Origin of the sequence: Nostoc mirabile CHAB5784, from assembly GCF_020829645.1 — a bacterium.
Taxonomy (GTDB): Bacteria; Cyanobacteriota; Cyanobacteriia; order Cyanobacteriales; family Nostocaceae; genus Nostoc; species Nostoc mirabile.
Map to the genome: position 1 here is coordinate 1 of NZ_JAIVFS010000029.1, position 94,198 is coordinate 94,198.

The 94,198-nt window shown below is 41.9% G+C and carries 94 protein-coding genes and 2 pseudogenes; 55 read left to right on the plus strand and 41 right to left on the minus strand.

The window, feature by feature from the left end:
• Nucleotides 1-183: 183 nt before the first annotated feature.
• Together LC653_RS19380 and LC653_RS19385 are read left to right on the plus strand one after the other, a co-directional pair.
• Nucleotides 184-549, plus strand: coding sequence for a hypothetical protein (locus LC653_RS19380; protein WP_229496246.1), 366 nt, complete (start codon nt 184-186; stop codon nt 547-549).
• 108 nt (nt 550-657) lie between these two features.
• Nucleotides 658-879: a hypothetical protein gene (locus LC653_RS19385; protein WP_229496248.1), complete on the plus strand. Its 222-nt coding sequence runs from the start codon at nt 658-660 to the stop codon at nt 877-879.
• Here LC653_RS19385 and LC653_RS19390 read toward each other — a convergent pair.
• Nucleotides 866-2,461, minus strand: a complete 1,596-nt coding sequence (locus LC653_RS19390; RefSeq protein WP_229496250.1) for a calcium-binding protein — start codon at nt 2,459-2,461, stop codon at nt 866-868. The genes LC653_RS19385 and LC653_RS19390 overlap by 14 nt on opposite strands.
• A 221-nt stretch (nt 2,462-2,682) precedes the next feature.
• Here LC653_RS19390 and LC653_RS19395 point away from each other — a divergent pair, with 221 nt between their 5' ends.
• The 5 genes and pseudogenes from LC653_RS19395 (at nt 2,683) to LC653_RS47375 (ending at nt 7,037) form a co-directional block, all read left to right on the plus strand.
• Complete coding sequence (locus LC653_RS19395) at nt 2,683-2,871, plus strand: hypothetical protein (RefSeq protein ID WP_229496252.1); 189 nt, start codon at nt 2,683-2,685, stop codon at nt 2,869-2,871.
• A 414-nt stretch (nt 2,872-3,285) separates the two neighbouring features.
• Nucleotides 3,286-3,975 (plus strand): helix-turn-helix domain-containing protein, encoded by a 690-nt coding sequence (locus tag LC653_RS19400; protein ID WP_229496254.1) that lies wholly within the window; start codon nt 3,286-3,288, stop codon nt 3,973-3,975.
• Complete coding sequence (locus tag LC653_RS19405; RefSeq protein ID WP_229496256.1) at nt 3,975-4,880, plus strand: DUF1822 family protein; 906 nt, start codon at nt 3,975-3,977, stop codon at nt 4,878-4,880. Before LC653_RS19400 ends, LC653_RS19405 begins: the two co-directional genes overlap by 1 nt.
• Nucleotides 4,881-4,901: 21 nt before the next feature.
• Nucleotides 4,902-5,921 (plus strand): annotated as a pseudogene (locus LC653_RS47370) (CHAT domain-containing protein); the annotation flags it as partial.
• A gap of 114 nt (nt 5,922-6,035) precedes the next feature.
• Nucleotides 6,036-7,037 (plus strand): PstS family phosphate ABC transporter substrate-binding protein, encoded by a 1,002-nt coding sequence (locus LC653_RS47375; protein ID WP_372478193.1) that lies wholly within the window; start codon nt 6,036-6,038, stop codon nt 7,035-7,037.
• A gap of 871 nt (nt 7,038-7,908) precedes the next feature.
• Here LC653_RS47375 and gnd read toward each other — a convergent pair.
• Nucleotides 7,909-9,339, minus strand: a complete 1,431-nt coding sequence (gene gnd, locus LC653_RS19420) for an NADP-dependent phosphogluconate dehydrogenase (RefSeq protein WP_229496258.1) — start codon at nt 9,337-9,339, stop codon at nt 7,909-7,911.
• Between the two features lie 315 nt (nt 9,340-9,654).
• On the opposite strand from gnd, the gene LC653_RS19425 reads away from it, so the two are divergent.
• From LC653_RS19425 to avd, 7 genes are all read left to right on the plus strand, one after another.
• A complete protein-coding gene (locus LC653_RS19425) occupies nt 9,655-10,392 on the plus strand; it encodes a Ycf66 family protein (RefSeq protein ID WP_229496260.1) in 738 nt (245 codons plus the stop codon).
• A 221-nt stretch (nt 10,393-10,613) separates the two neighbouring features.
• Entirely contained in the window at nt 10,614-10,880 is a 267-nt protein-coding gene (locus tag LC653_RS19430; protein ID WP_229496262.1) for a ribbon-helix-helix domain-containing protein, read from the plus strand.
• A complete protein-coding gene (locus tag LC653_RS19435) occupies nt 10,880-11,182 on the plus strand; it encodes a type II toxin-antitoxin system RelE/ParE family toxin (RefSeq protein ID WP_229483757.1) in 303 nt (100 codons plus the stop codon). The genes LC653_RS19430 and LC653_RS19435 overlap by 1 nt, the downstream gene beginning before the upstream one ends.
• 210 nt (nt 11,183-11,392) lie before the next feature.
• Nucleotides 11,393-11,656, plus strand: a complete 264-nt coding sequence (locus tag LC653_RS19440; RefSeq protein WP_229496264.1) for a hypothetical protein — start codon at nt 11,393-11,395, stop codon at nt 11,654-11,656.
• On the plus strand, nt 11,637-12,044 hold the full coding sequence (locus LC653_RS19445; protein WP_229483755.1) for a type II toxin-antitoxin system VapC family toxin: 408 nt from the start codon (nt 11,637-11,639) through the stop codon (nt 12,042-12,044). The genes LC653_RS19440 and LC653_RS19445 overlap by 20 nt, the downstream gene beginning before the upstream one ends.
• 350 nt (nt 12,045-12,394) lie before the next feature.
• Nucleotides 12,395-14,230, plus strand: a complete 1,836-nt coding sequence (locus tag LC653_RS19450) for an SUMF1/EgtB/PvdO family nonheme iron enzyme (RefSeq protein ID WP_229496274.1) — start codon at nt 12,395-12,397, stop codon at nt 14,228-14,230.
• Nucleotides 14,231-14,303: 73 nt separating this feature from the next.
• A complete protein-coding gene (gene avd, locus LC653_RS19455; RefSeq protein ID WP_229496276.1) occupies nt 14,304-14,660 on the plus strand; it encodes a diversity-generating retroelement protein Avd in 357 nt (118 codons plus the stop codon).
• 712 nt (nt 14,661-15,372) lie between these two features.
• On the opposite strand, the gene LC653_RS19460 is transcribed toward avd, so the two are convergent.
• Nucleotides 15,373-16,569, minus strand: coding sequence for a glycoside hydrolase family 10-like protein (locus LC653_RS19460; protein WP_372478192.1), 1,197 nt, complete (start codon nt 16,567-16,569; stop codon nt 15,373-15,375).
• A 418-nt stretch (nt 16,570-16,987) separates the two neighbouring features.
• Between LC653_RS19460 and bchI the strand changes: the two genes are divergently transcribed.
• A complete protein-coding gene (bchI, locus tag LC653_RS19465) occupies nt 16,988-18,112 on the plus strand; it encodes a magnesium chelatase ATPase subunit I (protein ID WP_229496278.1) in 1,125 nt (374 codons plus the stop codon).
• A 216-nt stretch (nt 18,113-18,328) separates the two neighbouring features.
• Nucleotides 18,329-18,625, plus strand: coding sequence for a hypothetical protein (locus tag LC653_RS19470; protein WP_229496279.1), 297 nt, complete (start codon nt 18,329-18,331; stop codon nt 18,623-18,625).
• A gap of 83 nt (nt 18,626-18,708) precedes the next feature.
• On the opposite strand, the gene LC653_RS19475 is transcribed toward LC653_RS19470, so the two are convergent.
• The gene (locus LC653_RS19475) at nt 18,709-19,797 is read right to left on the minus strand and encodes a nucleotidyltransferase domain-containing protein (protein ID WP_229496280.1); all 1,089 of its coding nucleotides are present in this window, start codon (nt 19,795-19,797) and stop codon (nt 18,709-18,711) included.
• Between the two features lie 101 nt (nt 19,798-19,898).
• Here LC653_RS19475 and LC653_RS19480 point away from each other — a divergent pair, with 101 nt between their 5' ends.
• The 3 genes from LC653_RS19480 to LC653_RS19490 are packed head-to-tail and all read left to right on the plus strand — an operon-like array spanning nt 19,899 to nt 22,806.
• Nucleotides 19,899-20,090, plus strand: a complete 192-nt coding sequence (locus LC653_RS19480) for a hypothetical protein (RefSeq protein ID WP_229496281.1) — start codon at nt 19,899-19,901, stop codon at nt 20,088-20,090.
• Between the two features lie 48 nt (nt 20,091-20,138).
• Nucleotides 20,139-20,600 (plus strand): hypothetical protein, encoded by a 462-nt coding sequence (locus LC653_RS19485; protein ID WP_229496283.1) that lies wholly within the window; start codon nt 20,139-20,141, stop codon nt 20,598-20,600.
• Nucleotides 20,601-20,604: 4 nt separating this feature from the next.
• On the plus strand, nt 20,605-22,806 hold the full coding sequence (locus tag LC653_RS19490; protein ID WP_229496285.1) for a tetratricopeptide repeat protein: 2,202 nt from the start codon (nt 20,605-20,607) through the stop codon (nt 22,804-22,806).
• A 283-nt stretch (nt 22,807-23,089) separates the two neighbouring features.
• Here the strand turns inward: LC653_RS19490 and LC653_RS19495 are convergent, their stop codons facing one another.
• The gene (locus LC653_RS19495) at nt 23,090-23,323 is read right to left on the minus strand and encodes a Nif11-like leader peptide family natural product precursor (RefSeq protein ID WP_229496287.1); all 234 of its coding nucleotides are present in this window, start codon (nt 23,321-23,323) and stop codon (nt 23,090-23,092) included.
• A 453-nt stretch (nt 23,324-23,776) separates the two neighbouring features.
• Here LC653_RS19495 and rplU point away from each other — a divergent pair, with 453 nt between their 5' ends.
• The 4 genes from rplU to LC653_RS19515 all read left to right on the plus strand — a co-directional run bounded on the left by rplU (nt 23,777) and on the right by LC653_RS19515 (nt 25,824).
• Nucleotides 23,777-24,184, plus strand: a complete 408-nt coding sequence (gene rplU, locus LC653_RS19500) for a 50S ribosomal protein L21 (RefSeq protein WP_229496401.1) — start codon at nt 23,777-23,779, stop codon at nt 24,182-24,184.
• A 30-nt stretch (nt 24,185-24,214) separates the two neighbouring features.
• Nucleotides 24,215-24,511 (plus strand): 50S ribosomal protein L27, encoded by a 297-nt coding sequence (rpmA, locus tag LC653_RS19505; protein ID WP_099099325.1) that lies wholly within the window; start codon nt 24,215-24,217, stop codon nt 24,509-24,511.
• Nucleotides 24,512-24,887: 376 nt separating this feature from the next.
• Nucleotides 24,888-25,604 (plus strand): molybdopterin-dependent oxidoreductase, encoded by a 717-nt coding sequence (locus LC653_RS19510; RefSeq protein WP_229496289.1) that lies wholly within the window; start codon nt 24,888-24,890, stop codon nt 25,602-25,604.
• Nucleotides 25,582-25,824 carry a hypothetical protein gene (locus LC653_RS19515; RefSeq protein WP_229496291.1) on the plus strand — a complete coding sequence of 81 codons (243 nt, stop codon included), beginning with the start codon at nt 25,582-25,584 and terminating at the stop codon, nt 25,822-25,824. The genes LC653_RS19510 and LC653_RS19515 overlap by 23 nt, the downstream gene beginning before the upstream one ends.
• Before the next feature lie 202 nt (nt 25,825-26,026).
• Here the strand turns inward: LC653_RS19515 and LC653_RS19520 are convergent, their stop codons facing one another.
• On the minus strand, nt 26,027-26,308 hold the full coding sequence (locus LC653_RS19520; protein WP_229496292.1) for a hypothetical protein: 282 nt from the start codon (nt 26,306-26,308) through the stop codon (nt 26,027-26,029).
• Nucleotides 26,309-26,401: 93 nt separating this feature from the next.
• Here LC653_RS19520 and LC653_RS19525 point away from each other — a divergent pair, with 93 nt between their 5' ends.
• On the plus strand, nt 26,402-26,731 hold the full coding sequence (locus LC653_RS19525) for a hypothetical protein (protein WP_229496294.1): 330 nt from the start codon (nt 26,402-26,404) through the stop codon (nt 26,729-26,731).
• Nucleotides 26,732-26,939: 208 nt separating this feature from the next.
• On the opposite strand, the gene LC653_RS46285 is transcribed toward LC653_RS19525, so the two are convergent.
• Entirely contained in the window at nt 26,940-27,470 is a 531-nt protein-coding gene (locus LC653_RS46285; protein WP_267923116.1) for a tetratricopeptide repeat protein, read from the minus strand.
• Nucleotides 27,471-27,894: 424 nt separating this feature from the next.
• Complete coding sequence (locus tag LC653_RS19535) at nt 27,895-28,308, minus strand: hypothetical protein (RefSeq protein WP_208766542.1); 414 nt, start codon at nt 28,306-28,308, stop codon at nt 27,895-27,897.
• Between the two features lie 399 nt (nt 28,309-28,707).
• Between LC653_RS19535 and LC653_RS19540 the strand changes: the two genes are divergently transcribed.
• On the plus strand, nt 28,708-29,283 hold the full coding sequence (locus LC653_RS19540; protein WP_229496296.1) for a PadR family transcriptional regulator: 576 nt from the start codon (nt 28,708-28,710) through the stop codon (nt 29,281-29,283).
• Between the two features lie 167 nt (nt 29,284-29,450).
• The gene (locus LC653_RS19545; RefSeq protein ID WP_229496298.1) at nt 29,451-30,833 is read left to right on the plus strand and encodes a carotenoid oxygenase family protein; all 1,383 of its coding nucleotides are present in this window, start codon (nt 29,451-29,453) and stop codon (nt 30,831-30,833) included.
• Between the two features lie 66 nt (nt 30,834-30,899).
• Here LC653_RS19545 and LC653_RS19550 read toward each other — a convergent pair whose 3' ends face one another.
• From LC653_RS19550 to LC653_RS48290, 4 genes are all read right to left on the minus strand, one after another.
• Nucleotides 30,900-31,604, minus strand: a complete 705-nt coding sequence (locus LC653_RS19550; RefSeq protein ID WP_229496300.1) for a CAP domain-containing protein — start codon at nt 31,602-31,604, stop codon at nt 30,900-30,902.
• Between the two features lie 349 nt (nt 31,605-31,953).
• The gene (locus tag LC653_RS19555) at nt 31,954-32,655 is read right to left on the minus strand and encodes a CAP domain-containing protein (protein WP_229496302.1); all 702 of its coding nucleotides are present in this window, start codon (nt 32,653-32,655) and stop codon (nt 31,954-31,956) included.
• Nucleotides 32,656-32,725: 70 nt separating this feature from the next.
• Nucleotides 32,726-33,850 carry an acyltransferase family protein gene (locus LC653_RS19560; protein ID WP_229496304.1) on the minus strand — a complete coding sequence of 375 codons (1,125 nt, stop codon included), beginning with the start codon at nt 33,848-33,850 and terminating at the stop codon, nt 32,726-32,728.
• Between the two features lie 27 nt (nt 33,851-33,877).
• Entirely contained in the window at nt 33,878-34,132 is a 255-nt protein-coding gene (locus tag LC653_RS48290; protein ID WP_229496306.1) for a hypothetical protein, read from the minus strand.
• 122 nt (nt 34,133-34,254) lie between these two features.
• On the opposite strand from LC653_RS48290, the gene LC653_RS19570 reads away from it, so the two are divergent.
• Nucleotides 34,255-34,713 carry a peroxiredoxin gene (locus tag LC653_RS19570; protein WP_229496308.1) on the plus strand — a complete coding sequence of 153 codons (459 nt, stop codon included), beginning with the start codon at nt 34,255-34,257 and terminating at the stop codon, nt 34,711-34,713.
• Nucleotides 34,714-34,818: 105 nt separating this feature from the next.
• Here the strand turns inward: LC653_RS19570 and hpf are convergent, their stop codons facing one another.
• Entirely contained in the window at nt 34,819-35,463 is a 645-nt protein-coding gene (gene hpf / locus LC653_RS19575; RefSeq protein WP_229496310.1) for a ribosome hibernation-promoting factor, HPF/YfiA family, read from the minus strand.
• Between the two features lie 629 nt (nt 35,464-36,092).
• Here hpf and lipB point away from each other — a divergent pair.
• On the plus strand, nt 36,093-36,773 hold the full coding sequence (gene lipB, locus LC653_RS19580; RefSeq protein WP_233718361.1) for a lipoyl(octanoyl) transferase LipB: 681 nt from the start codon (nt 36,093-36,095) through the stop codon (nt 36,771-36,773).
• Nucleotides 36,774-37,134: 361 nt separating this feature from the next.
• Nucleotides 37,135-37,335 (plus strand): hypothetical protein, encoded by a 201-nt coding sequence (locus LC653_RS19585; RefSeq protein WP_229496312.1) that lies wholly within the window; start codon nt 37,135-37,137, stop codon nt 37,333-37,335.
• A 107-nt stretch (nt 37,336-37,442) separates the two neighbouring features.
• Here LC653_RS19585 and LC653_RS19590 read toward each other — a convergent pair whose 3' ends face one another.
• Nucleotides 37,443-38,207, minus strand: coding sequence for an amino acid ABC transporter ATP-binding protein (locus tag LC653_RS19590; protein WP_229496314.1), 765 nt, complete (start codon nt 38,205-38,207; stop codon nt 37,443-37,445).
• Between the two features lie 306 nt (nt 38,208-38,513).
• Between LC653_RS19590 and LC653_RS19595 the strand changes: the two genes are divergently transcribed.
• The gene (locus LC653_RS19595) at nt 38,514-40,031 is read left to right on the plus strand and encodes an ABC transporter permease subunit (RefSeq protein WP_229496316.1); all 1,518 of its coding nucleotides are present in this window, start codon (nt 38,514-38,516) and stop codon (nt 40,029-40,031) included.
• A 164-nt stretch (nt 40,032-40,195) separates the two neighbouring features.
• On the opposite strand, the gene LC653_RS19600 is transcribed toward LC653_RS19595, so the two are convergent.
• From LC653_RS19600 to LC653_RS19635, 8 genes are all read right to left on the minus strand, one after another.
• Nucleotides 40,196-40,993: an ABC transporter ATP-binding protein gene (locus LC653_RS19600; RefSeq protein WP_229496318.1), complete on the minus strand. Its 798-nt coding sequence runs from the start codon at nt 40,991-40,993 to the stop codon at nt 40,196-40,198.
• Between the two features lie 8 nt (nt 40,994-41,001).
• Nucleotides 41,002-41,847, minus strand: a complete 846-nt coding sequence (locus tag LC653_RS19605) for an ABC transporter permease (protein ID WP_229496320.1) — start codon at nt 41,845-41,847, stop codon at nt 41,002-41,004.
• Nucleotides 41,844-42,881 carry an ABC transporter substrate-binding protein gene (locus LC653_RS19610; protein ID WP_229496322.1) on the minus strand — a complete coding sequence of 346 codons (1,038 nt, stop codon included), beginning with the start codon at nt 42,879-42,881 and terminating at the stop codon, nt 41,844-41,846. The genes LC653_RS19605 and LC653_RS19610 overlap by 4 nt, the downstream gene beginning before the upstream one ends.
• A 298-nt stretch (nt 42,882-43,179) precedes the next feature.
• Nucleotides 43,180-43,893, minus strand: a complete 714-nt coding sequence (gene hypB, locus LC653_RS19615) for a hydrogenase nickel incorporation protein HypB (protein ID WP_229496324.1) — start codon at nt 43,891-43,893, stop codon at nt 43,180-43,182.
• A complete protein-coding gene (gene hypA / locus LC653_RS19620) occupies nt 43,877-44,239 on the minus strand; it encodes a hydrogenase maturation nickel metallochaperone HypA (protein ID WP_267923119.1) in 363 nt (120 codons plus the stop codon). Before hypA ends, hypB begins: the two co-directional genes overlap by 17 nt.
• 3 nt (nt 44,240-44,242) lie before the next feature.
• Nucleotides 44,243-45,436 (minus strand): agmatinase family protein, encoded by a 1,194-nt coding sequence (locus tag LC653_RS19625; RefSeq protein WP_229496328.1) that lies wholly within the window; start codon nt 45,434-45,436, stop codon nt 44,243-44,245.
• 299 nt (nt 45,437-45,735) lie between these two features.
• Nucleotides 45,736-46,818: a 2-oxoglutarate and iron-dependent oxygenase domain-containing protein gene (locus LC653_RS19630; protein WP_229496330.1), complete on the minus strand. Its 1,083-nt coding sequence runs from the start codon at nt 46,816-46,818 to the stop codon at nt 45,736-45,738.
• 1,435 nt (nt 46,819-48,253) lie between these two features.
• Entirely contained in the window at nt 48,254-49,147 is an 894-nt protein-coding gene (locus LC653_RS19635; RefSeq protein WP_229496332.1) for a LysR family transcriptional regulator, read from the minus strand.
• Nucleotides 49,148-49,324: 177 nt separating this feature from the next.
• On the opposite strand from LC653_RS19635, the gene LC653_RS19640 reads away from it, so the two are divergent.
• From LC653_RS19640 to LC653_RS19670, 7 genes are all read left to right on the plus strand, one after another.
• Complete coding sequence (locus LC653_RS19640; protein ID WP_229496334.1) at nt 49,325-49,609, plus strand: hypothetical protein; 285 nt, start codon at nt 49,325-49,327, stop codon at nt 49,607-49,609.
• A 4-nt stretch (nt 49,610-49,613) separates the two neighbouring features.
• Nucleotides 49,614-50,270: a glutathione S-transferase family protein gene (locus LC653_RS19645; RefSeq protein ID WP_229496336.1), complete on the plus strand. Its 657-nt coding sequence runs from the start codon at nt 49,614-49,616 to the stop codon at nt 50,268-50,270.
• 76 nt (nt 50,271-50,346) lie between these two features.
• Nucleotides 50,347-50,766: a GNAT family N-acetyltransferase gene (locus LC653_RS19650; RefSeq protein WP_229496337.1), complete on the plus strand. Its 420-nt coding sequence runs from the start codon at nt 50,347-50,349 to the stop codon at nt 50,764-50,766.
• 1,073 nt (nt 50,767-51,839) lie between these two features.
• The gene (locus LC653_RS19655; RefSeq protein ID WP_229496405.1) at nt 51,840-52,724 is read left to right on the plus strand and encodes a lipid kinase; all 885 of its coding nucleotides are present in this window, start codon (nt 51,840-51,842) and stop codon (nt 52,722-52,724) included.
• Nucleotides 52,725-52,778: 54 nt separating this feature from the next.
• Complete coding sequence (locus tag LC653_RS19660; protein WP_229496338.1) at nt 52,779-53,384, plus strand: exopolysaccharide biosynthesis protein; 606 nt, start codon at nt 52,779-52,781, stop codon at nt 53,382-53,384.
• A 636-nt stretch (nt 53,385-54,020) separates the two neighbouring features.
• Complete coding sequence (locus LC653_RS19665; RefSeq protein ID WP_229496339.1) at nt 54,021-54,578, plus strand: hypothetical protein; 558 nt, start codon at nt 54,021-54,023, stop codon at nt 54,576-54,578.
• A gap of 179 nt (nt 54,579-54,757) precedes the next feature.
• Nucleotides 54,758-55,534, plus strand: a complete 777-nt coding sequence (locus LC653_RS19670; protein ID WP_229496340.1) for an SDR family NAD(P)-dependent oxidoreductase — start codon at nt 54,758-54,760, stop codon at nt 55,532-55,534.
• A 175-nt stretch (nt 55,535-55,709) separates the two neighbouring features.
• Here LC653_RS19670 and LC653_RS19675 read toward each other — a convergent pair whose 3' ends face one another.
• Nucleotides 55,710-56,489 (minus strand): photosystem II electron transport protein, Sll1252 family, encoded by a 780-nt coding sequence (locus LC653_RS19675; protein WP_229496342.1) that lies wholly within the window; start codon nt 56,487-56,489, stop codon nt 55,710-55,712.
• 249 nt (nt 56,490-56,738) lie between these two features.
• Between LC653_RS19675 and LC653_RS19680 the strand changes: the two genes are divergently transcribed.
• The gene (locus LC653_RS19680) at nt 56,739-57,233 is read left to right on the plus strand and encodes a hypothetical protein (protein WP_229496344.1); all 495 of its coding nucleotides are present in this window, start codon (nt 56,739-56,741) and stop codon (nt 57,231-57,233) included.
• Between the two features lie 7 nt (nt 57,234-57,240).
• Nucleotides 57,241-57,615: a hypothetical protein gene (locus LC653_RS19685; RefSeq protein ID WP_229496346.1), complete on the plus strand. Its 375-nt coding sequence runs from the start codon at nt 57,241-57,243 to the stop codon at nt 57,613-57,615.
• A gap of 99 nt (nt 57,616-57,714) precedes the next feature.
• Here LC653_RS19685 and LC653_RS19690 read toward each other — a convergent pair whose 3' ends face one another.
• The 4 genes from LC653_RS19690 to LC653_RS19705 form a co-directional block, all read right to left on the minus strand.
• The gene (locus tag LC653_RS19690) at nt 57,715-58,239 is read right to left on the minus strand and encodes a GNAT family N-acetyltransferase (RefSeq protein WP_229496348.1); all 525 of its coding nucleotides are present in this window, start codon (nt 58,237-58,239) and stop codon (nt 57,715-57,717) included.
• 3 nt (nt 58,240-58,242) lie between these two features.
• Nucleotides 58,243-58,749 (minus strand): hypothetical protein, encoded by a 507-nt coding sequence (locus tag LC653_RS19695; protein ID WP_229496349.1) that lies wholly within the window; start codon nt 58,747-58,749, stop codon nt 58,243-58,245.
• A gap of 264 nt (nt 58,750-59,013) precedes the next feature.
• A complete protein-coding gene (locus LC653_RS19700) occupies nt 59,014-59,391 on the minus strand; it encodes a hypothetical protein (RefSeq protein ID WP_229488912.1) in 378 nt (125 codons plus the stop codon).
• Between the two features lie 448 nt (nt 59,392-59,839).
• Nucleotides 59,840-60,385: a shikimate kinase gene (locus tag LC653_RS19705; RefSeq protein WP_229496351.1), complete on the minus strand. Its 546-nt coding sequence runs from the start codon at nt 60,383-60,385 to the stop codon at nt 59,840-59,842.
• Between the two features lie 190 nt (nt 60,386-60,575).
• Here LC653_RS19705 and LC653_RS19710 point away from each other — a divergent pair, with 190 nt between their 5' ends.
• The 3 genes from LC653_RS19710 to LC653_RS19720 all read left to right on the plus strand — a co-directional run bounded on the left by LC653_RS19710 (nt 60,576) and on the right by LC653_RS19720 (nt 61,941).
• Complete coding sequence (locus tag LC653_RS19710; RefSeq protein ID WP_229496353.1) at nt 60,576-60,911, plus strand: DUF433 domain-containing protein; 336 nt, start codon at nt 60,576-60,578, stop codon at nt 60,909-60,911.
• Complete coding sequence (locus LC653_RS19715; RefSeq protein ID WP_229496355.1) at nt 60,880-61,080, plus strand: DUF5615 family PIN-like protein; 201 nt, start codon at nt 60,880-60,882, stop codon at nt 61,078-61,080. Before LC653_RS19710 ends, LC653_RS19715 begins: the two co-directional genes overlap by 32 nt.
• Nucleotides 61,081-61,746: 666 nt before the next feature.
• Nucleotides 61,747-61,941 (plus strand): hypothetical protein, encoded by a 195-nt coding sequence (locus tag LC653_RS19720; RefSeq protein ID WP_229496357.1) that lies wholly within the window; start codon nt 61,747-61,749, stop codon nt 61,939-61,941.
• Nucleotides 61,942-61,960: 19 nt separating this feature from the next.
• Here the strand turns inward: LC653_RS19720 and LC653_RS19725 are convergent, their stop codons facing one another.
• The 3 genes from LC653_RS19725 to LC653_RS19735 all read right to left on the minus strand — a co-directional run bounded on the left by LC653_RS19725 (nt 61,961) and on the right by LC653_RS19735 (nt 65,969).
• Nucleotides 61,961-62,665: a LapA family protein gene (locus tag LC653_RS19725; protein ID WP_229496359.1), complete on the minus strand. Its 705-nt coding sequence runs from the start codon at nt 62,663-62,665 to the stop codon at nt 61,961-61,963.
• A 311-nt stretch (nt 62,666-62,976) separates the two neighbouring features.
• On the minus strand, nt 62,977-63,597 hold the full coding sequence (locus LC653_RS19730; RefSeq protein WP_229496361.1) for a flavin prenyltransferase UbiX: 621 nt from the start codon (nt 63,595-63,597) through the stop codon (nt 62,977-62,979).
• 17 nt (nt 63,598-63,614) lie between these two features.
• Entirely contained in the window at nt 63,615-65,969 is a 2,355-nt protein-coding gene (locus LC653_RS19735) for a ribonuclease R family protein (protein ID WP_229496363.1), read from the minus strand.
• Nucleotides 65,970-67,506: 1,537 nt separating this feature from the next.
• Between LC653_RS19735 and LC653_RS19740 the strand changes: the two genes are divergently transcribed.
• On the plus strand, nt 67,507-68,397 hold the full coding sequence (locus tag LC653_RS19740) for a slr1353 family protein (protein ID WP_229496364.1): 891 nt from the start codon (nt 67,507-67,509) through the stop codon (nt 68,395-68,397).
• A gap of 74 nt (nt 68,398-68,471) precedes the next feature.
• Here the strand turns inward: LC653_RS19740 and LC653_RS19745 are convergent, their stop codons facing one another.
• Entirely contained in the window at nt 68,472-68,729 is a 258-nt protein-coding gene (locus LC653_RS19745) for a hypothetical protein (protein ID WP_229496366.1), read from the minus strand.
• A gap of 18 nt (nt 68,730-68,747) precedes the next feature.
• Here LC653_RS19745 and LC653_RS47385 point away from each other — a divergent pair.
• A pseudogene (locus tag LC653_RS47385) lies at nt 68,748-69,046 on the plus strand (hypothetical protein); the annotation flags it as partial.
• Nucleotides 69,047-69,294: 248 nt separating this feature from the next.
• Here LC653_RS47385 and clpP read toward each other — a convergent pair.
• Entirely contained in the window at nt 69,295-69,906 is a 612-nt protein-coding gene (gene clpP / locus LC653_RS19750; RefSeq protein WP_196517036.1) for an ATP-dependent Clp endopeptidase proteolytic subunit ClpP, read from the minus strand.
• Between the two features lie 630 nt (nt 69,907-70,536).
• Between clpP and LC653_RS19755 the strand changes: the two genes are divergently transcribed.
• The 3 genes from LC653_RS19755 to LC653_RS19765 all read left to right on the plus strand — a co-directional run bounded on the left by LC653_RS19755 (nt 70,537) and on the right by LC653_RS19765 (nt 74,017).
• Nucleotides 70,537-70,692, plus strand: a complete 156-nt coding sequence (locus LC653_RS19755; RefSeq protein ID WP_229472093.1) for a QAALIT motif small membrane protein — start codon at nt 70,537-70,539, stop codon at nt 70,690-70,692.
• A 140-nt stretch (nt 70,693-70,832) separates the two neighbouring features.
• A complete protein-coding gene (locus LC653_RS19760; protein ID WP_229496368.1) occupies nt 70,833-72,890 on the plus strand; it encodes a thioredoxin domain-containing protein in 2,058 nt (685 codons plus the stop codon).
• A gap of 524 nt (nt 72,891-73,414) precedes the next feature.
• A complete protein-coding gene (locus tag LC653_RS19765) occupies nt 73,415-74,017 on the plus strand; it encodes a molybdenum cofactor guanylyltransferase (protein WP_229496370.1) in 603 nt (200 codons plus the stop codon).
• A 122-nt stretch (nt 74,018-74,139) separates the two neighbouring features.
• Here the strand turns inward: LC653_RS19765 and LC653_RS19770 are convergent, their stop codons facing one another.
• Both LC653_RS19770 and LC653_RS19775 read right to left on the minus strand, forming a co-directional pair.
• Complete coding sequence (locus LC653_RS19770) at nt 74,140-76,563, minus strand: nSTAND1 domain-containing NTPase (RefSeq protein WP_372478195.1); 2,424 nt, start codon at nt 76,561-76,563, stop codon at nt 74,140-74,142.
• 124 nt (nt 76,564-76,687) lie between these two features.
• Entirely contained in the window at nt 76,688-78,187 is a 1,500-nt protein-coding gene (locus tag LC653_RS19775) for a family 10 glycosylhydrolase (RefSeq protein WP_229496374.1), read from the minus strand.
• Nucleotides 78,188-78,672: 485 nt separating this feature from the next.
• Between LC653_RS19775 and LC653_RS19780 the strand changes: the two genes are divergently transcribed.
• Nucleotides 78,673-79,608: an ABC transporter substrate-binding protein gene (locus tag LC653_RS19780; RefSeq protein WP_229496382.1), complete on the plus strand. Its 936-nt coding sequence runs from the start codon at nt 78,673-78,675 to the stop codon at nt 79,606-79,608.
• 273 nt (nt 79,609-79,881) lie between these two features.
• On the opposite strand, the gene LC653_RS19785 is transcribed toward LC653_RS19780, so the two are convergent.
• From LC653_RS19785 to LC653_RS19810, 6 genes are all read right to left on the minus strand, one after another.
• A complete protein-coding gene (locus tag LC653_RS19785; protein WP_229451827.1) occupies nt 79,882-80,319 on the minus strand; it encodes a hypothetical protein in 438 nt (145 codons plus the stop codon).
• A complete protein-coding gene (locus tag LC653_RS19790; protein ID WP_229496384.1) occupies nt 80,316-81,140 on the minus strand; it encodes a hypothetical protein in 825 nt (274 codons plus the stop codon). The genes LC653_RS19785 and LC653_RS19790 overlap by 4 nt, the downstream gene beginning before the upstream one ends.
• A gap of 58 nt (nt 81,141-81,198) precedes the next feature.
• A complete protein-coding gene (locus tag LC653_RS19795; protein WP_229496386.1) occupies nt 81,199-82,167 on the minus strand; it encodes an FTR1 family iron permease in 969 nt (322 codons plus the stop codon).
• 256 nt (nt 82,168-82,423) lie between these two features.
• Nucleotides 82,424-82,858, minus strand: a complete 435-nt coding sequence (locus LC653_RS19800; RefSeq protein ID WP_229496387.1) for a ferritin-like domain-containing protein — start codon at nt 82,856-82,858, stop codon at nt 82,424-82,426.
• Between the two features lie 217 nt (nt 82,859-83,075).
• On the minus strand, nt 83,076-84,113 hold the full coding sequence (locus LC653_RS19805) for a 4-helix bundle domain-containing protein (RefSeq protein ID WP_229496388.1): 1,038 nt from the start codon (nt 84,111-84,113) through the stop codon (nt 83,076-83,078).
• Nucleotides 84,114-84,284: 171 nt separating this feature from the next.
• The gene (locus LC653_RS19810; RefSeq protein WP_229496389.1) at nt 84,285-85,310 is read right to left on the minus strand and encodes a multicopper oxidase domain-containing protein; all 1,026 of its coding nucleotides are present in this window, start codon (nt 85,308-85,310) and stop codon (nt 84,285-84,287) included.
• 472 nt (nt 85,311-85,782) lie between these two features.
• On the opposite strand from LC653_RS19810, the gene LC653_RS19815 reads away from it, so the two are divergent.
• From LC653_RS19815 to psb27, 7 genes are all read left to right on the plus strand, one after another.
• Nucleotides 85,783-86,469 carry an energy-coupling factor ABC transporter permease gene (locus tag LC653_RS19815; RefSeq protein WP_229496407.1) on the plus strand — a complete coding sequence of 229 codons (687 nt, stop codon included), beginning with the start codon at nt 85,783-85,785 and terminating at the stop codon, nt 86,467-86,469.
• Entirely contained in the window at nt 86,456-86,758 is a 303-nt protein-coding gene (locus LC653_RS19820) for an energy-coupling factor ABC transporter substrate-binding protein (protein ID WP_229496390.1), read from the plus strand. The genes LC653_RS19815 and LC653_RS19820 overlap by 14 nt, the downstream gene beginning before the upstream one ends.
• On the plus strand, nt 86,755-87,567 hold the full coding sequence (cbiQ, locus tag LC653_RS19825; RefSeq protein ID WP_229496391.1) for a cobalt ECF transporter T component CbiQ: 813 nt from the start codon (nt 86,755-86,757) through the stop codon (nt 87,565-87,567). The genes LC653_RS19820 and cbiQ overlap by 4 nt, the downstream gene beginning before the upstream one ends.
• Nucleotides 87,542-88,372: an energy-coupling factor ABC transporter ATP-binding protein gene (locus LC653_RS19830; RefSeq protein WP_229496392.1), complete on the plus strand. Its 831-nt coding sequence runs from the start codon at nt 87,542-87,544 to the stop codon at nt 88,370-88,372. Before cbiQ ends, LC653_RS19830 begins: the two co-directional genes overlap by 26 nt.
• A gap of 59 nt (nt 88,373-88,431) precedes the next feature.
• Nucleotides 88,432-88,560 (plus strand): hypothetical protein, encoded by a 129-nt coding sequence (locus LC653_RS46295; RefSeq protein WP_267923121.1) that lies wholly within the window; start codon nt 88,432-88,434, stop codon nt 88,558-88,560.
• A gap of 267 nt (nt 88,561-88,827) precedes the next feature.
• Nucleotides 88,828-89,973, plus strand: coding sequence for a 7,8-didemethyl-8-hydroxy-5-deazariboflavin synthase subunit CofH (gene cofH / locus LC653_RS19835; RefSeq protein WP_229496394.1), 1,146 nt, complete (start codon nt 88,828-88,830; stop codon nt 89,971-89,973).
• Between the two features lie 178 nt (nt 89,974-90,151).
• Entirely contained in the window at nt 90,152-90,556 is a 405-nt protein-coding gene (gene psb27, locus LC653_RS19840; RefSeq protein WP_229496396.1) for a photosystem II protein Psb27, read from the plus strand.
• Between the two features lie 246 nt (nt 90,557-90,802).
• Here the strand turns inward: psb27 and polA are convergent, their stop codons facing one another.
• Nucleotides 90,803-93,742: a DNA polymerase I gene (gene polA / locus LC653_RS19845; protein WP_229496398.1), complete on the minus strand. Its 2,940-nt coding sequence runs from the start codon at nt 93,740-93,742 to the stop codon at nt 90,803-90,805.
• Nucleotides 93,743-94,198 lie beyond the last annotated feature (456 nt).

Below are 94,198 nucleotides of genomic sequence, written 5' to 3' on the forward strand. Positions count from 1 at the left end.
TCTGGAGCAGATATACTACAGAATTGTTAAAGGTCGCGGATGCTTTGAGGCTGACAAGATAATATTTTTAATCTCTAATTCCATTTGATTTGCGTTCTCTCATATCGCTTTTAGTCTAAACTCCAGTAGGGACTTTTGCAAGAGGTCTAACGTAAATCTTTAGACCTCTTGCAAAAGTCCTAGATGTTTGGGACAAGTAGGTTAGAGTTGGGTAGCATTGATGACGTTGGAAAAAAGAGAGAGAGTACCGTACCTACTTCCAAACAAGTAAATGCGTACGCTCAACAAGCAAATGCGTACGCTCAACAAGCAAATGCTGTCGCTCAACAAGCAAATGCTGTCGCTCAACAAGCAAATGCTGTCGCTCAACAAGCAAATGCTGTCGCTCAACAAGCAAATGCTGTCGCTCAACAAGTAAATGCTGTCGCTCAACAAGTAAATGCTGTCGCTCAACAAGCAAATGTGATCGCTCAACAAGCAAATGCTGTCGCTCAACAAGCAAATGCTGTCGCTCAACAAGCAAATGCGTATGCTCAACCTGACTTTTGACGGGATGTGGAAAAGGGGATAGACTTTTGCAAGAGGTCTCTTGAACTAAGAGGCTTTGGGATTTTAGCTTAAGGGACTTCCAAATAAAAAAATGTCCCAAAACTACTGATGCAAAAACCCTCTCTATTTCTTCTCTCTGTGTTCTCTGCGTCTGGAGTGGTTCGTTTAATTTGGATAATTTATTTCTTGGAAGTCCCTAACTTCATGCCATTAGAATTTATAGAGTACGATCGCACCAGAGAACTAAAACCTGTTATAAAAGTTCTTTGGTGCGATCGCGTGTTGTTTTTAGCTTGTTTACCCTGGAGAATTTTATCTAAACAAAGGTAAACGCACTACTAGACAGATTCAGATCGAGCGATACATTTTGCAAAACGCCAATCACTTCATCTGTGGCTATTACTCCAGGATCGTAAATCAGTGCAGCATCAGTCGTGCCAGTAGCAGAAGTAAAGAAGTCTAAGCTATAGAAATCCCTTGAGCCTTTGAGTTCAATAAAATCCTGATTGAAGTCAAAGTCAGTAATTAGGGCATAGTCAGACTCCCCTGTAGTCCAAGACTTACCATCATCGTAGTAGAGAAAACTACTATCCCCAAGGACGAAGGTATCGCTACCGGATGAACCAGTTAAAATATCAACTTCACCAGTGCCAAATCCCACTCCATTGACTGTAACATTGGTGTCTACTCCAATCAGGCGATCGTTACCTTCACCGCCATCAAGATAATCGTTCCCCAATCCAGCGATGAGAATGTCTGCTCCCGCTTCACCACTAATGGTGTCATTACCATTGCGGCCAAAGATGCGATCGCTACCTTCACCACCAGAGATGGAGTCGTTGTCTGCACCACCATCAATAATGTCGTCGCCATTCCCAGCACTGATAATGTCATTACCATTGCCGCCAAAAATGCGATCGCTACCTTCACCACCAGAGATGGAGTCGATGCCTTCACCACCATCAATGTTGTCATTGTCATCTCCACCATCAATGTTGTCATTGCCAGCATCACCAAAAATCAAATCTTCACCAGTTCCTCCTTCCACTGTATCCTGACCATTGCCGCCAGTAATTAGGTCATCGCCACTGTCACCGAAGATTTGGTCACTACCACCAAGTCCTTCCAGGACATCATTACCATCTAAACCGAAAATGATTTCACGGCGGTCAGAACCTGTCAATAGATCGTCATTTTCACTGCCTGTCAAACTGAGTGGAGGAGGAGGAGCAAAATTAACTATCTGCTCTCGTTCTTCTGAACTTATCCCTGCCAATGCATCTAACCCCAGCGATTCTAGGTCTGCTGCCTTAGCCAGTGCTGTCGCTTGGTCAGAATTCTGAGCAGCAAAATGCATAACAATCTGGGTTTCACCAGGAGCTAAAGTGAGATTGTATGCAAAGTTAACGCCATCAACGTTCAAGGATGCAGCATCAGGTTTAAGACTTCCATTTTCCCCTGCTATTACATGTACTACCGTAGGGTCGCCGGTACCATCAAAATCATCTGTAACTAGCCAGTTATCGTCTGTGTTAAAGACATTATCACCGCTAGAAGTGCTAACTAAAACAGTTGAACTGTCAGAACCGAGATTGGTATTGAGGCTAACTGTGTAATTGACCGTTGCAGAACTAGTATTTGTGACAATTTCGAGAAATCTAGCCCAAGACTGGTCTTCTGGCACATATATTTTCCGCTGCACTTGCACTTGATCAATGAAAACTGGCCCGATAACTACTTCTCGTCCGTTATCCTCGGTTTGAGCAGTATTCAAGAAAAAGGAGAAGTTATTTAAACTGAGTCCACTATCATAGGCATCATTAGTGCCCTCTAAAATACTTCCATTTTCTTGGATATCCCAACTAAATCCAGAAGAATCGAATAAAACAGTAGGTAAAACAATCTCTGACATATTTTGCTCCTTGTTTTTGTTCAGTAAATTTTCTGTATTGTGGACAAGTGGTACGCTCGATTAGCGTAAATCTTTGAGAGCGCAGACTTTTCGGTACTAGTATGAAGAGTAAGCGCTCAGGGCGGTAATGAGAGAATAAGGCTTTCAGGCGATCAAATCAGTTGATTTAGCCTCCTGCGTTCAAACTTAGTACAGCTTTGCGTAAAATCGTAGCGTTGTTAATGCAAGGGGACGCATTAGCATTGTCAGCCGATGCATTAGCATTGTCAGCCGATGCATTAGCATTGTCAGCCGATGCATTGGCATTGTCAGCCGATGCATTGGCATTGTCAGCCGATGCATTGGCATTGCAGGGTATTGCCAAATTTAATTTGCTACGAATTAATGAAATGCTGTACTTAGGGACTTAACAGTTTGTTCGCTATACCGCGAACTGTTATCTGAACCTAATTAAACTAGATTTAATCTGATCAATCAAGGCCAATTTCAGATCATTATCTAACTGAACTAAATTTGAGATTGACAAAAATCTGGCAATGTGAATTAGCAAAATAACTCTCATCGCTTCGTCAGGGGTCATTTCCCCAAGCTTTTAGCCCCCAACCAAGAGCTTCTTCGTTGAGATAAAAGCGTTTTGGGCTTTAGTTTAACTCCGTGCCATGCGATGATGAATTTTATCTAGCAAGAGTAATAAAAACTTGTTGATATTTATAACATCCACACGTAATAAGTGAATTAAAAATCAGGTAAACTCAAGCAGCAAAAGCTTTGTTGTCTTTCGGGGAAGTAATTAACAGGCACAGCACCTTGGGAGCAAAACCGTTGTGGATGAACAACTTAAAAAACTGATTGATGAGGTATGCTGCTACCCAGACCCCAGTCTAGAAAGGCAGAAAGCATTAAATAGATTGCTGATGGTCATTCAACAACTCCCTGGCATTTATAAGTCTGGACACCAAGACTATTTAGAAGCCTTAAATCAAACTTGGGAATGGGTAAGCCGGAAGATTTGCGAGTTTGAAGCGCGATCGCCTTCTTTCCAACAAAGCCTAGTAATCTGGATTAATGGCTATCTCAAGTGGCGCATTAAAGATTTATATATACCAGATAGTAATTATACCATCAGTTTGGACAGGCTTATCCGTAACGATGAGGGTGACGAAACAAGCCTGCTAAATATTTTGCCAGACCGTCAGTCACAAACTATTTCTTTAGATTTGCTGGATATCAAAATTGCCCAAATCCAAGAAACTGAGCGCCAATGCCTTGGTAAACGCATCTGGCAATATATTGAGCAAGACGAAGAGGGTAAATTAACAGCTAGTCATCCCCGCAAAAATCCAGAATGCCATTGTCATTTATTGGCAATGCGCTTACTTCTGGAACAACCACCTCATAAAATCGCTGATATTGCTAGAGAGTTAAATATAAGCAATCAAACTCTCTACTCCCACTGGAAGAAAAATTGTCTTCCCCTGTTAAAAGAAATCGGTATGAATTTCGGATCTGACTAATGGCTAACACACAACCACATATTTTAAGCGTCCCTCTCCCCCAAAATGCCCACCGTTGGGCTGAGGAATTTGCCAGGCAGCAAGATAACCCCCTAAAGGGAAAACAAGTTTATCTGAATACTTTGGCTGTTTATGCCGTTCACAGTTATCTCAAATGGCTGAACGTTGAGACAGCACTAAATCAAGGCGACAGTTGGCATCGTGGTTTAAGAGCAATTTTTGATGTTGCTGATTTAGTCTTGCCTGGTGTTGGTAAGGTTGAATGTCGTCCAGTGTTACCGGGTGAGGTTGCTATAGTCTTGCCTCCAACTATGACACAAGAGCGCATTGGTTATGTAGGAGTTCAGTTTAGTCAACAATTAGATTATGTAGAATTACTGGGATTTGTTCCAGCAAGGGAGATGGCTGAATCACCAGCAATACTGCAAATAACACAACTGCAATCCTTTGATCCTCTTTTCGAGATTATACAGATGCGAACGCTATTAATAAATCTGCGTCAATGGCTTACGGGAATATTCCAGCCAGATTGGCAACCCCCAGAGTTAGTGTTTGCTAACAATTTCAGAAGCAGTAGCACAATGACTCGCCCTTCAACTAACTCCATCAGTCGGGCAAAGGTGATTAATTTGGAAAGCCAAGTACTGTTATTAATGCAGTTAACTCCCACAGATAGCGAAGTTTTTAATATTCGCCTACGAATTTATCCGGGTAATGATTCTATTCATCTACCACCAGATTTACAACTGATTGTCCTTGATGAAGCCGGAAACACTGGCATGGAAGCGCAAGCAAGAAGTGCAGATGATTGGATGCAACTAGAGTTTAGCTGCCAGCACGAGGAAAAATTCAGTGTCAAGATAGGGTTAGGGGAAACAAGTCTGATGGAAGAGTTTGTTGTTTAAGACAAACAAAAGGAGACAGGAATGGCAATCATCAAGTTGAAGCTCAGACGCAATTCAACAGATGGATTTTTGGTAATTCTAACAGCGAAGAACTTGGATGAAGAAACAGAAGGATTTTTGCCTCCATTACCACCAAATTTAGAATCATCCTTTAATGAATGGCAATCAGCTTATCGTCAAATCGAAGCTGTACGCTCTTGTGTTGCTCCCGCACCAGGGTTACGTCTTACACCCAAAAGTGTGACGATTCATTCTCACGGGGAACACACCGGAGCAGTCAAAGATTATCTGAATCAATGGCTCAACTCTGGAGATAGCAGGTGGCAACCAATCCGGGATAGATTAATTGCGATCGCTCAACAATTACATGAGTCAAATGATGAGATTCGTGTGATCATTGATGCTAAAGATATTGATTTACGCCGCCTTCCTTGGCAAGCATGGAATTTATTAGAAGAACACTATCCCAACGCCGAAGTTGCCCTCAGTGCGCCCAAAAGCTCCAATACTAAGATAAATAAACTAGTTCCTAAAAGTACAAAAGTCAGAATTTTAGTTGCTGTGGGCAGAAGTGACGGCATTAATACAAAAGATGACTTAAAAGTAATTCAAGACTTAGAGACAGATGGGGTAGAAGTACGCTGTTTAATTAAGCCTAGCCGCCGGGATTTGTGTGATGCTCTTTGGGATGAACAAGGCTACCATATTTTCGTTTTTACGGGACATAGTGGAAGTCAAGAAGATGGGCAGATAGGTTGGATTGAACTTAATGATGAAGAGAGTTTGACTATTGAGGAATTTAAGGAGGCTTTGAAGCAAGCTATTGATAAAGGATTACAGTTAGCAATTTTTAATTCTTGTGATGGTTTAGGATTAGCTAACCAACTTGCCCAAATACATTTACCTCAAGTTATTATCATGCGGGAACCTGTACCAGACCCCGTAGCAGTAGATTTTTTAAGGTACTTTTTCCAAGAATTTACTCATAATAATAAGTCATTATTTACTTCTGTAAAAAAAGCCCGCAAACGCCTAGAACATTTTAAGTCTGATTATCCAGGTGCAATTTGGTTGCCAACAATTTGTATTGAAGCTAATGTTGAACCATTGACTTGGCAAGGATTGCGCGGAGGTTCTCCGGCAAAGCCGACTCCAATCAAGCCAGAGGATTCAACTCATGAACGAAAGAAAAATATCAAGCCGTGGTTATTAATTGGTTTGCTTGGTGTAGTTGTTAGTGGCGGTGTAGCCTATTTAGTTGGGAAAAAAGTCAACTCCGATTTTAGTTCGGTAACTGCTCCCGAAGGAACATGGTTTTATGGTGGTAGCACATCTTGGGCACCAATTCGGCAACGTGTAGATCCTGAAATCAAAAAAGCACATCCGCAGTTTGAATTACGTTATACCGATGCGATTAATGCTACACCAGGTTCTGGTACGGGAATTCGGATGTTGTTGTCAGGACAACTTACCTTTTCGCAATCCTCCCGCCCGATCGCAGACAGAGAGTATCAACAAGCTCAACAACGGGGCTTGAGTCTGAAACAAATTCCAGTGGTTTTGGAAGGATTAGCGATCGCTGTTCACCCCACTCTGCAAATTCCAGGGCTAACCTTGGGGCAAATCAAAGATATTTACACTGGTAAAATAACTAACTGGAATCAGGTTGGCGGCCCTAACCTAAAAATTACTGCTTACTCCCGTCGCGTTGAAGACGGCGGCACTGTAGAGTTCTTAGTTGACAATGTTCTCGGTAAAGAAAAACTAGGAGGTAACGTAGTATACGTCTACGATACAACAGATGGACTGAGAAAATTAGCAAGTGATCGCGGTGGCATTTACTACGCTTCGGCTCCAGAAGTTGTCCCCCAATGTCAGATTAAACCATTGCCAATCGCCAAACAAGGGAACAATTTTGTAGCCCCTTATGCAGAACCTTTGATTAAAGCCGATCAATGTCCGAATCAACGCAACAAGTTAAACATCGATGCTTTCAAAAAAGGTCAGTATCCAATTACACGCCAGATGTTTGTCATAGTTAAGCAGAATAATAATAACAGTTTAGAACAACAAGCGGGCGAGGCATACGCCAAAATGCTACTAACAAATCAGGGACAAAAACTGATGAATGAAGCTGGATTTGTGCGTATCCGTTGAACAAGAAGCAAGGGAGCAGGGGGCAGGGGGCAGGGAGCAGGGGGAGCAGGGGGAGCAGGGGAGGCAAGTATAAAAGACTCGCTCACGAGTATAAAAGACTCGCTCACGAGTATCAAAGACTCGCTCACGAGTATCAAAGACTCGCTCACGAGTATCAAAGACTCGCTCACGAGTATCAAAGACTCGCTCACGAGTATAAAAGACTCGCTCACGAGTATAAAAGACTCATTCACGAGTATAAAAGACTCATTCACGAGTATAAAAGACTCGCTCACGAGTATAAAAGACTCGCTCACGAGTATAAAAGACTCATTCACGAGTATAAAAGACTCGTCCACAAATCTTACAGCTATTTTCAGGTAAATAGACTACGCGGTAGGGGCACAGCATTGCTCATAGGTGTCAACTTAAGCTAAAAATAGCTTAACTGCTGGGCTGACTCAACCGCCTTGAACTAAAGTTCAAGACTAATAGCTAAAGTCATCTAAAGATGACTAAAGATTGTTGGGGAATTTAGTCATCTTTTAGATGACTTTTACTATTAGCAAGGAACTTCAGTTCCTTGCGGGACACAGCTTTTACGTTAAGTTGACACCAATGAGCATTGCTGTGCCCCTACGACAGATGTGGTTCAAATACATGAAAACTGCTGTAATTTAACTGCGCCTTCCTTGGAGACTCACGTTAAATTACAATTACAAATTATTCTCCCCTGCTCCCCCTGCCCCCTTCCCCCTGCCTCTTCGTTGAGTAGCGATTTTGTCTACGGTTCCCTAAAAAGAAAGTGACTCTGAAACTCAGAGCCACCCTTAAAACTGTATTCTGAAACTTTTTAATTTTTCACAATATCCTGATGTAGATGTGTGAAAATTTACTTCTTAGCTTCAGCAATGGGTACCCATTCAGTGTGGAAACTTCCGGGCTTATCAAGACGCAGGTAAGTATGTGCGCCGAAGTAGTCGCGTTGTGCTTGAGTTAGATTTTGGGGCAAGCGATCGCGGCGATAGCTGTCAAAATAATCCAAGGATGCGCTAAATGCGGGTACTGGAATTCCCAGTGTTGCAGCTGTCGCAATCACTTCCCGCCAAGCAGTCTGTCTGTCGAGAATTGTCTGCTTAAATTCGGGAGCTAACAGCAAGTTAGGCAAAGCTGGATTTTCGCTAAAAGCCTTCTTAATCTTATTCAAAAAGCGAGCGCGAATAATACAACCACCTTTCCAAATCCGCGCCATTTCGCCCAAATCCAAATTCCAGTTATATGTTTTTGAAGCTGTGGATAGCAACGCCATCCCTTGAGAATAAGAACAGATTTTTGAGCAATAGAGAGCATCGCGTACTTTATTGATAAAGTCCTTAGTTTGCCCATCATACTTGCCACTGGGGCCTGTAAGGACTTTAGATGCTGCAACCCGCTCCTCTTTAATAGAAGAGATAATCCGGGCATTAACTGCTGCTGTAATTGTAGGAATAGAGACTCCCAATTCCAATGCAGTTTGCACAGTCCAGCGTCCAGTTCCCTTTTGACCTGCTGCGTCAACAATCAAATCCACCAGGGGTAGATTTGTTTCTGGGTCAAGATATGGGAAGATATTCTTCGTAATCTCAATCAAAAATGAATCGAGTTCATCGGTGGTGTTCCATTCAGCAAACACCTCATGTAGCTGATTATGGTCTAATCCCGCGACATTTTTCAGCAAGTCGTAGGCTTCAGCAATTAGCTGCATATCGCCATACTCAATGCCGTTGTGTACCATTTTGACATAATGGCCAGAACCACCAGGGCCAATGTAGGTTACACAAGGGCCATCATCGACTTGGGCAGCAATTTTGTTGAAAATTGGCGATAGAAACTCGTAAGAGCTTGTTGTACCTCCAGGCATCAGTGAAGGCCCATTTAGCGCTCCTTCTTCACCGCCACTGACACCCATACCAAGATACCGAAGCCCTGCGGGTTCTAATTCCTGAGTGCGTCGTTCCGTATCTTCAAACCAAGAGTTGCCACCGTCGATAATGATATCGCCTTCTTCTAACAAGGGTTTGAGTTGAGCAATCACCGCATCCACTGGCTTACCAGCTTGCACCATTACTAGAATTTTGCGGGGACGTTCCAATAAGGCAACGAATTCTTCCAGGTTAAAGGCGGCTTTGACGTTCCGTCCTGGTGCACGCTGCGCCATAAACGCATCCGTTTTTTCTCGGGAGCGGTTGTAAACTGCAATTGGGAAGCCATTGCGCTCCACGTTTAGAGCGATGTTCTCACCCATAACGGCTAATCCAATCACACCAAAGCTTTGTAGTGTCATAAAAAATTTCTGGCTAACTCTTGCAGATCCTTTTACTTTAAGGGTAGTCCGATATTTTCTGTTCTCCCCTAAAGAAGACCTTAAGAGTTGAATAAACGACAAAAATCCACAACTAACACGGATAATTAATTTTAATTTGTATCTAAATCAACAATTGACTGGCAAAATTTGCAAAATTGTTAGTTGAGGGACTGGGGACTGGGGACTAGGGACTAGGAAGGAATTTAATTCAATAAATTACTTTTTCTTCCTAATACCTAATACCCAGTACCCGATCCCTAGTCCCCAATCCCTAGTCAAAGGAGTAACCAAATAATGCTGGCATTTGTCCTAGCTTTGGTGGTCGGTCTTGGTAGTTTAGCCATTTACATAGCAGCTTTCTTTTTTCCAGAAATCCACCGCAAGAATGACTTTATCTGGAGTGGTGTAGGATTGTTCTACGCCTTAGTTTTATGGGTGTTTGCACCACGCATTACTGGGGGTTTGTTGCTGGGTCATGTGGCTAGTGTGGCTCTTTTGGTCTGGTTTGGCTGGCAAACTCTATCATTACGTCGCCAACTGACCCCGCAGCCACAACAAACCCAAGTACCCAGTCCTGAGACGGTGAAAACTGGCATTCAGGAACAGGTAAATAAGTTCTCTCTTCAGGAACGGCTGGGCCAGTTGCAAAAAGGTCTTGGTAGCACCTTCAGTGGTGTGAAAGACAAGGTACAACAAACTGGGAGTAAAAAAACACCCACAACCCCCAAACCTGAAAATATTACCTCTGTATTGGCAGAGAAACCTACTGTTGAGATTATCGACAAAACTACTGCCATACCAGAAAAACCAGCAGAGGAGACAGTTACTGCTGACACCGAAGCCAAAATCGCGAGTGTACCGGAAGCGATTCCACCACATCCCCCATCTCCTGAATTGGTGGAAGCAGCGCAACCAGATTTTGAAATTGAGGAGAAGCAACCGATTCCCGTAGAAGAAATTGTGCCGGATGCGGTACTCGCTCCCCCGGCGGAAATGCTACCTGAAGAAATACCGCCTAATCAAGCTAGTTGAATACAGTGAAACCCAGCGTTAACCTAATATAATGTTGGGTTTCACTCAACTTGTTTTAATGTTCTGCCACAAATCGGCTGAAAGAAACCTTGATAAATGACCAACATTAGTTGTTGCGATGCCTACGGCGGCAAGCTACGCAATATCTGCACCGATAATAGTTACAGCTTGGGTTAGAGCATAGTTTTGGGAAGGCTCTTAACTAACTAGGGATAAAAATTATGAACATCCAAATTAAAGCGGAATACGAGCAATTTATACAAACCCGAATTGCTACAGGTAGATATGAAAATGCTGAAGATGTCATTGCTAAAGCATTGAAACTGCTGGAAGAATGGGAGATGGGTTATCAGGAATGGGAAGAAGAAACCCAGAAAAAAATAGCTGTTGGGCTTGCTTCTATTGAACGTGGAGACGTACTAGATGGTGAAGTTGTGATGGCGCGACTGTCAGAAAAATTACGCAAAGCGCGTGAGACTCAAGAATAATGGAATATTTTATTGCCAAAGAAGCAAGCCAAGATTTAGACGAAATTTTGGATTATTTTCTAGTTCGCAATATTAACGCAGGGGAAAAATTTATTCAAGGATTTAATAAGAAGTGCCAAAACATAGCTCAATTCCCGAATATAGGACGAAGTTACGCCAAGTTTGATCCAAGCCTTAGAGGAATACCTTTAGATGGCTACATTATTTTTTATCGAGTTTTTGAAAATAGTGTTGTAATTGTGCGGGTAATTAGCGGTTATCGGGATTTAAAATCTATATTTGCAGATGTGGACGATGAATAGATTTTTGAGTTGTCCAACTTAGACTGTTTCTGTTTCGGCAAAATTTATTCTTGCAAAATCTGTAAAGTATATGTTTCCACAGAAAGCCCTTACTGTTTAGCTTATTGTGCAAGATACTGTTCTAATTCTGGTGGCAAGTTCAGGGTTAGGGTCATAAGTCTCTTTCTTGTATTAAGATTAAAAATTGGAAAATCAGGAGATGATTAGCTAATGAACCATTCTGAATGGAGAGTTAAAGTCTTAGAAGAAGTGCAGCAAGTCCCAGATGCTAAGTTAGCACAGCTCTATGAGATGATTCACGGATTTCGACTTAGCTCAGAAACTAACAGCCACAACGCTGCTGCTATCATGCAGTTCGCAGGTTGCTGGAGCGATATGTCAGATGAAGCATACGGCGAATTTTCAGACGAGATTGCTATCCGTCGTCAGCAAGCATTTTCTCAAAGACGAAACCGTGAAACCAGCATTGATTGATAGTGATATTTTGTCCTTGTTCTTCCGAGGCAATACCAATGTAGTAGCTCAGTTTCAGACTTACTTGATAACCTATCGTCAAATCAACATTAGTATCATCACTTATTACGAAATTCTCAGCGGCTTAAAGCACCGTGATGCCCAAAAGCAACTCGCTTTGTTTTTGGAGTTTGTCGCCCAAAATACTGTCTTACCCCTTACTGAACAATCAGTCACCCTATCCGCAGATATCTACGCAAACTTGCGGCTCCAAGGGATTCCCATCGACGATATTGACTTGCTCATTGCTGGGGTTGCCATTGCCAATAATCTAGTTATGATTACTCATAATCAGCGTCATTTCGGTAGAATTGAAGCACTAGAGTTGCAAGATTGGAGTCAAGCTTGACGTGCTTTGATTGCGATAAAAGTTACCCTATCGATTTTATGCAGCGATCGCAGTACCATCAGAATATATAAAAGCATATAGTGATCGCAATACCATATCCCCCACTTTAGATATTTTAGTTCTGTAGAGTGCGTTACGACGCAAAATTAGCACAGGGTGAAATCTTTGCTAATCGATATTTATGCAGCGATCGCAGTACCATCAGAATGGAATAGCGATCGCAGTACTATATCTCTAGGTTAAGACGATGAGGAGTTGCACTGGCGATCGGGGTTAGTTTATCAAGGAAATCAGGCAAAAATACTATAATTTGTGAGAAGCGTAATTTATCCTACTCCTAAAGACGCAAAATGGCAGATGTATCCTTGGAACCACTCAAGGTGTTTTGTTCCTACTCTCACAACGACGAACCCCTAAAGGATGAACTGGCTAAACACCTGACTATGTTGGAACGGCAAGGTGTTACTTCAACTTGGCATGATCGTAAAATACCACCTGGAAAAGAATGGGATCAGCAGATTAATGAAAATTTGAACACAGCCGATATCATTTTATTACTAGTTAGTTCAGACTTTATATATTCTAAATACTGCTGGGATGTTGAAGTTACCAAAGCAATAGAACGCCACGAAGCTGGAGAGGCTTGTGTCATTCCAATTATTCTGCGAAACGTTTCTTGGCAATCTGCACCATTTGCTAAACTACAAGCTCTGCCCAAAAATGCCCTACCTATTAAGTCTTGGACTAATCAAGATGATGCATTCATGAATGTAGCTGAGGGAATTAAGTTTGCTGCTGAACAACTAATTAAGGAGCGTCAACAACAACGGTTACGCAGGGAAGCCGCCATAACTGAATATCGTCTTCAGGCTGAAGAATTTGCGTCTGATGGCGAAATTTCTTTTGTCGAATCTGATATTTTAAAAGATTTACAAGAAAAGTTAAAATTAACAGACCAAGAAGCCAGTGCAGTCCGAGAAAAAGCATTAGAGCCTTACGGTATATATAAGAAAAATCTAGACAAATACAAGCAACACTTGACAAGTTTTGTAGATGAACAAGGATATCCATTGGATGAAAAAGCTGAAACTGAATTAGGGAAATCCCAGAAATATTATCAGCTTAAAGATGAAGATGTAGTTCGCCTAAAGAAAGAACAAGAAATAGAGTATCAAAAACGACAAGGAGAAAGATTACCCCAAGAACAAGAAAGAGCTGAAAATAAGAGACGGGAAGCAGAATTACAAGAACGACTAAAAAGGGAATCATCTCCCCCAGGTATTCAAACTCAGGCTTTTGAGTTTGACACCGCCACCCTAACCCCCAAATCAGCAGGGTTTTTGGGTATGGGGAAAACCTATGAAATTAACCGTAGTCGGGGACGCGCCGAGTTTTTTGCAGAAAACTTGGGTAATGGCATAGTTCTGGAAATGGTTGCAATTCCCGGTGGTAAATTTCTCATGGGTTCGCCAGAGAGTGAGCCAGAAAGAACTGGCGATGAAAGTCCACAGCACACTGTCACCATTCAACCCTTTTTCATGGGGAAATTTCCAGTAACTCAGAGTCAATGGAAAGCCGTTGCTGCTTTACCCAAGGTTAATATTGATTTAGATCCCGAACCGTCTAATTTTAAAGGTGTTAATCGACCTGTTGAACAGGTTTCTTGGGATGATGTAATTGAGTTTTGCGCTCGGCTATCTAAAAAGACTGAGAAAACCTATCGCCTGCCCAGTGAAGCAGAATGGGAATATGCTTGTCGTGCAGGAACGACTACCCCGTTTTATTTTGGCGAAACAATTACAACGGATTTAGCGAATTATCGGGGGACAGACTGGGATTATAACGGAACAGTATACCGAGGTAATTATGCTCAGGGCCCAAAGGGCGAATATCGTAAGCAAACAACGGATGTGGGAAAATTTCCTGCTAACCCCTTTGGTTTATTTGATATGCATGGTAATATATGGGAATGGTGTCAGGATGAGTGGCACAAAAATTATAACGGAGCGCCAAAAGACGGAAGCGCTTGGTTAGTTGATAATGATAATCAAAATCGGCTGCTGCGTGGTGGTTCGTGGCTCAGCCTTCCCAGGAATTGCCGCTCGGCGTTTCGCAACTCTTTCGCGCGTGGCTACAGGCGCAGCAGCGTGGGTTTTCGGGTTGTGGTGGTTCGGGGCAGGACTTAGTAGCCCTTTATTTCTTTACCCTTCTTAATGTCTCGCGCTTTGCGCGATCAATTTTTTTTTTAATTTTGTATGGATGAGTGATTTACCAATAATACAAAAAACTTACGATTTAATCAAGTGGTATGTGCCAATTTTAAATCGGCTTCCTAGAGATCATAAATTTTTGCTAGGAAATCGGATTATTACAGAACTATACAATTTATTAGATATTCTGATCATAGCACGGTATGCTAAACAGAAATTAGCTCATTTAGAATTATTGAATAGTAAGCTAGATATTTTACGTTATCAAACTCGCCTACTTTTAGAATTTAATTTAATTAAGACAGAGCGTTATGAATATGCTCAAAAACTTTTAAATGATATTGGCATCGATTTGGGTGGATGGATAAAACAGCAAAAAATCAAGACAAATATACCTGGCGATTAGAAATTGCAGCTACACTGCCAAGGGCGAAACTGGATTAAATTGATGAAAAGATACGGAAATCTTTGGAATGAAGTTATAGCGTTTGGTAATTTACTATCAGCCGCCCAGCAAGCACAACGGGGTAGCGTACCAAAAAAGAGTCCAGGCCTAATCCAGTGAGGTTGATGACGACCTCCGAATATAAAACCGAGTCGGATAGCTTGGTAGGCTGCAAGGTCGAACAGTTGTCCGATTCATCTAATTTTAGAGCTAATTTTAAAAGCTAATTCAGAACAGTAGAAACACACATCTGAAGTGGTTATAACAAGATTCCCGACTTTTAAAATAAGCCGGGAATCTGAGCTTTTGCAACAGGCAAGGCACTACCATTAGGCGTAAAAACCTTAATTTCTAGTCCAGTAATACCAATTCACGAAAACCTTGATACATATAGATTATCGTAGGGGCATGGCATTGCCCATTGGTGTCAACTTAACGCAAAACTCATGTCCCACAAGGAACTTCAGTTCCTTGCTAATAGCGAAAGTCATCTAAAGATGACTAAATAATCCGAAAAATCTTTAGTCTACTTCAGTAGACTTTAGCTAAAAGCCAAAGAAATTCATTTCTGGGCGGGCGTGGAAGCCAACAGATAAGCGATTTTTCGCTTAAGTTGACACCAATGGGCAAAGACAAGCCCTTACTAGCTATAACATAATCTTCAATAGAAAAGTTATTCAACTTTGGCGCGGAGTGCGGGAGATCGAAAGAGAGTCGCAAATCCAGCTTGGCGCTCGTTTAAAGGTTCTAGAGCATCGTTCCAAAGACTTTCATAATAAAAGAAGGTTACGCCTAAACCGCGTTCTTGGGCAGCCCGCACCTGAGACTTAATTTGCTGCATGGGAACTGGATTATTTCGTAACCCTGTCATAATGCCAATTCCAGTTGGAATTATTTGTTGCGCTTCTTGAATTTCTGCGCGGGAAATATTTGCCACAAAACTTTGCAGATCCGGACGATAAATTTGCACGATTAACTCGTCCACAATATTTTGCCGAATCCAACTTAGCCAATCTTGCAGGTGAAACTTGTAAGCAAAATCATAGTAATTAGGAGAAACAGAGAAAATCGCCTGGGGTTTTCTCTGTTTTACAGCTTGGTTAAGTTGTACCATGAACGCCGTAATTTTATCTGCCCGCCACTTTACCCATGCCGCATCTTGGGAATTAGTTGGCGGAGGATTATTCGTTTCTTTAGTGTACAAAGCAACTGTATATTGGTCGTAACCAAATTCGTGGGGCAAACTCATGTGATCGTCAAACTGAATGCCATCGGCATCATATTGAGTGACAGTTTCCAGCACTAGATTGGTGATGAACTGTTGCACTTTTGGATGGAACGGATTGAGCCACATCACCTCACCAGCCGCACTGATTGAAGTTTGGCTACCATCCCGCTTTTGTGTGAACCAATCAGGATAATTCAGTGCCAATTCCGACGTTGGGGGAGCCATGAAACCAAACTCAAACCAGGGAATTACTAGCAATCCTTTGCGATGGGCTTGGTTAATTAGGTCTGCAAGAATATCATGTCCATCTGAACCTTTGGAGACAAAAGGTTGAATACCTGCACGTTGTGCGATCGCACTAGGATACATTACATAGGCAGAATTCCACACCACAGGATAGATGGTGTTGAAGTTCATCCGCCGTAATTGACTTACCGCATCCTGCACTTTATCCCGATTTTTAAGGGTGTGAAAATCATTAGTGGTCATCCAAACCCCGCGAATTTCCTGACGGGGTATCTGTGCGATCGCAGGGGTGAAACTGTCTACCAACAATACAGTAACAAAGGATATTAAAATGAGAATCGGAAAAAAAGACTTGAGTAATCGCTGCCAACTTTGAACAATAAAAGGTGATTTCATAAATTTGAATGATGCATTAGCTACCCACACACGCCATTGCTCGTTTTTATGATTGAATCTACTAACCATATAGTCTATAAGTATTTATGCTTAGTATTGAATTAATGAGTTGGTAGTTGTTCGTTCCCTGCTTATAGAACTTTTGCACCAGAAAAACTAAAGCAGACAAATTAAGATAGTTGACGCAGCTAGTAGGCATTTGTGCCCAATAGATATTGGTATGGGCATTGGGCATTGGGCAGAGGGGAAAAACTTACTGCAACATCTCCCTCATCTCCCTCATCTCCCTCATCTCCCTCATCCCCCTCACTCCCTCATCTCCCCCTACCTCCCCTGCCCCCGATCTTCTCACTCCCCCACACCCCACCTGTGTCACAATAGAGAACTGTAATAAGAAAAATATTGTTAAGGTAATTTAGTGAGTCCAACTGCTCAATCCACGGCAAGTGCGCGTCGCGTGGTATTTCCTTTTACGGCAATTGTGGGCCAGGAAGAAATGAAACTGGCGTTGCTATTGAACGTGATTGACCCCAAAATAGGTGGTGTAATGATCATGGGCGATCGCGGCACCGGTAAATCCACAACTATCCGGGCGCTGGCGGATCTGCTGCCAGAAATTTCTGTGGTTGCCAATGACCCCTTCAGTAGCGATCCTAACGACCCCGATTTGATGAGCGATGAAGTCCGCCAACTGTTAGAACAAGGGGCGGAAATTCCTGTAGCTCATAAAAAAGTCCAAATGGTAGACCTGCCGCTAGGAGCTACAGAAGACCGAGTTTGTGGCACAATCGATATTGAGAAAGCTTTATCTGAAGGTGTCAAAGCTTTTGAACCGGGACTACTGGCAAAGGCTAACCGGGGCATTCTTTATGTGGATGAAGTCAACTTACTAGATGACCACCTCGTAGACGTGCTACTAGATTCCGCCGCGAGTGGATGGAACACTGTAGAACGAGAAGGTATTTCTATCCGTCACCCAGCGCGTTTTGTTCTTGTGGGTTCTGGAAACCCTGAAGAAGGCGAACTACGCCCCCAATTGCTCGATCGCTTTGGGATGCACGCAGAAATTCACACCGTAAAAGAACCAGCCTTGCGGGTGCAAATAGTGGAACAACGGGCGGATTTTGACCAAAATCCTCCAGCATTTCTCGAAAATTACAAACCCCAGCAAGAAGCACTGCAAGAGCAAATTGTCAATGCTCAACAGCTTTTGCCAGAAGTGAAAATGGACTATGAACTACGGGTGAAAATTTCTGAAGTCTGCTCAGAACTGGATGTAGATGGTTTGCGGGGTGACATTGTTAGTAACCGCGCCGCCAAAGCTTTAACAGCTTATGAAGGACGTACTGAAGTTACAGTTGATGATATCCATCGTGTAATTACGCTATGCTTGCGTCACAGACTGCGGAAAGACCCCTTAGAATCGATTGATTCTGGCTACAAAGTCGCCAAAGTTTTTAGCCGCGTCTTTGGGGTTGAACTACCAGAAAGTGATGTTGCACAGAAAAACGGCACAGGTCAAAAATTAGGGGCAAGGGGTTAAAAGTACAGACGCGATTAATCGCGTCTGTACAGGAGTTAGAAGTTTTGAATGGAAAGCTGCTTCATAACTCACAACTTTAATTTCTCAGTCAAGACTTGAGTATATAACTCACAACTCCTAACTCAGCATTCAGCACTGACTATATAACTCCTAACTCATAACTCCTAACTCATAACTCCTAACTCCTAACTCCTAACTCCTAACTCAACACTGACTATGAGAATTTGGTCTTTTTGGTTCAACAGCTTTATTCTATCTAGCCAATACAACCCGCCCAGGTTTGTAGAATTATTGATGCTCTTATTAGCGATCGCACTGCTTGCAATAGCCAGTATTTTACCAGATAAGCCCTATTTAATCTTAGGCTTGAGCTTAGTAGTTGGGGCATCTATTTCTATCTTAGTGCGGGAAGCGATCGCGCCCTCACCCCAGACGCGAATTACCCAACTAACAGCATCGTTATTGCTCATCATCAGCCTCTATGGTTTTGCTGATTTAATGTACGCTCTTTAATGGGGAGTGGGGAGTGGGGAATAGGGAATAGGGAAGAAACTTAATCAACAATGTCCAATGCCCCATGCCCAATGCCCAATAATTTACCAATTCTGCATTTCCACCAATTCCATACACAACTCATTAATTTGCTCTAAATCGGGTTTGTGAGGTAAAGCAGATTGTTCGTAAACAATTTCCATTTCAGCGACTAAATCTTCTGCCATTTTCATCACCTGCTCATAAGAATACTCACCCTTTAAAATAGCTTTTAAATCCTCAAAATCACCAGCTATTTTCCTATCTACAATCACTTCACCTCGCCGCAATATTTCTACTCCACTGCGTAGCAATCTAATGCAGTGCATCCCATGTTTGAGGTCAAAACCCGATTTTCTTTCCATTTCTGCCCTAGCCGGATTCCTATTTTCCTGCCAAGATAAGTAAGCCTTCCATTCTCTTAAAGCTATTTGATAACTTTGGCTTTTCTGAAGTAGGCGGATAAAATCTTTACGGCTATTGGTTAAATATTGGGTATATTCCAAAGTTTCATCTGGCAAAGTGTATTGTTTCAATACGCCTTTAAAATCAATATCTGCCGTCAGCAATTGATATAATTGTTCCGCTTCTTCCAAAAACTCAATCCGTCCTCTGATTAAATTATAAAGATACTCCAAAAAAGCATTTAGCTCATCTTTGCTGAGGGGTGCTTCGTCTTCTATGGCGAAGTCAGATGGTATTGGTTTTTTTTGCGGTGGCTTTAACAACCATTTACGATGAGTTTCCATCTTTTTGATTTGGGCAAAGGCATAACCAGTGTAAGTATGTTTTACCTTCTTACTCAAAAATAACTGTTTATGATTGATTAAATGCTGTCCGACTGCGCTTAAAAAAGGATAGTTATTTAACCAGAGCAATTCTAAAACATTGGGATTCGCGCCCGCTAATAACTGGAGAATTTTTCTTAATTCATATATAACTGTGTCTTTGTTGCCATCTATAAATGGAAATATTCCTGGTTCCTCCCAACCAGCATCTTTTTGTTCTATCCGGTCAAATCCCAAGTAGTACCTTTTGGGTGCGATAAATACTCCCCGATAATCAAAGTCTGAATCTGGACGATTTAAACCATAGCCGTGGCTACCTGCCAAACCAATTAAAATAGTTCTTTGCTCAACTTCTATTCTTTTCATATCACCTGATTAAAATATAGTCATCCTAACTCATGAGTTAAGCAGGTGGGGAGATCGAGAGCAGAGGGGTAAGGGGATAAATGACAAATGAAAAATGAAAAATGACAAATACCAAATTGTCTTTGTTTGTATTATTTGCTCGAAAGAAGCAAAAAGGAAAATGCACTTCTGGTGATGACGACAAGGCAGAAGGCAGAGGCGTTTATGATTGCAAGCCGCAACACTTAACTGTGAGGAAGAAAACTGTTTATTCGCTTGATACACTGGAAAAATTACTGAAATTTCAAGGATGATCGCGCAATTCAAGGTAAAATACAGTGATTTTCAAAGGGGTTATAAACGTGGAGCCAATCACATTGACTGCTACTACAATGATCGCCACCGTGTTCTTCTCAGAAGCCGTAAAAGAAGGAGGAAAATCACTGGGGACAGCCGTTTCCAAGATGGTGAGTCAATTGATTACGGCAGTTCGGAATAAATTCAAAGCAGCCGGAACTGAAGGACTGCTGACACGGGCAGAAAAGCAACCCACAGAGGCAAACATTAACCTAGTGAAGGCAGAGTTAGCGGTACAAATGGAGGAGGATGCTGGATTTGCTGCTGAGTTAAACGATTTGCTGGCTCAATTGCAAGCAACTGAGGTGGTGCGTCAGGTGATTTTAAAGGGCATTGAGGTATCTGGCAACCTGGAAGCTGAAGATGTAACCCAGAAAGCAAGTCGCGGTAGTTCGGTTGAGCAGGAAATGCTGAGGGATGTGAAGGCGCAAAACATCAGGTTGGGCAATTTGTCTCAGGAGAGCTAGTACCATGCGTTCTGACAAAGATCCTTCCGAAGCAAATCATTCTCACGAGCGAATCAATCAAAATGCCGTTAACAACGTCACGGCACGAGACATCCAGATTGGTCAGATTGTTCAAAAGATTGTGTATCTGGGGCAGCCGTTCAACAGTCATCACTTACGCTTTGTTCAGTTTCTGGCAAACTCGGCGTATCTTACCTGCCTGATAGGGGGATTCATTCGCTTATGGCAAAACGGTGCTGATTTTACGACGCTGCTGATGATAATTATTGCCAGTGCTTTGCTATCGCTGACTTGCTTGTACTATGCCTGGTTCTGGAAACCGGAAGTTCAGGATAAAAACGCTCCAAGCTCTGAGCAGTCTGACTCGGAGTTGATGAAAGCACAACAAATTAAGCAACGATCGCGTCAACGGACACGTCGTTTAGCAATTGTCGGAATCTTCGCCATTCCGCTGCTGACCTTTGGCGGATTTTTCGTGTGGCGATCGCTGCCTCCGCCTCATGTGCTGTTGTTGGTTGCCAATTTTGATGGAGTTGATCCTCAAAAATATCAAGTGACAGAAACCATTGTGCGGAACCTGCGGAATGCAACAGAACCTTATGCTGATGTTAAGGTGCCAGCGCTAAACAAAACTATTACCGAACAGCAAGGCAGCGAGGTCGCCCGTGCGGAAGGTGAGCAGAAAAAAGCATCGATCGTGATTTGGGGGGATTATGGTGTCACCCCAACAAATGTACAAGTCAGCACTCACTTTGAAGTGCTAATATCCCCGGACTATTTTCCTAAACTGGGAACAACAGCCAGAGGTGAAGCCCAAATCCTGCCGCTTGCCGAACTCGAAAGCTTTAAACTACAAACTCGTCTTTCTAAAGAGATGAGTTATCTGACTATATTTACACTAGGCATGGTGCGATATACTGCAAATAAGTGGGATGAAGCCATTGCCCTTTTCAGCGATGCCTTAGCTCAGGTAAAATCAGAAACCAATGTATCTACGCTAAATCAAGGGGTCGTTCATTTTTACAGTGGAATCTGTTTTTACAACAATAGCAATTTTACCCAAGCGATCGCAGACTACAAAAAAGCCATAGAACTTAAGCCGGACTTTGTTGAGGCTTACAATAATCTAGGTAATGCTTACACAAAGCAAGGCGACTATAACCAAGCTTTTACAGACTACAACAAAGCCATCAACCTCAATCCAAATCTTGCTGAGGCTTATAACGGTCGGGGAATTGTTTACAGAAACCAGGGCAAATATACTCAAGCCCTCGTAGACTTTAACAAAGCTATCGACCTCAAGCCAGACAATGCTGAGGCTTACACCGGTCGGGGGAATGTTTACGTCGCTCAGGGCGACTTTGCCCAAGCTATCATAAACTACAACAAAGCGATCAAACTCAATTCCAACCTTATTGAGCCTTACTATAATCGTGGGGTTGCTTATGTTGGTCAGGGCAACTACACTAAAGCCTTTGCAGACTACAACAAAGCCATCGAACTCGATCCGAGCGCTGCTGAGGCTTACATCAATCGAGGGAATGCCTATGTTGATCAGGGCAACCTTACCCAAGCCTTCATAGACTTTAACAAAGCCATCAAACTCAATAAGAACCTTTCTGAGGCTTACATCGGTCTAGGGAATGTTTATGCAAAGCAGGGCAACTTCACCAAAGCTTTTGCAGACTACAACAAAGCTATCAAACTTGATCCGAGCGCTGCTGAGGCTTACAACGGTCGGGGGGCTGTTTATGCAAAGCAGGGTAACTTCACCCAAGCGATCGCAGATTACACCCAAGCCATCAAACTTAAGCGGGACTTTTCTGGGGCTTACAACAATCGAGGAAATGCTTACTACAATCAGGGTAACTATAGTCAAGCCATTTTGAATTACAACAAAGCCATCAAACTCAAGCAAGGCAACGCTAATGCTTACAACGGTCGCGGGATAGTTTACATCAAGCAGGGCAACTACACCCAAGCTATTGCAGACTTCAACGAAGTCATCAAACTCAAGCCGAACACTGCTGAGGCTTACTACAATAAAGCTGGTGTTTACAGCTTAAAAAGAGAGTTCAAGGAAGCGATCAAGAATTTGCAACGAGCAATCCAATTAGATGCAAAGCTTCGGGAGAATGCAAAAACAGATTCCGACTTTGATAACATCCGCAAAGATGAGCAGTTCCGGGCTTTAGTAGGGGAGTAGATGTTACGGCTTGCAATTAAAAACGCCTCTACCTTCTGCTTTGTCGCCATCACCAAAAATTACTAAAAACCTATTAATGCGTCGGCTTGCATTGTTAATCCATCCAATGCATTATCTTAGAATGTTAATGCGTTTCCCTGCATTAAAAAGGCTACGCTTTTACGCGAAACTACACTTAGTTTAACAAAAATGCCCCTAAAGGAGATGATGCAACGATATCCCTTTAAGGAGCAAAACTTGTCAATTCAGTTTTTCCTATAATTTCGGTTTCCTACAACAGAAATTATCTAGGATTAATATGCCGTCTATTCCCCCATCCTGGATTAACAATGGCGGCTAAATCTTCTTCAGACAATTTGTTAATTTCATTGTCCAGTTCTTCGACGCTGAAATCATAGCCACGCTCTTGAGCAATCTTGACGAAGGCTTCTGGATTAGCTGTTGCTTTGAGTCTTTGCTGTAGTGCTTGATCTTGTTTTACGGCTTCAAAAAGTCGGGTAGCATTTTGCTGTGTCATGACAGTTTATCTCCTGTTTTAAATATCAGGTTTGAATCTAGTAATTTGACTCCTGTGAAATCACTAAATTTTAGTGAAGAACCTTTAGATTAAGAGTGTAAGTTTAATTTTAAAACAAAGAAGATAATTGTGTAGATTCTGATAAGAAAATATAAGTTTTAGTCTAAATATTTCTGCTAATTTATAAAAGTCAGCCCTAAGATGGAAGCAGTATTTAACTAAATAACATTGATTTTGAATTATCAATGCATTTTACATTCTTTGCGTGGGTGATTCAGTCATAACGACTTTTGGCAAATAAAAGCTTGACTTGACACCTGTTCATAAAATAGTATGTTAGATTGTCTGTCTAATTCCTGCTCGGATCAGGTAGACATATTACAAAAGCTGGCTGCATCGTCTCTACAGGAGATAAAAACCAGCTACCTGTACGGCAACCTCAAGGACAATTCCATGACCTACGCGATTATTGAAACTGGCGGCAAACAAATACGAGTAGAGCCAGGGCGGTTTTACGATATTGAACTGCTTGCGATCGAACCAGATGAAAAAGTTACAATAGACTCTGTATTACTCGTGCAGCACGATGGTGAAGTTACCATTGGACAGCCACTAGTGACAGGTGCGACTGTAGAAGGGACTGTAATGCGACATTACAGAGGTCGTAAAGTTCTGGTATACAAGATGAAGCCCAAAAAGAAAACCCGCAAAAAGCGGGGGCATCGTCAGGAAATTACCAGACTTATGATTGACTCCATTACCCTTAATGGTGAAGTATTTGCTTTCCAAGGAGAAACGGAGAAGGAAACCCCCGTTTTAGATGAGACTCCTGCCGAAGAAGTTGAAACCGCTGCTGAATAATAATAAAGAGAAGATACATAAGAGGAAATCATGGCTCATAAGAAAGGAACAGGTAGTACACGCAACGGTCGTGATTCTAATGCCCAACGTCTGGGTGTCAAGCGTTATGGTGGTCAAGTTGTACGTGCAGGAAACATTCTCGTGCGTCAGCGTGGTACCAAATTCCACCCTGGTAACAATGTCGGTATTGGTAGCGATGACACTCTTTTTGCCTTAATCGACGGTGTTGTAATGTTTGAGAGAAAGGGCAAAACCCGTAAAAAAGTTAGTGTTTATTTACCCATAACTGCTGCTGAGGCAGCCCCTGCTGAGGCAGTAGCAAGTTAGAGTAGTTAGGGTGGGCACTGTTGCCCACCCTAATTGCTAGTTAGCGATCGCATGTCCCAGTAGTTGCTTAAAAGTCGCTTTGTTCCTTTGTTGCCGATAGATTAGTATCAGGAGCATCAAAGCGCAGATATTCTTCAATAACAAAATAAGCTGTTACGCATTTAAGTTGTATATTTACTCGTGTTCGCGCAGCGTCTCCGTCAGGAGAGGGTTGTCATTAGTCAATTGTAGTCTTAACGATTGCAATGTACAATCTAGACGCCCATCAGCTGATCACTGTCCCCACTGTCATACTATTTACAATTCCTCAATCTTTACTTGCCCTAAAGCTAGGAAGCATCCGTCTAATTAAGTCTATGTTCCTGTAGAGGTACTTATGAGTCTGATTCTTCCCAAACGCACCCTATCCCGTCGCCGATTACTGCAAGTATCTGGACTTTCAGGGGTAGGCTTTCTTTTAGGTGGCTGTGGGACAAATTTGTTCTCAGATAATCTGCGGCAAATATCTGAGCCATTAAACCAAAGTCTTGAAGCACTCCTGCTAAGTCAAAAACCAGTACCAGAATTTCCTGTCAGTGCCATAGAACCAGACAAATTGCTGGTTAATACCTTTGACTTCACCCCGCAAATTGATCCGGCGCAGTTTCGCCTGACGATTGATGGCGAGGTTAGTAACGCGATGCAATTGAGTATGGCAGATATTCAAAAACTCCCCTTGACTTCAATGGTAATTCGCCATGTGTGTGTTGAAGGCTGGGCTGCGATCGCTCAATGGGGAGGTGTGCGATTACGAGACTTGGTAGCGCTGGTACAGCCTAAGTCAAATGTCCGCTATGTCTACTTTAAATCTGCTGATGGCTACTATGAAAGCTGGGATATTGCCTCTGCTGTACATCCCCAAACTCTCATGGCTTATCAAAAGAATGGACAAACTTTATCAGTTGATAATGGTGCGCCTATGCGTCTAGCATCCCCAATTAAACTGGGCTACAAGCAAAGCAAGTGGGTGACTCAAATTACATTCGTCAGCAATTTGTTACCTCGTAAAGGCTATTGGGAGGATCAGGGCTATGAGTGGTTTGCTGGGTTATGAGGGGGCAAGGGAGGCAGGGGGAGAAAATTTTACCCTAGACCTCTTGCAAAAGTCCCTAACACCCCACCCCCAACCCCTCCCCGATGCTTTGGGGCTACGGTGTACACACAAGTCGCGCGATCCATATTGGTCAATTCGTGCCCGTTGCCACTTGGATGAGGAACCGAACTGGGCTTTGCCCTACGGCTATGCAGTTAAACAACGGAGACAGGGGAAATAACAATTCAAAATTCAAAATGACGCTCGCGGACTCGCTCATAGCGTTGCCATGCCGAAGGCTTTACGCTGCGCTAACAAAATTCAAACATTTTAGACATTTTGCCTACGGTATGCTGCGCGAACAGACGGGGATTTAAACCGCGACTGAAGCTGATCGGAGGCGGAGTGGCTCCGACTCCGCGCTACGTGTAATGGTTGGGGTCTTAAACCCGTTTATTTACGATAAATCTAAACAGCAGGTGTTGCGATCGCAATTCTAAGGGTTTGAGATTGCCAAGCTGCGATCGCAATTTACTTGTGTTTAAACGCAGATAATAATACCAATTTGAAAAATGATTGCGACAGATGTAGGACTTACGCAAAAGTACACGCTGTAGGGGCAATTCATGAATTGCCCCTACGTGAAATAAGGTTTCGGCTATTGTTTGCGTAAGTCCTGAGATGGACAGAGAAAACCCAGATACAGTAAGCGGTTTCCAATCCAAAATCGTTCGACTGAGCGACTTGTACTGAGCGTAGTCGAAGTAAGCCGAGGTAAGCCGAAGTCTAAAATCTAAAATTCAAAATGGTATAAGTAGATGGAGCTAAAAGACTCATTCACGAGTATCAAAGACTCATTAATGGAGTTCAAAGGCTCTTTAATGGAGCTAAAAGACTCATTAATGGAGTTCAAAGACTCATTAATGGAGCTAAAAGGCTCATTAATGGAGTTCAAAGACTCATTAATGGAGCTAAAAGGCTCACTAATGGAGTTCAAAGACTCATTAATGGAGCTAAAAGGCTCATTAATGGAGTTCAAAGACTCATTAATGGAGCTAAAAGGCTCACTAATGGAGTTCAAAGACTCATTAATGGAGCTAAAAGACTCATTAATGGAGTTCAGAGCCTCATTAATGTATCTTAATTAGCTCTCTATCCCGCCCAGCATTCAAAGTGCCGGGTTAATAGCCTAAGTCCACTCAAGTGGACTGCAATTAATCTCAAAAAATCGCTTAGTCCTCTTTAGAGGAGTTAAGCTATTAGACTGGGATTTTAATCCCAGGCGGGTAATGCAGCCGGTGCAGATTACCTAAATTACTGAAACCAACGCCAGACAAAAGCAACCATTCTCCTGAATCAAGGCTGACGATTCCGCCGCAAGCCTTCCAGATTTTTACGAAAGGTTATTGTATTGGGATGATTTGCCCCCAACCGTTGTTGTGCGATCGCCAAAGCTTCGATATACTTTGGTTCGGCATCGCTGTACCTTCCCTGTGAACGGTAGAGTAATGCCGCTTCCAATTCCAATGTCGGAGTAAAACTCGCTACACGATATTGTAAAATATCTCCTGGATCTTCCCCAAAAGCATTTCCTGACTCAATAGGTTTCAAAGACAACAGCCGCAATTCATACAGAGGGTCGCGGTATAATTGCCCCCACAATACAATATCTGCGTCTTCTTCTGGTTGAGATAAAGCCAGTGTCGCATCTTCCAATGGTACTGATGCCCGATTATCATTAAACCTTGCACCTAATGCACCCCAAAGGCAAAGAGCAACTTTGATGTCAGGACGTTGGGCGTGAATCTTTTGCTCAATTATCTCAAAAGTTTCGTTGTATTCTCGTTCTCTAATGCCAGTGCCATGTACAAATATTACAGTGGTCATTGTTTATTAGACATCTCCAGAAATTAAATATGCGTTATCTAGAACCCTTGTAGAGACGTAGCAATGCTACGTCAAAACAATTCTTTTTCGGAGATGTCTATTATAAAGGTGGCTAGCGATGCCTGCGACGGGCTACGCCTACGCAAAGCTTCTCCCCTGTATTATTCATGACCACGTTCTCTGATACAAGAGGACTTACCATTAAAAGTCAGGTTTTAGAGGATATTTGAAAAGTCCCCTTGTCGGTATCAAAAGTTTTAGATCCCTCTAAATCCATGCCACTTGCTTCACTTGGGATCTCCCCAAGTGAAGCAGGTGGCTCCCCGATGAATTGGGGGACTTTGACTCCGGTTCCCCCCAATTTATCGGGGGGTTGGGGGGATCTTCCAAGGCAAAATATCACTACCACCAAGTGTATTGACCCTTAAACCTTAGTCGTGAGAAATCTTGATATTTCTGCATGTGCCAACACAGCAGCAGGTTCGCGCTGGAGAGCGTTGTAATACTTTCTCTCAAAGGTATTGCCCGTCTCTAACGGTATAATCAACGTGCGGACATCAGCAATCAACTTTTCAAAATCCTCTATTGCTATCGGTTCATCTGCTTCGAGCATTTCATCAACTTGCACAACCATCTCGGAAATGCGATGTAGCCAAGCAAATTGTTCATGAGCGATAACTAGCTGAAGAAGTTCTCCGCTTGATACTCGTCCACTAACCTGTTCGTAGGCAATGCGTTCTGTATCCAACAACATCTTATGAAGGTGGAGTAATTTATTTCGTAAATCACGCAGATATTGATGTTGACGTATTCTTTGTGAAAGTGTGTTAGAAGTCAATGTTACCCATCCTTTCGTTACGATAGTCTTCAATGGCTTAAATAATTGCTGCGTCAGTATTCATCACGAATAGACTATAGCGAACAACTGGTTTGTTGAGTCATACGCTAGCGATGAGGAGCATATCCAATGATGGCGTAGCAAGATCCCGCAGGTTTACGGGAGCGGCACTCAACATACATCGCCACTTCCTCACTGTCTTGTGCAAACAGCATCATTAGCTATCTGCCCAACCTCAGTTCATGTATTCGGTTTCCTTGTTAAGACGCATGACAATCAACATATTTTTTTATAACTGTTGTATCTTATATTTGATTACTCATATATTAGCATAAACTTATAAGAAGTACATAGTGTAGAACCTATCGAGAAAATATCAATTATGGGAAAACTGTCTTAATGTCGCTAGCATACGTAATTCTAGGTCTTCTTCAGCAGCAAGAAATGACGGGCTATGACCTCAAAACGAACTGCTTTGATCAATGCATTGCCCATTTGTGGCCAGCAGACCAGGCACAAATTTACAGAACTCTCGATAAGCTAGTTGAGCAAGGCTGGATTACCTGTACAATTGAGATTCAGCGCGATCGCCCCAACCGCAAAGTCTACAGCGTAACGGAGCCAGGGAAAGCCGAATTCACCCGATGGCTTGGAACTCATCAGCCTTTACCGACTGTACGAGAACCTTTGCTTGCCCAGTTGCATTTTGCAGAACAGTTGCCGAATGAAACCATCATTTACCTACTGGAAGAACAATTAGCGGCTCGAAGCAAAAAGCTTGCTGAATCTGAAATCATCGATTTACCATCACTTGGTGATGAGTCTGCCAACCGTGAGCAAGTAATGCAAAGGCTTGTGCTGGAGTTGGTGATCCGAAGAGAACAGACTTATATTGATTGGTTGAAGATAGCGCTCAATGTTATCAGTCACCAAAAGCCTTATCATCAAATTATCAGATTCTTTGATACTCCCTAGCACTAAAGCGACGGGGATTCCTGTTTCAACCGTCTTCTTTAGATACCGTCCACAGGCTTATACTGTATACTATAGGGCGTTTTCACCAGAACCTTTGCGCCAGGATCTCAAACAGAGGAAGCCGTTGGCTGTAGCTCGTTTTTCTGTAACTCTCATAAATCAAGGCAATGGTAACAATAGCAGTCAATCCTTATCTTGATCACAATTTTGCTCCAATCCATGAAGAAATCACCACCGACAAGTTGCCAGTAATCGGTGAATTACCTTTTGACTTATCGGGGATGTTTGTCCGAAATGGCCCTAACCCTCAATGGACACCCATCGGTCAATATCACTGGTTTGATGGTGATGGGATGTTGCATGGTGTGCAAATTAGGAACGGCGTAGCCACTTATCGCAACCGTTATGTCCAGACAGCCGGATGGAAAAAAGAACGAGTTGCGGGTAAGGCTCTCTGGAGTGGGTTATTAGAACCACCGCGAATGGATAATCCCCACGGCCCCCGCAAAAACACTGCCAATACTGCCTTAGTGTGGCACGCTGGTCAGATGTTGGCGCTGAACGAGGGAGGTAAACCTCACGCCATCAAGCTTCCTGAATTAGATACTATTGGCGAGTATAGCTATAATGGCAAGCTAGTTTCTGCCTTCACAGCCCATCCCAAGGTAGACCCGGTGACAGGTGAAATGATCTTCTTTGGCTACTCTGTGTTTGCGCCACCGTACCTGCAATATAGTGTGGTCTCAGCGCAAGGCGAACTGTTGTGGACAGTGCCAATTGACCTGCCAATGGGGGTGATGATGCACGATTTCGCCATCACTGAAAACTACACGATATTTATGGATTTGCCGTTGACTTTTAGCGCCGAGCGATCGCAACGGGGAGAACCTGTAATGATGTTTGAGCGCGATCGCCCAAGTCGTTTTGGCATTCTACCACGTCACGGTGACAACAGTAATATCCGATGGTTTGAGAGTCCCTCTTGCTACGTCTTCCATACCCTCAACGCCTACGAAGACGGAGATGAAGTGGTGCTTATTGCCTGTCGCATGAGTTCTACTACTGTTTTGAGTTCAGATGATTCGCAACCTGACCCAGAAGGAAATATCCCGCGCTTGCATCGCTGGCGGTTTAATCTCAACACGGGGACAGTGCGTGAAGAGATGTTGGACGATGTAGCTTCAGAATTCCCCCGTGTCAATGAAAATCTATTGGGGCGACAAACCCGATATGGCTACACTAACAAAATAGCGAATAGTCCCTTACGTTTATTTGAAGGTATAATTAAGTACGACTTCAGCAGTGGACAGTCCCAAATCCATAAATTTGGACAAGGGCGCTCTAGCAATGAAGCTGTGTTTGCGCCGCGTCCTGGTGCAACTGCTGAGGATGATGGTTGGCTTATGACTTTTGTCCATGATGAGAATTCAAACACTTCAGAATTAGTAGTGGTGAATGCCCAAGATGTAACTGCTGAACCTGTAGCGCGGGTGATAATTCCTCAACGAGTGCCTTATGGATTTCATGGTGCTTGGGTTGCACAGGAATAGCTAAATAGGCGGTCAAAGAAGAGGAAAGGGGGCAGGGGGGAAAGTTTCCCCTTTCCCCACTTCAAATTATTTCTCCCTATACCCCCCAGCGTAGTCAATTACACAAATTGTTCTATATAATTTGTGAGTTCCATAAGCAACACCAGACACTTTAAAAGCGCCGTTAAAAATGTTTGTTCTATGACCGCGATCGCGCACACCATCATCAATAATTAATTGCATGACAATATCTTGGGCGGTGTTTGGGCCATAACTGATATTTTCGCCTGCGGTTGTTTGCCATTTACCATAGCGGTTGATGCGAGTAAAGGGGTTGCTACCATCGCTACCATTATGACCTGTAGCACCTTTTGGGCCTTGGTCTTTAACATGGTCTTTTGCTCCTAAAGACATACCTTTAGATGCACTCAACGCCCCTACAGGACGTACTGATTTCAAAAATGCGATCGCCTCATCAACTGCTTTGACTCCTTCTTGAGTTCGCAAATAGGTATTATTAGAAATTTTGACTCGGTTCCCCTGGAAGCGCTTTTTATAGTTTTCCAAAATCGGGAGATATGACTTGGGATTTGTTCGTACCTTATTTGTTTCAACAATTACCTGTTGTTCAAGTGGTGAAAGATAACTTGCCTTTGCTAATAAAGTTGGACTCGTTGGTTGAACTACTGCTGGGTTAGAGTTTGCCACAGACGGGGTAGATTGAAACAGTTGATTTGAGCAGCCGAAAATCAGGGCAACTGGCAAAAGTACCCAAAATTTAATGTGATGCATTCATTACCTCACAATTTTTTCTATGGATTAATTTAGTGAATTAGAAAAAATAATAATTTTCAACACACAGAGTTTGTAGACGCTTCTTTATTCGGAATTTTAGAAGCGGCTGTTACACATCAGAACTTCGATCAGTTCCTTGAGAAGAACGGAAATGAGTTGATCAAGAGTATAGATAACGCTGCGCTCGTCTTTGTTCCTTGAGTGTTCAAAAAGGATTACTTAATACCTGTTGTAACCTAGTTAACACTGGAACGTAAAGGACAAAAAATATTTTTACTTTATTACGCCTGCTTTTAAGTACAATAATTCAGAACCTTCGGTATTTGTCCCCACTTCCTAACTCAAATTATTTATCCCTATACCCACCAGCGTAGTTAATTACACAAATTGTTCTATATGATTTGTGAATTCCATAAGCAACACCAGACACTTTAAAAGCGCCGTTAAAAATGTTTTTTCTATGACTGCGATCGCGCACACTATCATCAATAATTAATTGCATGACAATATCTTGGGCAGTGTTGAAGCCATAAGTGATATTTTCGCCTGCGGTTGTTTGCCATTTACCATAGCGGTTGATGCGAGTAAAAGGGTTGCTACCATCGCTACCATTATGACCTGTAGCACCTTTTGGGCCTTGGTCTTTAACATGGTCTTTTGCTCCTAAAGACATACCCTTAGATGGACTCAATGCTCCCACAGGAGGTGCTGATTTCAAAAATGCGATCGCCTCATCAACTGCTTTGACTCCTTCTTGAGTTTGCCAATAGGTATTATTAGAAACGTTTACTAGGTTTCCCTCAAAGCGCTTTCTATAGTTTTCTAGAATCGGGAGGTATGATTTGGGATTTGTTCGTACCTTATTTGTTTCAACAATTACCTCTTGTTCCAACGATGAAAGGTAACTCACTTTTGATAAAGTCGGACTAGTTTGTGGAACTACTGCTGGGTTAGAGTAGGCTACAGATGGGTTAAATTGAAACAGTTGATCTGAGCAGCCAAATATCAACGCAATTGGCAAAAACACCCAAAATTTCATGCGACGCATCGATTACCTCACAATTTTTCTATGGATTAATAGTTTGAGTGAATTAGACAAAATTAGGACTTACGCAAATTTACACTTTGAGAAACCAGCGTTGGCGATACATCAGAACACCAACAGCCCACCACAACAACACGGTGACTATGGCGAAAAACAGGGAACCATTCAAAACTCCCGCCCAAGATACGAAAAAATTCTGGTAAATCCAATTGTAAGTACTGGGAGCATCTTTGCCTGTGCCGATAGTGGTTCTGACTAAGATTTTAATCAACAAAACGGATGGAACGAAAAGTGCGATCGCATTTAAGCCCATAATTTCAAAAGGTTTACTCCAGCGACGATTCAGCCGGACTTCGATTAATTCATAACAAGCTGCTAGCAAAAGTAACGCCCAACCGCTAGTAAAGATTACATAAGAACTTGTCCACAGCTTTTTGTTGATGGGGAATGTCCACCCCCACGCCCAACCGATAATTAAACAACCAACTCCAAATAATGCTAACCCGATACTTGTGCGTGACTTGACAGGTTGACTGCGTATCCATTGACCAGTGAAGTAGCCAGCGAGGACACTTACTATCGCAGGAATAGTACTGAACAGTCCCTCTGGATCTCCCATAAAGTTGAAACCATCACCTTTATATAGATGTGCTTTGGGAATAATCAAACGGTCAACATAAGCGCCGAAATTACCTTCCCGCGTCAGAACTCCCGCGCCAAAATCGGGTACTGCTACATACATCATTGTTAGCCAGTAGCCGATGAGTAGCACTGCTGTCAGTATCCATTGACCTTTACGCGGAAGGTTGAGAACTATTAAGGAAGCCAGCAGATAGGTAATGCTGATGCGCTGCAACACTCCCATAATGCGGATACTACGCAAGTCAAAAGTCCAAATACCTTGATTCCAAAAGCCATTTAGTAGCAATCCCAAGGCAAAGAGAATGGCGGCGCGGCGTAAGATGCGCCAGTAAACAGCTGAGGTTGTATTACCTTCAGTGTACTTTGACAGCGAGAAAGTCATCGCTACACCGACAATGAAGAGAAAAAAGGGGAATACCAAGTCAGTTGGTGTGCAACCGTGCCAATCGGCGTGGGCTAAAGGAGGATATACATCATCTGCGACTCCCGCCATATTGACGAGAATCATCGCAGCGATGGTAATGCCGCGAAAAACATCCAGTGAAGTCAGGCGCATAAGCGGAATTTTCTATTAGATGAGTATCTAAGTACAGCATTTCATTAATTCGTAGCGAATTAAATTTGGCAATGCCAATGCATCGGCTAACAATGCCAACGCATCGGCTAACAATGCCAACGCATTGGCTAACAATGCCAACGCATCGGCTGACAATGCCAACGCATCGGCTGACAATGCCAACGCATCGGCTAACAATGCCAACGCATCGACTAACAATGCCAACGCATCGGCTGACAATGCCAACGCATCGGCTGACAATGCCAATGCATCCCCTTGCATTAAAAACGCTACGATTTTACGCAAAGCTGTACTAAGCTACCCCGCTTGATGCAAGTAATCAAGCAAAATTTATAAACTTAGATACAAGGTAAAATTTTGTTAAATAATTACCACAACTCGCTATGCCAATCAAAGTTGGAGATACCGCCCCTAATTTCACTCTACCTGCTCAAAACGGCTCAACAATTAGCCTCCAAGATTTTCGCGGCAAAAAAGCTGTTGTCCTATATTTTTACCCCAAGGATGACACACCCGGATGTACGGCTGAATCCTGCGCCTTTCGCGATCAGTATGAAGTGTTTAAAAACGCTGGCGCTGAAGTTGTCGGCGTGAGTGCTGACTCCAGCGAATCTCACCAAAAATTTGCTGCGAAATACAATCTACCTTTTACCCTGTTAACTGACAAAGGCGACCAAGTACGGAAGCTATATGGCGCAACAGCAGCCTTTGGCTTATTCCCTGGCCGCGTTACTTACGTTATTGACCAACAAGGAGTTGTGCAATACGTGTTTGATTCAATGTTTAACTTTAAAGGTCACGTTGAGGAAGCATTGAAAACTTTGCAACAGATTGCGAAATAGGGGAATGGGGAATGGGGAGTGGGAATGAGGAGTTAGGAGTTATTTCTCCCCTATCTCCCTCATCTCCCTCATCTCCCCTACTCCCCACTCCCTACTCCCTACTCCCTATTTAGAATGCGACTTTTCCGGGATGACAATATTAGCGTGGGTTGCCTTAGCATTCTTGCCGTTAGTATGCCCGTTACCATTGCGGGGATGGATCACACCATAACCGCCGTGGTTGCGTTCGTAAATTACATTAATCTCTCCAGTTTCAGAATTGCGGAACATATAAAAGTCGTGCCCTACGAGTTGCAGTTGTTCCAGGGCTTCTGCAAGGGTCATCGGCGGCATGGAAAAATATTTGGTGCGAACGACTTCGTTGGGTAATTCGGGGGTGCGATCGCCAATTAAATCTGTGACTACCGATTCTACAACAACTACTTCTTCTGGTTGGGACTGAGTTTTCTGGTCTTGACGCCGTTCTTTGTATTTCCGCAGTTGACGAGCAATTTTATCTGCAACTAAGTCAATGCTGGCATAGAGGCTTTCGCTGCTTTCCTCGGCACGGATAACGCTACCATTAGCATAAATTGTTACTTCAGCCGCTTGTCTTGGATTAATTCGAGGATTACGGGCTACGCTAAGATGCACATCTACTTCATTTGTAAGGCTCTGAAAGTGACTAACTGCTTTTTCAATCTTTTGATGTACATATTCCCGAATCGCATCGGTGATTTCAATATTTTTGCCGTGGATGACAAGCTTCATGTAAACTCTCCCACTGAATATTTAATGTGTGAATTTGCTTTGTATGAAAAGAAATTGCGGTAAGGTTTATTACTCCCGCCAAAACAAATTGTGAACTCTTTCTATGTACTGCTGGTAAGCTTTTCTAAACTTACTGCATCTAGATTTTTGCTCATTATACCCTTGATTTTCATCCTCATCTCTGCGCTGATATCCAATTGGATATTCACCTAGAACTCTTTGGTGAGGAAATTTTAGCAGTAGCTCCTGTAACTGTCTTCTGTGTTAAAACAACGCTTACAGAACTGTTGATAATTGCTCCTTCTGTGTTCGGTTGAAGTTTGCTTGCTGTTGTTCAATAATACAAGTCTTTGTGGAAATTTGATTCTGTTTGAAATGCAAACTAATGTTATGAGAGTCATCAGCCAGTACATTCGTCTTTATCGTCTTGGCATGATGCTTATTGCAGAGAATTCCTCCTAAAACCTATTGAGGTTATATATTCAAGCTAGCACTTTGTATTTTCTAATGCATGTTCCCTTGACTTTCCTTTAAAATCCTTTGCAAATCTTGACATTTTTTGATTCCAATCCTGTAATTTGAAATATATTCCGCCCTTAATGCAGTTGATTTTTGGCATAATCCATAGTATGAAAACACACAAAAACCGTTGTTTGTTGTACAATCAAGGATTAATGCCTTACTTAGAAGCTCATGGATGGCAGCGATCGCTCTTGACTGAGCGTATCCATGACCCCAGTCTAGACGACGTATTAATTTTGCTAGAACATCCACCCGTCTACACTCTGGGACAAGGAAGCAACTCTGATTTTCTCAAATTTCATATTGACAAAGGTCTATATGATGTGCATCGAGTTGAACGGGGTGGCGAGGTTACTTACCATTGTCCCGGTCAATTGGTGGGGTATCCAATTTTAAATCTGCAACGTTATCGTAAAGACCTCCATTGGTACTTACGCGAACTCGAAGAAGTCATAATTCGCGTATTAGCAGTTTATGGGTTGCAGGGAGAAAGAATTCCGGCTTTTACTGGCGTTTGGTTACAAGGGCGAAAAGTTGCGGCTATTGGTATTAAAGTCAGTCGTTGGATTACCATGCACGGCTTTGCATTAAATGTTTGTCCAGACATGACAGGCTTTGAGCGCATTGTACCCTGCGGTATTTCTGATAAACCTGTAGGCAGTTTAGCCGAATGGATTCCAGGTATCACTTGCGAAGAAGTGCGTTTTTATGTAGCACAGTCCTTTGCTGAAGTCTTTGGTGTGGAATTAGTCGAGTCGCAGCCTCAAAGATTTTTCCGGTCTGAGTAAATTCAGCTTGTAATTATGTAATAAATACTATAGCAGTCCCATTTAAATTGTGAGACACTGATGAGAGTTAGGGCTATTTCATTCTATACATAAACCGCCCAGAACTAAAGTTCTTTGGCTTTTAGCTAAAGTCCGTTAAAACGGACTAGAACCTTTCCTCAGTCATCTAAAGATGACTTTCGCTATTAGACTCAGAATTCATTCTGAGGCGGGCTAGATGAGAATGAAATAGCCCTGGATGAGAGTAGCCTATATTTAATAGTATGAAAATAACTATTTAACTAAGGTTGTCAAAGCTAAAATTTGATTATTTACAAATTTCTATACTAAATTTTTACGACCGTCAAGCACAACTTTGCGCGTGAATTACTCAAATAATCTCCAGATATATCCCCCATCGTCAACGTCTCTGAGAGAACGTGATTGGACAGCTTTAATAGAACTATTTGATAGAGACGACGGTGATGAAATTGAAGCCGACATCAACAGGAGTTTGTTTTGGCTGATACCTGAACCTTGTTGGGAAGATGATCCCTTTGAGTTCTTACGCGAGTATCTTTGAATAGTGGGGAGTGGGGAGAAATGAATTCAAAATTCAAAATTCAAAATTCAAAATTAAAGAATTCCTGCCTCCTGCCTTCTGCCCAATGCCCAATTACGAATTACGAATTACGAATTACGAATTATTTGAAGGCGACTAAGGAAAATACGTAGGCGATCGCTTTGCGGATTGGTCAGCAGTTCATAGGCTGGGCCTTGTTCTGTCACAATACCGTTGTCTAAAAATATCACCTGATGGGCTACTTCTTTTGCAAATTGCATTTCATGGGTGACAACCACCATTGTCATCCCTTCTGATGCCAATTGTTGCATCACTTGCAAAACTTCGCCGACGAGTTCAGGATCTAAGGCGCTGGTGGGTTCGTCAAATAGCATGATTTGGGGATTCATACATAAACTACGAGCGATCGCTACTCGTTGCTTTTGTCCCCCAGAAAGTTGTTCGGGATAAGCAGAGGCTTTTTCAGATAAGCCAACTTTTTCGAGATATAACCTCGCTAGTTGAGCGCTTTCCTTCGGTGTTTTTCCCAAGACTTTCTGAGGGGCAAGTGTCATATTTTCTAAGACGCACAGATGGGGAAACAGGTTGAACTGTTGAAAAACCATACCTACTTGTGTTCGTAGTTGCCGCACTTGGCTATAGTTGACAGTGGGTCGGGATAAGTTAATTCCGTTGATTATTAAACGCCCTTTGTCAATGGTTTCTAAGCGGTTGAAGCAGCGTAGTAAGGTACTTTTACCACAGCCGGAGGAACCGATAATTGCAACGACTTCTCCCCGGTTGATTTCGCCAGTGATTCCTTTGAGGACTTTTAAGGAACCAAAGTTTTTTTCGATATTGTCAAAAATAATGGCGGGGATGGTATTATTCATTACTTATGTCAAACTGCTCTACAGTTGATTGTAAGGTTTTAAGGTAGACGTGCAGCAGTCCTAAAAAACGCCTCAGAATTAATTCTGAAGCTAATAGCTAAAGTCTTCTTTAGAAGACTAAGTAAGGGTTTTAGTCTACTTCCAGTAGACTTAAGCTATTAGCCAACAAATTTATTTCTTGGCGGGAGATTGAACAGTTGCAAGATATAACTTGAACGAACCGCCAAGACGAGGCAGTGCGTTGGGCGGCTCCGCCGACTTGAAGCAACTGCCGTGCCAAGGGCGCAGAGAGGGAAAGAAAACAATATGGCTAAATTTGATTTTGGACATTGGCTGCGCTGGTGTGTGGTTATAGGTTTTAGCTGTTTGTTACTGGCTGGCTGTGCTGTGAACTCTAGCGCGGGTAAAACTCTGCAAATTGCTACTGAACCGGCGTTTCCACCTTTTGAGTTTCAGGGAAAAGGTGGGGAGTTGCAGGGTTTTTCCATTGATTTGATGAATGCGATTGCAGTTGCTGCTAACTTTAAAGTGGATTTTCAAAGTCTGCCTTTTGATGGCATTATCCCAGCTTTGCAAGGTAAAACGGTAGATGCGGCGATTAGTTCGATCACGATTACAGAGGAGAGGGCAAAGACGATTTCTTTTTCCCGTCCTTATTTTAAGGCTGGGTTAGCGATCGCCATCCGCGCAGACAATCAAAATATTACTGGTTTTGACAGTCTCAAAAATAAAAAAATTGCGGTACAAATTGGCACAACTGGGGCAGCAAAGGCTAAGAGTATTCCTGGAGTGCAAATTCGCAGTTTTGATTCAGCACCTTTAGCCCTCCAAGAATTGCTCAATGGTAATGTGGATGCGGTAATCAATGATGCACCAGTGACTTCGTATGCTATTAATACGGGTAATCTTCAGGGAATTAAAATAGTACAGCAATTGCTGACGGAGGAGTTTTACGGGATTGCTACAGCTAAAAATTCGCCGAATTTGGCATTAATAAACAACGGTTTGAATAGGGTGCTGAGAAATGGCACTTATTCCCAAATTTACCAAAAATGGTTTAAAGCCGAGCCGCCATCATTACCAGTTAAATCACCATTTGAGAACCAGACTACCACTGGCGCACCTAAAATATCTACCTCAATTGGCGTGATTTTGCAAGCTTTTCCAACTTTATTACAAGGTGCGTTAGTAACGTTGCAATTGACGATACTTTCTGTAGTGTTTGGTTTAATTGGGGGTTCCCTGATTGGTATTGTCCGCCTTTCTCATATTGCACCTGTGCGTTGGGTGGCGAGGGCGTATGTAGATTTTTTTCGGGGAACGCCTTTGTTGGTGCAAATTTTTATGATTTACTTTGGATTACCTGCAATTTTGCAAGAACTTGGTTTTACATTTAGTTTTGATCGTTTAGTAGCTGGGGTAATTGCCTTAAGTTTGAATAGCGCCGCATACATTGCCGAAGTTGTTCGTGCTGGGATTCAATCAATTGAACCAGGACAAGCAGAAGCAGCACAGTCATTAGGTTTGAGTTCTGTACAAACAATGAGTTATGTAATTTTTCCTCAAGCTTTCCGGCGGATGATTCCACCTTTAGGTAATGAGTTTATCAGTTTGTTGAAAGATACTAGCTTAGTTTCTGTCATTGGGTTTGAAGAATTGGTACGTAAAGGACAGCTAATTGTCGCCGATAACTATCGCGCTTTTGAGATTTACGCGGGTGTAGCAGTGGTTTATTTATGCTTGACGTTACTTTCTTCACAAGCGTTTAGCCGCTTAGAAGTGTGGATGAATCCGGTTAAACGGCACAGGAAGTACGATACCTAAGGGACTTCTAATTAAAAAAATATCCCATCCCTGCAAGACGCTACGCGAACGCTTTGAGGGCAGGGAGCAGGCTTGCCATGAGCGTAGCCGAACGGGAGCAGGGGGGGAAAAGTAGTCAACCCCTTCGGGGAATTGCAAGCTGGCGATAATAACCAATATATTTGTCAATTACTAATTTCTAGCGGCTCTGAACTGTCATTTAACTGCTCTGCATCATGACGTAATATATTTATGACTTGATCCTTGTACTTCTGAAATATGGGATAACGTTTGACTTGCGGATCGGATTTGTTTGGCAATTGGATTTGCAATTCTTGCTTAATTGTGCCTGGTCGTGGGCTTAATACGTAGATGCGTTGAGATAGAAAAATAGCTTCCTCGACATCGTGAGTAATCAGAAAAATTGTAGTGTTTGTACTACGCCAAATTTCTAGGAGAAATTGCTGCATTACTTCTTTCGTCTGGACATCCAACGCACCAAAGGGTTCATCCATGAGTAAAATTTTGGGTCTTGATGCTAAAGCACGAGCGATCGCTACTCGTTGCTTCATTCCACCAGAAAGTTCCTGCGGTAGCGCTTTCGCAAATCCCAGCAACCCCACCATTTCTAAATAATAAGCGGCTTGTTGTCTTCTGAGTACTTTAGATACACCTTGCAGCTTTAAGCCAAATTCTACGTTTTCCGTTACACTCATCCACGGATAGAGAGTATAACTTTGAAATATCATCCCGCGATCGGACCCCGGCCCTGTCATGCGTACTCCATCAACTAGAATTTCCCCGGTTGTCGGAGTATCTAACCCCGCAATTAACCGTAGCAATGTTGACTTACCGCAACCACTTACTCCTACTGTACAGACAAACTCACCCTCTTCAACATGCAAATTGATATTTTTAAGTGCAGTCAACAAACCATGTCTAGTTTTAAATTGTTTGTGGAGTTGATTAACTTCTAAATGCATAAAGAACTCTAATCCTCAGCCCACTTACAAAAAACGTGTAATAACAACCGAAATAAAAGATCAATTGTTAAACCAATCAAGCCAATAATAATTAACCCAGCAAAAATTTCATCAGTTTTGAGATATCTTTGGGCAACGCTAATCCTCCGACCTAAACCTTCTGTAGCCGCTACTAATTCAGAAACAATTACTAAATTCCAAGATGCTGCCATGTTAACCCGACAAGCATCAATAATATTAGGCAGAATAAATGGGAAAATGACTTGCAGTAAAACTTGTTTTCTTTGACCTCCTAAAGTATAAGTAGTTTCCAATAAGTGCTTAGGAACAAATTTCACTGCATCCATTACCATTAAGGTGTTAAAAAACAGTGTGCCGATAAAAATCAGCATAATTTTTGGAGTTTCTCCCAGTCCCAGATATAAAATTAGTAAGGGAATAAAAGCCGGTGCTGGCATATAACGCACAATACCAATAATTGGTTCTAGCAATGCCCGAAAGCTAGCAAAAGTTCCCATTAAAGTGCCTAAAGGAATGGAAATTATTGCCGCCAGTAAAAACCCAGCCACGACTCGAAACAAGCTAAAGCTAATATCTTTTTGCAAATCGCCACTGACTAAAAGCCTCTGAAATGCACCCCAGACTTGACTAGGAGTAGGAAGAAATAAAGGTGAAATTAATCCAGTATTAGAAATAACCCACCAGAGAAGTATAGGAATAGTGATGGACAATAACATTAAAGTCCAAGCTAAATTTGGAGGGATATCTTCAGCAATGCGCCAAAAAACAGTTTGTGGTAACGTTTTATGAGGAAGCTGAGAGTTTAGTTCCTGCAATTCGGTTTGTTGACTCATGATTTATGCTGCGCGGCGTAGGCTTTTACAAAGCGATCGTCAAAGATTTGCTTAAGATTAGGCGCTTGTTTTGATAAACCAGCTTCAACAAGAAATTTACTAATTTCTCCACCAGCGTAACTCAGCGATGTCATATTCTGACCGGGACTAAAAGCTTGTAAATTCTCTTGTATGGAAAAAATTTTAGTGCCTGCGTCGTATGTCTTATATTCTGAAACTGACACACCAGCACGTTTCGCCATAATTTCGTAAGCTTTATCTCGATTTGTTTTGATAAAATCTAAAGTAGCAAACCAGGTGTTTACTAAAGCTTGTACATCTTGCGGACGTTCATTAATCAATTTACGGCTGACGACTAAATGGTCAGGAATTGCACCAGGAAAGTCTTTGGAACTGAATAATTCTTTGCTGTTAGAACGTGATAAAGCCTTTGTGGTGAAAGGTGCAAAAACTCCGACTGCATCAACTTGACCAGCAACAAAAGCTGCTGCTGCGGCACCTGTTTCTAGTGGCTGAAATTGAATATCAGCTTGAGTTAAACCTGCTTTTTTCAAACCCAGCAATAACAGAAAATGGTCAACAGTTCCTTCTTCAGCAGCAACTTTTTTCCCTTTAAGGTCAGCAATGCTGTTAATTCCTTCTCGGACAATAATTTTGTCGTTACCAGTTGAATTGTCGTTAATTAAAACAATTACTTGATCCGAACCTGCCGCTACTGAGCTAATCGTATCATTCAACGTTTGAGTATTGGCATTAAGTTGACCGGCTCGTAAGGCATTGATAGAATCTAGATAACCATCAAACCACTTCAAATCTACATTAACTTTGTTCTTTTCAAATAACTTTTGCTCTTGAGAAACTTGCCAAGGAAACCAACCTGGCCAAGCACTAAAGCCAAGCTGAATTGGTACAGTGCTAACTGGGGTAGTAGAATTTAGTGGCTTAGAAGATTGTGGGTTGGGAGTACAACTGACCGCGATAACAAGACTGAGTAAAAAGACTGTGAACAGAGATGTTAACTTGCGAATATTCATTGTATTTCACTATAACTTAAGCTTCGCTGCAAATAACTTCAACTGGAAAAGATTGACGTTTATTTTTTTATAGAGTTAAGTAAAATCGACCTATCAGTTAAGAATAATTGTAGGTTGGGTTTCACTTCGTTTAACCCAACCAAGGCTTGAAAATGTTGGGTTTCGTTCCTCAACCCAACCTAGATAATTTATTTTTTGGGCTTAACTGAACCGTATTGGTGTCTGAATACTATTGATTTGTGCATACAGCGACCTAATTTAAGATGTTCAGAAATGCTACTAATGTCTAATGAGTGGGTTAAACATTGAGAATTGATGCTGTAGAGATAGAGTTTGGGTGTGGTTTTAAAACTTGCGCTTTCACCCAATTAAACCAAACTTCTAATCCCTCACCTGCTTTAGTAGAAATAGGAATAATCTCAACATCATGATTTATCTGACGGACGTTTGCCTCAATGCGACTAATGTCAATATCTAGATAGGGGGCCAAATCTATTTTTGTAATCAGCAAGCAATCCGCTTCTTGAAACATAATCGGATACTTCAATGGTTTATCTTCACCTTCAGTAATACTTAGTAAAGCTACTTTGGCGTGTTCTCCTACTTCAAATTCAGCAGGACAAACTAAATTACCAACGTTCTCCACTAGTACTAAATCAAAATCTGAAGGATTGTGCTCATGTTCCAGTTGATGAATTCCGCCTGCTACCATTCTGGAGTCTAAATGACAAGAACGACCTGTATTAATTGCAATTACAGGAACATTATATTTTCGCAGACGTTCTGCATCTAAATCGGTTGTCATATCTCCTTCAATGACAGCGATTTTTAGCTCATTACTTAAAGCTACAAGGGTGCGTTCTAGTAGTGCTGTTTTCCCAGCACCAGGACTACTCATGATGTTGAAACAAGTAATTCCCCATTCATCAAAATGCGCTCGATTATGGTCAGCACCTTGTTGATTAGCATGGAGCAAGTTAATTCCTAATGCCGCGTCAAATGTTTGATGCATAAGCGTACTCAATTCTATCAATTTTCAATTCTCTACCTGAGCGAATATCTTCCATTGAGGAATTACATTCAGGACAAGCGTACTGTAAACCAATTTGAGGTAAATATTCTTGTTGACAACGATGACAAAAGGCAATTAGTGGTGTTTCTTTAATTATCAGTTTGACTTTTTCTAAAAAGGTATTGCGCGTTTGGACTTCAAAAGCAAATTGTAAGCTTGCAGGTTCAACGCAAGTGAATTTACCGACAATTAAGTGAACTTGAGAGATTTCTGGGCGTTCAGGTTGGGATTCCCACCAATCTTTTACTGTTAAGATTAGTGCCTTTGTCATATCAGTTTCGTGCAAAGTTTACCTCCATTCCTCCACTGATTCTGGTTGGGTTGCAGGGTGAATATATGTAGGTTTTTCTTGACGCGGTAATTGTCCTGATAAAACTAAATGTGCCATGGTGTCACAAATTACTCGCGTCGCCATTAATGATGTCATATCGCTAATATCATAAGGCGGTGAAACTTCTACAACTTCTAATCCACAAACAGGTACGTTTTGGACAATTTTACCTAGCAAATATAGCGCCTCACGCGGTAATAATCCACCAGGTTCGGGCCAACCAGTTCCAGGTACAAATCCTGCATCAATGCAGTCAATATCGAAACTGATATAAACGCAATCTGTACCGTCTAATGCTCTTTCTAAGGCAAAGTTGACAGCTGCATCTAGACCCATTTCAGTGATATCTGTAACTGTTAAGATATTTGTGGCTCTTTCTCGACAAACTTTGACACCTTGACGCGGTACTTGCCAACCACCAATTCCCAATTGCACTAGGTTTTTTGCTGGGGCATTTTTGATATTTGTGGCATGAAACCAAGGACAAGTATGCATTCTTTCATCTAGGTCTGTTTCTTGGGTATCCACATGACGATCAAAGTGAATAATCCCGACTTTTCTATCGCCTAAATGACGACAAACACCACGAACTGTAGGAAAGCCAATAGAATGATCGCCTCCCAAAATTATGGGGAATGCACCTGAATTAAAGATATGTGCAATACCTTTGGAAATCTGGTCAAAGGACTTTTCATTATTAGCGGGAATGGTGAAAATGTCACCTACATCACATAAAGTAATCTGCTCGCGCAAGTCTACACCAAATTCAAAGTTATAAGGGGTGTATAATGCAGAGATTCGGCGGATTCCTTGGGGGCCAAAACGCGTTCCAGGTCGATAAGTAGTTCCAGAATCGTGCGGTACGCCGACGATCGCCACGTCGTATTCACCAACTTTCCGCACATCTTCTAAATAGGGGGCTTTCAAAAAAGTATTAATTCCGGCAAAGTGTGGCAGTTCTCCACGAGAAAAGGTCGGAATCGAGCGATCGCGTATACTTTCTGCGGCTTCTAACCCAAATTCTAGTCCTCTAGAAACCTCCTGCTGCCAGCCAGTTAACGGTAAATTGGCTTCTCTTTCTAGCGCACGTTTTGCTTGCGTAGAATTTGGCTGGAAATGAGAATTAGGATCGATAAATGATTGTTCTGTCATGTTTCGGGAAATGAAATTTGAAGATTTGCAAGGCAAAACTATAGCCCAGATAAACCATAACAGTTAACATTCTAGTAGGTATTGAGCCGAGATGCGCGACGTGAAAGTTGTGCATCTCGGCTCAATACCTGTTTGGAGATATTTAATCTACAAAACCAATTGCCAAACAGCAATACAGATAGAAAAAACTTCTTTTCTTCAGGGAACTATACTTTTGTGTTGCCAGAACTTAGTAAATGGCGCTTGTGGGAACTCGTACTTCTTTCAACGTTTTAGCGCCTTATATTTTGAGTACTGCCCTACAAATAGCTAAACACAGGGGTTTTATCTTTGGGGCGTGACATTCGACCAAGAGCTTCATTTTTTAAAAGCTCTAAAACCGACAAGCGGTCTTCGTCAAGAATACAGCGTGTAGTGATGCGATATGGGTAACACCTCATAAACATATTTGTAAAGTGCATACCGTAATGGATATAGTCATCACTTGATAAATCAAACAATGAGCGGACACAAGCTTCAAAATTAGGCTCATGGAAGTAAGCTAACGCAAATCGCTCCCTTGTGTTCAATCTAACTTTGTGTGGCGTTGAAAGTAAGTAGTTATTAGTCAAGAACTGGAGAATATCACCAGGAAATACCGTCAGTACCCTTGGTACCGGCTTAACAAATGTCCAGGGTTCATCGTTTTCATACATACCTGCTGAACTTTCATTAAACAGCCAATTTCTGTTTCTCTTTTCTCCTTCGACCGGAGGACGTACGTATAGCCCACCAACATCATCTTGAGCTGCAATTACCAATAGTCCGTAATCAGTATGTGCGCCGATGCCTCTGGTTGATTTTTCAGAGAGTGCTGGGAATCGTAACACGCGCATGTGATGCCAGCCATTCTTAGTCAATTTCGTTAAAGTATCGACATCTATTTCTAAGCCAAGAGCTATCAATTTCAGCAATTTCTCCCCGATTATGCCCAGCTCGTCCATAAATGCTTTCATACTTTGATGATAGTTCTCATCAGGCCAAGGTACCGAGCCATGACATGGCCATTGCGCTTGTACACGCATATCATCTGGTGGAACATCTTTGCATATAGTAAATATCTCAGAATAATCGGACTCCCCAGCAGTGATTTCTTCGCCTGAAGCAATATAGCCACTGTAAGTGAGATTACTGACGCATTGAGATTTAAAATCTAATGGCATCCGGAAGAACCTCCTGCTGGCTTCAAATGCGTTCTGGGTCTTTCGAGCCTGTATTGCGTTTGTCGCCACTTGAAAAATTCCGTCAGTCCTCCATGCTTGAATCATCTTATGTGCTAGGTGAATATCAGATTGGCTTCCAGTAATAATTTCAGGTAGGTCAAACGTTTGCAAATCAGTCATTGCAATTTCCTTTACTATTTATGTGTCAAAAGTTGTTGGAACTTATAGCCGTAGTCACATAGGTTAGGACAGTGTTGATTGCTCAAAGCTTTGAAAAATCAGCACTTTGCTATATCTGTGCTTTATTAAAGGCTTGATGAACTCTTCGCACAGCTTTGAAAACAAGCGGTAACGATGTTTTCAAAGCAGTAATGCCACATCTAGGCTTTAGCCACAACAGAATGGGAGCAAAAACTGAACTCTAACTAGGGATATTTATTGAAATCTGCAAAGCTCATTGCTAAAGAGCAATACAGATTAAAAAATCTTCTCTTCGTCTGGGAACTATATTTTTGTGTTGCTGAAAGTTGGTGAATAGCGCTTGAGGGAACTCTTACTTCTTTGTTTCAACGTTTTAGCACCTTGTTTGAGTGCTTCAACTTTGAAAAAATTTGACTGTCGCACTACACCATACATGGCGTGAAACTCATATTTCCTGCCAATATACTAGCCCTGAATAACTTGTGAAACTTTACCTTCATTCTCTTCGCGTCGCGCCCTTTGTGTCTTTGGCGGTAAGCCCCTGCGCGTCTACTTCAAACAAAGTAAGTTTTACAACTCAGATAGGGTTGCTATATTTGCGATGTCCTATGAGATTACGTTTGATTAAGTTTGCATCGCAGAACTTAACCTACTTAAGTATCTTTTAGCATTTTTATTAAAAAATATATCCGTAATTTACCTTAACTTTTAAGCAAAATTAAATTTATATATACCCAGTGTTAAAAATAATACGTTTTTATGCAAAAAATTAGCTATTTGCTAGTATTTATACGTAGTAGTTTTACTTCTCAGAATTATATCATCAAAGAACTAGGAAAAGGTTTGCTCAACTATTCAGACGAAGTCGTAAAATAGCACTTTCAGTATTATTGATAGCTATTAAACTAAGTAATTATACATGCATGTTATAAATCTGTGACATTTTGAGGATGATAAATCATCCTTTTTGACATAAATTTACAGAAAAGTTAATAATTTTACCTTTTATCTATCTTATGTAATAGGCGTTTTTATTTCTAATGGGGGATGCAAATATAAGCATACAGTAATAGTAACAAATAATACAATAGTCAAATATTCTAAATATTGTTCGTGTAAGCCAACGCATTAACAATGCAAGCCGACGCATTGGCATTGCAGGGTATTGCCTTTCTTTAATTCGCTATGAATTAATGAAATGCTGTACTAAGCCTGAACGACAGGAAGTCGCACGCCATTTGCTTCACTGAATTCTGGTTCTTCAGTTCATTTTATGGAACAGAATAATAAATAAAATCTAAAGATAGCCTATATTTATTGCCGTGACTGGGTTTTAAGTTTTTGAGCCTTTCTATAAAACTGGGATTTTAATGCTCTACCATAAAACCAACGCAAGAACCTGAATTCTTTATTGTTAATAAGTGGATTTAGCTAAACTATAAAAATCAAATTTTTTCAACATTTCCAAAAATGTGAACACCGCAGGCACATGGAGGGCATTAGATAAAATTGCAGTTGCAATTACTCTCTTTAGCGGTGCAGGTAAACTGTATACCTGCACCTTTGGGGGAATGGGTACAGCTGCTAAACGAGGCATAATAGCTGCTCTCAATCCTTGATTCACCATACTAACGACTGTGGAATCTTCTTGGATGTCGCTAGCAGTATTTATTGGAATTGCTAAACTCTTCAAGTGGTTGTGAAGAATGCGTCCACAGGGTGTGCAAGGAAGCAAAACAGGTGGATAGGCTGCTATGTCTTCCCAAGTAATTTCTGGACTGCTAATTTTGGTATGTGGTGGTAGTAAAGCTAGATATTCATCCTGAAAAATTTCCCAGGTGTCAAATTCTCCACCAGTTGGTAGACAGGTTATACCAATATCCGTACGTCCGTCACGCAAACACTGTTCTACATCGGTGAAAGCAGGGCACTCTATGATTGTGACAGCAATTTCTGGAAATTGATTGTGAAATTGTGCGATCGCTTTTGGTAATAAATGGGTGGCGACGCTACGAAAAGCCGCAATCCGCACATGACCACCATGTAATCCTTTATGCAGGTTTGCTTCGTGTTGCATCATCTCTAGATGCTGCATTGCTTGACGCGCATGATATAAAATGCGCTCTCCAGCAGGTGTCAGCACAGCACCGTGACGACCTCTGGCAAATAAAGGCACACCTAATTCTTCTTCTAAGGTAGCGATCGCATGACTAATCGCAGGCTGGGAAAGCTGCAATTCTAAGGCTGCTTCACTAAAGTTACCACGATCTGCTACTGCAACTATGGCTCGAAGTTGGGAGAATTTCATGGTTAATTGACGACAACAAGGGTATATACATCCTGATTTAATTGTGGCAAAAAGGTTGTATTAGTGATTTTTTATATCTATAAATCCCATTTATACAACCTATGCAAGCCATGATTTGATTCCTTACTGAGATGTTGCTAGTGTTTTATTTACTGAGCAACTTTCAGGAATAATTTTATGAACAATGATATTAGGTGTCTCCCAACAGAAGATACAACAATAAATTGTAGTCCGTTATTCAAGAAAAAATTCAACTCCAACTTCTGGGAATCTCTGCATAGTATCTGGGAAAATTTTGTCAAAAAACTTCTAGCAGATCCTAACGAATTACAAGTTTGGCAAAAGGTTGACCGCTACGGTAATATCTATTGGCAAGCTTACGACCCTGCAACAGGAAAATCTTTCTCTTCAGGTTCTGAAGCTGATGTGTATATGTGGATTGAACAACTTTATAGGTATTAAAAATATGACGCAACTCACTTTAGTAATTGGCAATAAAAATTATTCATCTTGGTCACTGCGTCCTTGGTTAGTGATGAAACAATTTGGTTTAGAATTCAATGAAATTCGGATTCCTCTCTACAACAGTCCAGATTATTCCTCAAAAATTCGGCAATACTCTCCATCAGGAAAAGTACCTGTGTTGTTGCACGAGACGCAAACGGTGTGGGATTCTCTGGCTATTTGTGAATATCTATCTGAAACGTTTTCGACTCTGCAATGGTGGCCAGAGGATAAGGCTGCAAAGGCATTTGCCCGTTCCATTAGTGCGGAAATGCACTCAGGTTTTCAAAATTTGCGTCAGAATATGCCGATGAACTGCCGTACTAAATATCCAGGTTTTGGTTTAGCATCCGGTGTACAACAAGACATTGACCGCATCACTAGTATCTGGCAAGAATCACGCCAAAAATTTGGGGCTGGTGGCAATTTTTTATTTGGAAATTTTGCGATCGCTGATGCATTTTTTGCTCCAGTTGTCCTACGGTTTGTAACCTATGATGTGCAGTTAGATCCTGTTTCTAGAGACTATGTAGAGGCAGTTTTGGCACTTCCAGCAATGCAAGAGTGGATAAAGGCAGCAAAGAGTGAGACAGAAATTCTCTCCCAATACGAGTTTTAAGGAAAAGGCAAATAATAACATGAACGGCAGGAATATTTCAATTCGACATGCAAGCCAAAGGGATATTCCTGCCATTATGGAATTGATTTATTTGAAAGCCGAATTTGATGGTTGTCCTGAATCTGTAGAAGCAACTCCTCAAAAGCTAGAAATTGATCTATTTGGAGAAAACCCCCTTGCTTTTGTTCTTTTAGCTGAGATTGATGGGGTTGCTATTGGGTTAGCAACCTATCACTTTATCTATTCAACTTTTTTAGCAAAACCTGGAATTTGGCTTGATGACTTATATGTTAAAGCTGAACATCGAAGCCACCAAGTTGGTCAGGCGCTGATGCTACGCTTGCGCCAGATAGGGCAGGAAAAAGGCTGTGGCAGAATCGATTGGACTGTAGCTGTATCTAACGAGCGAGGAATCAAGTTCTATGAAAGAATAGGTGCGAAGATCATCAACAAAGTAAAATTATGTCGCTTAGATGGTCAGGCACTAAGTAAGTAAATCTTAAGTAGGGGAAGCAAGGATAACTCAGGCTTCCTCTTAGAAGTTTAGCGATTGAAGAAGAATTCAGCTATTCTGAATTCAGGAGTCAGAATCAAGACGCTCTCTACGAGACGCTAAAAGCGAACGCGGACTCGCTAACGCAACGCTTACAGTCGGGGATTGGGACCCGCGACTACGAAAGTTGACCACCAAAAATTCTAGTTTTGTGGGGGTGCAAAAACGCCGATTATTCAGACCCGACGCTCGAATACTCGCTAACGCTGCGCTATCGCGGACTCGCTAACGCTGCGCTATCCGCTTTTTCGGTCAGAATACCCAACTGAATTCTGACGACTGACGCATGTATTCTGTTCGATAAAGGGCAAACTACAAACAATTTTTACACATTAAATAAAGTTAAATAATTGTAAATGTTAATATTAGTTATACAACTTTTATCTAAAAATATGTATCTATACCAATAAACAATATATTATTGTTAGGCATGATTTTCTGGATATTATTAGGACTTACGCACGAGTAACGGAAAACGAGCCACAGAGGGCGCAGAGGTCACGGAGGAATGAGAGTTTGAGAGGGTTTTTGCGTAAGTCCTAATTATAATATTAGCATAAATATATATAGAGTTCCTATTTGATTTGTGAACAAAATTAGGTACTGTAGGGTGCGTTACGGATTTCATCCTAACGCACCATTCGTAAGGATTTGGTGTCGTACTCTCGCAGCTACACAACGCCAGTTCGCTCAAGTCGGGAAACCCGCCCACACGACTGTCTCCCCTACGTATCTTTTAAAAATCAAATAGTAGTCCTATATTTTAGAAACAAAATACGTAAATCCTGTCATTTAGTGAGTAAAAAGTATATTTACTGAGTATCAACACACCGACGGTTAATAGAGATAAGCTAGATAAAATAGAAATTAAAAATCTGTAAGCACAACATAATAACCATTGACGAAATGAATTTTTGATAATTGTCATAACAAATTAAACACTTTTTGATAGTCAACTTGAAGCAGAATACATGGATGCGGATAATTGGACATATCAACTACGAAAGGTACTACCCATGAGTTCTCGCGCACTGCTGTTAGTAAATCGTCATGCCCGCCAAGGGCAAAAGGGTCTGTCGGAAGCGATTGAATATCTGAAGACACTCGGCTTTGATTTAATTGAGGAGTCTACAGAAGACCCCAAACATCTTGCCGAAGTTATACTTCGCTATCAGCATCAAGTTGACTTGGTAATCATTGGTGGAGGAGATGGGACTCTCAATGCCGCAGTAGATGCTTTAGTTGATACTCAGTTACCTTTGGGAATTTTGCCTTTAGGAACTGCCAACGACCTAGCCAGGACTTTGAAAATTCCGAATTCCCTCAGCGAAGCTTGCAAAATTATTGCCTATAGAAATTTACGCCGCATCGACTTGGGTTGGGTGAACGGCAAGCACTTCTTTAACGTTGCCAGTTTGGGATTGAGTGTAAAAATTACCCAGCTACTTACCAAAGAAGCCAAACGCCGTTGGGGAATATTTGCTTATGCCGCCACTGCATTGCAAGTGATTTGGGAAGCTAGACCTTTTACTGCGGAGATTTTAATCAATGGTGAATCAGTTCGCGTGAAAACAGTGCAAATTGCTGTGGGTAACGGCCGCTATTACGGCGGTGGTATGGCAGTGGCTGACGATGCGGCAATAGATGACCAAAGGCTAGACCTCTATAGCTTGGAGATGAAACATTGGTGGCAGATTATACTATTACTCCCTGCGCTGCGACAAGGGCGACATATACATTGGGAGAGTGTACGCTCTCTTCAAGGTCAAGAAATAGAGGTGTATACTCGCAAACCGCGCCCTATTAATACAGATGGTGAAATCACTACCTACACTCCTGCTTATTTTCGGGTTATACCTAAAGCTATAGCTGTTTTAGTACCTCCAGAAATTAGGAGTTAGGAGTTATTATTCTCTCTTATCTCCCTCTGCTAAAAATGTGGGAACTCGCACCAAATGCATCTGAGATTTTCTCAAGATATAAAGTCCCTGTTGCAACGCCTAGCTGAACAACCGCTAACTCTAGGTGATATTCTGGCAGAAACCTCAGAACGAGGGTTCTGCCTGGTAATTACATTATTAATTTTGCCTTTTTTATTTCCTATGCCACCAGGATTAACTGGCCCTTTTGGTGGTGCTTGTTTACTGTTGTCAGCCCAAATGGTTTTAGGGAGGCGTGAGCCTTGGCTGCCAAAAAGAATTGCTAACTACAAATTTCCTCGTCCTTTTGCCCAGTTACTTTTGCAAAATTTGGGACGTCTTACTAAAGTGTTACAGAAAATCGCCCGTCCCCGATTGGCAAAAATAGCCCATCATCCTTTGATTTGGCGAATTAATGGGCTTTGTATATCTTTGTTAACAGTATTACTAATATTACCAATTCCCTTTACAAATCCCATCCCCACTGTAGGTATTTTATTTTTGACTGTTGCCACCATCGAATCTGACGGTTTATTAATTTGCATCAGCTACGGTATTACTGTCCTAATTACCTTGATCTTTGGATTTATTGGTTACGCAGTATGGTTAGCTCCCAGTTTGCTGCCATCTATATTTAAATAATAAAAACCCCCAGCTTTAGGCTGAAGGCTGTAAATTATTAGGGTGCATCTACCATTTATTAATCCGCTTTATTGATTGCCATATCGGGGAAGATTTAAACTATAAGCAAATTTATTTTATTCTTAAATGAAAAAACATCAGCAATAAAAAAGCCTTCAACTAAAAGCTGAGGGCTATGATTTAATTAAGGTGCATCTACCATTTATTAATCCGCTTTATTGGTTGTAATATCCGGGAAGATTTAACTTTGTAAAAAAAATATGTTAATTTCAAATCAGAGAATCTCAATAACAAAAAAAGCCCCCAACTAAAAGCTGAGGGCTGTGATTTAATTAAGGTGCATCTACTATTTATATATCCGTCTTAGTTATTGCTGCATCAGGAAGAATTGAAAAAAAATGGATGGCTGTGGAATTGATTTTGTTAGCTACAAAGAGAGTACTGATATCAACGAGGATAAACTGCGGTATTTAACTAGGTAATCATTGACCAACTTCATAGTAATTTTACAATTACCCGGAATTTGCCCTGGATACACAAAGTTTCTGTTAATATCTCTGAGGCTATATCCGCAATAGTACTAATTTAGTTTATTAGTTGGGTATATGACTATGAAAGTTAGACGCACCCAACTTAATGAAGCGATCGCAGTTTCTATTAGCCCTTGCTAGTTTTAGTATTGTCGGGGGAAGCTTTTTTCTGAGAAGAACTTTTAGCAGTACTAGGGAACCTAAAGTCATAACTGATACATCACGTTACAAAGAAATTCGTAATCAACTATGGTCTGATAATGACCAAGTAAAACATTTTCCTAATGAGATTCCCACTGATGCCAAAGATGTTCGCATTGCTTACTCTCCCGAATTTTTGCAAGGAAGTAGTTTTTTTCAAATTAGGCTGAAACAGCAACCAGAAAAGATAGAAAAATTACTTTCACAATACAGAAGTAGTGCAAAGCACAAATATAGGGGTGGTAGCACAAACGACCACATAAATCAAGCTAATGGTGTGCCGACAACTTTTTTCTACACCAGTGACTCTCATACAGAATCTTTTCCACCTACTTATGAAATATTGGTATTAAATACAGAGGATAAAGGTAGACCTGGCTTCAAGTGGAATCATGGAAATAGCTACGGCGTCGCTATTAATACTTCCGCCTCAGAAATTATCTATTGGTCTGAAAAATGGTAATTAACAATTTCATTTTGAATTGGAATCGCCATGAAAAAAATCATTATTTTGGTCACGGCGCCATCTTCAGTACTAAATACTGCTTTTCACCTTTTGGGTATATCACTTTGGGTAGTTAAAACTTATAGCCAGCATCGCTAAAATTTTAATGGTGCTTAAAAACTATCTGAATATGTAGAATGCCAACTGCTTTAATTACTGGTGCTTCTAGTGGTATTGGTAAAGCTTTTGCCCAAGAACTAGCTGCACGCAAGACAAATCTTGTACTAGTTGCTCGTTCCGAAGAGAAACTAAGCCAATTAGCTAAACAACTAGAAGAACAACACAAAATTCAAGTAGAGGTTATAGTCAAAGACCTCACAGAAGCTAATGCAGCTGCTGCTGTATTTGATGCCACTAAAGAAAAGGGATTAACCATTGACATATTAATCAACAATGCTGGTTTTGGTTACTATGGCGACTTTGCTGAAGGGGATGGAGAAAGACAAGTCAAAATTGTACAATTAAACATTTTGGCATTGGTAGATTTAACCCATAAATTTCTCCCCTTGATGCGGCAACGTCGTTCTGGAAGTATTATTAACGTATCCTCTATTACCGCATTTCAACCTATACCATACCTTTCTGTTTATGCTGCCAGTAAAGCTTTTATTCTCAGCTTTAGTGAAGCACTATGGGCAGAAAATAATCAATATGGTGTCCGTATTTTAGTCACTTGTCCAGGCCCAATAGAAACAAACTTTTTTGCAGAAGCTAATTTTCCTCCAGCACTGGCAAGTACTACAGATAAAGTGTATTCTTGCGAAAAAGTGGTTTGGGAATCTTTAGAGGCTTTGGAAAAAGGCTATCCAACTGTTATTAGTTCTGATACTAACACTCAAATTAGAAGCAAATTATCTCGACTTGTACCGCGCAAACTTCTGTTGAATATGTTAGCAAAACACTTTAAATCCTAAGTATATTTAGGAGTTAGGAGAGACGCGATTAATCGCGTCTGTACAGGAGTTGGGGGTTAGGAGTTAGGAGTTAGGAGTTAGGAGTTAGGAGTTGGGAGTTGGGAGTTAAAGAAAGCGGGGTATTTAAAAATCCTAACTTTTCACTTTTCACTCCTCACTCCTCACTCCTCACTTATTAGATATATCTTGTTAATTGAACTCGGTAACGGTCTTTTTTTGTAACGGCGATTTCCCCAACTTCTAAACGTCCTTTAGAGCGAATGGCGATTAAGTCGCCTGATTTGACTTGAGAACTAGCTTGGGTAATTTCTTTCCAATTGACACGGACATCACCAGCATCAATGAAATCAACCATTTTGCTGCGGGACATGCCAAAACCAGCAGATGCGATCGCATCTAATCGCAAAGAAGCCTCTACAGTAGTTAATTCTTTTTTCTTCGGTTCCCGAACCCTTAATTCACTTACCTCAATTCGCTGAGTTTTCACAGGAACCGATCGCACCTGTTTCAGACTCATTGACAAAAATTCCACCAACTCTGGGGCGACAATCGCCTGCGCCCCCCGTTCTCCCAAGACAATCACATCTCCCGTCTTTTCACGAACAATTCCCGTCCCCAACATTGCGCCTAAAAAGTCGCGGTGAGAGGCGGTATCAAACAGGAAATTACCAGCAATTTCTACAGCTACAAGGCTGACTTGAGATTGATCTAAGGGAAGTTCTGAACGAGCGATCGCTATTCTTTGGCGTTCAGCTTGCGGATATCCGCCCCACGCCGCCAATTGCACTTCTGTTAATCGGTTAAACACCCGTTGAATTTCTGCCAATTCTGGGGGAGACAGAAAATCAGTCAAAACCACTTCCCAAGTTTTGATGGCTTGCTCCGCTTGATCGATTACACGAGCTACACTATCTCGATTTTCAACACCTTTTAAAAGTTCTTCTCGTGGCAACATTCTTAAAAATTATGAGTTATGAATTGAGAATTAATCTGCTATAACTATCTTGATTCTAACTTTCTAAAGGGACTGATGTTGAACTATGACACGGCATTTTCTCTAGTCTAAAAATCTCTCATGCTTTTCTTTTGATAGTTCCAGCACCCAGAGTTTTAATCCCTATTGACCCCTGATAAATAATACGTAAAATTATACGTAGAGGCTAATAATTTTATTAAATCGGCGTTGACTAAAAACGCATAACCTATGTATATCGGCACTTTCGGCAATATCTACTCAGATGAGTTAATTACAGCCACTGAGTTGAATCGTCAGCCTGGGCGAGTTCTGGACAAAGCTTTAGAACGTCCAGTGACAATTACTCGCAACGATCAGTCTTTTGCCTTGTTGCGCCGGGAGGAAGTGACTTTTCTCGTAAAGGCAGCAACACAAAGTAAAGCTGTTGTTGAGGCATTAACTGTCGCCTTCTCTTTGTTACTCGGAAAGGAAATCGGTTTTGAACATCCTTATGGATGGCTGAGTGTGTTTGAAAAAGATGATCTGCAAGACTTTATAAACGAGCTGAGTGAGGCTTTTCGGTTGATAGATTCCTCAACTACAGCATGGGAGATAATTGACGCGATCATCCATGAATGGCATGAGAGCGCCGTAGCGATCGCTAGTCCTGAACTAGCAGATGCTTTTAGTGCCGAGACTGATGAAGTACCATTAAAGCCGCCATCTACTCAGAGTACTTTCTGAATAAGGTATGTCAGATAACCAAGAAGAAAATCCAATAGTGGAGAATGTGGAGCCGCCATTTGTCAAACTGACAGTTCCAGCATTATCTGAGATAGAAAGCACTTGGTTGGTGGTAGCTAAAAATCGTCGCGTGAATCGGGACTGGGAAGCTTTAATGCAGCGCCATCCAGAAAACACAAGTCGTTGTTACGAGGATTTATGTACTGCACCAACCACCAGACAGCCTCGGCGTGTTTTCCCTTTAAAGGGCAAACCCTACAAGGGGGCATGGGAATATGAGGTGACAAAAGGGGACAGAGTGTTTTACGTTCCTGATCAAGAACAGTTGAAAGTTGTTGTCTACTACGCAGGAAAACATCCAAATCCTTCACCCACACCGTAATTCGTGCCAATAAGGAAGAGTGAGCTACAAATTAAAAGTTCTTCTCGTGGCAACATTCTTAAAAATTATAAGTTATGAATTGAGAATTAAGCTCTATAACTATCTTGATTCTAACTTTAATTCCCATTTCAGCAGGTTTTCATCCCTAGCAATTTGTTGCATTCCCAATTTTTCCAAAATGCGAATCGAGCCAACATGATCGTCTGGAGAATGAGCAATAATTCTCTTGAGTTCTTGCTGAGTAAAGGCAAAATCGACCAGTGCTTCTACTGCTTCAAAAGCAAATCCCTGCTGGCGATAAGCTGATAGCACTTCATAACCCATTTCTACAGTTCCTGTCTGATCGGGTTTGCCACCAAATCCTAAATCACCAATCAGAGTAGAATCAACAATGTGAATCATCAGCCAGACACCCCAACCCAACTGGGAAGGATCATCTTTTAACATCTGAGCATACATTGGGAAAAAATCTAGCACTTCAGATGCATACCAATCATCAGGAACTTTTACCCCCAAAAGCCTCTCTACTTGGAATTTGTTTCTTGTCACAACGGCTTGCGCCACCTCCAAAGAACAAGGAAGCAACTCAAGTCGCTGTGTTGTGATGTGTAAAGTATGACTCATTTATTACACGCTACTTGTGTCAGCATAACCTTGGATATTTTCTGGATCAAACTGACGTAATATTCGGGTTGCTTGCCGAGTTAGAGTTTCAGAACCTTGAACGGCAACTAAGTATTTACCCGCATCTAAGCGGTTGCGGTAAGGTAAAGCATCACCACTACCTATGAGTAAACCGACTCCGCCACCGACAAGCACACCACCCATAGCACCACTAGCAGCACCCAGCAGTCCGCCAACGATGTGATTGCCAACTTCACCCGCCCAGGCAAAAGTATTTAAACCAGTGATGAGGCTAAAGGTAAAACCTGCAAAAAAGCCGAATGGTATCAGCCAGGTTGCCATCAGTTGTGCTTGCTTTTTGGATTGCTCTTTGGGGTCAATTAAGCCAAACTCGTCAGCTGTTTTATATCCTTTCCCCAGAATAGTGCTGTTTATGCCTTGTTCTTCTAAAGCTAAGTAAGCAGCTTCGGCTTGAATGCGGTCTGGTAATACGGCAACAAGGTAATTCATTGATTTCACAATTTGTCTAATAGAAGTTTTGCCTTAATTAACAGCGTATCAGTCTTGGTGGAATCATCTTGCATTGGGTAGGAGTTTGGAGTACAGACGCGATTAATCGCGTCTGTACAGGAGTTTGGAGGGGCTTTTATTCTTACTTTGCTAGCTCTTAAGGGGTTGGGGGTTAGGTCTGTATTGAACTCAACTGCAAACCGCGACGCCGAATAGCCCGCCGCAGGCATCGCACAAGTTAGCACAAGTTAAATGTACATCCGATCACTTTAGCGAATCTAGTGGCTCACAAAAATTGTTCACGCCTTGCTTGAGGACATATATCAAAACTGGTGTTGCCAAAATTTTAGGAAACGTCGGCATTGCTTTTAGATGTTCCATCATCTTTTGAGGTGAAGAATTAAGCAAATCTTCCCGATATTCTTGTTCGCAAATCACTACACGCCATTTTCTAGCCAAGGCATCTAACCACTCGGAATTTGCTCTTTCTGGTTGTTGTCCTGCCCGGATAGCTAGCGTCATCGCCGCATCTTCTAAATCTCCATCACAGTCTTCAATCAAATCCAGCGCTTCCATATCGCTCTTATCATCTGCCAATTGAGAGCGAAACTGTGCAATTTCTTGAGATGTTACTTTAGTCATGAGTCTTTGACAAGGCGAGCGATGCCTACGGCGGTAAACTACGGACACTCAGTTATGCTACATCATTTCACAAAATTGCTGTTACAAATAGGTTTTTCGGGGCGCCTTCAGAATCCAAAATGTTTAAGACTTACTTACCAAGATATCCGCACCGAGAAAGCCCCTGCTTGAAAGCATGGGGGTAAGGTGCATTTCGACAAGCTCAGTTACCACGGGCGAAATTTGCCTGCCTAATATCTGAAGTTGTTCAAGAGGATGACGATTTTTTGTGAGATTATTAAGCTCCTTTAGCGACGCCGATAGCGTTCGCGTAGCGTCTCGTAGAGAAGCGTTAGCGAGTCTTCGAGCGTCATAGCCCGTCGTAGACATCGCCTGATAAAATTACTGGCAATCCAGAATTAGCAGAGTTTGTCCTGCGGATGGCCAAAATTTGGTAATTTGAGTCTTCTTAATCAGAAACTTGTGTTTTGAGAACGCTAGGAATTGCTTCAAGTATTCGCTTGGCAACCTCTTCAGGCGTTTCTCCCTCTCGCTCGATGATATGCAAATCAGCTTGAGAGTAAAGTGGTGTACGTTGTTCGAGGAGCGATCGCAGTTTGCCCTTGGGATCAGCATCTTGCAGGAGTGGTCTTGTGCTATCCTCAGCTAAACGGCTGTAAATTAGCTCCACTGGTGCATCTAGCCACACTATCAACCCGTGGTGCAGATAACCCCAGTTTTCTCGCCGCAGTACAATGCCTCCACCGGTTGATATAGTTAACTTTGTAAAAGCACAAACTTGTGAAAGCACGTCACTTTCTAGCTTGCGAAATCCTGCTTCCCCTTCTTCGGTAAATAACTCATTGATAGATTTACCTGTTGCTTGGGCAATGACATTATCAGTATCCACAAACCCATAACCTAGTTCCTTTGCTAGTAAGCGCCCTATTGTCGTCTTACCAACGCCCATCATACCAATTAAGTACAGGTTTACTCCTTTTAATAAGCTGCTCACCAGTTGCTTTGCTCCAATTTTCAGTGCTGAGTCACAAATTAAAATTATAAACTCAATGATTCAATCTAGGATTTAAAAATACGGAGTTTTGCACCTATCGCGCAACCGGATAAAATTACTTGATTGGCGATCGCTAATCAGCTGATAACGAAAATATAATTTGTTCTTATAGGAGTGTTTCTTGGATAAAATGTCTAAGATACCAGTAATCTCAGAACACATTGAAATTACTCCAGATGGGGGTAAACCGCGCATTGCTGGACACCGAATTAGAGTGCAAGATATTGTTATTTGGCACGAACGGATGGGACTTTCGCCTGACGAAATCGTTTATCATCATCCCAGTATCACTTTAGCTGATGTTTATGCTGCTCTAGCTTATTACCACGATCATCAAGATGAGATCAGGCAAGAAATTGCAGAAGGAGAAGCCTTTGTCAGAGAAGTACAGGCTAAAACTCCTTCGATTCTGCAAGAGAAACTAAAGAATCGAAATGACACAAGAAATTCGATTCTACCTAGATGAGAATGTCAGTAATGCTATAGCGGATGGTTTACGTCGTCGTGGTATTGATGTGACGACTACATCAGAAAAAGGACTGATAGCTGCATCAGATGCAGAACAGGTTGTTTTTGCAATGTCTCAGAATCAGGTAATTTTCACCCATGATGATGACTTTTTAATATTTCATTAAGCTGGCCTTATGCACGCAATAATTATTTACTGCGCTCAGAACCGCCGCTCAATTGGGGAAACATTGAGAAGTTTAATTTTAATCTGGGAAGTTCTTGAGCCACAATAAATGAGCTATCAACTTGAATTTACTTGAAAGCTTTTATTTATTTTTAAGTTCTACTTCATCTTCTATTTAAGAAGAATCAACTGTCGTTATTACCGTTATTAATATATTTAAAGTAAGTTAAACAATAGATTAAGATTATTTTGTGAAATTACCATAAATAATAAACGATAATTTTCTCAGAAAGGTAGTAATTTTCATCAAATAACTAGGTAATTGCTGTATAGCGATCGCTATGCTTAACTAAAAAATTAATATAGCTTGTTTGAAACTTTATTCAAACAATTTCTGTCTATCTAAATAACCCGAATTTTCACTCTGGCAAGTAATTTTAAGTATACACAATACTGTGTTTTTACTAGCACAGGGTCGTTATTCTAAAAGTTCAGTTATAACAAGCCCTAATCAATTAAATGTTTCCTATAAAGGTGTAAATAATGACTTATATCCTGCGAGCGCCCAAAAAAAGCTTGCCAAGTTGAAATTTCGGCACAAAGACTACTGCATATTTCACCCCAATAAGCCTGAATGAATAAATATAGGATGGATGAGGCGTCAACTATGACTCGAATTCGTGATGTTGTACAAAAAGCTTTAGCAAGTGGCTATTTGACAGTGGAAGCTGAAAATAACCTACGACAACTCTTGACTACCCGGTATGACTTGGAAGATTTTAATGCTTTCATGACTTTGCAAGAAGCTGCCATGACTGGTAGGGTCAAGCAAGAGTCTAGAGAGCGGTGTGGCATTAAGTAGAGACGTAGCCTGCTACATCTCACCGACGGGGGCGTTTACCATCATCTTCAAAATCATCATCATCATCAAAAAATTCCCAATCATCATTATCATCATCGGCTTGATTGGTAGTTGGCGGCTGATAAGGGGGGATGATTACCCGGTAATCAGCATCATAAACGGATTCAGTTTTTCCCGCAGCCGTATTTTTTGGTTCCCGGTAGCTGTAGGAGTAAACTGAACCAGACTGAGAACTGCTTTTGGCTTCTGATTGACGTTCGTAAGTTTTAGAGTCTTTAGGCTGTTGAGCTTGAGGATTAGGAGTAGGTGTTTCCTCTGATTTTTCATCAAAGTTCCAATCATCATCTTTACTGCCATTTGTCTCCCAATCATCAAATACATCACTAGTAGGCTCTTCTTTTTTACTAGGTGGTGGTGGAGAATTGGCAGGGCGAGATGTAAATTCTTCTCTACGGCTTGCCTTCGCACGAGGCGTTGCGCTTCGGCGGTCAGGAGTTTGGCGTTGTCTTCCTCCAAAATAATTGGATAAGTTAAACAAGGTACTAATTAATATAGATGTGAAAGCACCAGTGGCAGTACTAAACAAAATCCATATAGCTAGTGGTAATGGTTGAGTTCGCACGCCCAAAAATACTAGCGATAGGGCAGGTGAGAAATTTTGGACTAATAACAGCGTTAGTCCTCCCAGTACTGCCACCAATAGAATTAAGCGAATTACAGCCATAGCAATTTTGTCAGTTGTCAGTTATCAGTGGTCACTGAAAAGGAAAGGGGGCAGGGGGCAGGGAGCAGGGGGAAAACCCCATAAATAAATTTATTCGCTCTGAGACCCTAATGAAGCGGGGAATTCCAGAATCTTTCTCCCCCTGCCCCCTACTCCCTACTCCTCTGCCTCTTTGGTCAGTAGTCAGTGGTCAGTTATCAGTCTGATTATTCTTCGCTAATTACTGTTCACTGACTACTGACACTATCAGCCATCTCTATCATTACCTTTTTAGGACTATTGTGAAATTTACAATAAATCCACTGAGGGTGTTAGCGACGACCTTGCCACCGCTGAATTGGGATGCAGTCAATATCTAGTTGATCTAAAGCACGGGCAACTACAAAATCCACTAAATCCTCGATGGTTTGGGGATTATGATACCAGGCAGGAATCGCGGGGACAATTCTCACTCCAACTTCTGCTAGAGAAGTTAAGTTACGGAGGTGGATGAGGCTAAAAGGCGTTTCACGCGGGACAATGACTAGCTTGCGTCCTTCTTTAAGTTGGACATCCGCCGCCCGTTCTAATAAATCGGAACTCAAGCCAACCGCTAGCTTTGCCACTGTGCTCATGCTGCATGGAATAATTATCATCCCCAGTGTGGCAAAAGAACCACTGGCAATCCCGGCTCCAACGTCACCCCAAGGATGGCAGCGGAGTTTACCGGAAATTGCAACTCCAGCTTGCTCTCGCCAGAATTGTTCTTGCCCGGTTGGTTCTGGTGGCATCCGAATTTCCTGTTCTGACTGCCAAACCATGTAAGTAGATTTAGAGGCAACCAATTCAATACTATACTCCGCTTCTAGCAAAAATTTGATTGCGCGAACCGCGTAAATCAGACCAGATGCGCCCGATACGCCTAAAATTAGAGGCTTGGTGTTGTTTGACACGTAAGGTTTAGTTTATTTTACTCATCTTCAGAGTAAGGATCTAGGTCATCAGGCTCAATGTCATTTGGTAAGTAGAGGTCTGAAAGCTCCTCATTGGAAGCACTACCAGTTAAACCTCTGGCTAAACCATCGCTGCCGACTGTTACCAAATCAATTTGCTGACGGTAGTAATCGACACTCTTAACTTGCACGGCGACGCGATCGCCTAATCTGTAAGAAGCGCGATTTTTGCGCCCAAACAGTGCCTGTTGTCTGGCGCGATATTCATACCAATCATCTTTGAGAGAACTGACGTGTACCAATCCTTCTACTCTCAAAGGCACACCAGGATTGCTGCTGGACTCCACCTCGGCTGCTGGGACTTCAATTTCCACAAAGAAACCGTAGGATTGAACCCCGGTAATCACGCCTTGAAATACCTGACCGATGCGTTGCTTCATCAGTTGGGCTTTTTGCAGTCCGGCTAAATCGGCTTCAGCTTCTTGGACTTCTTTTTCTCGGTCGTTGATTTGGACAATTACCCTAGTCAAATCGCTTTGCAGTTCTTGTTGCAATTCTGGGGGTAAAACGTTCCAGTTAATTTCCTCGTGGCTGGAGGAGTGGCGCAAGTTAACACGTTCTCTCACACGGGTATTGCGGCGATCGCGTCCGTTTTCGAGTAGCGCGTAATACACTCTCTGCATGAGCAAATCTGGGTAACGCCGCAAGGGAGCGCTAAAGTGGACATATTGCGGTAGTGCCAGACCAAAGTGAGATCCTTTGGTGGTGCTGTACGCAGATGGCTTAAGTGTATCTTGTAATAAGTAAGTAAGAACTTGCTCAGAGGGAGATTCCGCAAAAGCTGTGGTCAAATGTTGGTAATCTAAGGGTTGGATATCGACTTCTGGATCTAGTGTGAGGTCAACGCCTAAATTGACTGCCAATTTCAGCATTTCCTGGACATCTTCAACATCGGGTGTACCTTGAACTCGCCAGATGGCGGGAACACCAAGAGCATTTAAGTGAGTTGCTACCAGTTGATTAACTAACAGTACCAACTCTGTGAGTAGCGATCGCACTGGTAAATCATTCACCACCACAGCGCCGAGAATCCCCTCATCATAGTAGGCGTTTTGACTGGGCGGCAGATTCAACTGGAGGCTACCACGAGTCAACCGTACCTGTTTTACGGCTGTTTGCAAGGCTTGGAGGTCTTGCAGGATTTGGGAAACCTGTGATGATTGCTCAAGAGCTTCACCTGTAAGAATTGCTTGGGCAAGTTCAGTACTCAGTGCAGTCTCGACGTTAATTACACTGGGTTGAATTTCCCACTCTAGGACTTGTCCAGATTGGGGATCAATGGTAATTAAAAAAGAGATAGTTAAGCGATCGCTCCCAGGTACTAAAGAACAGCGTTCTGCCACACCTGGGGGCAAAATTGGCAGTACTAATTCTCCCAGATACACTGATTTGCCCCGTTTGAGTGCTTCTCTATCTAGGGCTTCGTCAGGTTGGACATAGTGAGAAACATCGGTGATATGAACGCCTAAAAGCCAATTTCCGGCTAAGTTTTTTTCTAAACTAAAAGCGTTTTCTATAACTTTGGTATCGCCATTTACCCCTTCAATGGTGAAGGTAAATAAATTACGTAAATCCAGCCGATTTTTCAGGTCTGCTTTGAGTAGCTTTTTGGGCAACTTGGCGGCTGCATCTAGCACATTATCTGGAAAAGTCCGGGAAAGGTCGTGTTTGCACGTAACTAAATCTATATCAGCAGCAGCTTCGGCATCGCTACCGAGGATTTGCACCACTCGACCAAGGGGAGGATATTGTGCCAATGGGTAACGCAAAACTTCTACATGAACCAGGTGATCGATCGCTTCTTCCAACTTTGCCCCGTTAGGCTGAATCTTAAGTTCAAACAGCAATCGATCATCTAAAGGCACAGCCCGGAAACCAGTTTCCACCTGCTTAATTCGTGCCAGTAAAGTGTGGTTAGAACGTTCTAGAATCAGCTTCACCTCCCCTTCGGGAGAGCGACGGCGACTACCTTCTTTGAGAACTCTAACCAAAACGCGATCGCCATTCCAAGCATTACTCAGATGACTTTCGCGGATGTAAATATCCTCAGCCCCTTCCACATCTTGAATAGCAAAGCAAAAGCCTTTACTAGAACAACGGAGTTTTGCCTCGATTATTCCGTCTTCTGAGACACGGCGATACTTGCCCCGTTCCTTCACTAAAATACCGATTTTTTCCAGAACATCTAAGGCAATGTGAAGTTTTTGTAAACTTTTTTCATCTTCACAGCCAAGTTTCTTTTCTAAAACCTTCCGAGCTACCAATTTATCATCGGTGAAATTGGCAAGGAGTGTAGCGATTGAAAATTCCATGCAGTGAACCGACCTTTGGTCAAAACATCATTTGTTGTTTAACAAAACAGAATAAAGGCGTCAGTCGCCAGAATTCAGAATTGAATTCTCTGTAACTTGCGGATAGCGCAGTGGTAGCGAGTCCGCAAGCGTCTCAATCAAGAGATTTAAGTTCCCCACAAAAATTTTCTTGTTTTGTGGTCGACTTTTATAGTGGTGGGTCTCTCTTACAAAGTTGCTCCTCTTGGGGAGACCCCAAGACCGCACTTTGCGCTGAATTCCCCACTATATTGATTCTGAATTCTGAATTCTCAATTCTGAATTCTTCTTCAATCTGGTTCTTTTCTGTATACCCTCACGGCTTACAGAAACAAGTTGGAAACGAATTGCTCAGAGGCAAGACTTCCTAAGTTCTAAGGAAAGGAAGCCCGACCCCGCAAGAGCGATAAACTACTCCCGCAGTTGGGAGCAAAGGAAGGCGACCCACAGACAACTCTGGGCGTCTACGAACTTCTCACTGCACGATGCTCTCAGAGTTCGCCTGCGTTCAAGTCTCTTCACCTAACCAAACTTAAGATTACACGCCTGATTAGGATTTAGCCCCGCTAGGTAATTACGCGACGGGTTTTTGAGAAGCTGGGTTTAGAGAATCCATACTGCCCAAAAGCGCTATGCAGGGGAGCCACTGCGGTGAGGCAGCCCCCGTCTTCTCCCAAGGGGAGACGCGAAGCGCGATGGCGGTTCCCGTCGATAGCGCAGCGTTAGCGAGTCATCGAGCGTCTGGGGGACTGCCTTTCCCGTTGGGTCTTCTCCCAAGGGGAGACGCTAAAAGCGATAGCGCAGCGTTAGCGAGTCTGCGAGCGTCTGGGGTTTCCCCAAGTGGAGCAAGTGACGTGGAAACTACAGGTGTTTGATTGTCTAGAGTGAAAGTAATTTTACGACATTAGACTCTGATTTTGAACTAGGCGGAACTGCCATGAACCCAATTTTCCCACATGTAGAATCGGTAACAATTAGGTGAGCAGCTTAATAAGCAGTGAGGGCGAACCTTATCTCCATTATTGTAGATTTAGAGCGCACTTCCAGAAAATAGTTCTAGAGATCCAGTTGGGTAATCAGTATAGCATTGCAGGCAAGACTACCCAGATAAGTTAGCACTAGCAAAAAATTTCGTCAAAAAAGAGCTACTGCTACAATTGGGACACAAGGCAAACCAAGAATATCACCTTGATAGCTCAGAGCAGAGAATTATACTTACTCACGCCGTGTGCAACTTTTACTCAAACCTAACCCCCCAACCCCCTTCCCTCATAGGGAAGGGGGAAAATTCAAAGCCTCTCTCCTTTTAGGAGAGAGGTTTGGAGAGAGGTCAAAATATTAAGTTGCACATCGCGTTAACTCATCGCCTGCCAAGAAACTGATGACAGATAGTAAGCAATATTGGCAGGCATCCTGGGTATCGAGTGGATGTAAATTAAAGTAAGGGCAGATGAGCTAGCTTGAATATACAGGCAGTATCAACCCCGTTATTAAAAATATTTAGATTGGTAGCAGTATTATGTTGGCTCAATTCCAGAGCTTGTATCCCAAAGGCAGTCTGATTTCTGAATTAGTGCAAATTTTTCAAGGAAAATATATTGTCCGCGCAAGCGTGCAAATAGAAGGCGTAACCCGTGCTACGGGTATGGCAGCAGCAGAAACAGTAGAAGCAGCAGAAGACCAAGCCAGAACCAGGGCACTAATAGTTTTGGGTATTACAACAAATGCGCCACAGCAATCAGTGGCATTTAGCTCAAATCCAATTCCCCCAGCGCAGCTAAACCCTTCCTTGAATACCAAAGGTGGATTGAATGAGTCTGTTGCTTATTCCTCTGCAAAGGATGAGGAGTTTGTTAGTAGTCAGTGGCCAGTAGTCAGCGACAAAGAAATATCGATACCGCCTTCCAAAGTACGGAACATCAAACCAGAAGTAATAACAAACAATAATGAACAGTACGGGTACAACAACGCTGCGTCCCTACCAAGCGATACCTATAGCCAGGATTTAGGTAAAAACTTTCCTGTGACAGCCAACAAGGAGCTAGAATTTGATCCTCCAGTTGAAAACTTGGAAATAACCTTTGATAATCAGGTGGAAAATCAAACCTTTCCAGGAATTTCTGCCAATAATGTCACACCATTTACACCTCGGAGTTACAGCCCTCAAGAGGATGTCGCCACGCCGCCAGTGACAGGAAAGAGAAAAAAGAAAGCTGAACCCGTTGATTTATCTGATGTAATTGCTAAAACAGATGTCGAACTTCAGCGTTTAGGCTGGACACCAGAACAAGGGCGGGAACATCTGATTGAAACCTATGGTAAGCGGGGGCGTACTCTGCTAACTGAAGAAGAATTACACGGATTCCTCAAATACTTACAATCTCAGCCAGACCCAATAGCGGGATTTTGATTAGTCATTAGTCATTAGTCATTAGTCATTAGTCATTAGTCATTTGTAAGGACTAATAGACCTCTTGCAAAAGTCTATCCCCTTTTCCACATCCCGTGAAAAGTCAGGTTGAGCGAGAGCATTTGCTTGTTGAGCGAGAGCATTTGCTTGTTGAGCGAGAGCATTTGCTTGTTGAGCGAGAGCATTTGCTTGTTGAGCGAGAGCATTTGCTTGTTGAGCGAGAGCATTTGCTTGTTGAGCGATGGCATTTGCTTGTTGAGCGATGGCATTTGCTTGTTGAGCGATGGCATTTGCTTGTTGAGCGATGGCATTTGCTTGTTGAGCGATGGCATTTGCTTGTTTGGAAGAAGGTATTGGCTAAGACTGATGTCGAGATAGAGCGTTTAGGCTGGACACCAGAACAGGGACGGGAGCATCTAAGGGACTTCCAAGAAATAAATTATCCAAATAAACAAACCACTCCAGACACAGAGAACACAGAGGAATAAGGAGGAGAGAGTTTTTTCGCCAGTTTTTTGAGTATTTTTTTATTTGGAAGTCCCTAATTAAAACTTTTGGGAAGCGATCGCGTTCTTTACTGACCGATGATGAATTGCACGAATTCCTCAAATATCTCCAATCTCAGCCAAGTCCACCAGACCAACTTTGATGGATGAATAAGTTCGTAGTAAGGACTTTAGTCCTTGATTTGAGCGCTAAAGCGCTCACTACGAACCTAGCAAACTTAACTTTACAGACCACTAGCTGGATTTTAGTTAGTCATTTGTCCAAATCGGTATTAAGTACTTGAACAGGCCACCCATTCCAAAAATAACCCCTCTTCACTTATAAAGAGGGGTTATTTTTGGGGTTTAAGGGAATTAAAAGTGGTAAATCACCATTTACCAATCGTGACTATTAATTAAGAACAGCAACTGCTGGGCGACTACCAGCAGCGTGACGGTCAATCACTTGGTCAATCAAGCCATATTCCCTGGCTTCCTCTGGTGACATGAAAAAGTCACGTTCAGTATCTTCAGCAATCCGCTCAATTGGTTGACCTGTATGTTCAGCTAAATAGTCATTTAGCCGCCGCTTGTGGTAGAGAATCTCCCGCGCCTGAATTTCAATATCAGTCGCCTGTCCTTGAGCGCCGCCTAGAGGTTGATGAATCATAATCCGAGAATGGGGTAGACTCATCCGCTTACCCTTAGCACCAGCGCTGAGGAGGAAAGCGCCCATACTCGCCGCCAATCCGGTACAAATGGTACAGACATCAGGGCGAATATGTTTCATAGTGTCAAAAATGCCCATACCAGCCGTCACCGAACCACCGGGAGAATTGATGTACATATAAATGTCTTTCTCCGAGTCTTCGGCATCCAAATACAGCAGTTGGGCAACAATCAAGTTAGCAATGTTGTTGTCAACTTGTTGTCCCAAAAAGATGATGCGCTCACGCAACAGCCGTGAGTAGATGTCAAAGGCGCGTTCGCCTCGACCCGATTGTTCAATAACGATAGGAATCATGGAAGCGTGTTTGTGGCTACTTTAAATACATTTTATCGGTGACAGCACGAAACTGGGGTTTATCTCTACTGTTGCCAAGCAGATAAATCAAACCTTTCTCGTTTTCTCTTGCCCAAAAACAGTACAAAAGATGATTTTGCGATAAATTCAACCCCCAAGGGCACTTTTTAACCGCAAAAGGTGTCTAAGAAAATATCCCATGAAGAACAAATCAAAAAACTCCAATCATCGCCAACCTCATATCTCGGCATTTGCTGGACAACTTTGGCGATGTGGTGATTAGACCGATAACCAAAATCAGACTTGCTTAGGGAATTATGTTAATCCTGTAACAAATTAAACATTTTTTTAGGATTTCCCTCGGCAAATATCAAATTATTTTTGTTACATTCAGTAAGTCGATAAAACTAAATGTATTTAGAATAACTAGTCAAAATAATTCGTAATTTATAATTCGTAATTCGTAATTATTACCCCACGACTGAAGTCGGGGGCCTAATTGAGGAATAAATTTATTTGTCTCCATAAAATGTTAGTTAGTTGCTTTGTACCTTTAATTACGAATTACGAATTACGAATTAGTAATTATTTGGTCATACTTGAAATGCTATCCATCCAGAGAGACGTGCCATGTTGGAAAAACTTGTACAAGCCGCCATCATCACCTTCTTGCTCCACCTGATAGCAGGACTTAGCCCAAATACTTTAATTCAGTCAAAGACAGCATCACCTGTGCGAGAAACGCCACCAAATATTGTTAGCTTGCTATTGCGATCTTTTCAGTAAGAATTTTTCACAAATTGCATAGGTCTTACCCAAGGGATAATTCGCTCGTAGGATTTCTTGCTTATCTATATAGGCGTCTAGGCTAAGACTCCTGAGAAGAGGATAGACTGAGCAAAGAAGGCAACTATTTGCATTTGATCATGACTAATCGCCTTGCTGAAGCTAAGAGCCTCTATCTCCGCAAACACGCCGAAAACCCGATTGATTGGTGGTCTTGGTCTGAGGAAGCACTTGCAACTGCAAGGGCGCAAAATAAACCGATTTTTCTCTCCATTGGCTACTCTAGTTGCCACTGGTGTACTGTCATGGAAGGCGAGGCTTTTTCTGATATTGCGATCGCTGACTATATGAATGCTAATTATCTTCCCATCAAAGTAGACAGGGAAGAAAGACCTGACCTCGATAGCATCTACATGCAAGCTTTGCAGATGATGAGTGGTCAAGGGGGTTGGCCTTTAAACGTATTTCTTTCCCCAGAAGATTTAGTGCCGTTTTACGCTGGTACTTATTTCCCTGTAGACCCGCGTTATGGTCGTCCTGGATTTTTGCAGGTGTTACGAGCAATTCGCCGTTATTACGATACAGAAAAAGCAGAATTACAGCAACGCAAAGCCTTAATTATTGAGTCGCTGCTCACCTCTGCGGTGTTACAAGATGCTACAACAGATGAGCTTGAAGACCATGAATTACTCCTCCAAGGTTGGGAAACCAGCACAGGTGTAATCACTCCTAGTCAATCTGGCAATAGCTTTCCGATGATTCCCTATGCAGAATTAGCACTGCGGGGAACTCGATTTAATTTTGAATCTCGCTATGATGGCAAGCAAGTTTGTACCCAACGGGGATTAGACTTAGCACTGGGAGGCATTTACGACCATGTAGGCGGTGGCTTTCATCGCTATACTGTTGACGCTACTTGGACAGTACCCCACTTTGAAAAGATGCTCTACGACAATGGACAGATTGTGGAGTATATAGCTTCTTTATGGAGTGCAGGAGTACAAGAAGCAGCCTTTGAGAGAGCAGTTGCTGGTACTGTACAATGGCTGAAGCGGGAAATGACCGCACCTGAAGGTTACTTCTATGCTGCTCAAGATGCCGACAGCTTCATTGAACCCACGGCAGTAGAACCAGAAGAAGGAGCCTTTTACGTCTGGAGTTACAGCGAACTACAACAACTGTTAACACCTGAAGAACTAACGGAATTACAGCAACAGTTTACGGTGACACCTAACGGCAACTTTGAAGGACGTAATGTCTTGCAAAGGCGCTATTCTGGGCAACTGAGTGCAACGGTGGAAACGTCTCTAAGCAAGCTGTTTACCGCTCGCTATGGCGTTAGTTCTGAGTCTTTAGAAACTTTTCCCCCAGCTCGTAACAACCAGGAAGCAAAAACTGCTAACTGGCCAGGTCGCATTCCCTCGGTGACAGATACGAAGATGATTGTGGCTTGGAATAGCTTGATGATTTCTGGACTAGCTAGGGCTGCTGGGGTTTTCCAAGAACCGTTATATCTGGAATTAGCAGCACGAGCAGCGAATTTTATCTGGGAAAATCAGTTTGTCGATGGGCGTTTCCACCGACTTAACTATCAAGGAGAACCAACCGTTTTAGCGCAGTCTGAAGATTACGCCTTTTTTATTAAAGCTCTCCTGGATTTACAAGCTTCCAACCCTGAGCATAAGCAATGGTTAGAAAAAGCGATCGCTATCCAAGATGAATTTAACAAATTTCTCTGGAGTGGAGAATTAGGTGGATATTACAACACATCAAGTGGTTCTAGTCAAGATTTAATTGTTAGAGAGCGCAGTTATGCTGATAATGCTACACCATCAGCTAATGGAATTGCGATCGCTAACCTTGTTCGTCTCGCCTTACTCACTGATAATCTAGATTATTTGGATTTAGCGGAACTTGGCTTAAAGGCTTTTAGGAGTGTGATGCATCGCGCTCCCCAAGCAAGTCCTAGTTTATTTACAGCGTTGGATTGGTATCGTAATTCTACCTTGATTCGCAGCACCACTGAGCAAATAAACTCTCTGATCCCCAAATTTTTGCCAGTGGCTGTGTTTAACGTAACATCTGATTTACCAGAGGGAAGCGTTGGTTTAGTTTGCCAAGGTTTGAAGTGTCTTGCACCAGCAGAAAATGTAGAGCATTTATTGCAGCAAGTCCAGAAAAGTCAGGTGAGGGCGTGAAATCGCTCTCAAGAAGGGATTAAATACTCAATAGACCTCTTGCATAAATCAAAAATAAAGAACCCCACCCCGCATTTGCTCACGCAAACGCTCCCCTCCCCGCTTGCGGGGAGGGGTTAGGGGTGGGGTGTATTAGGGACTTTTGCAAGAGGTCTAATATTCTCATTGAGATCCTCAACCGCCAGGGGTTATAAACCCCTGGCTAATAGCTTAAGTCCTCTAAAAGAGGACTAAACAAGAATTTCAGTCCATTTCAACTCATATCTTGCATCATTCTCAATTGGCATCTTAGCCCGCCAAGACTCGAAGTGCAAAGCTAGTCCACTCAAGTGGACTGAAACTCTTTGTTAGTCTTCAATAGATAGACTTTCGCTATTAGCCTCAGAATTCATTCTGAGGCGGTTGTTGGGATTGATGCAAGATGTCAGTTTCAATGGACTTTGGCTATTAGCCAGCGATTTGAATCGCTGGCGAGTGATGCACACAAGTGCAAGATATATTTCTACCCTATATTTTTTTGACGAATGACTATTAACTCATGTAGCAAATTAACCGCCATTGTATTAGCAGGCGGTAAAAGTTCTCGGATGGGTCAAGATAAAGCCTTGATTCCCATTCAAGGAGTGCCGTTGTTACAGCGAGTTTGTAGCATTGCTCAAAGCTGTGCCGATACTGTTTATATAGTCACTCCCTGGCCAGAACGCTATCAAAATTTGCTTTTGCCTGGTTGTCAATTTATCCGAGAAGTGCCTTTATCTGGAGAACCTCTAGCCCACGGGCCTCTAGTTGGATTTGCCCAAGGGCTAGCCGAAGTGCAAACAGATTGGGTGCTGCTGCTAGCTTGCGATTTGCCGAGGTTGCGGGTTGAGGTGTTGCAAAATTGGGTAACTAGACTTGATAGGGTGGGGGATAATGCGATCGCAGCTTTAGCTCATAATCCCAAAGGCTGGGAACCTCTATGTGGTTTTTATCGCCGTAGCTGTTTGCCACAACTTTTAGAGTTTATCAATGGAGGAGGGCGATCGTTTCAGCAGTGGCTTCGGCAATATCCTGTAGAAGTTTTGCCTTTACCAGAACCCGAAATGCTGTTTAACTGTAATACACCAGAGGACTTGGCTTTAAGTTAACGTCAGTCTCCAACGGAGGCGCAGGTTAAAATTAGCTTATGCTTGCAGCACATTACCCGCGATCGGGTATAAGCCCCATCAATTAGGATCTGGTCATGTTTCGGCTTGCTAACTTGTCTATTTTATTTTTGCGTGCCAATACCGTCGCACAAGTGCCTATCGCTCTCGCTAACATTAGGATTATTCTGTAAATAACCGCGTACCCAATCACAACTGCGCCCTATTAAAGTGTCTAAGTCTAGATTCCAGAAATCTAGATTCCAGAGTTTGATTGTCTTGTCAACACTGCCAGAAGCCAAAGTCTTGCCGTCGGGGCTAAAACTCACGCTATAGACAGGGTTATCATGCCCAGTCAGGGTGTGGATTTCCTTCCCTGTCTCTAGATTCCAGAGTTTGATTGTCTTGTCTTCACTGCCAGAAGCCAAAGTCTTGCCATCGGGGCTAAAACTCACGCTAAGGACCCAGTTATCATGCCCAGTCAGGGTGCGGATTTCCTTCCCTGTCTCTAGATTCCACAGTTTGATTGTCGCGTCACCACTGCCAGAAGCCAAAGTCTTGCCATCGGGGCTAAAACTCACGCTAAAGACCCAGTTATCATGCCCAGTCAGAGTGCGGATTTCCTTTCCTGTCTCTAGATTCCAAAGTTTGATGGTGTTGTCACCACTGCCAGAAGCCAAAGTCTTGCCGTCGGGGCTAAAGCTCACGCTTTTGACATCGTTATCATGTCCAGTCAGGGTGCGGATTTCTTTTCCTGTCTCTAGATTCCACAGTTTGATGGTGTAGTCACTACTGCTAGAAGCCAAAGTCTTGCCGTCAGGGCTAAAACTCACGCTCCAGACATCGCTATCATGCCCTTGCAAGCGATTGCGTTCGCTGCTCTCATTAAGAGCTTTTTGCAAGGCATTCATTACCACTGAGTTGTATACGTGCTGGTTTTGCAGGATTTTTCCCGCTTTAATTGCTTTGACAAAAGCATCCAATTCTTTTCTTCTATCGAGTAGAGACAAGGAAGAAGAACCGAGAGAATCTGCAAGATTGAGTTTCGCTTGTTTTGTGTTTTGCCAAGCGATTAAACCCAATCCACTGCTAACCACCACTGCCACCAGGGAACTCGCCACAATTCCCCACATAGCTCTGATTCCATTCTTCCTGATGCGATCGCGTTCTTGGATACTCTGCTCAATAAATTCTTTCTCATCAATTAAGTCTTCTGGGCGTTCCTTCAGTTTTTCTTCTGCTTCCGCCAAAGCTGCACCACGCAATAATGACCCTGGATCTTGTTTTGTTGCTTCCCATTGTCCTTTTGCTGACCGCAGTCGCTCTTGCCAAGCTCTAAAAACGCGGTTTGTATTCATCCATTCTCGCAGTTCTCCCCAATTACGAATCAAAGCTTCATGGACTACTTCGACTGTTTCTTGACTGCTGAGATTACGACTTGTCACCACCAACCGAGCATCAGCTAATTTTTTTACCAAAGACCAGCTTTGCTCCCCCAATTCCGCTTTCATCGCTATGCGTCTGGTATCTTCTGCTCCCTCACCCGGACGCACCAATTGAATAAAAATGCGCCGGACTTTTTCCTTTTCATCATCTGTCAAGTTGCCATATTTCTCATCAGCATGGCGAGCTAATGCACCTTCTACTTGACCAATTTCTTCATAGATTTTATGAGTTAATTGTTTACCCGTTCGCTTGTTCCACAACTCTGTTAATGCAAACTCTAGCAAAGGTAAATTTCCAGGTTGGTCTTCCACATCATTGAGAATGCGTTCTACCAATCCTGTTTCAAATGTCACCCCTAATTTTTGGGCAGGTTTTTTAATGACTTTTTTTAGTTCCTCCCGATTCATTGGCCCCAGTTTCACATCAGCATTTTGCAAGACATCAGCAAAGGGACGATAGGAGAGAGCATTTCCCAAAAAATCTGCCCGCATCGTTGCTACCAACACCGTAGCCGATGAAGACAGAGAAATAGAAGTTTCTAAACTGGCTAATAAGCAATCGAGAAACTTACGGCGAATTTCCTGATTGTTACAGAGTGTGTAAATTTCTTCAAATTGGTCAGCAATCAGTAGTACACGATGATTAGGGTGATTTTGTTGAATTTTTCTTAAAACATCAGCTAGAGAAACAGTGGTATTGAACAAATAGCCAGCTAGTTTTCGTGTTTGGGCAATTTGGTCAGTATGATCTAACTCTGGTGTATAAAGAGGAATTAGTGCCTCAGCCAAAGCATAAAACGGTACAGAACCAGGACGAAAGTGAGTAAACTGCCAATGACCCTCTTTTTCTAACTTAGGGACTAATCCAGCAAATACCACCGAAGATTTACCGCTTCCCGACGCACCCAGCACGGGTATAAAATTATTGGTTTTAGTTGCACTATAAAGTTGTTCTATAAATATTTCCCGCCCAAAGAAAAACTCAGCATCATTGGGGCCAAAATGAAACAAACCCTTGTAAGGACAAGGGAGATATTCATCAACAGCGATCGCAGAATCAACAGGTTTTACCTCTTCCCTGGAGTAGAAGTAGTTGTAGATAATGTTTCCTTTATCCTCTTAGATTATCACAGGACGTGTAACTTATTACTGACAACATGAATTTGACAATCAGTAAACTAAAAAGTTTTTTAGAAGTCTTACGATGTGGATATTTAGTATCTGCTACTTACCGACTGCGACAAAATTTGCGATCGTTATCACTCTCAGGATATTGCCAAGAATAGGCAAAATGGCTAACTCCCTTCAGTTGGGGGGCGTATTGGCGAAGTGCCTGCATTTGCGCTTCTAGGGATGGACGATTACTAACAGACTCTCCCCATTTGCCTGCTAAAGCTGGGATTATCTGCGTACCCGGTTTTGCCATACTCAAAACTCGTTGCACTTGTGTCACAATACAACTGACATTACCGCAATTCCCATAAGCCATAGGATGCCACTGCAATGTAGTGGGGAACCGATCCCAAGGTTGCAAACGGGAATCATACCCTTGTCCTACAGTTTGGTTGCCATCCGGGAAAAACACGACTCCCGTGGTAATACCTTGCTGCTTTGCTGGATAACTGGCTATGGTGACAAAATCTAAAATTCCTTGCATGGCGTGGGCAACAGCAAGCTGCCATAATTCCCATTGTAAAAGTGGCTGTCTATCTCTTGCAGACAGAATTGACTTTTGCGCTGATGGGGGAATGCGTCCTTGCCAGAGGGGTTCCCCTTCTTGAGGATAAAGTTTATCAACTTCCGCTATATCTCCAGGGCTGACGAATCCCTTACTCAAAAAGCGCCGAATCAAGTCCAGCCCTTTGTAATTTTGTGCCCGTTTAAATAAAGCTTCTTGAATTGCAGGACTAAATAGCCATAAATCTGAAACTTTGGTGGCGATGGAATCACTTCCTGCTTGTCGGGGATAGCGCACATAGTCTAATAGTAAGCCATCTGGGCGACGACGCAAAACTTCTTTTACTAATTGGTAGTAGTCGCGTTTTGCTTGCAAGTTGTAGGGGTCGATAAATAGTTGAGAGCCGTTATCTACCACATATAGGCTCGTTTGACCTTTGCCATTACGAGCTATCGCACCTTCTCTATCTCGGCGCTGGGCGTAAGTATAGCCGAAATTGGTCGTAAACATCCAAGCGTAAACCTTTAAACCGCGTTGCCGACCTTTTTTAATTGCTGTGGCGAGTAAATCGGTGTTTTCTGCTCCTGGGGTGCGAATTACAGAAGGCCAAACCGTCGGGTTAGCTTTTGCTGGCAATAATGCCTGTCCGTCGTAAAATACTTCTAAATAAACTTGGTTATAGCCACGGTTGACAATCCGATCCATAATCTGATCAATTATTCCTGGCTGAATGTCACAGGGATACAAGCGCAACCAAATGGCTTGGACTTGCGGCCAAGTCCGCGTGCGGCACTCCTGTAATTCCTGTGCCTGTTTTTTTAGGATGTTTTGATAGCGGGTTTGGGCATCTGGTTTGCCTTTGAGGGCTGACAAACGTAAGTTTTCTTTTTCTTGTGCCGCCGTTGATGATAATTGACAATACTGGGTTACTTGCGCCCTTGCTGGTTCGCTTCCAAAGTTGGGGAGCAACGAACTACTAGTGAAAACAATAGCGAATAGACGCCGCCAAAATAATGTTGATTTTGCAACGTTTAAGGGATGGTTAGACATATCTAGCAGTAGATGGACACATTAACAATTCAAAATTCAAAATTTAAAATTCAAAATTCAAGCATTTTAGACATTTTCCGACGTTCGCGTAGCGTCTCTAAGAGTTGAGAAGTGCCAAGCGATAGGTTAAGAGCGTTGTGGCAACTACGTTCGATTTAAACCCCGACTGAAAATGATGCTATCTGTAGAGGTAGGGGTCTTGAACCCTTTGATTTACGATAATCATCGACCCCAATTGAGATAATTGTGGGCAATTTGTATATAATTATACATTTAAATGACAGGGGGTTTTTAAACCTATTTTTTTAAGACTACCAAAGGCTTGTTTGTGTTGCTGAATTTTTTGATAAAGACATAAACACATATAGGGCAGTATAAAACATCTGAATACACACCAAGTTTAGTCTGTTATTGGGTAGATTCTGCCTGCACCTTAGTTAGTGAAAATCTGCTTATGCCATTCTTAACCCAAAAGGAATTTTAATATGCATCGTCGTTGGCTTTTATCTGCTTTAGCAATTTTGATGAGTATATTTTTAGCTGCTTGCACGACTGCAACCACTCAGCAGCCACCAACAAAAATCACAAACCCTACTGAGACGACAAACACAAATTCTCAGCAATTACCAAAAGGAGCAGCAAAAAGAGTTGTTGCTCTTTCTTCTCTTTCTGCTGACATTATCTCTCGACTCGATCAAACAAAAATTGTTGGCATCACTGGTAGTAAATTATTTAATAATGACTCAAGATTTAAGGATATTTCCCGTGTTAGTGAAGGGCAAAGTCCGCCAAATTTAGAAAAAGTGGTAGCACTCAAACCAGATTTAGTTATTGGTGCAGAAGGTTTTTCTAACATCCCAATTCAAAAACTTCAGCAGTTAGGAATTCCGACTTTTCTCACTAAGGTGAATAACTGGGAATCTCTAGAAGAACTTACTAAAACACTTGCTAAATCAATTGACGCTGATCCTCAGCCTTTGTTAAATCGTTACAAAACTTTCTTGCCCGAAAAGCCAACTCAGGGTTTTTCTACTCTAGCGCTGGTTAGTCGTCAACCAATTTTAGCACCGAATAAAAATAGTTGGGCAGGGGATTTGCTGGCGAAATTCCAGGCGAAAAATATAGCAGCAGATTTACAAGGTAAAAGTCCGATTGGTGGCTATGTGACGCTTTCGGCTGAGAAGGTTTTAGAAGCAAATCCAGAGGTGATAATTTTGGTTAATCCCCCACAAGGGAATTCGGAAGCAGCGCTTTTAGATTCGCTGAAAAAGGAAGCTTTTTGGCAACAACTGCAAGCAACTAAAAATAACCGAGTCTATGTGTTTGATTATTATGGTCTGGTAAATCCAGGTAGTATAGATGCAATTGAAAAAACTTGTCAGCAGCTTAAGCAAGCGTTGTTTGTAGCGCAGGAGACTTAGAGGATGTTTTCAAAGTATTGGGCGAATAGAATTCGCTACTACACAAGCGAAGTCCACCTCCGTGGACTAATACAAAATCAAGGGTTTTTAACCCACGGAGGTGGGTAAAGTCTCGTGTAGCCGCGACTTCCAGTCGCTTGGTAAGTAATAAATTAGACTTTGAAAACATCCTCTTAGTACAGTTTTGATTCTCACTCGGAAACACTCAACACTTTTTCTTACAAAGCAGTTAAATAAGGGCAGTTCAGCTTTCCCAACAACTCTAAAAACTAGCTATTTACAGTGTTGTTGAAGAAGAGATACAGCTAATTCAAAACTATTAGGTTGAGTTTGTACTGCATAGGCTTCTCTTTCTAAATCTTGTCGTTTGACATCGGTATAGCGTCTAAAAAATGGTCTAGCATAATTGCTTGGTTGAATGTCTAAGCCTAAAGTTTTGATTTTTCCTTTTCCGGCACATACCTGCGCTGCATGAACAGTTTCATGGATTAGTGTTTGAGTCCCAATATGTAACTCAAATACTACGGGATTAATCCAAATTTTTTTGTCAGCTTCTCTTAGTAACCCATAAGCTCCTCGCTTTGGTGGTAGTGCAATAATTACCTGAAACCCTTTTTTTTCTAATTTATTTTTTAAATCTAAAAATTTTGCTTCTGGATTGGGTATTTGAGAAAGCAACAGTAAGGAATTTAATATAAAAATTTTGCTCATTGCCTAATCCGTTCTAGGGTAGCTTCGGTTACTTCTGTTGGTGACCGAAATAGAGTTGTGGGTAATGATAAATGCTGTATACTCTGTTTAACTGGTATATCTAACCACTTTCCAAGTTCACAAGCTAACCACTGCAACTCCTGGGAAGAGAGCGAATCCTTGTTGTCTAACTCATACTGCTTATCTGCCCAAATAATCAATGCGTGATGGCACTCATTACCACTTCTATATTCTAAGCCAGTGATTGTTTGTCGAAGGCTGGAAATTGACGTTTTGAGTTTGTCTTTTTCGTAAAGGCAAAGGGTAATCTGATGCTCATCAATTCTGAGAATGTTGGATTTAGTCAGAGATTGTCTGAAAACATTCAAAATATTTTGCTTGAGATAGGAGCTAATTAAGCATAGAAGTAAGAAATAAATTGATAGAACTGAATTGAAAGCAAAAATTAAACCTCCAATAAGCCAGACACGAACATCTGTAAATAATAATGGTGATAGTACATCAGTTTGTTTGATTTGTGTCTGAGGGAATTCAATAGTTAGCAGATTTGCTAATGTTGACAATTTGACTGCACTGCCACGAGGTTGGCTGATGGCAAAAGGTGCATCCATCGCAAGTCTTTCAATGTATATCTGTTGATGTCTAAATAAGTAATCTAAATTTTGCAATGCTGCTTGTGCCGATGCAAATCGTTCATCCAGCCCTGGTTCTACTAGCCGTGCTAACCACTGTGTTAACTCCGAACTGAGATTGGTTAAGGACTTGAATTGTAACTTCAGTTGTTTCTGGGGAATGTCAGCAGGATGCCGTCCCGTTGCCATATCGCTAAAGCGATTCCCAGTCTCTCTATGACTGGGAATAAGGCAACTGACTGTGCTTTTAATCTTTTGTAGAACTAATTGGTTTTTGACCAAAGGGGATATTCTTTTTACCTTCAGGAGCAGCACCCCCAAGGCTGCGGAAATACAGTCCTCCAATGGTGAGTAAAAATACCACATATCCCACTGCTTGCACAAGATAGAGATTGTCTCTGTAACCAAATAAAGATTTGAGGATAATGCCAGGAAACTGTTCGTCAGGCAAGATTGTGGAAGTATTTGAAACCATTGGCCCCAAAATACAGGAGTGGACTTTTGTAAAACGTTCGTAATAGAAACAAAGGCTTTCTGTGGCGCGACTGCTAAGGGCAAGGTTAGCCACAGCGTCGTCAAAATGTTTCAAGGCTGAAACTACTAACCCAGCGACAATTAACACTAATAAAACGCCCATTACCTGGAAAAACTGGCGAATGTTAATTTTGACACCCCATTTAAATAGCAGCACCCCAATGGCAGATGCTGTTACCAAACCACCAATAGCACCCAATGCTGGCATTAATCCCTGTTGGAAATTAGCAGCAACGAACAGAACAGTTTCAAAGCCTTCGCGGACAACGGCAATTAAAATTAAAGTAAAAACACCCCAACCAGCATTTGAGTTTTGTGTCAGTGCTTGTGTAACTGCTCCTTCAACTGTAGCTTTCATGAATCTGGCTTGTTTAGTCATCCAGATTAGCATCCAACTGAGCATTGCGATCGCTAACACACTAAACACACCCTCCAACGCTGGCTCAACTACGGAGGTGTATTGAGGATTCGCTGCTCCCAGTATTTGAATTACCCAACTGAATAGCACGCCTATTAAGGCACTGACGACAATGCCAACGCCGACACCAGCATATACCCAAGAGTTGAGCCGGGATTGTTTAGCTTTTTTCAGCAAAGCTAGCACAATCCCAACAACAAGGGCAGCTTCCACTCCTTCTCGGAGCGTTATTACAAAAGTAGGTAGAGCAGTACTAAAATCCATCTTTTATCCTTTGTTTTTTGTCCTTTGTCATTAGTCATTTGCCCTTTGAATTTGACTAATAGACCTCTTGCAAAAGTCGAACATCCGCCCGAAAATAAATTTTCGGGCTAATAGCTCAAGTCGGTTTAAACCGACTAATAACAATAATTTTAGTCCGTTTAAACGGACTTTTGCTATAAGAGAGGGACTTGAGTCCCTGGCGGATCAAGGATTTTCGCAAGAGGTTTAATGACTAATGACCAATGACTAATGACTATTAACTAAAATCGCGTAGCATCTTTTTCAGTTCGAGATTATGCATCTCTTCTTGCCCAATCATACCGCGAGCGAATTCTTCAAGATAAATGCTGGCATTGGTAACAGTATCGAGCAGATTTTTATACAGTTCCAATGCCTTTTTTTCGTGGGATAAGCTTTCTTCTAGGATATCCTTGACTTTATGCTGGTAGGTTTCTTCCATTGGGGCAATTTTCAGGGAGGGATGCCCATCTAAACCGGTGAGAATTTCTCCCACTTGTTCGGCATGAAGTAAAGATTCAGTTGCCTGTGCTTTGAAAAAAGCCACGATTGGAATACGGTTAGGGCCAGTCACCATCAAAGAATAATGTGTATAACGCACTACCCCTGCTAGTTCAAATTCCATGATGGCGTTCAGCAGGTCAATGGTCTTTTTCTGGTCAAGTTCTTGCATCAGTTGTTAGTTCAAGTAACGAATTTTAATGAGTTAGGAGTTGGTAGTTAGGAGTTAGGAGTGAGGAGTTGGTAGTTAGGAGTTAGTAGATCGGGATTCATAACTCCTAGCTCTTAACTTATAATTCATAACTCCTAACTCTTAACTCATAACTCCTAACTCTTAACTCCTAACTATTTTAAACTCCTTATCATATACTTCCCATTAAAACAAAGTGTTATCGCTGTGCTTGGGTATTGGATTTGTCAGCCACTTTTTGAGAGTTTTCCTCAATGGTTTTTACTAGTTTGGTAACATCATTAGGTGTTTTGACTGCTTTTGCTGGTGGGATGGCTGAAGGCCAAACTTTTATCAGTTCAGCGAAACTAGTATCGATCGCTTTGTGCGCTTCGGGATCTGCTTGAGCTACTTGACTAGAAATTCCTTTGTATAAATCATTGGCGTAAACCACAAAACCACGGGAGTCTTGATACTCAATTGGGGCGGTTATTTTACCATCTGCGATCGCAGCGCCATATTCTGAGTTAGCTGCATCTAGTAGTTCGTTAATTACCTGTAGCACAAATCCTGGCTTTGAGCGTTGATCTGCTGGTAAAGCTGCGATCGCGGAATCAACTGCTTGTACCGAAGAAGTAAAATTAGTTTTAACTTTGCTATCCTTCGGACTAGATTTCACTAAATCTTGCAAACCTACCAATGTTGTCTTAAATTCTTTGACTTTGCGCTCATTAAGTTGATCTTCTACATCAACGTAAATCTCTTCAACTGGATGTCCAATATGAGGTTCTGCCTGTTTCGGCTGATTCTTATTCAGCAGTTCTTGTGCTACCAAAAGATGTCCTTTCATTAAGCCTAATTTAGACATATAGTCAACATCTTTTGCCTCACCCGTGAGTACTACTTCTTGAACACTAACCTGGTCTTTAATTTGGTCGAACTGTTCTTGAGTAATTACTTTTTTAGTAACTAAATCTTCTGGGCTACCATAAGGACGACTTGCCTGGATTTTGTTCGATAAAGCCGGAACACCTAGTTTGGCTTCAAACTTATCTAATTCTGACAATATAGCGCTATTAATGTTAATTTTTTCTTTGCCACCGTGGCCACTATGATTGTTATTACTTACTGCCTCTGTAGCTTGAGGGTTAGCAACTGGTGCTGATGGATTTTCTGCGGTTGGTGTACCACTACAGGAACTCAAGGTAACTATTAAGGCTGCTGCTGCTGTTAAACAGATATAACGAAGTTTTATCATCTTTGCTTCTCGCACAACTAAAAAGGTATCAATTGAAATATTTCAAACTATTACTAAAAAGTAGTTTGTTTGACACATTGTCATATATTTTACTGTCTCATATAATGAGATTTTTTATCAACTATTTATCTAAAACTTTAATAAATTAATTAGGAATTACTAATAATATTGTCAGGACTTTTTAACAGAATTTTGAGAGCTACTCTGGGCAAGTACTTCAAATTGACCCATGCAACCGTTTTCTGCGATCGCATCCTGATGGGGATGGAACATATACTTACCTGGGTAGCGAAAAGCAAATTCTAAGATGTGCCTTTCTGCGACACCCATTGTAATCACATCACTTTTCTCGCTAGGAGTCATACTCATGCCATAGCGATAGACATCAAAGAAGTTGGCGTGGAGATGAAACGTCACCGCCGGATCGTATTCAATGATGTTGAGAACATACAGCCGAATCAACTGATCTTTGTAAATGCGAATCGGGTTATCCATGTAATAGTGGGGCAGACCGTTGAAGGCGTAATAATCATTATGGCTATCATCATTCACGTCATACCCACCCATCACTAGTACGATTTCATCAGCTGGGGGACGGGGAGTAGGTGGATCGATGATGAACATGCCGTACAGTCCCTTAGCGATGTGGCGGGTGACTGGTTCAATATGGCAATGGTATAAGTGAACGCCATAAGGTTCAGCATCAAATTCATAAATTGTGGCACTACCATTGCTGATTGGGCGAACACCATCCATTTCCGCCGGATGAACGCCATGAAAATGCAAAGAGTGAGAATGTCCCGCCTTGTTGAGAAATAGTACCCGGATGCGATCGCCCTGTTTTGCCCGTAGCGTTGGCCCTGGTATGCGACCGTTTAAATCCCAGATGTTGTAAGAAACAGCACTATTGAGTTTTATTATGGAAGTACCCGCAGTTAACTGAAATTCCCGGATAGTCCGCCCATTTTCTTGCTTTACCGTCCCATAGTCAAAATCCCTTAACATCTTCATCGGGTTAGTAACGTCGTCTGCTGCTGACCTATCGAATGGTGGCACTTTCACCATTGACTTACTTTGTAGATTTAGCATCTGCCAAAGTCCAGCTGCACCAGTCACTCCAGCACCTGCTAGTCCCAGCTGCAATAATTGACGGCGGCTCCAAGGTTTTCCGTTACCTAGAGCAAAGTTGTTTGGCATGACATTTTGTTACGGTTAGCGCCAAAAAAGAATTGCAAAAGATTTTCAATTGCTTTTAAATATTAGAGGAATTAATAATTATTGTCAATAATTTTATAGTGCTTCCAAACTGCTACTAAAGTTATTAAATTTAGACAAAGGAAGAATTTTTTCCGGAAAACTTTAGCCCAATTTACTTAAATATTACAGCATTTCTACAGGGAGTTCTGTATAAATAATGTTCAAGGGCAACTAACTGTTTCATCTCTATTCCTGATATGCTTGTTGCCTTAGGAATACCTGAAGGACAAACAATCAGGATGAGAGGATATTTTAGAAGTAGGTTTTTGTGATGCTGAATGCAGGAAAGTGTAGTATTTGTAAGGTATAAATTGTGTCAAAAATTACTTTTAAGTCAAAACGCGTATCACTGATCCTCATAGGGATTCTGAGCTTTTATTTAGTTGTTGGAGCATCTGCACCAGCTTATGCTATGCACATTATGGAAGGTTACTTACCAGGAAATTGGGCACTTTTTTGGTGGGTAGTAGCGTTACCATTTTTTGTTTTAGGATTGCGATCGCTAACTCGCATCACCCAAGCCAACCCGGAACTAAAATTACTCTTAGCATTGGCGGGAGCTTTTACTTTTGTGTTGTCGGCGTTAAAAATGCCCTCAGTCACAGGTAGTTGTTCCCATCCTACAGGCACTGGGTTAGGAGCAGTACTATTTGGGCCGTTAGCGATGTCGGTGTTGGGGGGTTTAGTTCTGTTGTTTCAAGCGCTGCTACTAGCTCATGGCGGTTTGACGACATTGGGGGCAAATGCTTTTTCAATGGCGATCGCAGGCCCATTTGCCGCCTACTGGATATATCATTTGACGATGCGGCTAACTGGTAAGCAAAAAATAGCGATCTTTTTAGCCGCAGCCATAGCAGATTTACTCACATACATTATTACTTCGATCCAACTTGCCTTGGCTTTTCCCGCCCCAGTTGGTGGGTTTATTGCTTCATTCATCAAATTTGCCGGGATTTTTGCAATTACTCAAGTTCCTCTAGCAATTAGCGAAGGGTTGCTGACAGTGCTGGTATGGAATTGGCTACAATCTTATACACCTCAAGAACTGGAATTTTTAAAATTAATCCAACGGGAACCTCAACACAATGAAACAGTCTAAAAATGGATTGAGTAACTGGCTTTTAATAGTAGCGGTGATCGCTTTAGCAGTTGTACCCTTAATATTTGTACGTGGTGGGGAATTTACAGGTTCAGACGATCAAGCTGAAAAGGCAATTAGTGAAATACATCCTGGATATCAACCCTGGTTTAAACCCCTGTTTGAACCCCCTAGTGGTGAAATAGAAAGTTTATTATTTTCTTCACAAGCGGCTTTGGGTGCTGGAGTTATTGGTTATGTCATTGGTTTATATAAGGGGCGTTCCCAGCAGCAAAGGAATAAGGAATGAGTCTGCAAATAGATACCCTTGCTTATACGAATCGATTGCGGTGGTTAGCACCGGAGCAGAAATTGCTGTTTGCGATCGCTCTGCTAATCATCGCTGCTTTTACTCATCCCTTAGTTCAAATTTTGATTGCAGTTTGGATGAGTACTTGGACAATTATCTATGCAAGGATTCCCAGCAAAATTTATTTCAAACTAGTATATGTTGCTAGTTTTTTTGGGTTGACAAGTTTACCAGCTTTAATCATCAATGGCGTAGATATTTCTCAATTACATTTAGTGCAAAATGACTCAGTAATAGGATTGGATATTGGCTCCTATTATGTGTATATCAGTGTTCACGGTCTTCAGCAGGGATTGACAATTTTAACCCGAGCGATCGCCTCTCTTTCCTGCTTATATTTCATTATGTTAACTATTCCCTTTACTGAGCTTTTACAAGTCCTGCGTCGCGTGGGTTTTCCTGTGTTGCTAACTGACCTATTATTACTAATGTACCGTTTTATTTTCGTTCTATTAAACACAGCCTCTGAATTATGGACTGCTCAACAATCTCGTGGTGGCTACTGCACTTTTAGCATTGGGATGAAAAGTTTAGCTTTGTTAATTGGACAATTACTCAAACGAACCCTAGAAAACTATCGTCAAGTATCCTTGACTTTGGCATCACGGGGCTTCAATGGAGAATTTCAAGTTTGGCATCCTCATCGCTACCATCTATCCAAGCGATATGCCATCGAAGCAATTCTAGGATGTGCGTCATTAATCGCCTTGGATTGGTACGAGCATGCAACAATTTTTACTCGAATTTGAGCAATTACATTACACTTATCCAGGCCCACAACAATTAGCTTTAAATGGTTTAAATCTGAGGATTCCTTTTAACAAAAGATGTGCGTTAATCGGGCAAAATGGTTGTGGTAAAACAACATTATTTTTATTAGCTAACGGTCTATATAAACCTCATAAAGGTAACGTATATTGGCAAGGAAAACCTCTGCAATATGACCGTAAATCCCTGATGAAATTACGCCAACAAGTAGGGCTAGTTTTTCAAGATCCAGAGCAACAACTGGTAGCTTCTACTGTTGAAGAAGATATTTCTTACGGCTTGTGTAATTTAGGATTGCCAACAGAAGAAATTAAACAGCGAGTTGAGCAAGCCTTAATAGAATTTGGACTTACCGAATTAGCTCAAAGACCAGTCCATCATCTTAGCTTAGGACAAAAAAAGCGAGTTTCCATAGCTGATGTTATGGTGCTAAAACCAGAACTTTTATTGCTAGATGAACCAACAGCCTATTTAGATAAGTTGCATACTCGTAACTTAATGACAACTCTAAAAAAGATTCATGCAGATGGAACAACTATACTCATGGCAACCCATGACCTTGATTTAGTTTATCGTTGGGCAGACTGGATATTTGTAATGGATCGGGGACAACTTGTGATGGAGGGAAAACCGCAAGATGTGTTTACCCAGCGTGAAGTTCTCGAAGATTTACAGCTAGGAGTGCCATTGATATATGAGATGCTATTTGCTGAGGGATTACCCGAAGAAGAACCAGTTTTAGAACGTTTGCGGCAAAGGATATTTCACTTATTCCGTTACTTGTAGCGAGTAAATTTATTGAATATGAGAATCAAAAGCCACATCAAGTAGGGGCAATTCATGAATTGCCCCTACCTGAAAATATTGCGATCGCAGCTATTTTACTATCACTTGGATTGTTGGGTGGTTGGGTTATTGGTGGACAAGAAGAACTTGGGAATTTAGTATATCTGGGTACTTTGGCAGCAAAATAATCAAAAAGTAGTTAAAATTCAACATATTAATGTAACTAATATTTCGGCGAGTTTAGAAAAAGAGGCTTCCTATCAGGATTTTGAGCCTTGTGGGATTATTTCAATGGAAACTAAAAAAAGTAAACTAAATAAATCTATTGAGATTAATTTGAAAGGTCAAACTTATGTCCGATCTTGGGATTCTCCAGAGCTTGGTGTATTTATTAAGTAGAATTTTATTATTTACAAGAGCATAAAATTAAGATTTACTCAGAAATTAAGAAAATAATGCTGACAAAAATTGCTGTTGAAAAAATTATTGAGCGTGCCTTGATGGGATACGACTTATCTCTCGAAGAGGGAGTGGTGTTGTTACAACAAACTGACCCGGAGGCGATCGCAGCTATACGTGCTACATCCGATACACTCCGCCACACTCAAGCAGGCGATACGGTTACTTATGTAATTAATCGTAATATCAACTTTACTAATATTTGTGAGCAGCACTGTAGTTTTTGTGCTTTCCGTCGAGATGATGGTGATGTTGGTGCATACTGGTTAGATTCGGCGCAAATTTTGGAAAAAGCAACAGATGCGGTGCAACGGGGTGCGACGGAAATCTGTATGCAGGGCGGATTAAATCCACAAGCGCAGATAAATGGTAAATCTTTGCCCTATTATCTCAAGGTTGTAGAAACCATCAAACAAGAATTTCCCCAGATACATTTACATGCTTTCTCTCCCCAAGAAGTGGAATTTATCGCCAGACTTGACGGACTTGGGTATGCTGATGTCATTGCTGCTTTGCGCGATGCTGGTGTTGGCTCAATGCCGGGAACAGCAGCTGAAGTGTTAGACGATGAAGTAAGGCGGATATTGTGTCCAGAGAAGATTAACACAGCCACTTGGCTAGAAATTGTCAGCACCGCTCACAAATTAGGCTTGCATACTACCAGCACCATGTTATCTGGGCATATTGAAACCCACGAACAGCAAATCGGGCATTTAGAAAAATTGCGATCGCTCCAAAAAACCGCCATTAATCAGGGATATCCAGCAAGGATCACAGAGTTTATTTTATTACCCTTCGTTGGGCAAGAAGCGCCCAAACCCTTACGTCGCCGTGTCGGACGCGATCAACCAGTTTTGAGTGATGCACTGCTGCTAGGCGCTGTGGCGCGAATTTACTTAGGTAATTGGATTCCTAACCATCAGCAGAGTTGGGTAAAACTAGGGCTTGCAGGTGCAACATCCGCCTTAGTTTGGGGTTGTAATGATATCGGCGGCACATTGATGGAGGAACATATTACCACAATGGCAGGTGCTTTGGGTGGTACGTGCATGGAAGTGGAAACCTTGGAAAATGCGATCGCTTCTTTAGGAAGACCTTACCAACAACGCAATACTCTTTATCAAAAAGTCATTAGTCATTAGTCATTAGTCATTAGTCATTGGGCATTGGGCATTGGGCATTGGGCATTGATTATTCGCCTTGTCTCCCTCATCTCCCTCATCTCCCTCATCCTCCCCTGCTCCCCCACTCCCCACTCCCCATTCCCCAAGTTACCAATCCAAGATACGATGGACGTTGATTTACGTATTCTTTTACTTAATGCATATGAAGCGCTATTGGTCGCGTTTGCTTGCGCTGGTTTTGGTTGTATCTATCGGCTTAATGGGCTGTTCTGGCAGTCCAGATAGTTTGACTGGGGATTATCGCCAAGACACCTTAGCTGTGGTCAATGTTATGAGACAAGCTCTGGATATATCACAAGATTCACCAGAAAAAGCAGCAGTTCAAGCAGAAGCACGTCAAAAAATTAATGACTTTTCAGCTCGCTATCAGCGAGTTAACTCTGTTTCTGGTCTTGGCTCCTTTACAACCATGCGAACAGCCCTCAACTCCCTGGCTGGACACTACAGTTCTTACCCAAATCGTGCCGTACCCCAAAAACTCAAAAATCGTTTAGAGAAGGAGTTACAGCAGGTAGAAGTAGCACTGAAGCGTGGCGGTTAATTCTTAACTATTGCCTACTCCATCATCAAGAGTCGATACTTTTGACTCTTGATTATTTTATCAACTTGATATAAATCAGAGTTTTAAATTTTCAACTAAAAGCCTGCTCAAAGTTCAACTTAGGGACTTCCAAATTAAAAAACATCCAAAAATCTCATACAACAATCCTCTCTCATCTTCCTTTCTTTGCGCTCTCTGCGCCTCTGTGGTTCATTTTCATTAGATAATTTATTTTTTAGAAATCCCTTACTTCGTCTCCATCCAATTTTCACCCACACGCGCATCTACCAGCAACGGCACACTCAACTGGACTGCGTTTTCCATCACCGACTTAATTTGTGGTTGTAATTCTTCCCACTCATCAGCAGGAATTTCAAACACTAATTCATCGTGAACTTGCAACAACAAACGCGCCTGATAGTTCTTCAAAACCTCATGCAATCTCACCATTGCAATTTTGATAATATCAGCATTGGAACCTTGAATTGGTGCATTAGCGGCAGAGCGTAGTAAACCTGCATCATAAGCACCCAAATTTTTCAATTTACTCAGATCAATATCTTTTGGGTTACTGCCTTTTAATTTGCGTAAACTGTTATTAGTAAAGTCAAAATAACGACGGCGACCGAAAATAGTTTCTACATAACCAAGAGCGATCGCTTCTTTTTTGACTCGCTCCAAATATGCAAATACTTTCGGATATCGTTCATTAAACCGCTTAATGAACTCGTTGGCAATGGTTTTATCTATCCCAGTTGAGCGCGAAAACCTTAGAGAACCCATTCCATAAATCACGCCAAAATTGATAGTTTTTGCCATCCCTCGTTCTTCTGAGGTTATATTTTCTTTTTCAAACACTAACCGCGCCGTAACAGTGTGAACATCTTCATTTTGCTGATATGCTTGCACTAATATCGGCTCTTGACTCAAATGAGCCAAAATCCGCAATTCAATTTGTGAGTAATCAGCAGCTACCATTAACCAACCAGGTTCTGGCAAAAACGCCTTCCGAATTTGGCGACTAAAAGCTGTACGAATGGGGATATTTTGCAAATTCGGATTAGAAGAAGATAACCTACCAGTTGATGTTGCTGCTTGATTAAAATCAGTATGCACTCGCTGTGTCTCTGGACGCACCAATGCAGGTAATGCATCAACATAAGTAGACTTTAATTTAGATAGAGTCCGATACTCAATTATCGCCTCAACAAATCCAGTGTTATCATCTTCTTGAAGTCTTTCCAGCGTTGCTGCATCTGTAGAGAAGCCCGTTTGAATTTTACGAGAATGTCTAGTGCTTAACCCCAACTTTTCAAACAAAATTTGGCTCAATTGCTTCGGAGAACCCAAGTTAAAATTTTCCCCAGCTATTTCAGTTGCTTCCTCTTTCAACCTGGCTAACTCAGTTTCTAAATGTTGTGAAAGTTCTTGTAAATAAGCTGAATTAATGCGAACACCCGTATATTCCATTTGGGCTAAAACCGCTTCTAGTGGCTGTTCCACTTCCACTAATAGCTTAGACAAAGTTGGAATTTTATCCAGTTCTTCACGCAATTTCGGCACTAAGCCAAAGGTAGAATAAGCATCCATACCGCAGTAATCTGCTACGGCAGGAATATCTATATCAGCGATGGTTTTGCCTTTAGGAACTAAATCCAAATAACTTTTTGCTATCAATCCCAAATATCGCTGCGATAAATCCATCAAATTATGACTTGAATCGGGATTTAGAATGTAACTTGCCAGCATGGGATCAAACACTACTCCCGCCAAATTAATTCCTTGACACTTTAGAACTAAGCGGTCAAATTTGGCATTTTGCAGAGCTTTGGGATAATCAGCACTTTCGAGAATTGGGCGTAATGTTTCTAGCACCAAATCTTGATGCAAATTTTCCCCAGTTTTGTGCCCCACAGGAATATAAGCTACCTCATCTGGTTGCATTCCCCAACAGCAACCAATTCCTACTAACTCAGCATCTCTCGGTTCTAAATCAGTGGTTTCAGTGTCCCAAGCAACGGGAGTTTCTGGGTTAGTGAATTTTTGCAAAAGTTTCACTAACTCAGTTAATTTTGCTTCACTGTTGATGATGCGTGGTGTAATTGGGGAAGTAGATTGTTGTGTAACTGCGGCTGTATCACTAGCACTGAAAAACCACAAATCATTATCTTCATCAGCGCTAAATTCTGAGTTAGTATTGGGATTAATTGCCTCTGTTTTGGCTTCTTGTTTGTCTTCGACTTGGCCACCAAAACGTTGCTGTAACTCGTTGATTTTACCTAAAAAAGACTTGAATTCTAATTTTTCTAAAATTGGTGTTAGGACGTTTGTATCAAAACCTTTTAATTTGCAATCTTCTAAATCAAATTCTATAGGAACATCTAAAACTATAGTTGCCAAATAGCGAGACTTCTTTGCATCTTCTTTACCCGTTGCCAGTTTTTTGTGAGTTGCGCCTTTAATTTCATCTAAGGCAGCATAAATATTATCAAGTGAACCATAAGTATTTAACAGCTGCACTGCTGTCTTTTCGCCAATTCCCTTGACACCAGGAATATTATCTGATTTATCACCACAAAGAGCTTTAAAATCGACAATTTGTGAAGGTAAAATGCCCATCTTCTCTTTGACTTGTTCTGCTTCAAATTCCGTGATGCTATTTGTAGAGCGTTTTAGGGCATCTGGACTAAAATTCAGAACAGTGATTTCTTTGTCAGAATCGATCAATTGAAATAAATCGCGATCGCCAGTGAGAATCTTCACCCTATACCCAGCAGCAGTTACTCGCTGTGCTAAGGTTCCCAAAACATCATCTGCCTCGTAACCAGGTGCAGTGAAAATTGGTAGATTGAAGCCATTCAGCAATTCATGCAAGTTTGCTAAGTCGGGAATGAAGTCTTCTGGCGTTTCTTTGCGATCGGCTTTATAAGTATCGTCAGCTTCGTGGCGAAAAGTGGCTTCACCCAAATCAAAAGCGATCGCCATTGCTTGGGGCTGTTGTGTTGCCATTACCTCCAGCAGGCACTTCACAAAACCAAAACATATACTGGTAGGAATCCCCGTTTTAGTACGCAGTCCACCATCTCGCCCTTTAGCGAAAGCAAAGTATGAACGATACGCCAGGGAGTGTCCATCTACGAGGATGAACGTGGGGCGTGTTGCGGTTGCAGAAGTGATTTCAGACATAGCCCTATTTTAGCCAGAAGCTTTGTCACATAGTTAGCAATTTCAGATGCTAGTTCAGCTTTGCTTTGGCAACAATAGCGTAGTTTTGCGTACAAAGGGACTTCCAAATTAAAAACATCCAATTTTTTCTACTACTCACCACAGGCTCTAGAGCCTGTTAAGTTATATCTTGCACCTGCCTATCCCGCCTGAGAATAAATTCCCAGGCTAATAGCACAAGTCCACTCAAGTGGACTAAAACCCTTACTTAGTCTTCAATAGATAGACTTTAACTATAAGCCTCAGAATTCATTCTGAGGCGGTCGTGGGGACTGGTGCAAGTTCTGAGTTCTGACTTTTCCCGTTAAGTCTTGAAAGGCTTACTGATAAAGGATTTAACAAACAGCACAGCATATACGGTAGAGTAATTGAAATCGGGTGCTAAAGGTAACAAGCAATGCTGGACTGGTGGGAGAA

What these genes read in the sequence shown, in the direction of transcription:
- LC653_RS19380 (WP_229496246.1), top strand. Translation starts at nt 184, where the DNA reads ATGTTTGGGACAAGTAGGTTAGAGTTGGGTAGCATTGATGACGTTGGA.
- LC653_RS19385 (WP_229496248.1), top strand. Translation starts at nt 658, where the DNA reads ATGCAAAAACCCTCTCTATTTCTTCTCTCTGTGTTCTCTGCGTCTGGA.
- LC653_RS19390 (WP_229496250.1), bottom strand. Translation starts at nt 2,461, where the DNA reads ATGTCAGAGATTGTTTTACCTACTGTTTTATTCGATTCTTCTGGATTT.
- LC653_RS19395 (WP_229496252.1), top strand. Translation starts at nt 2,683, where the DNA reads ATGCAAGGGGACGCATTAGCATTGTCAGCCGATGCATTAGCATTGTCA.
- LC653_RS19405 (WP_229496256.1), top strand. Translation starts at nt 3,975, where the DNA reads ATGGCTAACACACAACCACATATTTTAAGCGTCCCTCTCCCCCAAAAT.
- gnd (WP_229496258.1), bottom strand. Translation starts at nt 9,339, where the DNA reads ATGACACTACAAAGCTTTGGTGTGATTGGATTAGCCGTTATGGGTGAG.
- LC653_RS19425 (WP_229496260.1), top strand. Translation starts at nt 9,655, where the DNA reads ATGCTGGCATTTGTCCTAGCTTTGGTGGTCGGTCTTGGTAGTTTAGCC.
- LC653_RS19430 (WP_229496262.1), top strand. Translation starts at nt 10,614, where the DNA reads ATGAACATCCAAATTAAAGCGGAATACGAGCAATTTATACAAACCCGA.
- LC653_RS19435 (WP_229483757.1), top strand. Translation starts at nt 10,880, where the DNA reads ATGGAATATTTTATTGCCAAAGAAGCAAGCCAAGATTTAGACGAAATT.
- LC653_RS19440 (WP_229496264.1), top strand. Translation starts at nt 11,393, where the DNA reads ATGAACCATTCTGAATGGAGAGTTAAAGTCTTAGAAGAAGTGCAGCAA.
- LC653_RS19450 (WP_229496274.1), top strand. Translation starts at nt 12,395, where the DNA reads ATGGCAGATGTATCCTTGGAACCACTCAAGGTGTTTTGTTCCTACTCT.
- avd (WP_229496276.1), top strand. Translation starts at nt 14,304, where the DNA reads ATGAGTGATTTACCAATAATACAAAAAACTTACGATTTAATCAAGTGG.
- LC653_RS19460 (WP_372478192.1), bottom strand. Translation starts at nt 16,569, where the DNA reads ATGAAATCACCTTTTATTGTTCAAAGTTGGCAGCGATTACTCAAGTCT.
- LC653_RS19470 (WP_229496279.1), top strand. Translation starts at nt 18,329, where the DNA reads ATGAGAATTTGGTCTTTTTGGTTCAACAGCTTTATTCTATCTAGCCAA.
- LC653_RS19475 (WP_229496280.1), bottom strand. Translation starts at nt 19,797, where the DNA reads ATGAAAAGAATAGAAGTTGAGCAAAGAACTATTTTAATTGGTTTGGCA.
- LC653_RS19480 (WP_229496281.1), top strand. Translation starts at nt 19,899, where the DNA reads ATGACAAATACCAAATTGTCTTTGTTTGTATTATTTGCTCGAAAGAAG.
- LC653_RS19490 (WP_229496285.1), top strand. Translation starts at nt 20,605, where the DNA reads ATGCGTTCTGACAAAGATCCTTCCGAAGCAAATCATTCTCACGAGCGA.
- LC653_RS19495 (WP_229496287.1), bottom strand. Translation starts at nt 23,323, where the DNA reads ATGACACAGCAAAATGCTACCCGACTTTTTGAAGCCGTAAAACAAGAT.
- rplU (WP_229496401.1), top strand. Translation starts at nt 23,777, where the DNA reads ATGACCTACGCGATTATTGAAACTGGCGGCAAACAAATACGAGTAGAG.
- rpmA (WP_099099325.1), top strand. Translation starts at nt 24,215, where the DNA reads ATGGCTCATAAGAAAGGAACAGGTAGTACACGCAACGGTCGTGATTCT.
- LC653_RS19510 (WP_229496289.1), top strand. Translation starts at nt 24,888, where the DNA reads ATGAGTCTGATTCTTCCCAAACGCACCCTATCCCGTCGCCGATTACTG.
- LC653_RS19515 (WP_229496291.1), top strand. Translation starts at nt 25,582, where the DNA reads ATGAGTGGTTTGCTGGGTTATGAGGGGGCAAGGGAGGCAGGGGGAGAA.
- LC653_RS19525 (WP_229496294.1), top strand. Translation starts at nt 26,402, where the DNA reads ATGGAGCTAAAAGACTCATTCACGAGTATCAAAGACTCATTAATGGAG.
- LC653_RS46285 (WP_267923116.1), bottom strand. Translation starts at nt 27,470, where the DNA reads ATGACCACTGTAATATTTGTACATGGCACTGGCATTAGAGAACGAGAA.
- LC653_RS19540 (WP_229496296.1), top strand. Translation starts at nt 28,708, where the DNA reads ATGTCGCTAGCATACGTAATTCTAGGTCTTCTTCAGCAGCAAGAAATG.
- LC653_RS19545 (WP_229496298.1), top strand. Translation starts at nt 29,451, where the DNA reads ATGGTAACAATAGCAGTCAATCCTTATCTTGATCACAATTTTGCTCCA.
- LC653_RS19550 (WP_229496300.1), bottom strand. Translation starts at nt 31,604, where the DNA reads ATGCATCACATTAAATTTTGGGTACTTTTGCCAGTTGCCCTGATTTTC.
- LC653_RS19555 (WP_229496302.1), bottom strand. Translation starts at nt 32,655, where the DNA reads ATGCGTCGCATGAAATTTTGGGTGTTTTTGCCAATTGCGTTGATATTT.
- LC653_RS19560 (WP_229496304.1), bottom strand. Translation starts at nt 33,850, where the DNA reads ATGCGCCTGACTTCACTGGATGTTTTTCGCGGCATTACCATCGCTGCG.
- LC653_RS48290 (WP_229496306.1), bottom strand. Translation starts at nt 34,132, where the DNA reads ATGCAAGGGGATGCATTGGCATTGTCAGCCGATGCGTTGGCATTGTCA.
- LC653_RS19570 (WP_229496308.1), top strand. Translation starts at nt 34,255, where the DNA reads ATGCCAATCAAAGTTGGAGATACCGCCCCTAATTTCACTCTACCTGCT.
- hpf (WP_229496310.1), bottom strand. Translation starts at nt 35,463, where the DNA reads ATGAAGCTTGTCATCCACGGCAAAAATATTGAAATCACCGATGCGATT.
- lipB (WP_233718361.1), top strand. Translation starts at nt 36,093, where the DNA reads ATGAAAACACACAAAAACCGTTGTTTGTTGTACAATCAAGGATTAATG.
- LC653_RS19590 (WP_229496314.1), bottom strand. Translation starts at nt 38,207, where the DNA reads ATGAATAATACCATCCCCGCCATTATTTTTGACAATATCGAAAAAAAC.
- LC653_RS19595 (WP_229496316.1), top strand. Translation starts at nt 38,514, where the DNA reads ATGGCTAAATTTGATTTTGGACATTGGCTGCGCTGGTGTGTGGTTATA.
- LC653_RS19600 (WP_229496318.1), bottom strand. Translation starts at nt 40,993, where the DNA reads ATGCATTTAGAAGTTAATCAACTCCACAAACAATTTAAAACTAGACAT.
- LC653_RS19605 (WP_229496320.1), bottom strand. Translation starts at nt 41,847, where the DNA reads ATGAGTCAACAAACCGAATTGCAGGAACTAAACTCTCAGCTTCCTCAT.
- LC653_RS19610 (WP_229496322.1), bottom strand. Translation starts at nt 42,881, where the DNA reads ATGAATATTCGCAAGTTAACATCTCTGTTCACAGTCTTTTTACTCAGT.
- hypB (WP_229496324.1), bottom strand. Translation starts at nt 43,893, where the DNA reads ATGCATCAAACATTTGACGCGGCATTAGGAATTAACTTGCTCCATGCT.
- LC653_RS19625 (WP_229496328.1), bottom strand. Translation starts at nt 45,436, where the DNA reads ATGACAGAACAATCATTTATCGATCCTAATTCTCATTTCCAGCCAAAT.
- LC653_RS19630 (WP_229496330.1), bottom strand. Translation starts at nt 46,818, where the DNA reads ATGACTGATTTGCAAACGTTTGACCTACCTGAAATTATTACTGGAAGC.
- LC653_RS19635 (WP_229496332.1), bottom strand. Translation starts at nt 49,147, where the DNA reads ATGAAATTCTCCCAACTTCGAGCCATAGTTGCAGTAGCAGATCGTGGT.
- LC653_RS19640 (WP_229496334.1), top strand. Translation starts at nt 49,325, where the DNA reads ATGAACAATGATATTAGGTGTCTCCCAACAGAAGATACAACAATAAAT.
- LC653_RS19645 (WP_229496336.1), top strand. Translation starts at nt 49,614, where the DNA reads ATGACGCAACTCACTTTAGTAATTGGCAATAAAAATTATTCATCTTGG.
- LC653_RS19650 (WP_229496337.1), top strand. Translation starts at nt 50,347, where the DNA reads ATGGAATTGATTTATTTGAAAGCCGAATTTGATGGTTGTCCTGAATCT.
- LC653_RS19655 (WP_229496405.1), top strand. Translation starts at nt 51,840, where the DNA reads ATGAGTTCTCGCGCACTGCTGTTAGTAAATCGTCATGCCCGCCAAGGG.
- LC653_RS19660 (WP_229496338.1), top strand. Translation starts at nt 52,779, where the DNA reads ATGCATCTGAGATTTTCTCAAGATATAAAGTCCCTGTTGCAACGCCTA.
- LC653_RS19665 (WP_229496339.1), top strand. Translation starts at nt 54,021, where the DNA reads ATGAAGCGATCGCAGTTTCTATTAGCCCTTGCTAGTTTTAGTATTGTC.
- LC653_RS19670 (WP_229496340.1), top strand. Translation starts at nt 54,758, where the DNA reads ATGCCAACTGCTTTAATTACTGGTGCTTCTAGTGGTATTGGTAAAGCT.
- LC653_RS19675 (WP_229496342.1), bottom strand. Translation starts at nt 56,489, where the DNA reads ATGTTGCCACGAGAAGAACTTTTAAAAGGTGTTGAAAATCGAGATAGT.
- LC653_RS19680 (WP_229496344.1), top strand. Translation starts at nt 56,739, where the DNA reads ATGTATATCGGCACTTTCGGCAATATCTACTCAGATGAGTTAATTACA.
- LC653_RS19685 (WP_229496346.1), top strand. Translation starts at nt 57,241, where the DNA reads ATGTCAGATAACCAAGAAGAAAATCCAATAGTGGAGAATGTGGAGCCG.
- LC653_RS19690 (WP_229496348.1), bottom strand. Translation starts at nt 58,239, where the DNA reads ATGAGTCATACTTTACACATCACAACACAGCGACTTGAGTTGCTTCCT.
- LC653_RS19695 (WP_229496349.1), bottom strand. Translation starts at nt 58,749, where the DNA reads ATGAATTACCTTGTTGCCGTATTACCAGACCGCATTCAAGCCGAAGCT.
- LC653_RS19700 (WP_229488912.1), bottom strand. Translation starts at nt 59,391, where the DNA reads ATGACTAAAGTAACATCTCAAGAAATTGCACAGTTTCGCTCTCAATTG.
- LC653_RS19710 (WP_229496353.1), top strand. Translation starts at nt 60,576, where the DNA reads ATGTCTAAGATACCAGTAATCTCAGAACACATTGAAATTACTCCAGAT.
- LC653_RS19715 (WP_229496355.1), top strand. Translation starts at nt 60,880, where the DNA reads ATGACACAAGAAATTCGATTCTACCTAGATGAGAATGTCAGTAATGCT.
- LC653_RS19720 (WP_229496357.1), top strand. Translation starts at nt 61,747, where the DNA reads ATGACTCGAATTCGTGATGTTGTACAAAAAGCTTTAGCAAGTGGCTAT.
- LC653_RS19725 (WP_229496359.1), bottom strand. Translation starts at nt 62,665, where the DNA reads ATGGCTGTAATTCGCTTAATTCTATTGGTGGCAGTACTGGGAGGACTA.
- LC653_RS19735 (WP_229496363.1), bottom strand. Translation starts at nt 65,969, where the DNA reads ATGGAATTTTCAATCGCTACACTCCTTGCCAATTTCACCGATGATAAA.
- LC653_RS19740 (WP_229496364.1), top strand. Translation starts at nt 67,507, where the DNA reads ATGTTGGCTCAATTCCAGAGCTTGTATCCCAAAGGCAGTCTGATTTCT.
- LC653_RS19745 (WP_229496366.1), bottom strand. Translation starts at nt 68,729, where the DNA reads ATGCCATCGCTCAACAAGCAAATGCCATCGCTCAACAAGCAAATGCCA.
- clpP (WP_196517036.1), bottom strand. Translation starts at nt 69,906, where the DNA reads ATGATTCCTATCGTTATTGAACAATCGGGTCGAGGCGAACGCGCCTTT.
- LC653_RS19755 (WP_229472093.1), top strand. Translation starts at nt 70,537, where the DNA reads ATGTTGGAAAAACTTGTACAAGCCGCCATCATCACCTTCTTGCTCCAC.
- LC653_RS19760 (WP_229496368.1), top strand. Translation starts at nt 70,833, where the DNA reads ATGACTAATCGCCTTGCTGAAGCTAAGAGCCTCTATCTCCGCAAACAC.
- LC653_RS19765 (WP_229496370.1), top strand. Translation starts at nt 73,415, where the DNA reads ATGACTATTAACTCATGTAGCAAATTAACCGCCATTGTATTAGCAGGC.
- LC653_RS19775 (WP_229496374.1), bottom strand. Translation starts at nt 78,187, where the DNA reads ATGTCTAACCATCCCTTAAACGTTGCAAAATCAACATTATTTTGGCGG.
- LC653_RS19780 (WP_229496382.1), top strand. Translation starts at nt 78,673, where the DNA reads ATGCATCGTCGTTGGCTTTTATCTGCTTTAGCAATTTTGATGAGTATA.
- LC653_RS19785 (WP_229451827.1), bottom strand. Translation starts at nt 80,319, where the DNA reads ATGAGCAAAATTTTTATATTAAATTCCTTACTGTTGCTTTCTCAAATA.
- LC653_RS19790 (WP_229496384.1), bottom strand. Translation starts at nt 81,140, where the DNA reads ATGGCAACGGGACGGCATCCTGCTGACATTCCCCAGAAACAACTGAAG.
- LC653_RS19795 (WP_229496386.1), bottom strand. Translation starts at nt 82,167, where the DNA reads ATGGATTTTAGTACTGCTCTACCTACTTTTGTAATAACGCTCCGAGAA.
- LC653_RS19800 (WP_229496387.1), bottom strand. Translation starts at nt 82,858, where the DNA reads ATGCAAGAACTTGACCAGAAAAAGACCATTGACCTGCTGAACGCCATC.
- LC653_RS19805 (WP_229496388.1), bottom strand. Translation starts at nt 84,113, where the DNA reads ATGATAAAACTTCGTTATATCTGTTTAACAGCAGCAGCAGCCTTAATA.
- LC653_RS19810 (WP_229496389.1), bottom strand. Translation starts at nt 85,310, where the DNA reads ATGCCAAACAACTTTGCTCTAGGTAACGGAAAACCTTGGAGCCGCCGT.
- LC653_RS19815 (WP_229496407.1), top strand. Translation starts at nt 85,783, where the DNA reads ATGCACATTATGGAAGGTTACTTACCAGGAAATTGGGCACTTTTTTGG.
- LC653_RS19820 (WP_229496390.1), top strand. Translation starts at nt 86,456, where the DNA reads ATGAAACAGTCTAAAAATGGATTGAGTAACTGGCTTTTAATAGTAGCG.
- cbiQ (WP_229496391.1), top strand. Translation starts at nt 86,755, where the DNA reads ATGAGTCTGCAAATAGATACCCTTGCTTATACGAATCGATTGCGGTGG.
- LC653_RS19830 (WP_229496392.1), top strand. Translation starts at nt 87,542, where the DNA reads ATGCAACAATTTTTACTCGAATTTGAGCAATTACATTACACTTATCCA.
- cofH (WP_229496394.1), top strand. Translation starts at nt 88,828, where the DNA reads ATGCTGACAAAAATTGCTGTTGAAAAAATTATTGAGCGTGCCTTGATG.
- psb27 (WP_229496396.1), top strand. Translation starts at nt 90,152, where the DNA reads ATGCATATGAAGCGCTATTGGTCGCGTTTGCTTGCGCTGGTTTTGGTT.
- polA (WP_229496398.1), bottom strand. Translation starts at nt 93,742, where the DNA reads ATGTCTGAAATCACTTCTGCAACCGCAACACGCCCCACGTTCATCCTC.